At 63.1% G+C, this 112,425-nt stretch carries 109 protein-coding genes and 1 pseudogene (1 of these 110 cut by a window edge); 49 read left to right on the top strand and 61 right to left on the bottom strand.

The features are described from left to right. The 17 genes from cysS to ACFFP0_RS20310 all read right to left on the bottom strand — a co-directional run. Positions 1-497 carry the start of a cysteine--tRNA ligase gene (gene cysS / locus ACFFP0_RS20390; RefSeq protein WP_377264031.1) on the bottom strand. 889 nt of this gene lie to the left of the window's left edge, so the window shows 497 of its 1,386 coding nt (coding positions 1-497); the start codon lies at positions 495-497; its stop codon lies off the left edge, out of view. Between the two features lie 266 nt (positions 498-763). Further along, positions 764-1,339, bottom strand: a complete 576-nt coding sequence (locus ACFFP0_RS20385) for a DedA family protein (RefSeq protein WP_377264030.1) — start codon at positions 1,337-1,339, stop codon at positions 764-766. Between the two features lie 105 nt (positions 1,340-1,444). Further along, positions 1,445-2,185: an SDR family NAD(P)-dependent oxidoreductase gene (locus tag ACFFP0_RS20380; protein ID WP_377264029.1), complete on the bottom strand. Its 741-nt coding sequence runs from the start codon at positions 2,183-2,185 to the stop codon at positions 1,445-1,447. 94 nt (positions 2,186-2,279) lie between these two features. After that, positions 2,280-3,782, bottom strand: a complete 1,503-nt coding sequence (purF, locus tag ACFFP0_RS20375; protein ID WP_377264028.1) for an amidophosphoribosyltransferase — start codon at positions 3,780-3,782, stop codon at positions 2,280-2,282. A gap of 152 nt (positions 3,783-3,934) precedes the next feature. Beyond that, a complete protein-coding gene (locus ACFFP0_RS20370) occupies positions 3,935-4,522 on the bottom strand; it encodes a CvpA family protein (protein WP_377264027.1) in 588 nt (195 codons plus the stop codon). 84 nt (positions 4,523-4,606) lie between these two features. Beyond that, positions 4,607-6,010, bottom strand: coding sequence for a DNA repair protein RadA (gene radA / locus ACFFP0_RS20365; protein WP_377264026.1), 1,404 nt, complete (start codon positions 6,008-6,010; stop codon positions 4,607-4,609). Between the two features lie 251 nt (positions 6,011-6,261). Further along, positions 6,262-6,576, bottom strand: a complete 315-nt coding sequence (locus tag ACFFP0_RS20360) for a type II toxin-antitoxin system ParD family antitoxin (RefSeq protein ID WP_377264025.1) — start codon at positions 6,574-6,576, stop codon at positions 6,262-6,264. Between the two features lie 62 nt (positions 6,577-6,638). Continuing rightward, positions 6,639-7,805 carry an alanine racemase gene (gene alr, locus ACFFP0_RS20355; RefSeq protein ID WP_377264024.1) on the bottom strand — a complete coding sequence of 389 codons (1,167 nt, stop codon included), beginning with the start codon at positions 7,803-7,805 and terminating at the stop codon, positions 6,639-6,641. A 125-nt stretch (positions 7,806-7,930) separates the two neighbouring features. Continuing rightward, on the bottom strand, positions 7,931-8,401 hold the full coding sequence (locus tag ACFFP0_RS20350) for a DUF1801 domain-containing protein (RefSeq protein WP_377264023.1): 471 nt from the start codon (positions 8,399-8,401) through the stop codon (positions 7,931-7,933). A 150-nt stretch (positions 8,402-8,551) separates the two neighbouring features. Continuing rightward, positions 8,552-10,048 (bottom strand): replicative DNA helicase, encoded by a 1,497-nt coding sequence (locus ACFFP0_RS20345; RefSeq protein ID WP_377264022.1) that lies wholly within the window; start codon positions 10,046-10,048, stop codon positions 8,552-8,554. Between the two features lie 253 nt (positions 10,049-10,301). After that, positions 10,302-10,880: a 50S ribosomal protein L9 gene (gene rplI, locus ACFFP0_RS20340; RefSeq protein WP_377264021.1), complete on the bottom strand. Its 579-nt coding sequence runs from the start codon at positions 10,878-10,880 to the stop codon at positions 10,302-10,304. 21 nt (positions 10,881-10,901) lie between these two features. Then, complete coding sequence (locus ACFFP0_RS20335; RefSeq protein WP_377264020.1) at positions 10,902-11,876, bottom strand: DUF2232 domain-containing protein; 975 nt, start codon at positions 11,874-11,876, stop codon at positions 10,902-10,904. Positions 11,877-12,036: 160 nt separating this feature from the next. Then, positions 12,037-12,285: a 30S ribosomal protein S18 gene (gene rpsR / locus ACFFP0_RS20330; protein WP_085422904.1), complete on the bottom strand. Its 249-nt coding sequence runs from the start codon at positions 12,283-12,285 to the stop codon at positions 12,037-12,039. 23 nt (positions 12,286-12,308) lie between these two features. Beyond that, entirely contained in the window at positions 12,309-12,767 is a 459-nt protein-coding gene (rpsF, locus tag ACFFP0_RS20325; protein ID WP_377264019.1) for a 30S ribosomal protein S6, read from the bottom strand. A gap of 292 nt (positions 12,768-13,059) precedes the next feature. Beyond that, complete coding sequence (locus ACFFP0_RS20320; RefSeq protein ID WP_377264018.1) at positions 13,060-13,932, bottom strand: hypothetical protein; 873 nt, start codon at positions 13,930-13,932, stop codon at positions 13,060-13,062. A 357-nt stretch (positions 13,933-14,289) separates the two neighbouring features. Next, positions 14,290-14,463, bottom strand: a complete 174-nt coding sequence (locus ACFFP0_RS20315) for a hypothetical protein (RefSeq protein ID WP_377264017.1) — start codon at positions 14,461-14,463, stop codon at positions 14,290-14,292. Between the two features lie 135 nt (positions 14,464-14,598). Then, on the bottom strand, positions 14,599-15,642 hold the full coding sequence (locus ACFFP0_RS20310; RefSeq protein ID WP_377264016.1) for an aldo/keto reductase: 1,044 nt from the start codon (positions 15,640-15,642) through the stop codon (positions 14,599-14,601). 161 nt (positions 15,643-15,803) lie between these two features. Here ACFFP0_RS20310 and fabD point away from each other — a divergent pair, with 161 nt between their 5' ends. The 7 genes from fabD (at position 15,804) to gmk (ending at position 22,438) form a co-directional block, all read left to right on the top strand. Beyond that, on the top strand, positions 15,804-16,748 hold the full coding sequence (gene fabD / locus ACFFP0_RS20305) for an ACP S-malonyltransferase (RefSeq protein WP_377264015.1): 945 nt from the start codon (positions 15,804-15,806) through the stop codon (positions 16,746-16,748). 114 nt (positions 16,749-16,862) lie between these two features. Continuing rightward, positions 16,863-17,600, top strand: coding sequence for a 3-oxoacyl-[acyl-carrier-protein] reductase (gene fabG, locus ACFFP0_RS20300; RefSeq protein WP_377264014.1), 738 nt, complete (start codon positions 16,863-16,865; stop codon positions 17,598-17,600). A gap of 290 nt (positions 17,601-17,890) precedes the next feature. After that, positions 17,891-18,127 carry an acyl carrier protein gene (locus tag ACFFP0_RS20295; RefSeq protein WP_003502080.1) on the top strand — a complete coding sequence of 79 codons (237 nt, stop codon included), beginning with the start codon at positions 17,891-17,893 and terminating at the stop codon, positions 18,125-18,127. 112 nt (positions 18,128-18,239) lie between these two features. After that, positions 18,240-19,502 carry a beta-ketoacyl-ACP synthase II gene (gene fabF, locus ACFFP0_RS20290; protein ID WP_377264013.1) on the top strand — a complete coding sequence of 421 codons (1,263 nt, stop codon included), beginning with the start codon at positions 18,240-18,242 and terminating at the stop codon, positions 19,500-19,502. Between the two features lie 128 nt (positions 19,503-19,630). After that, the gene (gene mltG, locus ACFFP0_RS20285) at positions 19,631-20,824 is read left to right on the top strand and encodes an endolytic transglycosylase MltG (protein WP_377264012.1); all 1,194 of its coding nucleotides are present in this window, start codon (positions 19,631-19,633) and stop codon (positions 20,822-20,824) included. A gap of 54 nt (positions 20,825-20,878) precedes the next feature. Continuing rightward, complete coding sequence (locus ACFFP0_RS20280; protein ID WP_377264011.1) at positions 20,879-21,766, top strand: YicC/YloC family endoribonuclease; 888 nt, start codon at positions 20,879-20,881, stop codon at positions 21,764-21,766. Positions 21,767-21,772: 6 nt separating this feature from the next. Continuing rightward, the gene (gene gmk / locus ACFFP0_RS20275) at positions 21,773-22,438 is read left to right on the top strand and encodes a guanylate kinase (protein WP_377264010.1); all 666 of its coding nucleotides are present in this window, start codon (positions 21,773-21,775) and stop codon (positions 22,436-22,438) included. A gap of 82 nt (positions 22,439-22,520) precedes the next feature. Here gmk and ACFFP0_RS20270 read toward each other — a convergent pair whose 3' ends face one another. From ACFFP0_RS20270 to ACFFP0_RS20235, 8 genes are all read right to left on the bottom strand, one after another. Then, positions 22,521-24,281 carry a peptidoglycan D,D-transpeptidase FtsI family protein gene (locus ACFFP0_RS20270; protein WP_377264009.1) on the bottom strand — a complete coding sequence of 587 codons (1,761 nt, stop codon included), beginning with the start codon at positions 24,279-24,281 and terminating at the stop codon, positions 22,521-22,523. A gap of 230 nt (positions 24,282-24,511) precedes the next feature. Further along, the gene (rsmA, locus tag ACFFP0_RS20265) at positions 24,512-25,345 is read right to left on the bottom strand and encodes a 16S rRNA (adenine(1518)-N(6)/adenine(1519)-N(6))-dimethyltransferase RsmA (RefSeq protein WP_377264008.1); all 834 of its coding nucleotides are present in this window, start codon (positions 25,343-25,345) and stop codon (positions 24,512-24,514) included. Beyond that, positions 25,345-26,358: a 4-hydroxythreonine-4-phosphate dehydrogenase PdxA gene (gene pdxA, locus ACFFP0_RS20260; protein ID WP_377264007.1), complete on the bottom strand. Its 1,014-nt coding sequence runs from the start codon at positions 26,356-26,358 to the stop codon at positions 25,345-25,347. The genes rsmA and pdxA overlap by 1 nt, the downstream gene beginning before the upstream one ends. A 22-nt stretch (positions 26,359-26,380) precedes the next feature. Next, positions 26,381-27,322 (bottom strand): SurA N-terminal domain-containing protein, encoded by a 942-nt coding sequence (locus tag ACFFP0_RS20255; RefSeq protein WP_377264006.1) that lies wholly within the window; start codon positions 27,320-27,322, stop codon positions 26,381-26,383. A gap of 235 nt (positions 27,323-27,557) precedes the next feature. Then, positions 27,558-29,894, bottom strand: coding sequence for an LPS-assembly protein LptD (locus ACFFP0_RS20250; RefSeq protein ID WP_377264005.1), 2,337 nt, complete (start codon positions 29,892-29,894; stop codon positions 27,558-27,560). Further along, positions 29,894-30,982: an LPS export ABC transporter permease LptG gene (gene lptG / locus ACFFP0_RS20245; protein WP_377264004.1), complete on the bottom strand. Its 1,089-nt coding sequence runs from the start codon at positions 30,980-30,982 to the stop codon at positions 29,894-29,896. The genes ACFFP0_RS20250 and lptG overlap by 1 nt, the downstream gene beginning before the upstream one ends. Beyond that, positions 30,979-32,151 carry an LPS export ABC transporter permease LptF gene (lptF, locus tag ACFFP0_RS20240; RefSeq protein ID WP_377264342.1) on the bottom strand — a complete coding sequence of 391 codons (1,173 nt, stop codon included), beginning with the start codon at positions 32,149-32,151 and terminating at the stop codon, positions 30,979-30,981. Before lptF ends, lptG begins: the two co-directional genes overlap by 4 nt. 90 nt (positions 32,152-32,241) lie before the next feature. Then, entirely contained in the window at positions 32,242-33,033 is a 792-nt protein-coding gene (locus ACFFP0_RS20235; RefSeq protein WP_377264003.1) for a phosphatase PAP2 family protein, read from the bottom strand. 239 nt (positions 33,034-33,272) lie between these two features. Here ACFFP0_RS20235 and ACFFP0_RS20230 point away from each other — a divergent pair, with 239 nt between their 5' ends. Continuing rightward, entirely contained in the window at positions 33,273-34,766 is a 1,494-nt protein-coding gene (locus tag ACFFP0_RS20230; protein WP_377264002.1) for a leucyl aminopeptidase, read from the top strand. Between the two features lie 45 nt (positions 34,767-34,811). After that, a complete protein-coding gene (locus ACFFP0_RS20225; protein ID WP_377264001.1) occupies positions 34,812-35,261 on the top strand; it encodes a DNA polymerase III subunit chi in 450 nt (149 codons plus the stop codon). Between the two features lie 30 nt (positions 35,262-35,291). Here the strand turns inward: ACFFP0_RS20225 and ACFFP0_RS20220 are convergent, their stop codons facing one another. The 4 genes from ACFFP0_RS20220 to abc-f all read right to left on the bottom strand — a co-directional run bounded on the left by ACFFP0_RS20220 (position 35,292) and on the right by abc-f (position 40,518). Continuing rightward, positions 35,292-36,134 (bottom strand): polysaccharide deacetylase family protein, encoded by an 843-nt coding sequence (locus tag ACFFP0_RS20220; RefSeq protein ID WP_377264000.1) that lies wholly within the window; start codon positions 36,132-36,134, stop codon positions 35,292-35,294. A gap of 106 nt (positions 36,135-36,240) precedes the next feature. After that, positions 36,241-36,372: a type II toxin-antitoxin system VapC family toxin gene (locus tag ACFFP0_RS20215; protein WP_377263999.1), complete on the bottom strand. Its 132-nt coding sequence runs from the start codon at positions 36,370-36,372 to the stop codon at positions 36,241-36,243. A gap of 76 nt (positions 36,373-36,448) precedes the next feature. After that, positions 36,449-38,527 carry a prolyl oligopeptidase family serine peptidase gene (locus ACFFP0_RS20210; RefSeq protein ID WP_377263998.1) on the bottom strand — a complete coding sequence of 693 codons (2,079 nt, stop codon included), beginning with the start codon at positions 38,525-38,527 and terminating at the stop codon, positions 36,449-36,451. Between the two features lie 107 nt (positions 38,528-38,634). After that, on the bottom strand, positions 38,635-40,518 hold the full coding sequence (gene abc-f, locus ACFFP0_RS20205) for a ribosomal protection-like ABC-F family protein (RefSeq protein WP_377263997.1): 1,884 nt from the start codon (positions 40,516-40,518) through the stop codon (positions 38,635-38,637). 176 nt (positions 40,519-40,694) lie between these two features. Here abc-f and ACFFP0_RS20200 point away from each other — a divergent pair, with 176 nt between their 5' ends. Continuing rightward, positions 40,695-41,573, top strand: a complete 879-nt coding sequence (locus ACFFP0_RS20200; protein WP_377263996.1) for a hypothetical protein — start codon at positions 40,695-40,697, stop codon at positions 41,571-41,573. 64 nt (positions 41,574-41,637) lie between these two features. Here ACFFP0_RS20200 and ACFFP0_RS20195 read toward each other — a convergent pair whose 3' ends face one another. Further along, entirely contained in the window at positions 41,638-42,351 is a 714-nt protein-coding gene (locus ACFFP0_RS20195) for a Crp/Fnr family transcriptional regulator (protein WP_377263995.1), read from the bottom strand. Between the two features lie 225 nt (positions 42,352-42,576). Here ACFFP0_RS20195 and ACFFP0_RS20190 point away from each other — a divergent pair, with 225 nt between their 5' ends. Next, the gene (locus ACFFP0_RS20190; RefSeq protein WP_377263994.1) at positions 42,577-43,302 is read left to right on the top strand and encodes a RhiA family protein; all 726 of its coding nucleotides are present in this window, start codon (positions 42,577-42,579) and stop codon (positions 43,300-43,302) included. Between the two features lie 179 nt (positions 43,303-43,481). Here the strand turns inward: ACFFP0_RS20190 and ACFFP0_RS20185 are convergent, their stop codons facing one another. Beyond that, on the bottom strand, positions 43,482-44,498 hold the full coding sequence (locus tag ACFFP0_RS20185) for a GGDEF domain-containing protein (protein WP_377263993.1): 1,017 nt from the start codon (positions 44,496-44,498) through the stop codon (positions 43,482-43,484). A 217-nt stretch (positions 44,499-44,715) separates the two neighbouring features. Between ACFFP0_RS20185 and ACFFP0_RS20180 the strand changes: the two genes are divergently transcribed. Beyond that, positions 44,716-45,405 (top strand): glutathione S-transferase family protein, encoded by a 690-nt coding sequence (locus ACFFP0_RS20180; RefSeq protein WP_377263992.1) that lies wholly within the window; start codon positions 44,716-44,718, stop codon positions 45,403-45,405. Positions 45,406-45,485: 80 nt separating this feature from the next. Then, on the top strand, positions 45,486-45,908 hold the full coding sequence (gene ndk / locus ACFFP0_RS20175) for a nucleoside-diphosphate kinase (protein ID WP_377263991.1): 423 nt from the start codon (positions 45,486-45,488) through the stop codon (positions 45,906-45,908). A gap of 187 nt (positions 45,909-46,095) precedes the next feature. Here ndk and ACFFP0_RS20170 read toward each other — a convergent pair whose 3' ends face one another. Together ACFFP0_RS20170 and ACFFP0_RS20165 are read right to left on the bottom strand one after the other, a co-directional pair. Further along, entirely contained in the window at positions 46,096-46,602 is a 507-nt protein-coding gene (locus ACFFP0_RS20170; protein ID WP_377263990.1) for a hypothetical protein, read from the bottom strand. Beyond that, positions 46,599-47,147 (bottom strand): CGNR zinc finger domain-containing protein, encoded by a 549-nt coding sequence (locus ACFFP0_RS20165; RefSeq protein ID WP_377263989.1) that lies wholly within the window; start codon positions 47,145-47,147, stop codon positions 46,599-46,601. The genes ACFFP0_RS20170 and ACFFP0_RS20165 overlap by 4 nt, the downstream gene beginning before the upstream one ends. A 64-nt stretch (positions 47,148-47,211) precedes the next feature. On the opposite strand from ACFFP0_RS20165, the gene ACFFP0_RS20160 reads away from it, so the two are divergent. From ACFFP0_RS20160 to ACFFP0_RS20150, 3 genes are all read left to right on the top strand, one after another. Next, entirely contained in the window at positions 47,212-48,108 is an 897-nt protein-coding gene (locus tag ACFFP0_RS20160) for a branched-chain amino acid ABC transporter permease (protein WP_377263988.1), read from the top strand. A gap of 102 nt (positions 48,109-48,210) precedes the next feature. Then, on the top strand, positions 48,211-48,444 hold the full coding sequence (locus ACFFP0_RS20155) for a type II toxin-antitoxin system Phd/YefM family antitoxin (protein ID WP_377263987.1): 234 nt from the start codon (positions 48,211-48,213) through the stop codon (positions 48,442-48,444). Then, positions 48,441-48,830, top strand: a complete 390-nt coding sequence (locus tag ACFFP0_RS20150) for a type II toxin-antitoxin system VapC family toxin (RefSeq protein WP_377263986.1) — start codon at positions 48,441-48,443, stop codon at positions 48,828-48,830. Before ACFFP0_RS20155 ends, ACFFP0_RS20150 begins: the two co-directional genes overlap by 4 nt. A gap of 22 nt (positions 48,831-48,852) precedes the next feature. On the opposite strand, the gene ACFFP0_RS20145 is transcribed toward ACFFP0_RS20150, so the two are convergent. The 4 genes from ACFFP0_RS20145 to uvrC all read right to left on the bottom strand — a co-directional run bounded on the left by ACFFP0_RS20145 (position 48,853) and on the right by uvrC (position 52,421). After that, entirely contained in the window at positions 48,853-49,317 is a 465-nt protein-coding gene (locus ACFFP0_RS20145) for a molybdenum cofactor biosynthesis protein MoaE (RefSeq protein ID WP_377263985.1), read from the bottom strand. Positions 49,318-49,441: 124 nt separating this feature from the next. Beyond that, a complete protein-coding gene (gene moaD, locus ACFFP0_RS20140; protein ID WP_377263984.1) occupies positions 49,442-49,699 on the bottom strand; it encodes a molybdopterin converting factor subunit 1 in 258 nt (85 codons plus the stop codon). Next, positions 49,696-50,283 (bottom strand): CDP-diacylglycerol--glycerol-3-phosphate 3-phosphatidyltransferase, encoded by a 588-nt coding sequence (gene pgsA, locus ACFFP0_RS20135; protein WP_377263983.1) that lies wholly within the window; start codon positions 50,281-50,283, stop codon positions 49,696-49,698. Before pgsA ends, moaD begins: the two co-directional genes overlap by 4 nt. Before the next feature lie 98 nt (positions 50,284-50,381). Further along, positions 50,382-52,421 carry an excinuclease ABC subunit UvrC gene (gene uvrC / locus ACFFP0_RS20130; RefSeq protein WP_377263982.1) on the bottom strand — a complete coding sequence of 680 codons (2,040 nt, stop codon included), beginning with the start codon at positions 52,419-52,421 and terminating at the stop codon, positions 50,382-50,384. A 697-nt stretch (positions 52,422-53,118) separates the two neighbouring features. Here uvrC and ACFFP0_RS20125 point away from each other — a divergent pair. Next, positions 53,119-53,757 (top strand): outer membrane protein, encoded by a 639-nt coding sequence (locus tag ACFFP0_RS20125; protein ID WP_377263981.1) that lies wholly within the window; start codon positions 53,119-53,121, stop codon positions 53,755-53,757. Positions 53,758-53,815: 58 nt separating this feature from the next. On the opposite strand, the gene ACFFP0_RS20120 is transcribed toward ACFFP0_RS20125, so the two are convergent. Further along, positions 53,816-54,412 (bottom strand): glutathione S-transferase, encoded by a 597-nt coding sequence (locus tag ACFFP0_RS20120; RefSeq protein ID WP_377263980.1) that lies wholly within the window; start codon positions 54,410-54,412, stop codon positions 53,816-53,818. Between the two features lie 22 nt (positions 54,413-54,434). Then, on the bottom strand, positions 54,435-55,118 hold the full coding sequence (locus ACFFP0_RS20115; RefSeq protein ID WP_377263979.1) for a ribonuclease T2 family protein: 684 nt from the start codon (positions 55,116-55,118) through the stop codon (positions 54,435-54,437). 133 nt (positions 55,119-55,251) lie between these two features. Here ACFFP0_RS20115 and ACFFP0_RS20110 point away from each other — a divergent pair, with 133 nt between their 5' ends. Next, positions 55,252-56,217, top strand: coding sequence for a lysylphosphatidylglycerol synthase domain-containing protein (locus tag ACFFP0_RS20110; protein WP_377263978.1), 966 nt, complete (start codon positions 55,252-55,254; stop codon positions 56,215-56,217). 5 nt (positions 56,218-56,222) lie between these two features. Here ACFFP0_RS20110 and ACFFP0_RS20105 read toward each other — a convergent pair whose 3' ends face one another. Further along, on the bottom strand, positions 56,223-57,071 hold the full coding sequence (locus ACFFP0_RS20105; RefSeq protein ID WP_377264341.1) for a 23S rRNA (adenine(2030)-N(6))-methyltransferase RlmJ: 849 nt from the start codon (positions 57,069-57,071) through the stop codon (positions 56,223-56,225). A gap of 100 nt (positions 57,072-57,171) precedes the next feature. Here ACFFP0_RS20105 and ACFFP0_RS20100 point away from each other — a divergent pair, with 100 nt between their 5' ends. Together ACFFP0_RS20100 and ACFFP0_RS20095 are read left to right on the top strand one after the other, a co-directional pair. After that, positions 57,172-59,325 (top strand): molybdopterin-containing oxidoreductase family protein, encoded by a 2,154-nt coding sequence (locus ACFFP0_RS20100; RefSeq protein WP_377263977.1) that lies wholly within the window; start codon positions 57,172-57,174, stop codon positions 59,323-59,325. Continuing rightward, positions 59,322-59,912 carry an NUDIX domain-containing protein gene (locus tag ACFFP0_RS20095; RefSeq protein WP_377263976.1) on the top strand — a complete coding sequence of 197 codons (591 nt, stop codon included), beginning with the start codon at positions 59,322-59,324 and terminating at the stop codon, positions 59,910-59,912. The genes ACFFP0_RS20100 and ACFFP0_RS20095 overlap by 4 nt, the downstream gene beginning before the upstream one ends. 7 nt (positions 59,913-59,919) lie before the next feature. Here ACFFP0_RS20095 and ACFFP0_RS20090 read toward each other — a convergent pair whose 3' ends face one another. The 3 genes from ACFFP0_RS20090 to purM all read right to left on the bottom strand — a co-directional run bounded on the left by ACFFP0_RS20090 (position 59,920) and on the right by purM (position 62,701). Then, the gene (locus ACFFP0_RS20090) at positions 59,920-60,867 is read right to left on the bottom strand and encodes an ABC transporter transmembrane domain-containing protein (RefSeq protein WP_377263975.1); all 948 of its coding nucleotides are present in this window, start codon (positions 60,865-60,867) and stop codon (positions 59,920-59,922) included. A gap of 86 nt (positions 60,868-60,953) precedes the next feature. Further along, the gene (purN, locus tag ACFFP0_RS20085; protein ID WP_377263974.1) at positions 60,954-61,631 is read right to left on the bottom strand and encodes a phosphoribosylglycinamide formyltransferase; all 678 of its coding nucleotides are present in this window, start codon (positions 61,629-61,631) and stop codon (positions 60,954-60,956) included. Next, positions 61,628-62,701, bottom strand: a complete 1,074-nt coding sequence (gene purM, locus ACFFP0_RS20080; protein ID WP_377263973.1) for a phosphoribosylformylglycinamidine cyclo-ligase — start codon at positions 62,699-62,701, stop codon at positions 61,628-61,630. The genes purN and purM overlap by 4 nt, the downstream gene beginning before the upstream one ends. 233 nt (positions 62,702-62,934) lie before the next feature. Between purM and ACFFP0_RS20075 the strand changes: the two genes are divergently transcribed. The 5 genes from ACFFP0_RS20075 to ACFFP0_RS20055 all read left to right on the top strand — a co-directional run bounded on the left by ACFFP0_RS20075 (position 62,935) and on the right by ACFFP0_RS20055 (position 68,958). Beyond that, positions 62,935-64,104, top strand: coding sequence for an AI-2E family transporter (locus tag ACFFP0_RS20075; RefSeq protein ID WP_377263972.1), 1,170 nt, complete (start codon positions 62,935-62,937; stop codon positions 64,102-64,104). Further along, positions 64,101-64,808, top strand: coding sequence for a DnaA regulatory inactivator HdaA (hdaA, locus tag ACFFP0_RS20070; RefSeq protein ID WP_377263971.1), 708 nt, complete (start codon positions 64,101-64,103; stop codon positions 64,806-64,808). Before ACFFP0_RS20075 ends, hdaA begins: the two co-directional genes overlap by 4 nt. Before the next feature lie 70 nt (positions 64,809-64,878). Next, the gene (locus ACFFP0_RS20065; protein WP_377264340.1) at positions 64,879-67,062 is read left to right on the top strand and encodes an RNA degradosome polyphosphate kinase; all 2,184 of its coding nucleotides are present in this window, start codon (positions 64,879-64,881) and stop codon (positions 67,060-67,062) included. A gap of 5 nt (positions 67,063-67,067) precedes the next feature. After that, positions 67,068-68,588 (top strand): exopolyphosphatase, encoded by a 1,521-nt coding sequence (ppx, locus tag ACFFP0_RS20060; protein WP_377263970.1) that lies wholly within the window; start codon positions 67,068-67,070, stop codon positions 68,586-68,588. 112 nt (positions 68,589-68,700) lie between these two features. Next, complete coding sequence (locus tag ACFFP0_RS20055) at positions 68,701-68,958, top strand: hypothetical protein (protein WP_377263969.1); 258 nt, start codon at positions 68,701-68,703, stop codon at positions 68,956-68,958. Positions 68,959-69,021: 63 nt separating this feature from the next. Here the strand turns inward: ACFFP0_RS20055 and ACFFP0_RS20050 are convergent, their stop codons facing one another. Both ACFFP0_RS20050 and ACFFP0_RS20045 read right to left on the bottom strand, forming a co-directional pair. Further along, positions 69,022-70,383: an esterase-like activity of phytase family protein gene (locus ACFFP0_RS20050; protein WP_377263968.1), complete on the bottom strand. Its 1,362-nt coding sequence runs from the start codon at positions 70,381-70,383 to the stop codon at positions 69,022-69,024. A gap of 219 nt (positions 70,384-70,602) precedes the next feature. Then, the gene (locus tag ACFFP0_RS20045) at positions 70,603-71,403 is read right to left on the bottom strand and encodes an AraC family transcriptional regulator (protein WP_377264339.1); all 801 of its coding nucleotides are present in this window, start codon (positions 71,401-71,403) and stop codon (positions 70,603-70,605) included. A 103-nt stretch (positions 71,404-71,506) separates the two neighbouring features. On the opposite strand from ACFFP0_RS20045, the gene ACFFP0_RS20040 reads away from it, so the two are divergent. After that, complete coding sequence (locus ACFFP0_RS20040; protein WP_377263967.1) at positions 71,507-71,914, top strand: DUF2000 family protein; 408 nt, start codon at positions 71,507-71,509, stop codon at positions 71,912-71,914. A gap of 7 nt (positions 71,915-71,921) precedes the next feature. Here ACFFP0_RS20040 and ACFFP0_RS20035 read toward each other — a convergent pair whose 3' ends face one another. Continuing rightward, complete coding sequence (locus ACFFP0_RS20035; RefSeq protein ID WP_377263966.1) at positions 71,922-72,926, bottom strand: DUF2891 domain-containing protein; 1,005 nt, start codon at positions 72,924-72,926, stop codon at positions 71,922-71,924. A 318-nt stretch (positions 72,927-73,244) separates the two neighbouring features. Here ACFFP0_RS20035 and ACFFP0_RS20030 point away from each other — a divergent pair, with 318 nt between their 5' ends. Further along, on the top strand, positions 73,245-74,207 hold the full coding sequence (locus ACFFP0_RS20030; RefSeq protein ID WP_377263965.1) for a phytanoyl-CoA dioxygenase family protein: 963 nt from the start codon (positions 73,245-73,247) through the stop codon (positions 74,205-74,207). Positions 74,208-74,213: 6 nt separating this feature from the next. Here the strand turns inward: ACFFP0_RS20030 and ACFFP0_RS20025 are convergent, their stop codons facing one another. Then, complete coding sequence (locus ACFFP0_RS20025) at positions 74,214-75,239, bottom strand: LacI family DNA-binding transcriptional regulator (protein ID WP_377263964.1); 1,026 nt, start codon at positions 75,237-75,239, stop codon at positions 74,214-74,216. Positions 75,240-75,368: 129 nt separating this feature from the next. On the opposite strand from ACFFP0_RS20025, the gene ACFFP0_RS20020 reads away from it, so the two are divergent. Next, a complete protein-coding gene (locus tag ACFFP0_RS20020; RefSeq protein WP_377263963.1) occupies positions 75,369-76,898 on the top strand; it encodes an alkaline phosphatase D family protein in 1,530 nt (509 codons plus the stop codon). Positions 76,899-76,991: 93 nt separating this feature from the next. Here the strand turns inward: ACFFP0_RS20020 and rnd are convergent, their stop codons facing one another. From rnd to ACFFP0_RS20005, 3 genes are all read right to left on the bottom strand, one after another. Beyond that, positions 76,992-78,137, bottom strand: coding sequence for a ribonuclease D (gene rnd, locus ACFFP0_RS20015; RefSeq protein ID WP_377263962.1), 1,146 nt, complete (start codon positions 78,135-78,137; stop codon positions 76,992-76,994). A gap of 78 nt (positions 78,138-78,215) precedes the next feature. Next, on the bottom strand, positions 78,216-79,454 hold the full coding sequence (locus tag ACFFP0_RS20010) for an MFS transporter (RefSeq protein WP_377263961.1): 1,239 nt from the start codon (positions 79,452-79,454) through the stop codon (positions 78,216-78,218). A 151-nt stretch (positions 79,455-79,605) separates the two neighbouring features. After that, positions 79,606-79,962 (bottom strand): antibiotic biosynthesis monooxygenase, encoded by a 357-nt coding sequence (locus ACFFP0_RS20005; protein WP_377263960.1) that lies wholly within the window; start codon positions 79,960-79,962, stop codon positions 79,606-79,608. 128 nt (positions 79,963-80,090) lie between these two features. Here ACFFP0_RS20005 and ACFFP0_RS20000 point away from each other — a divergent pair, with 128 nt between their 5' ends. Together ACFFP0_RS20000 and aspS are read left to right on the top strand one after the other, a co-directional pair. Next, the gene (locus tag ACFFP0_RS20000) at positions 80,091-81,023 is read left to right on the top strand and encodes a LysR family transcriptional regulator (RefSeq protein WP_377263959.1); all 933 of its coding nucleotides are present in this window, start codon (positions 80,091-80,093) and stop codon (positions 81,021-81,023) included. Positions 81,024-81,127: 104 nt separating this feature from the next. Then, positions 81,128-82,918 (top strand): aspartate--tRNA ligase, encoded by a 1,791-nt coding sequence (gene aspS / locus ACFFP0_RS19995; protein ID WP_377263958.1) that lies wholly within the window; start codon positions 81,128-81,130, stop codon positions 82,916-82,918. Positions 82,919-83,026: 108 nt separating this feature from the next. Here aspS and ACFFP0_RS19990 read toward each other — a convergent pair. The 3 genes and pseudogenes from ACFFP0_RS19990 to ACFFP0_RS19980 form a co-directional block, all read right to left on the bottom strand. Beyond that, a pseudogene (locus ACFFP0_RS19990) lies at positions 83,027-84,174 on the bottom strand (serine hydrolase domain-containing protein). A 39-nt stretch (positions 84,175-84,213) separates the two neighbouring features. Then, the gene (locus ACFFP0_RS19985) at positions 84,214-85,224 is read right to left on the bottom strand and encodes a lysophospholipid acyltransferase family protein (protein ID WP_377263957.1); all 1,011 of its coding nucleotides are present in this window, start codon (positions 85,222-85,224) and stop codon (positions 84,214-84,216) included. Positions 85,225-85,231: 7 nt separating this feature from the next. Continuing rightward, positions 85,232-86,647 carry a cytochrome P450 gene (locus ACFFP0_RS19980; protein WP_377263956.1) on the bottom strand — a complete coding sequence of 472 codons (1,416 nt, stop codon included), beginning with the start codon at positions 86,645-86,647 and terminating at the stop codon, positions 85,232-85,234. A 200-nt stretch (positions 86,648-86,847) separates the two neighbouring features. On the opposite strand from ACFFP0_RS19980, the gene ACFFP0_RS19975 reads away from it, so the two are divergent. Beyond that, positions 86,848-87,168 carry a DUF1236 domain-containing protein gene (locus ACFFP0_RS19975; RefSeq protein ID WP_377263955.1) on the top strand — a complete coding sequence of 107 codons (321 nt, stop codon included), beginning with the start codon at positions 86,848-86,850 and terminating at the stop codon, positions 87,166-87,168. A gap of 67 nt (positions 87,169-87,235) precedes the next feature. Here ACFFP0_RS19975 and ACFFP0_RS19970 read toward each other — a convergent pair whose 3' ends face one another. Then, positions 87,236-88,426, bottom strand: coding sequence for an aq_1923 C-terminal domain (locus tag ACFFP0_RS19970; RefSeq protein WP_377263954.1), 1,191 nt, complete (start codon positions 88,424-88,426; stop codon positions 87,236-87,238). A 230-nt stretch (positions 88,427-88,656) separates the two neighbouring features. Between ACFFP0_RS19970 and parC the strand changes: the two genes are divergently transcribed. Further along, entirely contained in the window at positions 88,657-90,933 is a 2,277-nt protein-coding gene (gene parC / locus ACFFP0_RS19965) for a DNA topoisomerase IV subunit A (protein ID WP_377263953.1), read from the top strand. Here the strand turns inward: parC and ACFFP0_RS19960 are convergent, their stop codons facing one another. The 5 genes from ACFFP0_RS19960 to hemB all read right to left on the bottom strand — a co-directional run bounded on the left by ACFFP0_RS19960 (position 90,934) and on the right by hemB (position 94,034). Beyond that, a complete protein-coding gene (locus tag ACFFP0_RS19960) occupies positions 90,934-91,323 on the bottom strand; it encodes a type II toxin-antitoxin system death-on-curing family toxin (protein ID WP_377263952.1) in 390 nt (129 codons plus the stop codon). Next, entirely contained in the window at positions 91,320-91,541 is a 222-nt protein-coding gene (locus tag ACFFP0_RS19955; protein ID WP_377263951.1) for an AbrB/MazE/SpoVT family DNA-binding domain-containing protein, read from the bottom strand. Before ACFFP0_RS19955 ends, ACFFP0_RS19960 begins: the two co-directional genes overlap by 4 nt. A gap of 71 nt (positions 91,542-91,612) precedes the next feature. Continuing rightward, on the bottom strand, positions 91,613-92,374 hold the full coding sequence (locus tag ACFFP0_RS19950; protein WP_377263950.1) for an arginyltransferase: 762 nt from the start codon (positions 92,372-92,374) through the stop codon (positions 91,613-91,615). A 128-nt stretch (positions 92,375-92,502) separates the two neighbouring features. Next, entirely contained in the window at positions 92,503-92,961 is a 459-nt protein-coding gene (locus ACFFP0_RS19945; protein WP_377263949.1) for an RDD family protein, read from the bottom strand. 59 nt (positions 92,962-93,020) lie between these two features. Then, on the bottom strand, positions 93,021-94,034 hold the full coding sequence (hemB, locus tag ACFFP0_RS19940; RefSeq protein WP_377263948.1) for a porphobilinogen synthase: 1,014 nt from the start codon (positions 94,032-94,034) through the stop codon (positions 93,021-93,023). A gap of 143 nt (positions 94,035-94,177) precedes the next feature. Here hemB and ACFFP0_RS19935 point away from each other — a divergent pair, with 143 nt between their 5' ends. The 7 genes from ACFFP0_RS19935 (at position 94,178) to ACFFP0_RS19905 (ending at position 100,834) form a co-directional block, all read left to right on the top strand. Continuing rightward, complete coding sequence (locus ACFFP0_RS19935) at positions 94,178-94,609, top strand: DUF6163 family protein (protein ID WP_377263947.1); 432 nt, start codon at positions 94,178-94,180, stop codon at positions 94,607-94,609. 240 nt (positions 94,610-94,849) lie between these two features. Then, entirely contained in the window at positions 94,850-95,365 is a 516-nt protein-coding gene (gene ldtR / locus ACFFP0_RS19930) for a transcriptional regulator LdtR (protein ID WP_377264338.1), read from the top strand. A gap of 439 nt (positions 95,366-95,804) precedes the next feature. After that, positions 95,805-97,136 (top strand): L,D-transpeptidase family protein, encoded by a 1,332-nt coding sequence (locus tag ACFFP0_RS19925; RefSeq protein ID WP_377263946.1) that lies wholly within the window; start codon positions 95,805-95,807, stop codon positions 97,134-97,136. A gap of 177 nt (positions 97,137-97,313) precedes the next feature. Then, positions 97,314-98,603, top strand: coding sequence for a serine hydroxymethyltransferase (glyA, locus tag ACFFP0_RS19920; RefSeq protein ID WP_377263945.1), 1,290 nt, complete (start codon positions 97,314-97,316; stop codon positions 98,601-98,603). Between the two features lie 17 nt (positions 98,604-98,620). Continuing rightward, complete coding sequence (gene nrdR / locus ACFFP0_RS19915; protein ID WP_377263944.1) at positions 98,621-99,100, top strand: transcriptional regulator NrdR; 480 nt, start codon at positions 98,621-98,623, stop codon at positions 99,098-99,100. Between the two features lie 4 nt (positions 99,101-99,104). Further along, positions 99,105-100,220, top strand: a complete 1,116-nt coding sequence (gene ribD / locus ACFFP0_RS19910; RefSeq protein ID WP_377263943.1) for a bifunctional diaminohydroxyphosphoribosylaminopyrimidine deaminase/5-amino-6-(5-phosphoribosylamino)uracil reductase RibD — start codon at positions 99,105-99,107, stop codon at positions 100,218-100,220. Next, positions 100,220-100,834, top strand: a complete 615-nt coding sequence (locus ACFFP0_RS19905; protein ID WP_377263942.1) for a riboflavin synthase — start codon at positions 100,220-100,222, stop codon at positions 100,832-100,834. The genes ribD and ACFFP0_RS19905 overlap by 1 nt, the downstream gene beginning before the upstream one ends. A gap of 3 nt (positions 100,835-100,837) precedes the next feature. Here the strand turns inward: ACFFP0_RS19905 and ACFFP0_RS19900 are convergent, their stop codons facing one another. After that, complete coding sequence (locus ACFFP0_RS19900; protein ID WP_377263941.1) at positions 100,838-102,004, bottom strand: GAF and HD-GYP domain-containing protein; 1,167 nt, start codon at positions 102,002-102,004, stop codon at positions 100,838-100,840. A 473-nt stretch (positions 102,005-102,477) separates the two neighbouring features. Between ACFFP0_RS19900 and ribH the strand changes: the two genes are divergently transcribed. From ribH to ACFFP0_RS19880, 4 genes are all read left to right on the top strand, one after another. After that, positions 102,478-102,936 (top strand): 6,7-dimethyl-8-ribityllumazine synthase, encoded by a 459-nt coding sequence (gene ribH, locus ACFFP0_RS19895; RefSeq protein WP_377263940.1) that lies wholly within the window; start codon positions 102,478-102,480, stop codon positions 102,934-102,936. 4 nt (positions 102,937-102,940) lie between these two features. Beyond that, positions 102,941-103,420 (top strand): transcription antitermination factor NusB, encoded by a 480-nt coding sequence (nusB, locus tag ACFFP0_RS19890; RefSeq protein WP_377263939.1) that lies wholly within the window; start codon positions 102,941-102,943, stop codon positions 103,418-103,420. A gap of 14 nt (positions 103,421-103,434) precedes the next feature. Continuing rightward, positions 103,435-104,658 (top strand): MFS transporter, encoded by a 1,224-nt coding sequence (locus ACFFP0_RS19885; RefSeq protein ID WP_377263938.1) that lies wholly within the window; start codon positions 103,435-103,437, stop codon positions 104,656-104,658. A gap of 221 nt (positions 104,659-104,879) precedes the next feature. Next, positions 104,880-107,021 carry a sodium-translocating pyrophosphatase gene (locus ACFFP0_RS19880; protein ID WP_377263937.1) on the top strand — a complete coding sequence of 714 codons (2,142 nt, stop codon included), beginning with the start codon at positions 104,880-104,882 and terminating at the stop codon, positions 107,019-107,021. A gap of 79 nt (positions 107,022-107,100) precedes the next feature. Here the strand turns inward: ACFFP0_RS19880 and ACFFP0_RS19875 are convergent, their stop codons facing one another. After that, positions 107,101-107,625, bottom strand: coding sequence for an outer membrane protein assembly factor BamE (locus tag ACFFP0_RS19875; RefSeq protein ID WP_377263936.1), 525 nt, complete (start codon positions 107,623-107,625; stop codon positions 107,101-107,103). A gap of 224 nt (positions 107,626-107,849) precedes the next feature. Here ACFFP0_RS19875 and ACFFP0_RS19870 point away from each other — a divergent pair, with 224 nt between their 5' ends. The 6 genes from ACFFP0_RS19870 to ACFFP0_RS19845 all read left to right on the top strand — a co-directional run bounded on the left by ACFFP0_RS19870 (position 107,850) and on the right by ACFFP0_RS19845 (position 112,315). Continuing rightward, entirely contained in the window at positions 107,850-108,398 is a 549-nt protein-coding gene (locus ACFFP0_RS19870) for a ubiquinol-cytochrome C chaperone family protein (RefSeq protein ID WP_377263935.1), read from the top strand. Between the two features lie 6 nt (positions 108,399-108,404). Next, positions 108,405-108,971: a YceD family protein gene (locus ACFFP0_RS19865; protein ID WP_377263934.1), complete on the top strand. Its 567-nt coding sequence runs from the start codon at positions 108,405-108,407 to the stop codon at positions 108,969-108,971. 148 nt (positions 108,972-109,119) lie between these two features. Continuing rightward, on the top strand, positions 109,120-110,166 hold the full coding sequence (gene plsX / locus ACFFP0_RS19860; protein ID WP_377263933.1) for a phosphate acyltransferase PlsX: 1,047 nt from the start codon (positions 109,120-109,122) through the stop codon (positions 110,164-110,166). 19 nt (positions 110,167-110,185) lie between these two features. After that, on the top strand, positions 110,186-111,157 hold the full coding sequence (locus ACFFP0_RS19855) for a beta-ketoacyl-ACP synthase III (protein ID WP_377263932.1): 972 nt from the start codon (positions 110,186-110,188) through the stop codon (positions 111,155-111,157). Positions 111,158-111,278: 121 nt separating this feature from the next. Continuing rightward, entirely contained in the window at positions 111,279-111,617 is a 339-nt protein-coding gene (locus ACFFP0_RS19850; RefSeq protein ID WP_377263931.1) for an integration host factor subunit alpha, read from the top strand. 161 nt (positions 111,618-111,778) lie between these two features. After that, positions 111,779-112,315 (top strand): MerR family transcriptional regulator, encoded by a 537-nt coding sequence (locus ACFFP0_RS19845; RefSeq protein WP_377263930.1) that lies wholly within the window; start codon positions 111,779-111,781, stop codon positions 112,313-112,315. Positions 112,316-112,425 lie beyond the last annotated feature (110 nt).

The following is a 112,425-nucleotide window of genomic DNA, read 5'->3' as shown; positions in this document are numbered from 1 at the left end:
GAGAGCTGGCCGTAGTCGCGCATCGATTTCGTGTCGAACAGCACTTCGCCGGCCGCCACATAGGCATGGCCCCGGGCGATCAGCTTTTCGATGATCCCGGTCATCTGGGGGATGTTGTCGGTGGCGCGCGGCTCGACGGTGGGCGGAAGGCAGCCGAGCGCCGCCACATCCTCGTGGAACTGCGTCTCGGTCCTTTCCGTGACCGCGCGGATCGCCTCGTTGAGCGGCAGGCCGGGATGGTCCCTGAGCGCGCGGGCGTTGATCTTGTCGTCCACGTCGGTGATGTTGCGTGCGTAGGTGACATGGCTTTCGCCATAGACATGCCGCAGCAGCCGGAAGAGCACGTCGAAGACGATCGCCGGCCGGGCATTGCCGATATGGGCATAGTCGTAGACCGTCGGGCCGCAGACATACATGCGCACGTTCCGGGCGTCGATCGGCTTGAATTCCGCCTTCTCGCGGGTCAGCGTATTGTAGAGCTTGAGCGAAAAGCTCATCGAAAAATCTCCCGAAAGTCTCCCCGTCGGTCTCCAAAAGGGGGCAAGCGCCGGTGCCGGACCGGGTCGTTTGTCTTCAAGGCTTTTCGAGAGACGAAAACGGCCGGGCCAGCGCATGCGCTAGCGAATAATGATCCCGCAGATGGAAATCGCCGTCTTCATGGAGCGAGGTTATGGCGCGGAGGAGGGGTTTGGTCAAGGGGCTGTGCGAAGCGCGAAAGGTTTAAGACCCATGGACTGCGCGTTTTCGAAAGCACGCAGCGGAGTCATGCGCCTTGCGAGGCTTTCGACAGATATTTCCGACCGATGATCGCGGCAAAGGCGATGACGAGAAGAATGGCCGCGAGCGCGACCAGCAGGTGGTGGTGCAGCCTCAGCCGTCCGAAAAGGGCTTCGACGGCATTGCCGAGCAGATAGCCGACCGCGGTGATGACCGTGCCCCAGAGGGCGGCGGCGATGAAATTGAGCAGCAGGAAACGCCATGGGGAAATGGACGAAAGGCCGATGGCAACCGGGCTGATGATCCTGATTCCGTATATGAAGCGAAAGGACAGGATGAATCCTGTCGGATAGGTCTCCAGAAGGTGGGCGACACGCTTCATCATTTTGGACGCGATGAATTTTCGAACGAAGCCCAGCCTGCTGGCGTAGCGGCCCGCGAAGAAAAAGAGCTGATCGGCCGCGAACGATCCGAGAGAGGCTGCGGCGGCCGCCTGCCAGTCCGGCATCAGGTGGCGGTGCGCGAATATCCCGCCGAGGAATGCGGCGGTCTCGCCCTCGGCGCCGGCGCCGATGAAGACGGCCAGCGCACCGTATTGTGTGATGAATTCTGCCAGCGACAATGAAGAAAACGCCCCGGTACTCGCGATGTGGCGTGAGATTAGGCCCCTCCCTCCGGCGCGGCAAGCAGGAATGGCGTCCGCCCGCGGCGGTTCAACCGGCGCAATTCACTCAGGCGACTTGAAGTCCACGAACGTGTTGTCGCGCACCACGAACAGCCGGCCGCTTTCCGTCATCCCGGGCGAGGCGAGGAAGAGGATCTTTTCGGCGACTTCTGAAGGATGGGGCAGCGTCTGGGGATCTTCGCCGGGCATGGCCTGGGCGCGCATCGCCGTGCGGGTCGCGCCGGGATTGACGATGTTGACCTTCAGCGACGTATGGCTGGTCTCCGCCGCCCAGATGCGGCCCATGGTCTCGACCGCCGACTTGGAGATCGCATAGGCGCCCCAGAAGGCGCGGGGATTGCTGGCGACGCCGGAGGACAGGATCAGCGCGCGTCCCGCATCGGACTTGACGAGCAGCGGCTCGACCGAGCGGATCAGCCGCCAGGTGGCCGTAACGTTGGTGGTGATGACCTTCTCGAAGACTTTCGCCTCGATATGGCCGAGCGGAGAGATGACGCCCAGGATGCCGGCATTGGCGACGAGGATGTCGAGCTTGCCCCAGCGCTCGAAGATCGAGGCGCCGAGCCGGTCGATCGCAGCCATGTCGGTGATGTCGAAGGGGACGAGGGTGGCGGTGCCGCCGACTGCCTTGATCGCGTCGTCGAGTTCTTCCAGTCCCCCCACGGTGCGGGCGGTGGCGATCACATGCGCGCCGGCCCTCGCGAGCGCGAGCGCCGTGAAATAACCGATGCCGCGCGATGCGCCGGTGACCAGCGCGATCCTGTTCTTCAAATCGATGTCCATCCTGCTCGTCTCACGGTTTCACGGCATAAAAGAAGGCTGCGTTGCCGCAGCCTTCTAGTCCGTTTGTCGGCGAATGCAAACTGATCCGTTTGTCTCACCCGTTGCTGGCGAGAACCGAAACCTTCCGTCCCATCGATTCCCCGTCCTTGTCGAGCAGGCGGGTCGGATAGTCGCCGGTGAAGTAATGGTCGGTGAACTGCGGGCGGGCGTCGTTGCGGTCCTCGTCGCCGACGGCGTGATAAAGGCCGTTGATCGACAGGAATTGCAGCGAGTCCGCCCCGATATAGCGGCACATCGCCTCCAGGCTGTCATATTGGTTGGCGAGCAGCTTTTCCCGGTCCGGCGTGTCGATGCCGTAGAAGTCCGGATAATAGATCATCGGGCTCGCGACCCGGAAATGCACTTCGCGTGCGCCGGCATCGCGGATCATCTGCACGATCTTCAGCGACGTCGTGCCGCGCACGATCGAATCGTCCACCAGGATGACGCGCTTGCCCTCGATCATCGCCCGGTTGGCGGAATGCTTGAGCTTGACGCCGAAGGCGCGAATCTGCTGCGTCGGCTCGATGAAGGTGCGGCCGACATAATGGTTGCGGATGATGCCGTACTCGAAGGGGATGCCGCTTTCCTGCGCATAGCCGAGAGCGGCGGGCGTGCCGCCGTCCGGCACGGGCACCACGACATCGGCTTCGACGGGCGCTTCCTTGGCGAGGTTGATGCCCATGTTCTTGCGGGCGACATAGACGCTGCGGCCGCCGACCACGGAATCGGGACGGGCGAAATAGACGTATTCGAACAGGCAGAGCCGCTCCGGCTGGCCATTGCCGGCCTTGCGGGCATCGATGCTGATCGACCCGTCGGGCTGGATTTCGCAGATGATGACCTCGCCGTTCTCCACGTCGCGGACGAATTTCGCGCCGATGATGTCGAGTGCGCAGGTCTCGGAACAGAAGATCGGCTTGCCGTCGAGCTCGCCCATGACGAGCGGCCGGATGCCGATCGGGTCGCGGGCGGCGATCAGCTTGGTGCGCGTCATGGCGACCATGGCGTAACCGCCTTCCATTTGGCGGATCGCGTCGATGAAGCGGTCGGCCGTCGACGTATAGCGGGAGCGGGCGATGAGGTGGAGGACCACTTCGGTATCGGAAGTGGACTGGCAGATCGCGCCGCCGGCGATCAGCTGCCGGCGCAGCGTCAGCCCGTTGGTGAAGTTGCCGTTATGGGCGATCGCGATGCCGCCCACTTCCAGTTCGGCGAACAGCGGCTGCACGTTGCGGAGCGCCACCTCGCCGGTGGTGGAATAGCGATTGTGGCCGATGGCGATATTGCCGGGCAGCCGGGCAAGCGTGGCCGGATCGGTATAGTGGTCGCCGACAAGGCCCATGCGGCGTTCCGAATGGAAGCGCAGGCCGTCGAAGGAAACGATGCCGGCGGCTTCCTGGCCGCGATGCTGGAGCGCATGGAGCCCGAGCGCGGTCAGCGTCGCCGCATCGGGATGTCCCAGGATTCCGAAAACGCCGCATTCCTCGCGAAGCGTGTCCCCATCCCATTCGTGGACGCTTCTTCCGTCGAACGCCCCAGAAACCGGCTCACTCATCTTGGTTCCTTATCCTTTCGGACAACTTGTCCCTTTCGGAAAAACGGAGAGGCGGGCCGGAGAAAGCGTCCCCCGGGCCCAGCCCGTTTCATGTCATTTCGAATGTTACCACAAATGGTGACGTTTTGCGCCGCATCAAGCGCAACAAAGCGTCAATTATTTGTTGCCGGCGCATCCTCTGCCGGCGGCTGATCCTGACCCGGTGCGCCTTCCGCGGGCGCTGCCTCGCGGCCCATGATGCGGGCGCGGATCTGCGGCTCGATATCGTCGGGCAGCACGGCCTCGAGGCGCGCCACCAGCGTGTCGAGGAACGGCTTGGATTTCGCATGCGTGACCCAGGCCGGCTGCGCATTGGCGGCCACCAGCCAGTTCCAGAAGGCGACGGCGACGACGAGCAGCAGGATGCCGCGGGCCGCGCCGAACAGGAAGCCGAGCGTCCGGTCCAGCGCGCCGACGCGGCTGTCGATGATGAAATCGGCGATCCGGGTCGTGATGAAGGAAATGACGATCAGCGCGATCAGGAAGATGATGCCGGCGGATGCGGCGATCGCGATGCGGTCGTCCGCCGTGTAGTTCTTCGCATAGGGAAGCAGCAGCGGATAAAGGTAATAGGCGGCGGCGACAGAGCCCACCCAGCTTGCGATCGACAGCACTTCCCGCGAGAAACCGCGAACCATGGCGAGCACGGCGGAAAACAGCGTCACGCCGATGACGATACCGTCGAAAATCGTAATGGGCATATATTACTCCAAGACTTGCCGGATTACGCCCGGCACCCCGCCTCAAGGCAGCCGTCATACAACAGCGGACCTGTTAACGGAAGATCAATCATCCTCCGGCGCATTTCCCAGCCTTTTTGCCGAACCGGCGATCCGCGCCACCAGGTCCGGCAGGTCGTCGATCTCGGTCCAGCGGCTCGCCGTGCCCTTGGGCACTTCGGCGGATGCAGCCGGAAGCATCGCTCCGGAAAAGCCGAGTTTCTCAGCTTCCTTAAGGCGTTGGGCAGTCTGGGAGACTGGCCGCACCGCCCCCGAGAGGCTGATTTCGCCGAAATAGACGCAATCGGCGGGCAGGGCAAGACCGGCAAGAGAGGAGACGAGCGCGGAAGCGACCGCAAGGTCGGCCGCCGGTTCCGAGATGCGATAGCCGCCGGCCACGTTCAGATACACGTCATGCTGGCCGAGCCGGACGCCGCAATGGGCCTCGAGCACCGCGAGAATCATCGAAAGCCGCGAGGAATCCCAGCCGACCACGGCGCGGCGCGGCGTGCCGAGCGAGGTGGGGGCGACCAGCGCCTGTACCTCGACCAGGACCGGCCGGGTGCCCTCCATGCCGGCGAAGACCGCCGCGCCCGGCGCCTTGGCGTTGCGTTCGCCCAGGAAGAGTTCGGATGGATTGGAGACCTCCCGCAACCCCTTGTCGGACATTTCGAAGACGCCGATCTCGTCGGTCGGCCCGAAGCGGTTCTTGACCGTGCGCAGGATGCGGTAGTGATGGCCGCGGTCGCCCTCGAAATAGAGGACGGCATCGACCATGTGCTCGACGACGCGGGGACCGGCGATCTGGCCTTCCTTGGTGACGTGGCCGACGAGAACCATGGCCGAACCCGTCTGCTTGGCGAAGCGGATCATCGCCTGCACGCCGGTGCGCACCTGGGTGACGGTGCCCGGCGCCGAATCGGCGGTATCGCTCCAGAGCGTCTGGATGGAGTCGATGATGACGAGATCGGGCCGCTTGCCTTCCGAGATGGTGGCGAGGATGTCTTCCACATTCGTCTCGGCGGCGAGCAGCACGTCCGAATCGGCCGCCCCGAGCCGCTGGGCCCGCAGGCGCACCTGCGCCACGGCCTCTTCGCCCGAGACATAGACGATCCGGTGGCCGCGGCGGGAAAGGGCGGCCGCTCCCTGCATCAGCAGGGTCGACTTGCCGATGCCGGGATCGCCGCCGACGAGCACCGCCGAACCGCGCACGAAGCCCCCGCCGGTCGCCCGGTCGAGTTCGGAAATGCCGGTATGGATGCGCGGCGCATGTTCGGTTTCGCCCGAAAGCGTGGTGAGGGCCACGGCGCGGCCCTTCTTCGGCGCCCGGCCCGGCCCGCCGCCGATGCCGCCCATCGGGTCTTCCTCGACGATGGTGTTCCACTCGCCGCAGCCGTCGCATCTGCCGGCCCAGCGGTTGTGCACCGTGCCGCAGTTCTGGCACACGAATTGGGTCTTTGTTTTCGCCATGAGGTCAGGTTTCGTCTGTCTTGAAATCGTCGGAAGAGACTTTTTGACGACCGTGGAGAAATATGGAGCACAGTCAATTTTCTTTCCTCGACAAGGAAATAGATGCACCGTTTTCGATAGGGAAATGCTCTCAAACCCGGAATGAAGTCGCGGGGTACACCAATTACGCCGAGCCCTGCCATCCACTTGATTTTCGCGTTGATGTCATCGAGCAGACGCCTGGCCGCCACCGGGTTAACTGGGCAATATACTCATAGATGCCGAGAAGATCGTTCAGCGCCCTTTGGGACATTACCAGTCGGCGCGACCGCATTCTTCCGTTCCTCCGCCATCTTCAGGATATGCGCCGTAAGCTCTTCGGCGCTTTCGAACTGCACCACGCGGCCGGCTTCGACATCATCGATCCCTTCTTGGATAAGACGGCTCAGTTCCTGTAACTCGCCTTCCTCGCTGCCGAGCAGGCGCAGTCCTGCCGCCACGACCTCGTCGGCATCCTTGTAGACTCCGGTTTTCACCTGCTCCTCGATGAAAGCCCTGTCCTCGTCGCTGAGATGGATCTCGGTCATTTCGATCTCCTTTTGTTCTCGTATAGCACAGTGGATTTCGGCTTCCAAGCCTTCCACACAGCCTAGCTGTCGGGATAGACATACCGCCGTTCGTAGCGCAGTCCGAGGCCAGTCAGGAGTTCATAGCCGATCGTCCCTGCGGCGCGGGCGACGTCGTCGAGCGGCATGTTGGGGCCGAAGAGTTCGATATAATCGCCGGCGCGGATTTCCGAAGGGGCGATGTCGGTCACGTCGAAGATCGTCAGGTCCATGGTGATGCGGCCGACCACCGGCACCTTGCGGCCGGCAACGAAGCCGAAGGCGCCGTGTTCGACCACCTGGCGCAGCGGCACGCCTGACCCGGAAAGCGAGCGCAGGTAGCCATCGGCATAACCGGCGGCGGCAATCGCCAGGCGGCTGTCGCGGGAAAGCTGATGGGTGCCGCCATAGCTGACCGTCTCGCCTTTCTTCGCGTCGCGGATCTGGATGATGCGCGCTTCCGCACGGGCGACCGGCTTCATCGGGTTCGGCTCACCGGCCACGGCCTCGCCGCCATAAAGCGCGATGCCGGGCCGGGTAAGGTCGAAGCGGTATTCCGGGCCCAGGAAAATTCCCGCCGAGGCGGAGAGACTTGCTTCGATTCCTTCGAAAGCCTCCGCAACCCTCCGGAATGATTCGAGCTGGCGACGGTTGAGGTCGGAAGACGGCGTGTCGCCGTTGTGGAGATGCGACAGCACCAGCACGGGAGAGAAGCTGGCGGGCCGCGAGACGTCGTCGGCGAATGCGATCGCCTCTTCGGGCGGCAGGCCGAGCCGGTTGAACCCCGTATCCACCTGCAGCGCGCAGGGATGGTCGCCGTGTTCGGCGGTCACCGACATCCAGAAGGCGAGCTGCTCTTCCGAGGCAAGCACCGGCACCAGTCCGTGTTCGTAGAAAATCGCTTCCTGCCCCGGCCAGATGCCGGAAAGCACATAGATACGGGCATCCGGCGCATAGGCGCGCAGTGTCGCACCTTCCTGGGCCACGGCGACGAAGAAATCGCGGGCGCCGGCCTCGTAGAGAGCGGTGCCGCAATCCTCGATTCCGAGCCCATAGGCATCGGCCTTGACGACCGCCGCGGCGCGCGCCCTGCCGGATCGTCGCGCCATCTCCCGCCAGTTGTCGGCAAGCGCTCCGAGATCGACCGTCAGCCGGACGGGCGCGACATCGAAGTCGTCGGAGGCGGAAAGGTCGGTTTCGAACTCGGTCATGGAAGCTCACCGGCGGTAGGGACTGTTGCTGCGATCCTAGCGGTTTCGAGGGCGGGAAAAAGGCCGATCCGCGAAATTCCTTCGCGCTGCACAATCTTTTGGGCCGTGCGGATGCCCTGCACCGCTTACAAACGTTCACCGGGCAACTGGCTGGCCTGCCTTATCCAATCGGTGAACTGGCCTTCGTCGAACTCCTCGTCCTCCCGGATGTCGAGATAGCGCACCTCCTTGTGCTTGGAAGCGCCGGGGGGAACGGGATGCAGGGACGTGCCGCGGAAGAAGGTCACCTTGACGTATTTCGTAAAGCAATGGAAAGCGACGAACCAGCCATCACCCTCCATGCCATAGAAGGGCGTGTTCCATTTGACGGCCTTGCTCACGCCGGGGACGGTATGGGCGATAAGCGCATCGAGACGGCGCCCGAGGTCGCGTTTCCAGCCCGGCATGGCCGCGATATAGGCCTGTACCGGGGCATCGCCATAGCCCTTCGCAATCTGGGGATTGCCGCCCGAAAGCAGGATCGGCTCTGTCGAACTCCGCTTGGCGACAGGTTTTTTAGTGGCCCTCGTCGGTTTCCTGGGTGTCTCGTCGGCCATTGCAGTCACTCCAGCGATAAATGATGCGTGTGGATGGCTGATGTTAGAGCGCGAATTCGAATTGCCCAGCACCTCACCGCAAGAGGGGCCGGCGTCGAGCCGAAGCCGGCCGCGATTTGCGGAGCGGGGGCCGACAAGCGAACCGTGGCCTCAATGCTCCTCGTACTGCGTGAAGCTCGGGTCGGCAAGATCGGCGAAGCGGGTGTATTCCGACTGGAAGGCGAGTTTCACGGTGCCGGTCGGCCCGTGGCGCTGCTTGGCGATGATTACGTCCGCCGTGCCCTTCACCTTGTCCATATGCGCTTCCCATTCCGCGTATTTCGGATCGTTCGGATCGCGCGGCTCCATGTTCTTCACGTAATATTCCTCGCGGAACACGAAGAGCACCACGTCGGCGTCCTGTTCGATCGAGCCGGATTCGCGAAGGTCGGAAAGCTGCGGGCGCTTGTCGTCGCGGCTTTCCACCTGACGCGAGAGCTGCGACAGCGCGATGATCGGCACGTTCAGTTCCTTGCCGAGCGATTTCAGGCCCGTGGTGATCTGGGTGATTTCCTGCACGCGGTTGTCGCCGGATTTGCCCGCACCCGTCATCAGCTGGATATAGTCCACCACAAGGCAGTCGAGACCGCGCTGGCGCTTCAGGCGTCTGGCGCGGGCGGAAAGCTGGGCGATCGAGATGCCGCCGGTCTGGTCGATGAAGAGCGGCACCTTCTGCATCATCTGGGAGCAGGCGACAAGCTTTTCGAAATCGGCCTCGGTGATGTCGCCGCGGCGGATCTTCGAGGACGAGACTTCCGTCTGCTCGGAGATGATGCGGGTCGCGAGCTGTTCGGACGACATTTCGAGCGAATAGAAGCCGACGACGCCGCCGTTTTTGGCCTTGAACGTGCCGTCGGGCATCACTTCCGGCTCGTAGGCGGCGGCGATGTTGTAGGCGATGTTGGTGGCAAGCGAGGTCTTGCCCATGCCGGGACGTCCGGCGAGCACGATCAGGTCGGAGCGCTGCAGCCCGCCCATCTTGTTATCGAGCGACATGATGCCGGTGGAGATGCCGGAAAGGTGGCCGTCCCGCTCGAAGGCCGCGCCCGCCATGTCGATGGCGAGCGCCACCGCATCGTTGAACGACTGGAAGCCGCCGTCGTAGCGGCCGGTTTCCGCAAGCTCGAAGAGCCGGCGCTCCGTATCCTCGATCTGCGTCTGCGGCGGCATGTCGAGCGGCGCGTCATAGGCGATGTTGACCATGTCCTCGCCGATGGTGATCAGCGCGCGGCGCAGCGCCAGGTCGTAGATCGCCCTTCCATAGTCCTCGGCATTGATGATCGACACGGCTTCGGCCGCGAGGCGGGCGAGATATTGCGCCACCGTCAGGTCGCCGACCTTGTCCTCGGCCGGCAGGAAGGTCTTGATCGTGACCGGATTGGCGGTCTTGCCCATGCGGATGATGTCGCCCGCCACCTCGAAGATCCTGCGGTGCAGGGGCTCGTGGAGATGGACGGGTTTCAGGAAGTCGGAGACGCGGTAATAGGCGTCGTTGTTGACCAGGATCGCGCCGAGCAGCGCCTGTTCGGCTTCGATATTGTTCGGAGCTTCGCGGTAATGCGGCTCTGCCGGCTGCAGGTTGGCGAGCTTGCGCACTGCGTCGTTCATGGTTTTGCCTATCCGTCCTGTCGCTCGAAAGGTTCGGTTTTAGAGATTCGCGGCTCAGGGTGATACGGCAATCGGGATTACCTACCGCTATCCACAGACCGGATCGAAAAACGTGGCCCGGCCACAAATCCGTTTGACTGTGGCAATTCGCGAATCACCCTTCCTTTTCAATTTTACGACACTGGAGCGGGCAAAAAAACAAACGCCCGGGCCTTTCGGACCGGGCGTCGGAAAACAGGTTGTCGCGAAGCGATCAGGCTTCGTCTTCTTCCCCGCGATCGGCTTCCGGATCGAAGAAATCTTCCGGACGCAGGGCGTCTTCGTCGACGCCGTAGATGGCTTCGGCGGAGGTAAGGCTTTCACCCTTGGCCTGGCGCTCGGCTTCCTCCGGCGAACGGGCGACGTTGATCTCGACCGAGATTTCGACTTCCGCATGCAGGTGCAGCGTGACCTTGTGCAGGCCGATCGACTTGATCGGATGGTTGAGGTCGACCTGGTTGCGGCCGATGTTGAAGCCTTCGGCGGCGAGCGTCTCGATGATGTCGCGGGCCGCGACCGAGCCGTAGAGCTGGCCGGTTTCGCCGGCGGAGCGGACGATGATGAAGGACTTGCCGTCCAGCACTTCGGCAACCTTCTGGGCTTCGCCCTTGCGTTCCAGGTTGCGGGCTTCGAGCGTGGTGCGCTCGGCTTCGAAACGCTTTTTGTTGGCGTCGTTGGCGCGCAGCGCCTTGCCCTGCGGCAGCAGGAAGTTGCGGGCATAACCGTCGCGAACCTTCACGACTTCGCCCATCTGGCCGAGCTTCGGCACGCGTTCAAGCAGGATGACTTGCATGGTTGGTTTCCTTTCTAGGTCTCAATTCTTGTTTTCGTCGGGATTGGCCGGGCTTCTCGCCGGAGTGAGCGCGATCGTCCGCCGCGTATCGGACAGGCCGAGCACGAGGATGGCGAACGCCGGCAGGAGAAGCATGGAGGACAGGTAGCAGAGGACGAGGACCGGCACGCGCCAATCCTTGCCCTGGCTGCGGAAATGGATGGAGGCGAAGCCCGCCATCAGAAAGCCGGCGCCGAACGTGCCGCAGATGACGGCGCCGATCATCGCCGGTACGCCGCCCAGGAAGGTGAGCACGATGCCGCCGAGGAAGATGAAGATCGCATGCCGGTTCATGCGAAGCGCGGATGGCATGTCCTCGCGCGGACGCAGCGCCCGGCCCGAGCGGGAGACGATGCGCACGGCGATGTAGAAGGCCGCGAACAGCAGCATGACCCAGATGCCGCCCTGCACCAGCGGCAGCATCAGCACGATCATCGCCTTGGTCTGCTCCATGCCCGCCGGGTCTGGCGTGAAGGCGGGTTCCTGCGCCTGCAGCGACGACATCATGGCGTCGACCATCTGGCCGGTGAGTTCCGGGCCGTAGCCGATCGCCACGCCGAGCGCGATGACTGCGATCGTCACCAGGCCGCAGAGATGCAGCAGGATGTCCGAGATCGGATACCAAGCCATCAGGTTGTCCGGGCCGCCGAGTTCGGAGGCCGGGCGCGCCAGGTTGGCGAGATGCGATAGCCAGCCCGCCGGGATCAGCGTGAAGACCGCCATCGCGAGCGCGAAGTAGGGCGAGACGAAAATGGCCCCCAGCACGGCGGCCGACAGGATGCCGAGAATGGCGGCGCGATTGCCCCAGCCGAGGCCGGCGATCAGGACAGGCAGCGCGGAGGCGGCATAGAGGATGGACGAAAAAGACGGCTGCGCATTCGCACCCAGCACGAGCAGGGTGGCGGCAATGCCGGCAAGAATGCCGATCGGCAGCACATTCTGGTTCTTGTTCGTCACGGTCTCGCTGTCCTGCCTGTTCAAGCAGTTAGGGGAGGCGGCCTGGATCATTTCCTCAGGCGGCTGGTCCCCAACATGGGATTTCAGGGTTCCGATCCGCGCCCATCGCGGAAGGGAGACGACCCCCGGATCAGGAATCCGAGGGTCGGATATTCGCTAATTACGCTACGACGTACGGCAGCAGGCCGAGGAAGCGGGCACGCTTGATCGCCTGGGCGAGTTCGCGCTGCTTCTTCTGGGAAACGGCCGTGATGCGGGACGGAACGATCTTGCCGCGCTCGGAAATGTAGCGCTGCAGGAGGCGTACGTCCTTGTAGTCGATCCGCGGTGCATTGGCGCCCGAGAAGGGGCAGGTCTTGCGACGGCGGTGGAACGGACGGCGTGCCGGAGCGGAGGATACGTCAGCCATGGTGTTTTCTCCTTGAGCTCAGGTTATGCGCGGTCTTCGCGGGGAGCGCGATCCGGGCGCGGGCCGCGCTGGAACTCGCCGTCGCGACGCGGCGGACGGTCGCCGAACTCGCGGCGCGGGCCGCGGTCGTCGCCATCGCGGCGCGGACGGTCGTCACGGTCGCGCTTCTGCATCATCGCGGACGGACCTTCCTCGTGCTTCTCGACGGCGATCGTCATGTAGCGGAGGATGTCTTCGTTGATGCGCATCTGACGCTCCATCTCGTGCACGGCGGCTGCCGGCGCGTCGATGTCGACCAGGGCGTAATGAGCCTTGCGGTTCTTCTTGATGCGGTAGGTGAGGGACTTGAGGCCCCAGTTCTCGATGCGCCCGACCTTGCCGCCGTTTGCTTCGATGACGCCCTTGTACTGTTCGACGAGGGCATCAACCTGCTGCGGGGACATATCCTGCCGGGCAAGGAATACGTGTTCGTAAAGAGCCATGTAAGCTTTGCCTTTTCTTGCGGTTGTCAACCCGGACCTCGGCGGCTAAGCCTCAACGACTGCTCTTGATGGGCGCGAAGCCCGGCAAGAAAAGTTGTTTGATCGAGACGGTCGAGAGCGGAGACACGGGAGGCTCGGACCCTCTGGTCCCTGCGGCCCGCTTTCGGCAGGCCTGCCCTCCGTTCAGCCACCAGCCAGAAGACCGGGTGTTTCGAACAACGTGCCTTATACGCATTTTCGCCGGCTAGGCAAGGGCCCTGCGTATTTTTACCCGTTCGAGGTGCGGCACGTCTCAGACGAAATCGTTCCGGGCGCTGTCCCAGCGTTTCGTTTTGAAGTTCGCATTGGCGCCGATCGCCGCGCGCAGGACGCGCCTGCGCTCCTCCCATTCACCCGAACCGATCGCCAGCAGGGCATCGAAGGGGCGTGTCCTGGTGAGGGCCTCGGCGATGAGCGGCCAGGTCATCCTGCCGCCGCGTCCGTGATGCAGGATATCGGCGATGATGCAGCACTGGTCGGCGGTGCGGTTGTGGATCGAGAGGCGTTTGTCTGCATCCGCCACGAAAGACTTGAACGTGCCGACCATCTGGTCGACTTGGGCGTCGCGCGCCGCCTGCGACTGTGTCGTCCAGTGGATGAGGCGCGCGGCGGCGATCACTTCGGCGTCCTCGACCTCGTCGAGCGTCGGGTTCAGGTATTTCATGAGCCCCCGGGTGGAGCTGGTGTCTTCCAGCTCCACCCTCTGGCCGAGCCCGTCGATGGAATGGATATGGCCGTCGTGCAGGACAAGATGGGGGAAATAGTCGCGGGCATCGGGGAGGGCGAGCATCGCCCGCAGGTAGTGGACGAAATCGCCACCGGCGACATGTGCCGCAAACTGCCCGAAGCCGAAGGTGAAGGCGGCCCTGTCGTAGCTGTTGAGGGTGAGGAAGTTTCGGCCTTCGCACCTTGCGGTCGGTTCGATGAACTCGGCCCAGAAGCCGAAGCGGCCGGTGAAGTTCGCGGCCTCGAAGTTCAGCTTCGCCAGCCGGCTTCCGGAGAAGATGTTGTAGAGGCCGATATTGTCCTTGTAGGGCACGCGCCGGCCGACGAAGAAGCGGGGCTGGTCGTCCGCGGATGCAAAGAAATCGCGTCCGTCCCTGGTGATCTTGTACAGATATGCCATGCGAAAACCTCCGGCGGCGGGCACGCCCAGGCCTTCCGGGAGAGCGTTGTCCGGGCGATGAATGTCACGAGGATCTATGGATTCTTCTTGGTGTGTTATTGCTTTATATTTATCTATGGTTGAATGTGTCTACACGACAAAAATGCGAAATTCCAGTGTTCGCGATATTTAAGGTTGATTTTTTTGTTGATGTAACTTTTGAGGGTGGGGCCCATGCGCCATCGGGCCGTTGCGCAGCTTCAATGCGCCAGGCTTTGGTTGTGTGTCTCACCGGATAAGGATTGGAAAAGGGGCATTATGCTTTGCCCCGCATCACGTCGGGACGCGGGGCGGATCGACGGTCGCGCGGTGCGAAGTTCACCAGGCCGTGCGCGCCGAGCCCAGCGCAAACGAATGCTGCGAGGAGACGATGGCGTGCAGCGGGTAGAAGGTCACGGCGCAGTTCTGCGGCGGGATCAGCCTAAACTGGGCGAGATGGCTGAGAAGCTTCGACTTGCTGTCTTCATTCTTGAGAAGAAATGTTGCGGTCACTTGTCTCTCCCGGATCAGACCACATACAACCGATCATTCACAGCCGTTTAGTATAGACCGGCTTTGCTGCAATGCAATGATTAAATGTTGCGATGCGGCATCCCGGCCGGCCGGCCCGGGTGGAATCTCAGGCCCTTACAGCGTCATCGGATATTGGCGGTAGACGCCCGCGATGTCCTTCATCGCCTCTTCGGAAAGCCGGGTCTCCGCGGCGGCCATGTCCTTCCTGAGCTGCGCCGTCGAGGTCGCGCCGATGATGACCGAGGTCATGAACGGGCGGGAGAGGCAGAAGGCGAGCGACATCTGTGCGGTATCGAGGCCGTGCCTGGCGGCGACGTCCAGATATGCCTTCACCGCCGGTTCCTGCAGCGGCTGCAGGCGGCCGCCGAGATCGGCGTTGATCGTCGCGCGCGAGCCTTCCGGCCGGGCGCCGTTCAGGTATTTGCCGGTCAATATGCCGGCGGCGAGAGGCGAATAGGCGAGCAGTCCGACATCTTCGTGATGGGCGACTTCCGCAAGGTCAAGATCGAACTGGCGGTAGAGGAGGTTGTATTCGTTCTGGATCGAGGCCACGCGCGGCAGGCCCTTTTCTTCCGAGAGACGCAGGTATTTCAGCGTCCCCCAGGCGCTTTCGTTGGAAAGGCCGGCTGCGCGGATCTTGCCTTCCTTCACAAGTTCGCCGAGCGTTTCCAGAACCTCGGCAATGTCCGCGACGGTCCTTTCGCGATCCTGCTTCGAAGCGTCGAATGTCCATGAGCCGCGGAAATGATAGGTGCCGCGGTTCGGCCAGTGGATCTGGTAGAGGTCGAGATAGTCCGTCTGGAGGCGCCTGAGGCTGGCGTCGAGCGCTTCGCGGATGGTCTCCCGCGAAATGTCGCGTCCGCCGCGGATATGCGGCCGGCCGCTGCCGGCGATCTTGGAGGCGAGGACGACGTCCTTCCGCTTGCCGCTTTTCTTCAGCCATGTGCCGATGATTTCCTCGGTGCGGCCGTAGGTGGCGGGGCCGACGGGCGTGGTCGGATAGAGTTCGGCGGTGTCGAAGAAGTTCACGCCGTTTTCGAAAGCATGGTTCATCTGCTCATGGGCCTCCGCTTCCGTGTTCTGCGTGCCCCAGGTCATGGTGCCCAGGCAGATTTCCGAAACGAAGATCTCCGTGCGGCCAAGTCTCTTGTATTCCATGCGAATGAATCCCGTCCTGAAAAGCCCGCGGGACTTTAAGCAGGATTTGACATAGCGCAAGGGGACAAGTCATTTGCGGGGAACCGCCAGATGGGTCTTGCCCTTGACTCGGGAAGCCCAAATGTGAATGGAGAGGCAAAAGACAAGGGAAGGATCATCCCATGAGCATCGCATTCACGTTTCCCGGCCAGGGCAGCCAGTCCGTCGGCATGGGCAAGGATCTGGCGGACGCTTATCCCGAAGCCCGGGCGGTTTTCGAGGAAGTCGACGAGGCGCTCGGCCAGAAGCTCTCCGACATCATGTGGAACGGTCCGGAAGAAACGCTGACGCTGACGGCCAATGCCCAGCCGGCTCTGATGGCGGTTTCCATGGCCGCGATCCGCGTCCTCGAAGCGCGTGGCCTGAACCTTTCCGGCAAGGTCGCCTATGTCGCGGGCCATTCGCTCGGTGAATATTCGGCGCTGTGCGCCGCCGGCACCTTCTCGCTTGCCGATACCGCGCGGCTCCTGCGCATCCGCGGCGACGCCATGCAGACGGCCGTGCCGGTCGGCCAGGGCGCGATGGCCGCGATCATCGGTCTCGAACACGATGACGTCGATGCCGTCTGCGTGGAAGCGCGCGCGGCCGGCGTCTGTCAGATCGCCAACGACAACGGTGGCGGCCAGCTCGTCATCTCCGGCTCGAAGGCGGCGGTGGAAAAGGCCGCGGCGCTTGCGACCGAAAAGGGCGCCAAGCGGGCCATCATGCTGCCCGTTTCCGCTCCCTTCCACAGCGACCTCATGGCGCCGGCCGCCGATGCCATGCGCCATGCGCTCGACAAGGTCGAGAAGAACAACCCGGTCGTGCCGGTCATCGCCAACGTTCGCGCCGCGCCCGTCTACGATGCCGACGAGATCGCCAGGCTGCTCGTCAGCCAGGTGACCGGCCAGGTGCGCTGGCGCGAGACGGTGGAATGGTTCGGCGCCAACGGCGTCACGACGCTCTACGAGATCGGCTCGGGCAAGGTGCTGACCGGTCTTGCCCGCCGCATCGACAAGAATATTTCCGGCATTGCCGTCAACACGCCCGCCGATATCGAGACGGCGCTCGCCGCCATTGTTGGCTGATTGGAATAGCGAATAGCGAATAGGGAGTAGCGAATAGATTTTCATCGCATCATCGCAGGCTCTTTCTATTCGCTACTCCCTATTCGCTATTCGCTCTAAAAAGAGGACAACATCATGTTTGATTTGACCGGCCGCAAGGCACTGGTGACGGGTGCAACCGGCGGGCTCGGCGAGGAGATCGCCCGCCTGCTGCACAGGCAGGGCGCCATCGTCGGCCTGCATGGCACGCGCGTCGAGAAGCTGGAGGCGCTGGCCGCCGAGCTCGGCGACCGCGTGAAGATCTTTCCGGCCAACCTTTCCGACCGCGCCGAGGTCAAGGCGCTCGGCGAGAAGGCCGAGGCCGAACTCGGCGGCGTCGACATCCTCGTCAACAACGCCGGCATCACCAGGGACGGCCTCTTCGTGCGCATGAGCGACGAGGACTGGGATTCGGTGCTGGAAGTGAACTTGACGGCGGTTTTTCGCCTGACCCGCGAACTCACCCATCCGATGATGCGCCGCCGCCATGGCCGCATCATCAACATCACCTCGGTCGTGGGCGTCACCGGCAATCCGGGACAGGCCAACTACTGCGCTTCCAAGGCGGGCATGATCGGTTTCTCCAAGTCGCTGGCGCAGGAGATCGCCACCCGCAACGTGACGGTCAACTGCGTCGCGCCGGGTTTCATCGAGAGCGCCATGACCGGCAAGCTGAACGACAAGCAGAAGGAAGCGATCCTCGGCGTGATCCCGATGAAGCGCATGGGCGCGGGCTCGGATATCGCCGCGGCCGTCCTCTACCTCGCTTCCGACGAGGCGGGCTACGTGACCGGCCAGACGCTGCATGTCAACGGCGGCATGGCGATGATTTGAGCGAAGTCGTGGAGCAATGTAAAAATCCGTTGCAATCGGCTGTTGGCGGCAGTGCAATGGAACAAATTCAGTCTTTGCGGAACAGTCAAACCGTGTTAAGCGGGCCATGACTGTGAGAAGTCACCCTGAAATGCAGGCCGTCACATTGCGTGAGCATGACATGGCCGGAAGCTGAATAAGGGGCGAACAGGTTTGCCGGCATCGGCGTTGCGAAGGCGGCGATTGCAGGTTTTAACAGGGATACGGATGCCGCTTGGGCATCCGAGAAGACAAAGGTCGAGGAAACCGACATGAGCGATATCGCAGAACGCGTGAAGAAAATTGTTATTGACCATCTCGGCGTTGATGCCGACAAAGTCGTTGAAGGTGCCAGCTTCATCGACGATCTCGGCGCGGACTCGCTCGACACCGTCGAACTGGTCATGGCTTTCGAGGAAGAATTCGGCGTCGAGATTCCGGACGATGCTGCCGATTCCATTCTGACCGTCGGCGATGCCGTGAAGTTCATCGAGAAGGCCCAGGCCTGACCGATCCGGTAAATTGGGGATAACGCCTTGACGGCAAATCCCGAAAACGGCCCGCTCGCACGGGCCGTTTCAGCAAATGGAACATGAGAAAATACAGGGTGGAACGCTGGCGATGAGACGTGTCGTTATCACCGGTACCGGCATGGTATCTCCTCTCGGATGCGGAACGGAAGTGAGCTGGCAGCGTCTGCTCGCCGGCGAAAACGCCGCCCGCGTGGTGACGGAATTCGAGGTCGAGGATCTTCCGGCCAAGATCGCCTGTCGCATTCCCGTGGGGGACGGCTCCAACGGGACCTTCAATCCTGACGACTGGATGGAGCCGAAGGAACAGCGCAAGGTCGATCCCTTCATCGTCTACGGCATGGCCGCCGCCGACATGGCGCTCAGCGATGCCGGCTGGCATCCTCGGACGAACGAGGACCAGATCGCCACGGGCGTGCTGATCGGCTCCGGCATCGGCGGCCTCGAAGGCATTGTCGAGGCGGGCTACACGCTGCGCGACAAGGGGCCTCGCCGCATTTCTCCCTTCTTCATTCCCGGCCGCCTGATCAACCTGGTCTCCGGCCAGGTGTCGATCCGCCACAAGCTGCGCGGTCCGAACCACGCCGTCGTCACGGCCTGCTCCACCGGCGCGCATGCGATCGGCGATGCGGCCCGGCTGATCGCGCTCGGCGATGCGGACGTCATGGTCGCCGGCGGGGCGGAATCGCCGATCTGCCGCATTTCGCTTGCGGGTTTTGCCGCCTGCAAGGCGCTGTCGACCCAGCACAACGACAATCCGGCCAAGGCCTCGCGCCCCTATGACCGCGACCGTGACGGTTTCGTCATGGGCGAGGGCGCCGGCATCGTGGTGCTGGAAGAGCTTGAACACGCCAGGGCCCGCGGCGCCAGGATCTACGCGGAAATTGTCGGCTACGGGCTTTCCGGCGATGCCTTCCACATCACGGCGCCGTCGGAAGACGGTGACGGGGCCTATCGTTGCATGACCGCGGCCCTGAAGCGGGCGGGGCTCGCAGCGTCGGATCTCGACTACATCAACGCCCACGGCACCTCGACCATGGCTGACACGATCGAGCTCGGCGCGGTCGAGCGCCTCGTCGGCAATGCCGCCTCGAAGATCTCCATGTCTTCCACGAAGTCCGCGATCGGCCACCTGCTCGGCGCGGCGGGCGCCGTCGAGGCGATCTTCTCGACGCTGGCGATCCGCGACAATATCGCGCCGCCGACGCTGAACCTCGACAATCCCGATGTCGAAACGGCGATCGACCTTGTGCCGCACAAGGCGCGCAAGCGCGAGATCAACGTGGCGCTGTCGAATTCCTTCGGTTTCGGCGGAACCAACGCATCGTTGGTGCTGCGCCGTTACGACGCCTGACCGGCTTGGCCTCCCACCAGGCCGGATGGACTCCCTGTGGTGAGTTCGCACCATCGTCTGAACCTGTTTTTTGCCGCATTGCTTGGCCAAACAGCGGGTCGAAACTTACTCAGTTCTAGGGGGCGCGGTTGAGCGATACGAACCATGTCAATGACCAGCCCGCCGGCAATGGCCGGGGGCCGATCATTCCGAAATCGCCAAACGAAGCCCTGAAACCCGAGCGCGTGCCGGAGCCGCCGCGGCGGTCCAGGAAGGCGCGCAGCCAGCTCATCATTTTCCTGAACTTCGTGATGACGATGGTCGTTGGCGTCTGCGTGGCTGCGATTGCCGGTTTCTATTACATGATCTCGGCCTATCAGGAGCCCGGTCCGCTGGAGGCCAACACGCATTTCATGGTCCGTCCCGGCAGCGGCCTTGCGGAAATCGCCACCAACCTGGAGCGCAACGGCATCGTCTCCGACGCCCGGATCTTCCGCTACGTGACCGCGACCTATCTGCGCGGCGGCGAGACGCTGAAGGCCGGCGAATACGAGATCAAGGCGCGCGCCTCCATGAAGGACATCATGGAAGTGCTGGAATCGGGCAAGTCGATCCTCTACTCCGTCGTGCTGCCGGAAGGCCTGACGGTCAGGCAGATGATGCTGCGGCTTGCCGAGGACACGGTGCTGGAAGGCGACCTGCCGGCCGAACTGCCGCCGGAAGGAAGCCTGCGGCCCGATACCTACAAGTTCTCGCGCGGCAGCAAGCGGAGCGACATCATCCAGCAGATGCGCGTCGCCCAGCAGAAGATGGTCGACCAGATCTGGGAGCGCCGCGATCCGGACCTGCCGATCAAGACGAAGGAGGAGTTCGTCGTGCTCGCCTCCATCGTGGAGAGGGAGACGGGCAAGGAGGACGAACGCGCCCATGTGGCCTCGGTCTTCATCAACCGGCTGCAGAAGGGCATGCGCCTGCAATCGGACCCGACGATCGTCTACGGGATTTTCGGCGGCGAAGGAAAGCCATCGGACCGCCCGATCTTCAAGTCGGACCTCGCCAGGCCGACGCCTTATAATACCTATCAGGTCAAGGGACTGCCGCCGACGCCGATCTCCAATCCCGGCCGCGCGGCGCTGGAAGCGGTGGCCAATCCCTGGCGCACCAACGACCTTTATTTCGTCGCCGACGGTACGGGCGGACATGTCTTTGCCGCGACATTGGAGGAACACAATGCCAATGTTCGCCGTTGGCGCAGGATAGAGTCCGAGCGAGCCGCCAACCCGGAAGTGGTGGACGGCCAGCCGGACGGCGAAGAAGCGGAAAAGCCGCCGAAGAGCAACTGACAGCTTTGCAGCTTCAAGCCGTGCTGACAGTGTGAGATTTATCTGGAGACGTCGATGAGCCTGCAGTCCATGACCGGTTTTGCCCGCAGCGAAAGATCGAGCGGGCGCAACCGCTTTGCATGGGAGCTGCGCTCGGTGAACGGCAAGGGGCTGGATATCCGGCTCCGCCTGCCGCCGGGGTTGGAGCGGCTGGAGCCCGACATGCGCCGGCTGATCTCGGAAAAGTTTACCCGCGGCAACCTGCAGGCAAACCTGACCCTGACGGTTTCCGAGACCAGGATGGAGGCGGTGCTGAACCGCGACGCGCTGGCCGCCGTGATGGCGCTGCGCGAGGAGCTTGGCGGCCTCGTCGACCCTTCGCCGCTGAGGCTCGACACGCTGATGGGCATCCGCGGCCTCGTCGACATCCGCGAGCCGGAAGAGGACGAGGACGCGCTTTCCGCCCGCGATGCGGCGATCCTCGGCAGTCTGGACGAGGCGCTCGGACATCTTCAGCATATGCGCGAGGGCGAGGGGGCGGCGCTGGCCGTGGTACTCAAGGGACATGTCTCCCGCATCGGGGAGCTGACCGAAGCGGTGGAAGCCGATCCGTCGCGCAGGCCGGACGAAATCGCAAGGCGGCTTTCCCTCCAGCTTTCGACGCTTCTGCAGGAGGCGCCGACGCTCGACCGCGACCGGCTGCATGCGGAGGCTGCCCTTCTTGCGACGAAGGCGGACCTGCGAGAGGAGATCGACCGGCTGAAGGCGCATGTGGCGGCCGCCGGGGAACTGATCGGCAAGGGCGGCCCGGTGGGGCGGCGGCTGGATTTTCTTGCACAGGAATTTAACCGGGAATCGAATACGATCTGTTCCAAATCGAATTCCGCTGCTGTAACGGCGGCCGGTATCGAATTGAAAGTCGTCATCGACCAGTTCCGCGAACAAGTCCAGAATCTGGAGTAGAATATCATGAACCCGGCTCCATCGCCTTCGCCTGAGAAGATCGCCCGGCGCGGGTTGATGCTGGTCCTCTCGTCGCCATCCGGCGCCGGCAAGTCGACGATCGCCCGCAACCTCCTGGATGAGGACCGGAGCCTCGGGATTTCGATCAGCGTGACGACGCGGGCGAAGCGGCCGAGCGAAATTGCCGGCAAGCACTACCATTTCATCACGGTTCCGCAGTTCGAGAAGATGCGGGATGCGGGGGATCTGCTCGAATGGGCGGAAGTCCACGGCAATTTCTACGGCACGCCGCGTGAGCCCGTGGAGCAGGCCATGGCGGAAGGCCGCGACATGCTGTTCGATATCGATTGGCAGGGCGCACGCCAGCTTCAGGAAAAGATGAAGGCCGATGTCGTGTCGATCTTCGTCCTGCCGCCGACCATGACGGAACTGCAGTCGCGCCTGCATCGCCGCGCCGAGGATACGGAAGAGGTCATTCGCACCCGGCTTCTGAACTCACGGGCCGAGATCGAGCATTGGCGGGAATATGACTATGTCATCGTCAACGACGATCTGGACGAGGCGTTCGGTCATGTGAGCTGCATCGTCAATGCCGAGCGTATCCGCCGCGATCGTCGTTATGGACTGTTCGATTTCGTCGAGGGCCTGCTTCAGGAAGAACCGAAGCTTTGAGGCAGCAGGCTGGCCGGCGAATTCGGCCGGCCCGGGCAGCCCGGCCCAGCTCCCGCCGGGAGATGCGGATTTCCAGCCTGATCTAGTAATTCACCAGCAATTGCTGCGCTTCCGGGGCGCCGAAGCGGGGCTGCACGCCGAGGAGTGGCGCCGTTCGGCGGATGATCTGCTTGATCATGGGAGCGGCGGTGGAGGCTGCCGTCCGGCCTCCATGTTCTCCCGTCGTCGGGGCATCGATGATGGAAAGCACGATGTATTTGGGCTTGTCCATCGGAAAGGCCGCAACGAACGCATTGAAATTGATGTTCCTGGCGTATCGTCCGTTGATCACCTTGTCGGCGGTGCCTGTCTTGCCGCCCACGTTGAAGCCCTCGACCTGCGCACCCCGGCCGGAACCCTTGATCCCGTTCCAGGTGAAGAGGTAGCGCATATCCGCGCTCGTCGTTTCCTTTATGATTGCGCGGGAAACCGATTTCGCCTCCTCCAGGGAGCGGGGGAGGAAGGTCGGAGCGATCAGGTTTCCGCCATTGATGAGCGAGGCGGCGGCGACGGCGGTCTGCAACGGGGTGGTCGCCACCCCGTGGCCGAACGAAATGGTGACCGAATTGATCTTCTTCCAGGTCCGCGGCTGGGTTGGCGTCGCCACGCCGGGCATCTCGGTTTCCATCCTCGACAGGAGCCCGAGCTTCGTGAGGAATTGCTGATGCCCCTCGATCCCCACCCTATCCGCAACCGCCGCGGTGCCGATATTCGATGAATACTGGAAAACCTCGGGGATGCTGAGCGGCCTGTTCTTTCCGCGAAAATCCTTGATGGTGAAGCCACCCATGCGTATGGGGCGTGATGCGTCGACGACGGAGTTCAGGGTGATCTTGCCCTCGTCCAGGCCCATGGCCAGGGTGAAGCTCTTGAACGTGGACCCCATTTCAAATGTCGCATTGCTCATCCGGTTGAACCAGCCTTTTTCGTACTCCCTGTCCACGCTGCCGTCGGGCAACGTCCGGGAGGGTTGGTTCGGGTCGTAGTCGGGCACCGATGCCATGGCTAGCACCTCGCCGGTCTCGACATCGAGGATCACCGCGCCGGCGGCTTCGGCCCTGTAGGCGATCATCGCGTTCGCGACGACCTCGCGGACGATGCTCTGCACGCGAAGATCGATCGACAGTCTCACGGGTTCCAGGGGCGCGGTGCCGGTGAGGCCGGCCAGGCGAAGATCCGCAAGGCCCTGCTGGTCCAGATACCGTTCCATCCCCGCAAGGCCCTGGTTGTCCACGTTCACATGGCCGACGATGTGGGATGCGGTGACGCCGCCCGGATAGAAGCGGCGCTTTTCCGGCCTGAAACCGATGCCGGGAATGCCGAGGGCGAGAATGTCGGCCTGTTGCCTTGGGGTCAGCTGTCGCCGCAACCATTGGAAGGCCGTGCCCGAGCGCAACTTCTTGTGCGTTTCGCTCCAGTCGAGATTGGGGATGACGTCCGCGAGCTTTTCCACGACTTCGTCGGCATCCACGATGCGGCGGGGGTCGGCATAGAGGGACACCATGTTGAGATCGGTCGCCAGCAGTTTCCCGTTGCGGTCGACGATGTCCGGGCGGGATGCGGCGGTAGGGGCGCCGCCGCCGAACGATCCCGTCACCGCAGGTCCGGCGAGGCCGTATTGGACGAGACGCACGCCGATCACCAGATAGACCGCGAGGAGCGCGGTGATGATGATCCCGAGCCGCTGCCTTGCCTGACTTCTGCGGTGTGCGTTGATGCCGATGAAAGCCCCGCTTTTCCCGGTGCGACCACTCGTCACGACAAAATGCGCACGGCTTCTGAGCCGGACGACAAAGGAGATCATCCCGAACAAACCCACGAATAGACCAGCAAAAGGCGAAATGGAGCGGCCTGTCAGCCGCCGGGTAGAAGCCTGCACGCAGCCGGATCGAAAGCCAACAGGAGAGTGGGCGTGCCGCGGAACACGTTTAAAATTGCATTAATATACAATTAAAATTGCGCTAAATCGCCGGGCGAGCGGTTAACCCGGTGCCGCTTGCGGCACGGACCGCTGCTGTGAGATCCTGTCGCGGCTCAGAGAGAGTTCGCCAACCTGACGAACTCCTCCACGGCGAGCGTTTCGGCGCGCCTTGCCGGGTCGATGCCGGCCTTGACGAGCAGGGCCTCGCCGCCGAGCGGCTTCAGGCTCTGGCGCAGCATCTTCCGGCGCTGGCCGAAGGCGGCATGCGTCACGCTCTCCAGCCTGTTGACGTCGCAGGGCAGGGGATTTTCGCGTGGCGTCAGATGCACCACCGTGGAGGTGACCTTGGGTGGCGGGGTGAAGGCCTGCGGCGGCACGTCGAAGACCATCCGCGCGTCGGTCCGCCAGCCGGCGAGCACGCCGAGCCGGCCGTAATGGTCGCCTTCCTCGTCCGCGACGATCCTGAGGCCGACCTCCTTCTGGAACATCAGCGTCAGGCTTTCCCAGAAGGGCGGCCATTGCCCGTTCTCGGGCAGGAGCCAGTTGAGAAGCAGCTGGGTGCCGACATTGTAGGGCAGGTTGGCGATGATCTTCACGGGACCTTCGGGCGCAAGCGCGGCGAAATCGGTCTTCAGAGCGTCTCCCTCGATGACCTCCAGCCGGCCGGGATAATATGCGCCGATCTCGGCAAGCGCCGGCAGGCAGCGGCTGTCGCGCTCGATGGCTATGACCTTCTTCGCGCCGAGCGAGAGGATCGCCCGGGTGAGGCCGCCGGGACCGGGGCCGACCTCGATGACGGTGGCTTCGTCGAGCGGCCCGGCGCTGCGGGCGATCTTCTGGGTGAGGTTGAGGTCCAGCAGGAAGTTCTGGCCGAGCGCCTTCTTCGCGTCGAGCCCGTGACGCTGGATCACGTCGCGCAGCGGCGGCAAGCCGTCCAGTGTCGCCATTACGCCGTGGCCTTTTCGGCAAGCTCGCCGGCAAGCCGGATTGCCTCGACGAGGCTGGTCTCCCGGGCGATGCCCTGCCCCGCGATGCCGAAGGCCGTGCCGTGATCCGGCGAGGTGCGGATGAAGGGCAGGCCGAGCGTGACGTTGACCGACGTGTCGAAGCCGAGCGCCTTGGCGGGGATCAGCGCCTGGTCGTGATACATGCAGACCGCCACGTCATAGCGGGCGCGCGCCTCGTCATGGAACATCGTGTCGGCCGGCAGCGGCCCGAAGACATGGATTCCCTCGGCGCGCAGCTTGAAGACGGCCGGATGGATGACATCCTGGTCCTCCCGGCCGATAGAGCCGTCTTCGCCCGCATGCGGATTGAGGCCGGCGACGGCGAGCCTCGGCTGGGCGATCCCGAAGCGGGTCTTCAGGTCGTGATGGGCGATGCGGCAGGTCTCCTCGATCAGGCTCGTGGTGAGCGCCGAGGGCACGTCCTTGATCGGGATATGAATGGTCACCGGAATGGCCCTGAGCTTAGGTCCGGAGAGCATCATCACCGGCAATGCCTTCCGGCCGGTTGCCTTCTCGGCAAGGTCGGCCAGGAATTCCGTGTGGCCCGGAAAGCCGAAACCGGCCTGATAGAGGATGGACTTGGCGATGGGATTGGTGACCGTGCCGGCCACCCTGCCTTCGAAGGCAAGCGAAACGGCTTTCTCGATCGCACCGATCGTTCCCTTGGCCGTCGCCACATGCGGTTCGCCGGCCGCAACCTCCGCCCCGGCGGATATGGGAAGGACGGGCAGGGCGTCCGCGAAGACGGAAAGCGCGTTTTCCGCATCCGCTTCCCGGATCGGCACGTCGAGGTCCAGCAGGTCGGCGCGCGACTTCAGCACCGCGGGATCGCCGAGGAAAAGAAAGGGCGGCAACGCATACCGGTCGCGTGCAACCCAGGCTGCGAGCGTGATGTCGGGACCGATGCCGGCAGGATCGCCCTGGGTCAGCGCAAGCGGACGATCAAGCGGCATGGATACTCCGGGATATTAGATATCATCGATACTCGATCTGGGCCTTGTTGCGCAGTTCGTCGAGATATTTCTTGTCGTTGGGATTCTGGCCTTCCTTCTCCGCCTTGGTGAGGTCTTCCGCGCGGAAGACCACTTCGGCGGCGAAGTCGTCGGAAACCTGGCGCTGGTTGCAGATCGCCAGGAATTCCACGCCACGTTCCGTGACGCGGGTGGCGGTGGTGCCGCCGGAAGCCTTCTCGATCAGCGGCTTCCAGTCCTCCGGCAGCTCGGGGGCAAGCACGCGGCCGAGGTTGCGGATCGAAACGTCGAGCATCGTTGCCGCGAATTCCTTGGACTGTTCGCAGCCCGGGAACTTCGAGCGTGCGGCATTCGCTTCCTTCTGGCGTTTGCCGAGGATGGCGTTGCGCTTGGCTGCCGGCACCACGAAAATGACCTGCTGCAGGAAATACTCGGTCGTGACCGGTTTTTGCTTGTTCTCCATCATGCGGGTGACGAGTTCCTGGCTGGACATGCGGCTTCGTCCGCCGCCATAGCGGGCATTAACGAGGCGCGGCCAGCTCATCTGCACGGCGATGTAGTTCTTGAAATGCTCCACCCCGACGCCGGCCTTGTCGAGGATCTGGCCCATCTGCTGCGGGCTCATCTTGTTGCTGGCAGCGAAGCGCTCGAAGGACTTCTCGACATCGTCGGTGCTGACCGACATTTTCACGCGCGCGATTTCCTGGCGCTTCAGGATCTCATCCACCATCGCTTCGCGGGCGGCCTTGGTATCGGCCTTCTGGCGCTGCAGGCGCAGGAACGCCGCACGGCGGGAAACATCGGTGGTAGTGATCGGTGTCCTGTTGACGACCGCCGTGATCTCGCTGGCGGCCTGGGCCTGCTGGGCAACCGGCTGGACGACCACCGAAGCGGCCAGTACGACCACGGCCAGTGCCAGCCTGCGCGTTGCGGTCATTGCAAACATGATACAAATCCTTTCCCGCCCCGGTCGACGCCCGAAACGTGCCGCCCCGTGCCGCGCGCTTCAGGCTGTTGTCTCCCGGCATGCCACATTCCGGAACCGTTTCCGCCTCCGGGCGACACGCCGTGGCCGACCGGCCTCGCCTTCTCTTACTATATCTGCGCCCGCTTGCACAATTCTTGCGGCGAAACGATGACGCCGGGCCAGCCTTGGCCCGGTCTTCAGGCGCTTACGGCCGCTATTGGTACTGATATTCCTGATCGTAATCGCTGGTATTGGAGCCGATGTTGATGTCGCCGAGCGTGCGGAAGCTGAGGCGTGCGCTGACGGTCCAGTCGTTGGCGGCCGTGCTCTGGGGCTTGTCCGTATAGGCGAGCGTGAAGATCGTGCACTCGTCCGCATAGCTGATGCCGATGCCGCGCTTGATGATATCCTTCTCGGCGAGGTCCCACGTCGCCGTGCCGGCGAGCGCCCAGTTCTCGTTGATGCGGAACTTCATCGTCTGCTTCAGCACGTCGGTCGATTCGTCGGAGCCGTACGCCTCCTGCGGATCGACCTGCGTGTAGACGAGTGTTCCCTGCACGCGCGGCGTGGTGTAGCTGAACGATGCGTCGGTGCGCTTGACCGCGAAGGTCTTTTCGTCGAACCGCGTGTTCGCGCCGATCGTGAAGCCCTGCGGCAGGTCGATGGCCGCCATCGCCACATAGTCCGACACACGGGATTCGAGGCCGGAATTGGCGCCCGCATGCACGAGGTCTTCGGTGGCGAAGGAGTTCCGGCCGGCGATCTGGTAGGACTGTCCGAAGATGCCCCTCACGCCGATGCCGTTTGCGAAAGAGCCGGTATAGCGGATGCCCACATTGGCGCGCGTGCCGCCTTCGACGCGATCGAAGCCGGAGAATTTGTCGCGCTCGAAAAGCGTGGTCGCATCGAAGACGAAGCTCTGGGCGTCCTCGTTCGGCAGGCCGCCGGCCATCTGCTCGTCCGGGCGCACATAGATCTGCGCGATCGGCTCGATGACATGGCTGCTGTCGCCGTAGGTCATCAGGATGGGATAGCGCGCTTCGAGGCCGGCCGTGACCATATAGCGGCCATTGCCGCCTTCCGGCTCGAGATCGCCGAGATAGATACCGCCCGGCACGTTCGACCCGGTATGACGCAGCCCGTCGGCCCGCGCCGCCAGAAGGGGCGTCAGCAGAAATCCGTCGAACGTGTTGAAAGTGCGCTTCCATTCGGTCTCGACCGTGAAGCGGCTGTAACTGCCTTCGAGACCCGGGAAGCGGTCGGTCGAGCCTTCCGTATACCAGTCATCCTCGCGGCGGGAGAGATTGGTGATATTGGCGGTGATCGAGAACTCGCCGCCAAGCACCGGCTCCGGCGCGTAGTAGCTGTAGTCGAGCGACGGATAGACGATCGCCTGCTGCTGTTCGCGCGTGTTGCGGTCCGCCTTGTCCTGCACGTTGAAATAATAGCCGTGCAGGTCGAAGTAGTTCCGCGTGCCGAGCCCGGTCAGGTAGACGTCGTTGATGAACGTGTCGGCGTCGACGCCTTCCAGGCCGTAGGTCTTGGAGAAGTTGTTGTCGCTCTGGACCATGGCGTTCCAGCCGAACGTCCAGCGCGGATTGATCTTGAACTCGCCCTTGGAGGCGGCCATGAAACGGTTTTCCGCGCCGCGGTCGCTCGTATTCGGGTCGAACGCTTCCGGGTCCTGCTGGTGGATGCCGGCGAAGCGGAACGTATGGTCGCCGTTATCGAACCTGTTGCGGATTTCGCCCTGCAGCAGCAGACCCTGGTTGGAATAGTAGGTCGGGCTGATCGTCGCGTCCATGCTCGGCGAGAACACGTGATAGTAGGGCACCGTCACGCCGAAGCCGAGATTGTCGCTCGCGGAAAACTGCGGGAAGAGGAGGCCCGATTTGCGCTCCACCGTCTCGTCCGGCACCTCGATCGCGAACGGCAGTCTGCCGATCGGCAGGCCGAAGAGTTCGAACTGCGCGTTTTCGAGGCGAATCGTATGGGTCTGGCCGTTGCGGACGACGCGCTGCGCCTTCACCTGCCAGAGCGGCGCCTTGCCGGGCGTCTGGGCGCAGGGAAGGCAGGCGGTATAGACGGTGTTGTTGAGCACCATCAGATCGCCCTGCTGGCGCTCGGCGCTTTCCGCGGCAAGGCGGGTATTGTCGGTCGTCTCGACGCGCAACGTGTTGATGAAGCCTTCGCCGAAGTCGTCGGTGACGTCGAGCTGGTCCGCATAGACACGGTTTCCACCGGGCTCGATCAGCTCGATATTGCCGGTCGCCATGACGCGGCCCGTCTTCTGGTCGTACTGGACGCGCTGCGCCACCATGCGGTAGCGGTTGTAATACATCTGCACGCCACCAGTGGCGGTGACCTGCTGGGCATCCTGATTATAGACGAGTTCGTTGGCGCGCAGCAGAAGCTTGGCGCCATCCGCCGCCGCGGGCACCAGATTCTGCGCATGCACAGTCGTTGCCGATACGCCGAGAACGCATACAGACACACCTGTCAGCAGGGCGGCGGCGAGCCGTCTTATGTTCTTGCGGTCACTTGCCGCCACTAGCCATCCTCCTGATGAAGCAGAATTGTCGTTCCCAGCGCTGTCGCGACGATGACTGGAACCCAGACCGCCACGGCAGGAGGAATCGCCCCGCTGCTCCCGAATGCCTTTACGAGCACCGTTACGACATAAAGCACGAAGCCGGAAACTATTCCACCCAGAATCACGGAGCGGGACTGGGCGAACCGACTGAATTTTAATGATACTGTTGCAGCAATGAGAGTCATCGCCACGAGCAGGAGCGGCAGGGAGAGCATGGAGTGATACTGCGTCTCGAGCGCCTTGGTGGATATGCCGAAGGATTTGCCAACCTCGATTTTTCTGGAAAGGTCAAAAAACGCAACGGTTTCCGGCTGCGCCAGGCTCTCCTGGATATATTCCTGTCTCAAGTTGGTGCGAACCTGTGCTGTCTGGTGACGCGCAGGAATCTCGCCCGGCCGGTTCTCCATGACGTCGTTAAGCAGCCAGTAACCATTTTCCAATTTTGCGGTCTTGGCGTCCTGCCGCACGATGACGCGGCCGTCCTTGTCGAAGTGGAACACGACGACGTCGATAAGGAGCGTTCCCTTCTCTTCGTAGCTCTTGGCGCCGATGATCGTATCGTCGTCGCCGCTGATCTGGCGAATCCAGGGAACGAACTTGGAGGCGCGGGTGCGGTTGCTCGCCTCGCGCCAGCTCGCCTCCATGGAGGCCGATTCGCGCTGGCCCCAGGCCGCGAGCGGGTTGACGACGAGAAGCGTCGCAAGCCCGATCAGGAACGCCCCGATCACGAAGGGTGAGACGAACTGCCAGACCGAAATGCCGGCTGCCCGCGTTACCACCAGTTCGTAGCGGCGGTTGAGCGCGATGAGCACCGTCATGCCGATGAACAGGCTGAGCGTCGGGATGATCTGCTGCAGGATGAGCGGCACGCGCATCGCCGTCATCACCAGGCCGGCCGAGACCGTGTAGCCGACGAAGCCTGACATGCGGCGGCTCGTCTCGCTGAAATCCGCGAGGAAGATGATGGCGCTGACGCCGAGCAGGAACCACAGGGCGGTCACGACATAGCGGCGGAAGAAATACCGCCCGAGCGTCGAGAAGATCATGCCACGCCTCCATCCGTCGTGCGGGAGGCGAGGCGGCGATGCAGGCTGCCCGTCAGGCGCGAGATGCCGCGGGCAAGGAAGGCGGGCGTCGAGAGCTGCCGGTTGGTGGCGAGCATCCAGATCGCGATCAGCGAACTGACGAGCGGCACCGCATAGGGAAGCGGCGCATAAAGCGGATGGCGCTCCACGAAATTGGTCGCCGAAAAGCCCAGCCACCGGATGAGGAATGCCAGGAACAGCGCATAGACCATGGGGTGGACCCGGGTCTGGCGATGCGACCGCGTATTGCCTGCGACGACCAGCGACAGAAGCGCGAAGGCGAAAGGGTACAACCAGTCCGACAGGCGGCGGTGCAGTTCGCCGCGGAAGGCGTCGGGCGATTTCTGGTAGAGCGGGTCGTTGGGGTCCGGATTGAGCAGGAAGGACAGGCTGCGATCGGTGGAATATTGCGGCAGGCCGCCTTCCGATTTTGCCATGGCCGACAGGTCGAAGGCGTAGGAAACGAACTTGATGATCGAGATGCGGCCGTCGGCAGCCCTGCGATGCACCTCGCCGTCGCGCATGGTGAGCGACGTGCCGCTTTCGTCGATCGATCCCTCGCGCGCATAATAGATGAGGTCGAAATTGGGATCGCGGTAGTCGACCACGAAAAGGCCCTTCAGCACGCGGCCGGAATGGCGCTCCGAGATCTGCACGTAAAGACCGTCCTCGATGCTGCGGAAAGTCTTCTCCTCGATCACCGACGAGAGCAGGTCGGCATAGGCCGCGGCGACCATCTGGCGAGCCGCGACGCGCGACGGCGGTTCGACGAAATTGGTGGTCACGAAGGAGAAGAGGCTGAGCATGATGCCGAGCATCAGCACCGGCCTGTAGATGATGCTGCGGGTGGCGCCGGCGGCATCGATGACCGGCATTTCCGAATCGTTGTTCATCGCCGTCAGCGTCTGGGTGATGCCGATGACGAGCGCGAACGGCAGGACGACGGGGATGATGGTGGGCAGGATATAGGTGGCGAGAGTCGCGAACGAGCCCATCGACTGGCCGGTATCCGTGACCAGGTTGATGCGCCCAAGCACCTGGATGGTCCAGATGATGGTGAGCACCGGGATGAGCGTCACCAGGAACATCTGAAAAATCCGGCGCAATATGTAACGTTCGAGAAGCTTCATTCTGGCCTGAACATCTTGCACCCCAGCCATCCGGAGACGGCGGTCGCGCTTATCTAAGCGATCGGCGAGCGCTTTGCGACAGGGGGGCCGTCACAAATTTGTTTGCGGATTCTGTTTTCTCTTCCGCTGTGACATTTCGAAACACGCCGCCACGCCCGCATAGATGACGATCGACGACAGCCAGCCGAGTGTCACGTCCGAGAGGTAGTGGCCGCCGAAGGCGGTCCTCAGCGCCGGCGAGACCAGCGATACCGCAATCAGCGGCGGGCCGAGCACCGGACGGAGCGGCTTCGGCAGGAGCACGATCAGGCAAGCCGTCCAGCCGGCGCCGGCGGCCTCGCCGGAGATGAAGGAACAGTTGCCGGAGCACGCGCCCTGGAAATCGCCCGCCGGCATGAAGGCATGCCGGCCGCCGAAGAGATCGGTCTCATAGGGGCGCGGCCGGTTGGATATCTGCTTCAGGATCAGGTTGACCAGCACATAGGGACCGATCAGGAAGGAAACCAGCGCGATCGAATAATCCCGCGTCTTGCGCGGGCTGTAGGTCGCGCCGTGGTGCTGGAGATTGGCGATCAGCCGGTAGAGGATGAAGATCGCGATCAGCGACGGCAGGTAGAAGAGAATGCGGCGGATCACCACGAAGATATCCTGCGCGCCATAGGGAAAGCTGCCGCAGATGCGGCCTTGTCCGGCCGCCTCGCCGCAGGCCGCCCGCTCGAAGAAGGCGCGGGCCACGCCGGTATCTATGGCCGGAATGAAGTAGAAGACCGCCAGCAGCACCCACCACAGGATCATCAGCGAAATGAACCAGCCCATCGGCCCGGCGAGGAATCGCCGCGCGGTGGCAAGCCATTTGGAAACGGTGGGGGAGGGCGATGTCATGCAGGGCGTATCCGGTTGATGGAGAGGCGCGAACGCCTCCTGCTCTAGAGCAAGACGTGCTGGATTTGAACAGCGCGGCCTGCCGATATCCGGGAAGGCCTCCTTTCGAAATCGGGCTTTTTGACGCGCAGGCGGCGATACTGCGTCCCCGGGTGACGCAGTTGTGACTTCTCGCCCTTGCGCTTGCGGCCGAAACGGCGATGATCGCGGCTTCTGCTTGCAAGCCTTCTGGAGTCGCAATGTCCCTGAAATTCGATATCTCCTTCGCCAAGGCCGCCAGGATCGACGGCGGTCTTGCCATCCAGCTCACGCTTGCCGGCGACGGACCGGCAGCCGGCGCGGCCGATGCCGATCCGGCGGGCATCGTCGGCCGGGCGGCCGGGATCGGAAAATTCTCCGGCAAGACGACGACCACGCTCGACATCATTGCGCCCCAGGGTTCGCCCGCCGACCGGCTTGTCGTGCTGGGGCTCGGCAAGGCGGAGAAGCTCACGGCCTATGACTGGATCAAGGCGGGTGGCGTGGCGGCCGGGGCCGTCCGGTCCATGCCCAAGGTCGCCGTTTTCCTGGATGTGCCGGGACTGGACGTCGGCGGCGCGGAAGCAGCCGGCTTTGCGCTCGGCATGCTGCTGCGCGCCTATGGTTTCGATGCCTACAAGACGAGGAAGGGCGACGACGAGGGCAAGGCGCCGAAGTCGGTGAAGGTGACGATCGTGACCGCCGCCCATGCGGCCGCGAAGAAGGCATTCGCCGATTCGGAGGCGATCGCGGGAGGCGTCATTCTGGCCCGCGACCTCGTCAACCTGCCGCCGAACGCGCTCGGCCCCGTCGAATTCGCCGACCGGGCGAAGGAGCTGGAAAAGCTTGGCGTCGAAGTCGAGGTGCTGACCGAGAAGGAAATGAAGAAGCTCGGCATGGGCGCGCTGCTCGGTGTGGCCCAGGGTTCCGTCCGTCCGCCGCGGCTGGCGATCATGCATTGGAAGGGCGGCAAGGCGAAGGAGGCGCCGGTTGCCTTCGTCGGCAAGGGCGTCGTCTTCGACACGGGCGGCATTTCGATCAAGCCCGGCGCGGGCATGGAGGACATGAAAGGCGACATGGGCGGAGCGGCCGCCGTCACCGGCCTCATCCACACGCTCGCGGCCCGCAAGGCGAAGGTCAACGCCATCGGCATCATCGGCCTCGTGGAAAACATGCCGGACGGCAATGCGCAGCGCCCCGGCGACATCGTCACCACCATGTCCGGCCAGACGATCGAGATCATCAACACCGATGCCGAAGGCCGCCTCGTGCTCGCCGATGCCCTTTGGTACTGCAAGGAGCGCTTCAAGCCGCGCTTCATGGTCAATCTCGCGACGCTGACGGGGGCGATCATGGTGGCGCTCGGCAATCTGCATGCGGGCCTCTTTTCCAACGACGACACGCTGGCCGGCCAGTTGACGGCGGTGGGCGAGGTGACGGGCGAGAGGCTGTGGCGCATGCCGCTCGGCAAGGATTACGACAAGATCATCGATTCGAAGTTCGCGGACATGAAGAACACCGGCGGCCGTTATGCCGGCTCGATCACCGCCGCGCAGCTTCTGAAGCGCTTCGTCGACGACACGCCCTGGGCGCATCTCGACATCGCCGGCACGGCCATGAATTCGCCCGCCAACGAGATCAACCAGTCCTGGGGCTCGGGTTATGGCGTGCGCCTGCTGGACGAACTCGTCCGGGCGCACTACGAGGCGGGTTGAGACCCCTGTCTGCCATTCCAGCGAAATGATGAGTTCTCAACCTCGATGACCGAGATCCTGTTCTACCACCTGACTGAATCCAAGCTGGAGGAAGCCCTGCCGGCGCTTCTGGAAAAAAGCGTCGAGCGCGGCTGGAGGGTGGCTGTGCAGACCAATGCGGAGGCGCGCCGGGATTTCCTCGATGCGCATCTGTGGACCTTTCGCGAGGACAGCTTCCTGCCGCACGGTACGGATGCGGCCCCGATGGCGGATGCCCAGCCGGTGCTCCTGACCGCCGCTGCGGAAAACCGCAACGGGGCCACCGTCCGCTTCGTCGTCGACGGCGCCGAACCTCCGCCGGTCGAAACCTATGAGCGGATCGTCTTCATGTTCGACGGCTACGATGTCTCCCAGCTCGAGAACGCCCGCGCCCAGTGGAAGAGGCTGAAGGGCGAGGGGCATGCGCTGACCTATTGGCAGCAGTCGGAGGAGGGGCGCTGGGTCAAGAAGGCCTGACCCGGCGTCGGACTTGCGGCCGTTTTGGTGTCAGTTCAGCCAGGCCATCATCATCGACGAATTGCTGTGGCGCAGCCGGACGACCTTGTAGCCCTCCGCCTTCAGCTGGGTAAGCAACGCCGGCAGCATGGCGACGGTGCGGGCATGGATGTCGTGCAGCAGGATGATGCCCTTGCCGTGGGCGCGCAACGTGTTCATCGTGCGGGTCGCGACGGCCGCCGGCGAAACGCCGAAATAGTCCTTCGAATCGACCTGCACGTCCAGCACGACCATGCCGCTGTTGGCCACCCATTGGCGCAGGCGGCGGGTATCGGCGAGGTAGGGGAAACGGAAGAAGCCGGCGTCCTCATGCGTGACGCTGGTGACGGCGTCGCGCCCCTTCTCGATCTCGGCGACGGCGGCGTCGAAGGACAGGTTCTGGAGGTCGGCGTGGCGATAGGTGTGGCTGCCGATCGAATGACCCGCGTCGACCACCTTCCGGGCGATCGCCGGATGGGCCTTGGCCATCTGGCCGACCATCAGGAAGGTCGCCTTGACGTTGTATTCGTCAAGGATGGAAAGGATCTTTTCCGTCTTCTTCGGCATCGGCCCGTCGTCGAAGGTCAGCACGACCTCCTTGTCACGCAGCTTCAGGTCGGCAAGCGAGGAGGCGTTTATGGTGCGCCCGGCGAGTGCCGTCGGGCTGCCGATGCGCCCCCACGCGACCGGGGTGAGCGCCACCGGCGAATCCGCTTCGGCCTTTTTCGGGGAGGAGAGCGCCTTGGCGGGCGCGAAGGAGGTGGCCAGCGAGCCGCCTTCGGTCTGGCTGCGCCCGGCGCAGGAGGAAAGAAGGCACGCGGCGGCTACGGCGGCGCAGAGAGCGCGGACAAACATGGGGGATGGCTCGGATCAAAAGTGATTAAGGAGTTGAGACGCGGTCACTTTCGCCGATTATGGTTAATGGCTGGTTAGGAGGCCGAACTATCCGGGCCGTTGAGGATCAAGCCAGGTCGGTGAGCGTAAGATCATCGCCAACATGGAGAAGCCCGCTGCCGGCGGCCTTCGCGCCGGCATAATGGAAGCCGTCGCGGAAATTCGGCTGCACCGCATGACGACCTTCTGTAACGGGCAAAGGCGCTCACCGCACCGAAACCGGCTTTAGCAGATGTCGGGAGGATTTTGATTCGAGAATCTGCCGACTGGCAACCTCACTCCAGTGAGCTATCTCTGGAGCTAATGCTGCTTTTGTGCGCCATGACCGTCTGGCGCAGAAAGCTGTGGCCGATGGCCTGCCGCTCGGCCATTTCGGAACTGTTGCCGGCGCCGCCATGGCCGCCCGATCCGAATTCGCGGAAGAATGGCGTGTGTCCGGCATCGAGCAGCCGCTTGGCAAAACGGCGGGCATGCGACGGGTGCACGCGGTCGTCATTGGTCGAGCTTTCGATATAGACCGGCGGATAGCGGACTTCGCCGGCCGGCCTCACCTGATGCAGCGGCGAATAGGTGAGCATGCTTTCAAGGTCCCCGGCCACCTCCGGGTTGCCGTATTCGTCCATCCATGCCTTGCCCGACGGGAAGAGGTGGAAGCGCGACATGTCGATCACTGGCACCGAGGTCCATACGGCGCCGAAATCCCGTGGGTAGCGGGTCAGCATCACCGCGGTCAGGAGGCCGCCATTGCTGCCGCCGTTGCAGGCGATCCGCGACGGTTTTGTATAGCCGCGCTTCACGAGATCGCGCGCCACGGCGACGAAATCCTCGAATGCCTTGTGGCGGTCCTTGCCCTTGGCCGCTGTGTGCCAGTCAGGCCCCAGTTCTCCGCCGCCGCGGATATAGGCCTGCACGAAGCCGCCGCCTTTGGTGAGCCAGAGGCCGTAGGCCCCGGAATAGACCGGTGACAGCGAGACTTCGAAGCCGCCATAACCGTACATCAGCACCGGCAGCTCGCCTTCGGTCCAGGTTTTCGGGAAGGTTATGTGGTAGGGAACCTTCGTGCCGTCCTCCGAGGTCGCCTCCAGAAGTGCCGACCGCATGCCGTCTGCATCGAAATAGGCGGGCGACGTTCCGGTCGGGACCAGTTCGGGGCCGACGCCATGGTCCGTCAGGTCAAGGCGATAGGTCGTGGAAGGAAGCAGAAAACCCTGGCCGATGACCGTGAGGATTTCCTCGCCCAGCGTCAGATCGGCGTCGAGCAACCGGAAGCTGATGGTCTGCAAGCCGTCCGGCAGCGGCAGTTCCTGCGGCTCCGAAGCCGGCTTCGTCAGATCGAAAAGGAAGAGTTTCGGCACCATGCGGTCGTTGACGACGAACACGGCCCAGGTCTTGAGCAGGGCGAACTGCGAAACCGACTGGCCCTCCTTCGGCGAAAGCAGCACGCGCGCCTTGCCGAGGGGCTCGGGCGCGAACGGCGCGAAATCCTGCAGGATCAGGCTGCCGCTCGGATGACGCTCGTCGGTTTTCGCGCGCCAGAGCAGATGTTCGTGGTTATAGTCGACATCCGTCTCGGTCGGCAGGTCGAGGCGACGGAGATTGCCGCCCTCGTCCCGCACGTAGGTGCTGGCCTTGCCGATGTCATGGACAGCGGTGAATATCTCGATCGGGCGCTCGCCCGGTTTGCCGCCCCAGGACAGCGGGTCGATGATGCCGCCCATGCCGGTGACGTCGTCCTTGCCCGCTTCGAACAGGATCGGCGCATCCTGCGGTTTCTCTCCGCGCTTCAGGCGGCGGCCGACGCGCGGCCAGCCGGAACGGGTGGCGGAAAACTCGTCGACCGAGCCGAAATAGGCGATCTCGTCCGGACCGATCCAGCTTGCATGCGCCCGCGCCGGCGGCGTGTCGAAGCCGCCTTCGACGATCGCCTTCGTTTCCGCGTCGAATTCCAGCAGCCGCAACTGGTCGGAACCGCCATCGGAAAGGATCAGCAATACGTGTGTCGGCTCGTAAGGCGAGGTGATCGCTCCGGAATAAATCCAGCGCCTGCCTTCCGTCCGGCAGAAGGCGTCCACATCGAAGACCGTTTCCCAGGGGGCGTCCGGGAGCGGCTGCCGGTCCGCCGGCAGGCGGCGCCAGATGCCGAGCGGATTGTCTTTCGAACGGTGGAAATCGAATAGCCATCTACCGCGCCGCGTCGGCACGATCAGCCGGTCCTCGCGCTCGATCATCGCCTTCAGGGCGTCGCGATCCTTTTCGAATTCCGGCGTCTGCAACCGGTCATCGGAAGCTTTGTTCAGCGCCGCGACAAAGGCCAGCGTCTTCGGATCGTCGTCGGTTTCGAGGAAAAGGTCCATGGCTTGTCTCCGTTCGGCGAAACCATACCTATGTACCAAAACCGCGAGGGGCAACCGTCGCGACCGTCATTCCGGGACGATCGGCGCGGGTTTTGGACAAAAGCCGGTCAGCCCGCCATCGCCTCTTCGTATTCGGAGGACAGCATCAGCCATTCCTCTTCCGCCGCCGCGAGCTTCGCCGCCGCATCGGACCGCTCCTTGGCCTTCTGCGCCGCCTTGGCGGGCGACTTGTCGTAGAGGGCGGGATCTGCAAGTTCCGCATCAAGGACTTGAATCAGCTTCTCCAGCCTGGCCGTCAAGGATTCGATTTCATTGATCTTTTTCCGGAGCGGCGCCAGCGAGGCGCGCTTTTCCGCGTTGACCTTGCGCTGCTCGGATTTCGAGGCCGTTTCGTCGGCGCCTTGCTGCTTCTCGTCCTTCTTGCGGCCCGCCGACACGATCAGGTCGCGATATTCTTCAAGGTCGCCCTCGAAGGTCTTCACCGTCCCCTCGTTGACCAGCCAGAGCCGGTCGACGGTCGCCTCGATCAGATGCCGGTCGTGCGAAATCAGGATCACCGCGCCGTTATAGTCGTTCAGTGCCTCGATCAGCGCCCGGCGGCTGTCGATGTCGAGGTGGTTGGTCGGCTCGTCGAGGATCAGAAGGTTCGGCGCATGGAAGGCGGCAAGGCCCATGAGGAGGCGCGCCTTTTCGCCGCCGGAGAGATCCTTGGCGGCGGTCGCCATCTTTTCCGTCGCCAGTCCCATCTGGGCGACGCGGGCGCGCACCTGCGCTTCCGGCGCTTGCGGCATCAGCCGGCGGACATGATCGACCGGCGTCTCGTTGGGGATCAGGTCGTCGAGCTGATGCTGGGCGAAGAAGCCGATCTTCAGGCCCGGTGCGAGCTTCATCTCGCCGCTCTCGGCATCGAGGCGGCCGGAAATGAGCTTGGCGAAGGTGGATTTGCCGTTGCCGTTCGAGCCGAGCAGGGCGATGCGGTCGTCATTGTCGATCCTGAGGCTGATATTCTTCAGGATCGGCTTGCCGGGCGTATAGCCGACAGCGCCCTTGCTGATCGCCACGATCGGCGAAGCGGGTTGTTTTTCCGGCTCAGGAAACGCGATCGGCTGGACGTGATCTTCCACGACGGCCGCGACCGTGCCCATCCGCTCCAGCGCCTTGATGCGGCTCTGCGCCTGCCGCGCCTTGGAAGCCTTGTAGCGGAAGCGGTCGATATAGCTCTGGATGTGCTTGCGGGCGGCGTCGCTTTTCGCCTTCGCCTTCATCTGCAATTCGTCCGCCTCGGCCTTCTGGCGTTCGAACTGGTCGTAGCCGCCGCGATAGAAGGTCAGCTTCTTCTGGTCGAGATGGACGATGGCGTTGACGGCGTTGTTCAGCATGTCGCGGTCGTGGCTGATGACGATGACCGTATGCGGGTAGCGCCGCACATAATCTTCCAGCCACATCGTGCCTTCGAGGTCGAGATAGTTGGTCGGCTCGTCGAGGAGCAGCAGGTCGGGCTCGGCGAAGAGCACGGCCGCGAGCGCGACGCGCATGCGCCAGCCGCCGGAGAAGGAGGAGGCGGGCCGGTGCTGCGCCTCGTGGTCGAAGCCGAGGCCGGAAAGGATGCTGGCCGCGCGCGCTTCGGCCGAATGGGCGTCGATATCCACGAGCCGCATCTGGATTTCCGCTATGCGGTGCGGGTCGGTCGCCGTCTCGGCCTCTTTCAGAAGCGCGGTGCGCTCCTTGTCGGCGGCAAGCACGATGGAGATCAGGGACTCCTCCGTGCCCGGCGCCTCCTGTGCCACCTGGCCTATACGGGCGTTCTTCGGGATCGTCACCGAACCGTTTTCGGCGGCGAGATCGCCGGTGATGACCCGGAAGAGGGTCGATTTGCCGGCGCCGTTGCGCCCCACGAGCCCGGCCTTGGTGCCCGCCGGAAGCGTCACACTGGCATTGTCGAGAAGGAGGCGGCCGGCCACGCGGGCGGAAAGTTCGGTGATCGTGATCATGGCGGCGGTTTTGGCTCAAACGCAGCCCGATGACAAGGGATGACGGACCGGAACGCGCAGAAGCGGCCTGTTCCGGCGGAAACATCTTGAGGTTGTGAATTCGGCTAGATTCTACTGGACGGCGCCGGTTGCCGGCCTCCCCGTCGGGAGGCGAAATCTGGACAGGGGAGTGAGCCATGGACATTCGGAGCGTAACCGTCTCGACGCTTCTTTCGCTGACTGCGTTGACGATGCCCTTCGGGGCCGAAGCGGTGGAGTTTACATGCTGGGACCCCGGCGGTGCGGCATCCGTGAACGCCCTCAATCGATACTGGACGCCGGAACGGATCGCCAATGCGATACCGGAGGGGGAAACGGTCGAGCCGGATCGTGGTCCTCTGCCACAAGACCTGAAGAGGCTCGATGAAACCGAACGCGCACCGATCGACGAGGCGCCCTACAAGTTCGGGGGGAAGCTTCTCTATACGCGTGGAGGGGATGACTATAAGGCAAGCGCCCAGTTCGTGAAGGAGAACAACATCATCATAGGCGCGGCCCACAGCCTCTGGAAAAGCGGAAGCCAGGCCGTCAACGTCACCTTCCAGCAGGGATACGCGAACGGCGGCGGAACGCTCTTTGCCATAGACCGGGCAGCCGTTCTGCTGCGCTGGACGGAGATTTCCGACGACCCTCCGAGCCTGGCGAAGTCGCAATACGATTACTCCGTCATGCGGACAACGGCTGCGTCGGCGGTCGGAAAATATGAACTCGGGATCGATGCCGCTCAGGTCGGCGAAGATGTGACGGTTGCGGGCTATCCCGTCAGGCTGGAGGGTGGAGAATACATGTATCGGGAAACGGCGCGCATCATGGCACAGGCGGGAACCGCCTACGATGCGCGTCCGCATCCCATGTATGGCGGCGGCGCGAGCGGAGGGGCGTGGTTCGTTTCGGAGAATGCGATCCACAAGGCCGTCAGCGTGGTTTCCGCCGGCTCGCCGGACGGGGTCTATGGTCCGAGCTTCACCCAGGCCACGGCCGAGCTTGTCGAAACCGTGAAGAACGGTTGCCCGTAGACGCATGGAAGGGAAGCGCGGCGGTTCCTGGTCGCGCCTCCTTTTCCCGGTGAACGCGCGAGGCCTAGGCTTTCGGGTCGGAATGGCGGGAAATGATCTGCAGCGATCGCTTGTCGATGATGACGATGCGGTTGTGCCGCATGCCGATCAGCCGCTCGGTCTTCCACGCCTGCAACTGGGCATTGATGCGCGATCTGCTGGCATTGATGAGCTGGCCCATGCGGCTCTGGGAAATGGGTTTTTCGATGAGGATGCCGTCGCCGATGTTCCGCCCGTGAACGCTTCCCATGTTGATGAGAAGCCGCGCGAGCCGCGTCTCCAGCGGATAGAGCGCCATGCCCTCGGCAAACATCATCGTGTTGTGCAGCTTGCGGGCGAAGCTCTTGAGCAGGAAGGACGATATCTCCGGAAGCTGTGAGATCTCGCCGAAGATCTTCCTGTCGATTTCAAGCAGCCGCGTGGTGCGGAAGATCGTCGCGGTCGACGAGTGCCGGTAGTTGAGCGTGAGCTCGATCTCTCCGAACACATCGCCGGGCTGAAGTTCGGAGAATATGACTTCGTTGCCTTCTTCGGAGATGAAGTTCAGGCAGACGGTGCCGGAAAGGATGACATACAGGCTCGTGCATATGTCGCCGGCAAAGAAAAGCATATGCCCGTCCCTGTAGGTTCTGATCGTGATACCGCTCAGGAATCTCGCAATCTGGCGATCGTCGATGTTGCGAAAGATTTCCGTGTTTCTGATTTCATCTTTTAACTTCTCATTGGCAGTCGATCTCATCTTGGTTGTGCCGCCCTGAAGTCGAAAATGTGGATGCCGATGCCACAATTATTGAGCAATAATGCAAATCAGGGTTGTCTCCTGGGTGACATATTCGGTGATTTAATTATCTTAAGTTGTGTTCGCGGCAAAGGGGTGCCGCCTTCCGTGTAGGCTTTGAAGCCTGCGGAAGAAGCATGGCGCCGTATGGTGCGGCGTCAGCCTCTACAACTGAGGAGTGAGACAATGACGATTTTGATTGGTCAGAACGCCATCAAGGCCTTTCAGACGCCCGAGGCCGGGGCGGGGCAGCCATATACCCTCAAGGTTTTCAACGAGAACCAGAAATGGCAGCAATTCGCCCTGTACCAGACGATCCCGCAGGTCATCGGGCCATCCGTCGACCCGCTTTCGCTGGCCTGGATGGTCGGGGGATCGGCCGGAGGATCGCCGGACAACCCGGCGATGTCGCTTTTCCAATGGACGATCGACTATTCCGTGACGGTCGGCTACGTCCAGCAGTTCGGCGGCACGGGCTCGCCGCGGTCCTTTCAGACGGCGAGCAGCGCAAATGTGATGATCCAGTCCCAGAATGCCGTACCGGTGACCTATCAGGGTCCGTTTCCCTATGGCGCCCCCGGCTTCCCCGAGGGGCCGTCCGATAGCACGAAGGGTCTCATCATCGCGCAGTCCGACGGGACCATACCTGACTTGCGCTTGCAGGGCAGCAAGAACACCTACCTGAATGTCGGCATCGCCATGGCCGGCAAGCCGACGGTTGCGGTCCAGCTTGAACCGAACCTCACGTATCAGTTCACGCCCAAGCCGAGATACTACATTCTCGCCGGCTCCTTCGTTGAGGGGCAGGTGATCGATACGGCCACGACCACCGCCGCCTTCGAGGTGACCTTCAGCGGCGTGACGGACGTCACTGTCCGGTTCACGACGCAGAACCAGTTTGTCAGGGACTGATGCGGTTTCGTCGATGGGTGAATGCCGGCGCCTCGGCGCTGGCATTCCTTTCATCCGGCGTGAAGGAGCGCCTCGGCAGGATGCCCGAAGAGGGGGCGCCGGATATGTGGCGGAAATCGAGGTCTTGCCGCCGGGCTCGAAGGCGACCCTGTGCGGTCATGGGAAACAACCGGTTTGCGCTACCGGGGTATGAAAACGGCTGGCCGGCCGTTTGCCTTTGCCGTTTCCAGCGCGGCCTCCGCCTGCAGGCGCAATTGCTGCGGCGAGAATGCGTCGCGCGTCAGCGCCACGCCGATCGAAAGTCCGAGCGTGGCGGACGTGCGCTCGGATGTTGCGAAGACGAGGTTGTCGGCAATGGCGTTGACCAGCCGTTCGGCGATCGCATGCACGCTGCCGCTGCCGACATCCGCGAGCAGGAAGGCGAAATCGCCGCTGCCGATCCGCGCGACGAAATCGTTTTTCTTGATCGCCTTGCGGAAGATGGCCGCGGCCTTCTTCACGATCCGGTTGACGGCTACCTCGCCATAGGTGCAGCCGAGATCCGGCAGGTCGGCGATGGCGACGAGGAAGAGCGCCGTGCCGTGGTCCTCCTCCGGAGAGCTGTAGAGGGCGTCGAGGCGCTCGGAGAAGGCGGCATGGTTCGGCAGCAAGGTCAACCGGTCCCTCAGGGTGATGGCGCGGGCCGCGGCGGTTCTTTTGTCTGCGTTGACAAGGCGATCGACGCCTGTCTTCAACGCGGCTTCCAGCTCGGTCTCGGCAACGACCGCATCCGAGAGCGAGACGCTCAGATATTCGATTTCGGCAAGAATATCCCGGGGGCTTGCATTGCTGTCTTCGCGAAGGCTTCGGGCGACGGTTTCGAGAACACGCGTGAAGCCCCGCTTTTGCGTGATGCCGCTTGCCATCTTGTCCCTGAGTTCCAGCAGGAGCTTGATCTCGTGATCGCGTGACTTCGGGGTCGCGAGCGCGACGAAGCCCGCCAGCTGGTGCCTGAGCCCGATCTCGTCCAGCGCGGCCTGGGAGGGCGCGGCGGGCAATGCCAGCACTTCGCGGGAAAGCGCCGCATCGGCGCCGGAAAGCGCTTCGTGAAAGAGCTCGTAGTTGCGGGGCAGGCCGCTGACCTCCAGCTTCGCCATGTGCTGGCCCACCACCTGAAGGGTCCGCTCCCTTGCCGCCTTGCCGCTTTCGCCCGCCATATCTCGCACCTCGGCCTGATAGGATTTGTCCGATATCGCGACAACCGATGCGCTCGCACGCTTAACATTTGCTAAAAGGGGCCGGGTGACGTGCGGTCACGGTTAAGAGAGGGTGGAGGCGTCCGAAACGAATGACATCCATGAAATTTCCTGATTGGATTTGAGGGCGGATTTGTCCCCACTATCTAAACCTGAACACCTGTGATCAGGAGCCACCATGACCCGCATCCTCTATTCTCTCTGCGGCGCCGACGACAGCCGGCCATTCTCTCCCCATTGCTGGAAGATCGTCCTTGCCCTTCGCCACAAGGGCCTGGACTTCATCGAAAAGCCGACGCCCTTCACCGGGATTCCGCAACTGGAGAACGGCTTTTCCAAAACCGTGCCGATCCTGAGGGACGGTAACGAACTGATCCGCGACAGCTTCGACATCGCGCTCTATCTGGAGGAAGCCTATCCCGACCGGCCGACGCTGTTCGGCGGCGAGGGCGGCAAGGCGCTTTCCCGGTTCGTCGAGGGTTTTTCGCAGACCCTCATCCATCCGGCGATCACCAGGATCGCCGTGAAGAGCATCCACGACATGCTGGAGGAAAAGGACCGGATCTATTTCCGCGAGAGCCGCGAAGCGCGCCTCGGCCGCACGCTCGAAGAGGTGGATGCGAGCCGTCAGGCGGAGGTCGGGGCCTTTGCCGCGAGGCTGGAGCCGATCCGCCATATCCTGAAATATCAGGAGTTCATCGGCGGCGACGGCCCGCTCTTCGCCGACTACATCCTGTTCGGCGCGCTGCAGTGGATGCGGATCACCGCCGGGGCCAGGGTATTCGGGGACGATGATCCGGTCGCTGTCTGGTTCGAGCGCTGCCTCGACCTCCACGATGGCGTCGGGAGACGTGTGACAGCCGCGTGAAATTGCCCGAACCCCCTTGTTTCCAGTGAAAGGGGCGGGTAAAGACCGCCCACTTTCCCTTGGAGATAAAGGATAGAACAATGGCGATTGAACGCACGTTTTCGATGATCAAGCCGGATGCCACCAAGCGCAACCTGACGGGCGCCATCACCAAGGTGTTCGAAGACAACGGTCTGCGGGTCATCGCTTCCAAGCGCGTCTGGATGAGCAAGCGCGAAGCCGAAGGCTTCTATGCCGTTCACAAGGACCGTCCGTTCTTCGGTGAACTCGTCGAAGGCATGACCTCCGGTCCGACGATCGTGCAGGTTCTGGAAGGCGAGAACGCCATCCTGAAGAACCGCGAGATCATGGGCGCCACCAACCCGGCAAACGCTGCCGAGGGCACCATCCGCAAGTCCTTCGCCCTGTCGATCGGCGAAAACTCCGTTCACGGCTCCGATGCGCCGGAAACCGCCGTGCAGGAAATCGCCTACTGGTTCGCCGAAACCGAAATCGTCGGCTGATTGCAGGTATCTCGAACAGGAAAGCCGGGCTTCAAACCCGGCTTTTTTTGTTTGGCGAACCCTCTGCTTTCCTCCGGTTCGGGGCGTGGCGATACGGCGGACCTTGCCCCTCTCTCGGAGGATGAATGCCCGCCGCGGATGCCGATACCGTATTAGCGACCGATATCGGAACGGTCGCCCCGATGTCTCATGCCGGGCAGTTTCCCTGCTTGGCGTAATCCACGCTGCCGTCGGCGTGGAAGACCTCCGGGTTCGGCGTATAGACCGGCCCGACCACGAGCGGTTTCGACGGCATCATTTCCGTCTGGTCCATGTTCGACGTGACGCTCGTCTCGATTGTCTGCAACGGCTTGTCATCGTCGCCGACGAGCCGGATCTTCACCGAATAGGGCTTGTCCTTCTTCACGCACTTGAGATCGGGACTTTCGAGGACGATCTTTTCCATGGCCGGAAAAAGGGTCTGGCGTGCGGTGAGCGGCGCGCCGCCTTGAGGGTTCTCGAATTCCGCTTCCGCGTAGCTGCCTTCGGGAAAGGGGGCGGTCTTGCGTAGCGTGACCACATAGTTTGCCGCCGCAACCCGGTAGTTGAAGATGAACACCCGGCCGGAAAGCTCGGCAAGAGGCTCGTCCGCCTCACGCTGGCAGGCGGCGAGCAGCAGCGCGGCAAGGCTGCAGACGACGAACCGATGTTTCACGAGACCGCCTCCTTCTTCCTCCGGTGATAATGGCGATTGGCCTTCACCCGGTTGCCGCAGACGGACATGTCGCACCAGGTGCGGCTGCGGTTCCTGCTGCGGTCGACGAACAGCCAGCCGCAATTGCCGCAGATTTTCAGCCGCGCGGTCTCCTCGTCCGCGAGTAGCCGAAGGGCGGAATGCGCGGTTGCGGCCTCCAGCGAACGGTTGTCGGCCCGGCGCAGAACATCCGCCGCCGCTTCGAGAAAGTCGGCCAGCAGATCGTGCCCGCTCTCTCCGAGCACACGGGCGCGAAAATAGCGGTCGGTCGCCTCCCGCAGGGCCAGGAAGGGCAGGCGGTTGCGGGGGCGGACCGGCGCAAGCGCACCGAACAGCGCCCGCTCGGCGGAGAACTTCTCCGCCGCTGCGGGAAAGGCGTCCATCTGTTCGGGCAGGGCGAAACGATCGATGCTGCGCGCGGGATCGAAACGGAGGATGACGCTGTTGGCGACATCCAGCGCCAGCGCGCCGCCGGCGAAACGATGCGGGGTCCAGGAAAAGGTCATTTCGATATTATAACTGGTAAAATGGCATTGACCAGTTATATTCGTTATCGTGAACGGAGCGCCCATGGCCTATCTGTTGCAGCAACTGGCGAACGCATTTCCGCTGGCGACGCTTTATGCGACGCTCGCCTTCGGCTATGCGATCGCCTTCGCCGTGACCAGGCGGGCCGACATCACCTATGGCGCGATCTTCGCTTTTTCCGGTCACCTCTATCTGCTGTTTGCCCATGCGGGCTGGAACCAGTTCCGGCTCGTCCTGCCGGCGGCGCTCGCGCTTGGGGCGGCGGCGGCCGTTGCCGGCGGCGTCGGGGCAGGGGTGACTGTGGGGCAATTCGTCATGCGGCCGCTTGCCAGGGTCTCGCCGAATGCGATGATCGTCGCCTCGCTCGGCGTGCTGATGGTGCTGATGGAAGGGGCCAGGCTCGCCTCGGATACGCGCGAACTCTGGCTGCCGCCTTTCCTCAACGGGGCCGTTGTCTTCTGGCGCGAGGATGGTTTTCCGGTCACCCTGACGCTGATCCAGCTCATCAACTCGGTTTTGATGCTGGCGATGGTCGGCGCGGCCTACCTCGTGCTCGCCCGCACCGGTTGGGGCCGCATGTGGAAGGCGGTGGCCGACGATCCCTTTGCCGCTGAGCTTTCCGGCACCAATTCCTCCGGCGTCTTCGTGGCCTCCTATGCCGCGGCGGCGCTCTTCGCCACCGTCTCGGGGGTGCTCGCCACATCGCACTACGGCACGATGGATTTCGGCGCCGGTCTGCTGTTCGGCCTGAAGGTGGTGCTGATCGCCGCCGCCGGCGGTCATTCGACCCCCCTGCGTTCGGCCGCGGGCGCGGCCGTCATCGGCCTTGCCGAAACATTGTGGAGCGGCTACGGCCCGATCGTCTGGCGGGACCTCCTGATCGTTTCCGCTCTGGTGGCGGTGCTGGTGATGAGCCGGCGCGAAAGGGCCATTCCGTAGTCCGCTTGCCGTTCCATGGTTGATTTGCAGCCCTGCGGGACAACGGTCTGGATTTCAAGACCATAATGGTTAATTTAGCCAAGTTAGCTAAGGAGTATTCCGGTGCAGGTCACGATCCACGCCGCCAAGACCAATCTGTCGAAGCTGATCGAACTGGCGAAGGCTGGCGAGGAGATCGTCATCGCGAAAGGGAAGACACCGGTTGCGAGGATCGTACCGATTGCGCAGACGCGCTTCAGGATCGGACTGCTGAAGGGCAGGATTGACAGCAATGCCCCCGATTTCTTCGAACCCATGGATAAGGATGAACTGGATCTCTGGGAAGGCAAGGTTTGAGCGCGGTATTGCTCGACACCCATGTCTGGGCATGGTCTTTGACGGGAGACTTGCGTCTGTCGGAGAAGGCGACGCTCGCCATTCTTGAAGCGGACGGCGTGTTCGTCAGCCCGATCAGTTTTTTCGAGATCGGCCGGAAGGTTCGTATCGGCAAGTGGCCGCAGATGGCCCCTTATGTCGACGGCCTTCCCGCCCTGCTTGAAGAACAGGGCGGAAGGATAGCGACGCTCGCACCGGAGATTTGCTTGCAGGCGGCAACGATGTCCTGGGAGCATCGCGATCCGTTCGACCGGATTTTGGCTGCCACCGCCTTGCATTCCTCTATCCCTCTCATCTCCGCCGACGAGATATTCGGCTCCCTCCCGGGCCTGGTCCGCCTATGGTGACTGCCCTGGAGGAGGAGCGAAATCAGCGCCACTTGTCGCGCGCCCTGTCGTCGGCATCCTTGGCGGCGATCCAGCCGCCTGCCGTGCCGTCGGCCGCATGTTCCTTTTTCCAGAAGGGGGCGGATGTTTTCAGGAAATCCATCATGAAGCTGGCGCCGTCGAACGCCGCCTGCCGGTGAGATGCGGCGGCGATCACGAGCACGATATTTTCCCCCGGCAGGATCTTTCCGTGGCGATGCACGGCGGTGAGGCCGATGAGCGAGAAGCGTTCGATGGCGATATCCGCGATGCGGCGCATCTCCGCTTCGGCCATGCCGGGATAATGTTCGAGTTCGAGGGCGGAAAGCGCGCCTAGCTCGTCGCGGCAGAGACCGGAGAAGGTTACGATTGCGCCGATATCCTTGCGGCCGGCGGTCAGGGCGTCGATCTCGGTTTGCAGGTCGAAATCGTGGGGCTGGACGCGGATGGTGGGGGGGATTTTCGACATTGACCGTCTCCGTTGCCGCCGGCCGAGTTTGCTTCACCGGCTCCCCGCCCGTCGCTTTGGCTCCGGGCGTTCGTCACTGAATCGATTCACTGGATCGATTTCCCCGGCTTCGCCGGACCGTTTCTCACCCACCTGTCATGGGAGGAAATATCCCGATCTCCCGCGCGCCGGCGATCGGCTCGTCATGCTCCACATGCTCCTGGTCGATGGCGACGCGGATAACTTCGGGATATTGAAGCGCGGTCTCGTATTCCTCGCCCAGGCTCTTCAGGTGATTCAGCAAATCGCGGACGGTCACGACGCCTGCCGGAAGGTCGATCTCTTCTTCCGGCTTGCCGATCCGTTCGCGCACCCAGGCGAAATAGACGAGTTTCGTGCTCATTCCTCGTCCACCAGATGTTTCAGGCCCGCCTTGAAGTAGTCGTAGCCCGTATAGAAGGTCAGGATCGCCGCGATCCAGAGCAGGGCGATGCCAAGCTCCGTGATATAGGGCACGACCTTGTCGCCTGCGGGGCCGGCAAGCAGGAAGGCGATCGCCACCATCTGGATCGTCGTCTTCCATTTGGCGATGCGCGTGACGGGCACCGACACTTTCAGCGCCGCGAGATATTCGCGCAGGCCCGAGACGAGGATTTCGCGGCAGAGAATGGTGATCGCCGCCCAGAGCGACCAGCCGGCGATCGTACCGTCGGCGGCCATCAGGAGCAGCACCGAGGCGACCAGCAGCTTGTCGGCGATCGGGTCCAGCATGCGGCCGATATTCGACGTCTGGTTCCAGATGCGGGCGAGGTAGCCGTCGAGATAATCGGTGATCGAGGCGACGACGAAAAGGGTAAGCCCCGTCCAGCGCGCGAAATCGGAACTTTCCAGCCGCCCCTCGATGAAGAAGCAGACGACGATCAGCGGCACGGCCAGAATGCGCCCGTAGGTCAGAAGGTTCGGAATGTTGTATGCGCGGGAAGCCATGGACGACCTATTCGGATGTTTGCCCCTAGTTGAGACTTTGCCGGCCAAGCGTCAACATGTCGCCGCGGCTTTTTTGCAGCGAAATGCGGCAGCCCCGTTCATCCGGCCCGGCTCTCGTGAAAGTGATTGTAGATCTGTTTCGCGACGGCCTCGGAAATGCCCTCCACCGCCATAAGGTCGGTCAGCCCGGCGCGGGAGACGGCCTTGGCGGTGCCGAAATGCTGCAGGAGCTTGCGTTTGCGGCCGGGGCCGATGCCGGCGATCTCGTCGAGCGGGTTCTTGACCATCTCCTTCTTGCGCCGCGCCCGGTGCGAGCCGATCGCGAAGCGGTGCGCCTCGTCGCGCATGCGCTGGATGAAATAGAGCACCGGATCGCGCGGGGGGAGGGAGAAGTCGCTTTTGCCGTCGGCGAAGAAACGTTCGCGGCCGGCGTCCCGGTCGACACCCTTGGCAACGCCGATCGCGGTGACGACGTCGCGGATGCCAAGCTCGTCGAGGATGGCGCGCACGGCGGTCATCTGGCCCTGGCCGCCGTCGATCAGGATGACGTCCGGCCAGGCGGGGAAGGCGGCATCCGCGGCCTCTTCGCCGGCCGCCGTCGCGGCGGCGCCACGGTCGGGCAGGCCTTCCTCCTTGAGGAGGCGCGAGAAGCGGCGGGTCATCACCTCGCGCATCATGCCGAAATCGTCGCCGGGCGTGATGTCGGTCGATTTGATGTTGAACTTGCGGTACTGGCTCTTCACGAAACCTTCCGGCCCGGCCACGACCATGCCGCCGACGGCATTGGTGCCCATGATATGCGAGTTGTCGTAGATCTCGATGCGGCGCGGCACGTAGGGGAGGATGAACGTTTCGGCAAACCCCTGCAGCAGGCGCGCCTGCGACGAGGTTTCCGCAAGCTTGCGGCCATGGGCTTCGCGGGCGTTGGCCAGCACATGGTCGGCGAGGTCCTTCTTTTCGCCGCGCTGCGGCACGGAGATCGCCACCTTGTGGCCGGCTTTCTCGGAAAGCGCCTGCGCCAGCAGTTCCTGTTCCTCGACGGATTCCGAAAGCAGGATCTGCTTCGGCACCGGCTTGTCGTCGTAGAACTGGGCGAGGAAGGCGTTGAGCACCTCCGCGCCGGAAAGCTGCGGGTCCGCCTTGGGGAAATAGGCCCGGTTGCCCCAGTTCTGGCCGGTCCTGAAGAAAAACACCTGGATGCAGGAAAGCCCGCCTTCGTGATGGATGGCGAAGACATCCGCCTCCTCGACGCCGGCCGGGTTGATGCCCTGGTGGCTCTGGACATGGGAAAGTGCGGCGAGACGGTCGCGATAGACTGCCGCGCGCTCGAAATCGAGGTCTTCGGAGGCCTCCGTCATCTGCGCGGCGATCGCCGCCTTCACGTTCTGGCTCTTGCCGGAGAGAAAATCCTTCGCCTCGCGCACGAGGCCGGCATAGTCTTCGTCGCTGATCTCGTGCGTGCAGGGGCCGGAACAGCGCTTGATCTGGAAAAGAAGACAGGGGCGGGTGCGCGTCTCGAAGACGCTGTCGGTACAGGTGCGCAGCAGAAAGGCGCGCTGCAGCGAATTGATCGTGCGGCCGACGGCGGCTGCGGATGCGAACGGGCCGAAATAGTCGCCCTTGCGGGCGCGGGCGCCGCGATGCTTGAAGATGGCCGGCGCGCGATGGTCGCCGGTGATCAGGATATAGGGAAACGACTTGTCGTCTCGCAGCAGCACGTTGAAGCGCGGGCGCAGGCGCTTGATGAGATTGGCTTCCAGCAGCAGCGCTTCGGTTTCCGTCCGCGTCGTGACGAATTCCATATGCGTGGTTTCGCGCACCATGCGGGCGATGCGGTTGGAATGAACACGGCCCTGCGCATAGTTGCCGACCCGTTTCTTGAGGCTGCGCGCCTTGCCGACATAGAGCACGTCGCCCGTCTCGCTGAACATGCGGTAGACGCCGGGTCCGTTCGGCAGGTGCTTGACGAATTCGCCGATGAGTTCGGCGCCCTTCAGGCCGCTCTCGTTCTTCCAGCCCTCGTTCCAGTCGATCGACGCGGCAGGGCCTTCGGCCGGCTCATTCACCAGCGCGTCGTCATCGTCGTCTTCCGTTTCGTCGTAGAGAACGCCGCCGTCGGGCAGTTTCGTTCCATTCATTCCAAAGTCTCCGCCAGATGCCGGGCTGCGAATTCGGCTCTCCAGGACCAATCGATCTGGCCATTGCCGATTCGAACCATGGGCCTGTCCTCGGCAGCTTGTCAAAAATTGCGGGGTTGGGTCCGGGTTCCGGATAAGCCGTCGCGGCGAAGATAGAGATAATGACCGGGGCCCGGTTTTGAAAGCGCGGCGGGCGAAAGCCGCACCCGCATGCGATGCATCCGAAATGCCGTGTTTCGGAGGGATTTATTGAGGCAAAAATCTGTCAAGCCGTCCGTCCGGTCGCGTCTTTGTCTCGCGTAGCCTTCGCCGCCATTTATTTCCGGTGTTTAATTCTTCGGTTATTCGCAGCGGCCGCCGGTCTCTTCTGGAGAAACAAGTCGAAATAAGAATGCAGCGGCGAGGCGAAGGTGAGCGGCAAGACGTGTTGACGCGGTTTGACTTGTAGTTTAAGAAGTATTTTACGAAGGTAAAGGCATTTATAGTTAAATAAAGGAACAATTAAGGTTAATGAAATACATGTTGCGATACAGCAACATCAAATTTTGGCCTTCCGTTTGCCACAATCAATTCACATTTCGGCTCTTTCAATTCCTCAATTGGCATCCACATTCGCCTTCAGCGGGCAGGGAACAAAGTCGTCGCCGTTTGTGTTTTTGCGACGAAATCCCGGCACAGCAGTAGAAGGAGAAAATGTATGCGTACTCTTATCGCAACCCTCATGGCCTCGGCAGCCAGCTTCATCGCCATCTCCGCGGCCAATGCCGCTGATGCCGTTGATCAGATTCCGCAGGCTCCGGCAGCGGTTGAAGAACCGGCTCCGGCTGCAACCTGGCAGGGTTTCTACCTCGGTGGTTACGGCGAATATGACTGGGGCCGTTTCGGTGGCGACGACTATAATGCCAATGGTTTCGGTGGCGGTGTCTTCACCGGCTACAACTTCCAGACCGGTCCGGTCGTCTACGGTATCGAAGCTGACGTCGGCTACAACGGCCAGGACGGCTCGACGCACGGCGGCTACAAGGGTGAAGCCGGCTGGAACGGCTCGGTCCGCGGCCGCGTCGGTTACGACCTCAACCCGTTCCTGATCTATGGTACGGCCGGTGTCGCCTTCCAGAACAACGAACTGAAGGACGCGACCTCGTCCGACGACAAGACCCAGGTTGGCTACACTGTCGGTGCCGGTGCCGAAGCTTTCGTCACCAACAACATCACCGCCCGTATCGAATACCGTTACACGGACTTCGCCGCGGATCGTTACCAGCTCGATTCCGGTTCGGTTTCGAAGGGCTTCGACGACCACAGCGTCAAGGTCGGTATCGGCGTCAAGTTCTAAGCTCTGAAGCTTTTGCAAGGCTGGGGAAGCCCGGACTTCGGTCCGGGCTTTTTGTTTTTCAGGTGGCGGATCTCATCGAAGCGTATTCCGCGAAGCGCTTCGCGAAGGCGTCGGGCCAGGATGCGAGTTCCGGGCGGCCTTCCGCCCATTGGCCGTTGAAGCGCAGGTCGAGATAGCCGATCAGCGCGGCGAGCGCGAAATGGCCGCCATGCAGCTTCTTGCCGGTTTTCGGCAGGTTCTTTTCGAGGTGATCGAGCCCGCGGACGACCTTTTCCCATTGCTTGTCGATCCACGGCTGGTGGATCTTCTCCTCCGGCCGGAAGCGGCGTTCGTAGACGATCGCGAGCAGGCAGTCCGTGATGCCGTCGCAAAGCGCCTCCAGCACTTCCGCCTCGGTGCGCTTCGCGTCCTTCTTGGGATAGAGCTTCCCGCCGGACAGCCGGTTGAGGTGATGCATGATGGCGACGCTGTCGTAGATCGGCGGCTCGTCCTTGCGAATCAGGACCGGAATCTTGCCGAGCGGATTGCTGTCGATGAGTTCCGGCGGATTGGCGCCGGTATCGGTCTTTTCCTCGGCGATCCCGATGCCCAGATGGCGGGCCGCCATGCGAACCTTGGCGGAGTAGGGCGAGGTCGGCGAATAAAGCAGTTTCATGGTCTTTCCTCGTGATGAAAATTCAACGGGCCGGCGGAAGCGTTATGCTGCTGGCGCGGCACCCGTCGGCATCCACTTCGGCGCAATCCCGGAACTGCAGGTCCTTGGTGAGGCAGACACGTATCTCCTCGAGGCGGCGCCCCTCGCAGCTCGCGGAAATGCCGCGGCGACTCATGCCGGGATTGGCGGCGATAAATTTCTGTTCGATCTCATCGGCCGAAAGCGTGACCGAGGTCTCGCCGCGTGAAAGATCGGTCGGCAGGCGGACGCGTCCGAAAGCCTCGCGGACCTTGGCGAAATACTCCCGCTGGCCGAGGCCCGTGCAGCTTCCATGCTTGCGCCATTGATGGCCGATCAGCCCCATCGACGGCATGATGTCGAAGAGCGACTGGCCGACAGAACGCGGGACCCGATCCGGCTCGTCGGTCCGGCAGAAATCCGGATAGCCCTTTTCATATTGCGGCCACAGTCCATGGACGATGAAACGGAAATCCCTCGTCGCGCCGCATTGCTGGTCGTTGCCATCTCCCTTCTGGGAAGCGCAGAAGGTTGGGGACCACGAGAGGGACAGGACGTAGAAATCGAACTGTCCCGGGCGGTCCTGACGGGTGCGATCCTGTGAAAGGGCCGGCGCGGTCGTCGGCAGGAATGCGGCTAACGCGAGCGTCGCCGCCGAAAAGCTGGTGCAGGCAGATCGGAAATTCATTGTCACAAATCTCAGGCTTTGGATCACGTTTCTGTCGTAAATGTTGAGCAACCGGTGCCTCAACGCATAGACTGGTATTTTGGGAGCGGTTGCCTGCCGGATTGGGACGAGGAGCGAAGAGCGACGTGACTGGATGACATTGAAGAAATACCTGTGGCCGACGATCGGCGGGCTGACGATAGCGCTTTCGGCATGGCTTCTCTACAAGGAATTGCGTGGGCTGTCTCTGGAGGATTTGCGGCACAGCCTGGAGGCGATCTCCCCGGTGCACTGGATGCTGGCCGGCCTTTCCACGCTTCTCGCCTATGCCGCGCTTGCCGGCTACGACCGGATTGCGCTGATGCATCTTGGCCGCAAGGTCGACTGGTGGTTCATCGCCATCTGCTCGTTCACCACCTATGCGCTGTCGCATAATGTGGGTGCTTCGGTCGTGTCGGGTGCCGTCGTCCGATATCGCGCCTATTCCTCCAAGGGCCTGACGCCGGCCGAGATCGGCGTGCTGATCGCCGTCTGCTCCTTCACGTTCATATTGGGGACGTTGCTGCTTGCCGGCATCGTGCTGATCATCGAGCCCGATGTCGTCGATCGTTTCGGCGAACTCCTTCCCATGGAGGCCTCGGCGGCGACGGGATATGTGATCCTCGGCCTCGTCGCTCTCTATGTGGCGGCGAGCTTCCTGAGGCTGCGCCCGCTCCGGATCGGCTCCCTGAACATATTCTATCCGGCGCCGCGGGTCGTGCTGCCGCAGCTCGTCATCGCCCCGGTCGAATTGATCGGAGCGGCCGGGATCATCTATTTCGCGCTGCCGGAGGCTGGAAATCCGGGCTTCCTGGTCGTGCTCGGCATTTTCCTCATCTCCTTTTCGGCGGCGCTCATTTCCCATGCGCCGGGAGGGCTCGGCGTGCTCGAACTCGTTTTCGTCATGGGACTGCCGGACATGAACCCGGCCGATGTGATCGCCGCCCTGCTGGTCTTCCGCCTGTTCTACCTGCTCATCCCCTTCGTCATGGCGCTGGTGGTGATCCTCGTTTTCGAGCGGTCCCGGTTCCGGATCGAGCATCCGCCGGATATCGAGCGCGGCAAGCGGGAAACCCGCTGATCCGGTTATTCGCCTCGCAGCCAGAATGCGCGCTGTGAGGCGAAACGGTCCTGCGCAAGCACGGACCTGAGGACCGGCAGCAAGACGTGCAGCTCGTCCTTCAGCGTGAAGGGCGGATTGACGATGACGAGGCCGGACCCGGTGAGCCCGGTCGTCTCGCGGTCGCTGCGCACGATGAGTTCGGCGCAGAGCATCTTGGGGATTTCCAGCGCCTGCAGTTCCTCATGGAAGGCCTTGATCGGCGCGCCCTTCTTGATCGGATACCAGAGGCAGTAAGTGCCGCCGGGAAAGCGCCGGTACGCGTTGGCAAGGCCGTTCACGAGCCGCTGGTATTCGCCGTCCTCCTCGAAGGGAGGATCGACCAGGACGATGCCGCGCTTTTCCTTCGGCGGCAGATGCGCGCCGAGCGCAAGCCAGCCGTCGAGTTCGGTGGCGCGCACCTGGAAGTCGCCTTCGAACAGGCGGTGCAGGCGCGCGTAGTCGTCCGGATGCAGTTCCAGGGCCGAGAGCCGGTCCTGCGGGCGGAACAGCATACGGGCCAGTTTCGGCGAGCCGGGATAGAGCCTCAACGCGCCATCCGGGTTCAATGCGCGGACGGCGGAGAGATAGGGTTCCAGCAGTTCGGAAACGTCGGCAGGAAGCTCCGCCTCCATCAGGCGGCCGATGCCGTCCCGCCATTCCCCGGTTTTCTGGGCCTCCTCCGAAGAGAGGTCGTACTGGCCGATGCCGGCATGGGTGTCGAGCACGCGAAAGGCCTTGTCCTTCTTCTGGGCGTAGCGGACGAGCCGCGCCAGCACGGCATGCTTCAGGACATCGGCGAAATTGCCCGCGTGATAGATGTGCCGGTAGTTCATCGTGGCCGGGTCCGATACGAACAAGGGGTTTCGCGTAAATAAAATTGATGCACCGCAAATCGCGCTTCTTGCGTGGCTTGGCATGCAATATAGAAAAGCCATGAACGTTGCGACCCCGATCCCCGCCAAAACCGCCCCGGAGCCGAAAAAGGTCGGCCACAATTCCGTAGGACATACGGTCTGTCCGCACGACTGTCCCTCGGCCTGCGCGCTGGATATCGATCTGACGGCCGACGGCAGGATCGGCCGCGTGCGCGGCTCGGCCGACAATACCTATACCGCCGGCGTCATCTGCGCGAAGGTCGCCCGTTATTCCGAGCGTATCTACCATCCCGGCCGGCTTTTGGTGCCTATGCGCCGCAAGGGCCGGAAAGGCGAGGGGGACTGGCAGGAGCTTTCCTGGGAGGCCGCACTCGACGAGATCGCCGATGCTTTCGTCAGGGCCGAGGCGAAGCACGGTTCGGAAGCCGTCTGGCCCTATTTCTATGCTGGCACGATGGGGCAGGTGCAGCGCGATTCGATCGAGCGCCTGCGGCATGCGAAGAAATATTCCGGCTTCTTCGGCACGATCTGCACCAACATGGCCTGGACGGGTTATGTGATGGGCACCGGTGCGCTGCGCGGTCCCGACCCGCGCGAGATGGCGAAGTCCGATTGCGTGGTGATCTGGGGCACCAATGCGGTTTCCACCCAGGTCAACGTCATGACCCATGCGGTGAAGGCCCGCAAGGAGCGTGGCGCGAAGATCGTCGTCATCGACATCTACGACAATCCGACCATGAAGCAGGCCGACATCGCCCTGACCGTCCGGCCGGGCACCGATGCCGCGCTTGCCTGCGCTGTCATGCACATCGCCTTCCGCGACGGTCATGCCGATCGCGAATACATGGCGGGACATGCCGACGATCCGGCCGGGCTCGAAAAGCATCTGAAGACGAAGACGCCGGAATGGGCCTCCGTCATCACGGGCTTGTCCGCCGACGAGATCGAGAACTTCGCGAAACTCGTCGGCACCACGAAGAAAACCTTCTTCCGCCTGGGGTATGGCTTTGCCCGCCAGCGCAACGGCGCGGTCGCCATGCATGCGGCGCTGTCGATCGCCACGGTTCTCGGCTCCTGGCAGTACGAGGGCGGCGGTGCCTTCCACAACAATGGCCAGATATTCCGGCTGGACAAGTCCGAGCTGATGGGCACCGCCTATGCCGACCCGGGTATCCGCCAGCTCGACCAGTCGCAGATCGGCCGGGTGCTGACCGGCGATGCCGATGCGCTGCGCCACGGCGGGCCGGTGACGGCCATGCTGATCCAGAACACCAACCCGATGAACGTCGCGCCGGAACAGCGGCTCGTCCGCCGGGGCTTCATGCGAGACGACCTGTTCGTCGCCGTGCATGAGCAGTTCATGACCGACACCGCCGAGGTGGCGGATATCGTGCTTCCGGCCACGATGTTCCTGGAGCATGACGATATCTACCGCGCCGGCGGCCAGCAGCACATCCTGCTCGGGCCGAAGCTCACCGAACCGCCGCGGACGGTGCGCACCAATCTCTTCGTCATCGAGGAACTGGCCAGGCGGCTGGGCGTCGACCACTTCCCCGGTTTCGGGCTTTCCGAGCGCGAGCATATCGACCGCATCCTGAAGGCCAGCCGCTGGCCCGGTGTCGACGTGCTGGAGCGTGAGAAGTGGATCGATGCGCAGCCCGATTTCGAGACCGCCCATTATCTGAAGGGTTTCGGTTATCCGGATGGAAAGTTCCGCTTCAGCCCGGATTGGGCGAACGGTCCGTCGCCGGACAAGCCGCCGAAAAATGTCGGGCCGATGGGCCCGATTTCCGAATTGCCGGCTTTCCCGGACCAGGTCGACGTGATCGAGGTGGCGGACGAGGAGCATCCCTTCCGGCTGGCGACCTCGCCGGCGAGAAGCTTCCTCAATTCCTCCTTCACCGAGACGAAGAGTTCCTACGAGCGGGAAGGGCGGCCGGAAGTGATGATCGAACCGTCCGATGCCATGCGCCTCGGCATCCTCGATGGCGATATCGTCCGGCTCGGCAACCGGCGCGGCGAGATTCGCCTGCATGCCAGGCTGGTGGCCGGCGCGCGTCCGGGCGTGCTGATCGCCGAGGGCCTCTGGCCGAACGGGAAACATCTCGACGGCGAGGGCATCAACGTGCTGACCGGCGCCGATGCGGTCGCCCCTTACGGGGGCGCTGCCTTCCATGACAACAAGGTCTGGCTTCGCAAGGACGCCGCATGACGGATACGAATGAACGGGTAAGGATCGTCAGCGACAAGACGCTGTCGGATGGCTGGACGCGGCTTTCGGGCTACGAGCTCGATTATACCGACCGGAACGGGGCGACCCATCGCCTGCACCGGGAGGTCTTCCACCGCACGCCGGCGGCCTGCATCCTGCTTTACGATGCAAAGCGGGACAAGGTCGTGCTGGTCAGGCAGTTCCGCCTGCCGGCCCATATCGCGGGCGAGCCCGCGTGGATGATCGAGGTGCCCGCCGGGCTTCTGGACGAGGACCATCCCGAGGATGCGATCCGTCGCGAGGCGATGGAGGAGACCGGTTACCGCCTGCGCGAGGTGCGCCATCTCTTCAAGGCATTGACCTCGCCCGGCTCGGTGACGGAACTCGTGCATTTCTTCTATGCTCCGGTCGATCTCTCCGACCGCATCGACGACGGCGGCGGGCTTGCGGAAGAGCACGAGGATATCGAGGTCATCGAACTGCCGCTCGCCGCCGCACTGGACATGATCGAGAGCGGCGGGATCATCGACGCCAAGACGATCATGCTCCTCCAATGGGCGGCGATGAATGTCGGCGCGCCGCGCTGACCCGCGATCAGGGCACGAGCGCTTCTGCGCGGACGATCGCCCCGGCCGCGGAAGGCGTGCTGAGGACCATCGCATACTTCACCTGTGTCACCTTGACGGCGCGATACCAGTCCACAAGGTCGCCCCAGGGATCGTTGATCTTGCCGAGTCCTGCGACGAAGGCCGCGATCGTGCCGATTTCCGTGCGGCCGGTGATCACGAAATAGCCGCCCAGCGCGAAAATGCCGGCATAGCCGAGCTGGGTCAGGAAGTTCATGAAGAAATTCATCGAGAACTTGATCTTGTAGATGCCCATGTTGAGCGTGAATATCCGCTCGATACGGCTGCGCTGCCTCCCGTCCGGATCATGCGCGCCCCCGCGGTTCACGATGCCCGTGCTGATTTCCCGCGTGATCCCGATCTTCTCGCCCACGCGCCGGTTGATGGCCGACTGCATCAGCGGCACGAATCCCAGTTGCGGGCAGAACACCAGCACGACCACGAGCGCCATGAGCGGTTGTAGATAGATGAGATAGCCGGTGACGCTGACGAGGATGCCGGCCTGCAGCAGGGGCTCCGATATGGCGGTCCCGACGAAATCGCCGATCGGCTCGGCCTCGGCGATGACGATCGAAAGCTCCACGCCCTCCCGCGCCATGTCGACAACCTCGGCATCGCCGGCATCCGCCGTGAAGATTGCCCGGCGCAGCCAGCGCACGGATCTCTCGCCGATCCAGTTCCGGTATATGTTCAGCGCGAGTTTGACGAGGCCTTCCATCAGGACGCAGGACAGGTAAAGCGCGACGAGAAGGGCGATGGATCGAAGCGGCGCCTGGTCGGTGGCGCTGTTGATGATCCGCCGCTGAAGCTCGAGCGGAACCGTTCCCAGCAGGAAGAGCAGTATGGACAAGGCGGCGATCGCAACCTGGTGCAGCCCGCTGACACGCCACACGAAGCGATAAAGTGAGTTAGGCACGAATGGTTCCCCGCACGCTTGAACGCGTGCTCGGGGAATGTTGCAGGTTCGCATCCGGCGATCAAGCGGCGCGCTGCCGCAGGGGATCAGAAGGCGCTGACCAAGCCCTGGTCGGCATGCGTGGATGTGACCGAAACGTCGTGGACGGCGCGGCCGTCCTCCATCCGGACCTTGCCTTCCGCGAGCAGTTTCAGCGCCAGCGGGTAGAGCCTGTGCTCGAAGGTGAGGATACGGGCCGCCAGTGTCTCCGCCCCGTCGCCCGAAAGGACAGGCACCGCCGCCTGGGCGACGATCGGGCCCTCGTCCATGCCTTCGGTGACGAAATGCACCGTGCAGCCGGCGATCTTCATGCCGGCGTCGATGGCGCGCTGGTGGGTATTGAGACCCGGGAAAAGCGGCAGGAGGGCGGGATGGATATTGAGGATGCGCCCTTCATAACGGTTGATGAAATCGCCGGAGAGGAGACGCATGAAGCCGGCCAGGCAGAGGATGTCCGGCTTTACCTCGTCGAGCGCGGCAAGCATCGCCGCCTCGTGCTCCGCCTTGCTCGCAAAGCTCTTGCGCTCGAAGGCGAAGGTCCTGATGCCGCGCGCCTCGGCCTTCGCGATGCCGCCCGCCGATGCCTTGTCGGAGATGACCGCCACGATCTCGGCCGGGAAGTCCGGCGAGGCGCAGGCATCCGCCAGCGACAGCATGTTGGAGCCGCTGCCGGAGATGAAGACGACGACACGTTTGCGCGATGGGTTCGCGGACATCGGCGTCATAACCCGAGCGTGCCCTTGTAGATGACGCCGGCGCCGCCTTCCGGACGATCCACCATGCGGCCGAGCGGCACGACGGTCTCGCCTGCGCCGGCCAGGATCTCGGAAACGGCCTTTGCGTTTTCGGCCGCCACGACGACGATCATGCCGATGCCGCAGTTGAAGGTCCTGAGCATCTCCTTCGCCTCGACGCCGCCGGTCCTGGCGAGCCAGGAGAAGACGGGCGGCACGGGAATGGAGGCAAGATCGACTTCGGCCGCGAGCGCCTTCGGCAGCACGCGCGGAATGTTCTCCGGGAAGCCGCCGCCGGTGATATGGGCAAGCGCCTTCAGCGCGCCGGTCTCGCGGATCGCCTTCAGGAGCGGCTTCACGTAGATGCGGGTCGGCACGAGCAGCGCCTCACCCAGGGTCATGCCGTCACGGAAAGGGGCGGGCGCGTCCCAGGCGAGGCCTGAGAGGGAGACGATCCTGCGCACCAGCGAGAAACCGTTCGAATGCACGCCGGAGGAGGCGAGGCCGAGGATGACGTCGTCGGCGGCGATGTCGCCGGACGGCAGGAGCTGGCCGCGTTCGGCGGCGCCCACGGCAAAGCCCGCAAGGTCGTAGTCGCCATCGGAATACATGCCGGGCATTTCCGCTGTCTCGCCGCCGATCAGCGCGCAGCCCGCCTCGCGGCAGCCGGCGGCGATGCCGTTGACGATCGCCGCACCCTGGTCGGGATCGAGCCTTCCGGTCGCGAAATAATCGAGGAAGAAGAGCGGCTCGGCGCCCTGCACGACGAGATCGTTGACGCACATGGCGACGAGGTCGATGCCGACGGTGTCATGGAAATCGGCGTCGATGGCGATCTTCAGCTTGGTGCCGACGCCGTCGTTCGCCGCGACGAGGACCGGGTCGGTGAAGCCTGCGGCCTTGAGGTCGAACAGGCCGCCGAAACCGCCGATCTCCCCGTCTGCGCCGGGGCGGCGGGTGGAGCGCACGGCCGGCTTGATCTTCTCGACCATGAGATTGCCCACATCGATATCGACACCGGCATCGCTATAGGTGAGACCGTTCTTGCCCGTCTCGCTCATCGCTCATCTCCAATGGGACCGCCGCATATCCCCCGAAAGTGAAACGGTTCGGAACGAGGACATACGCAATGTATATGCGGCCCGCCATTGCACGGCGCGACCCGATATGCAAGCGCCCAGCCGGGTTTTGAAGGCTTTTCACAGTCTTTGGCGTGCCGCCGCCGGACTCTTGACCACGCGGGCAGCCCCTCCTAATCCTGTCCGCGACCCCGGTCACGCGTGAAGGAGCGGCGATGCCATACCATATCAGCGGCGCGAGCCTCAGACGCCACATCCTTTTCTGGATCGGCGCGCTTGCCGTCTTCGTCCTGTTCCTGTGGTTCTTCCGTTCGATCCTGCTGCCCTTCGTCGCCGGCATGGCGCTCGCCTATTTCCTCGATCCGGTGGCCGACTGGCTGGAGCGGCGGGGCCTGAGCCGCCTGATGGCGACGGTCGTCATCCTCGTCTGCTTCGTGCTGGTCTTCGTGCTGTCGCTGATGCTGCTGATCCCGATCGTCATCAACCAGTTCACCGAGTTCGCCGCCGCGCTGCCGGGATATATCTCCCAGCTGCAGCAGATCATTTCGAGCCCCGAGACCTCGTTCCTGCCCCATTGGCTGGGGGCCCAGATCGAGACGGTCAAGCAGAACTTCTCCGAGGTGCTGAGCCAGGGCGCCGGCTTCCTCGGCTCGCTGCTGACGCAGATCTGGAACTCCGGCAAGGCGATCGTCGATGTCGTGTCGCTGCTGATCGTCACGCCGGTCGTCGCCTTCTACATCCTGCTCGACTGGGACCGGATGGTCGCGAAGGTGGATAGCTGGGTGCCGCGCGACCAGGTGGACACGGTTCGCGAGATCGCCCGCGAGATGAATGAATCGGTCGCGGGCTTCATCCGCGGCCAGGGCTCGCTCTGCCTGATCCTCGGCATCTTCTACGCGGTCGGGCTCTCGCTCGTCGGGCTGAATTTCGGCCTGCTGATCGGCTTCATCTCAGGTATGATCAGCTTCATTCCCTATATCGGCTCGCTTGTCGGCCTCGTGCTGTCGGTCGGCGTCGCATTCGTGCAGTTCTGGCCGGATTATCCCTGGATCGTCGCCGTCGCAGGCGTCTTCTTCGTCGGCCAGTTCATCGAGGGCAACATCCTGCAGCCGAAACTGGTCGGCCAGAGCGTCGGCCTGCATCCCGTCTGGCTGATGTTCGCCCTTTTCGCCTTCGGTGCGATGTTCGGTTTCGTCGGGCTGCTGATCGCCGTGCCGGCGGCGGCCGTGGTCGGCGTCCTTGTCCGCTTCGCGCTGTCGCAGTATCTTGACAGCGATATCTATTACGGGCGAACGGCGACGCTTCCCTGGGAAGAGGGGCCTTCGCCCCGTGTGCTGGAGCATGGCGAGAGCAGCGCACAGATAACCGTTCAGAAAGACCAATGACCGAGACCCGCGAACGCGAGCGGCGGCAGAACGAACAACTGTCGCTCCAATTTACCCACGATGCTGCGAGAAGCCGCGACGATCTTCTCGTTTCGGAGCGCCTTGCCGCCGCCGTCGCGATCGTCGACGAATGGCCGGCATGGCCTTCGCCGGTCGTCGTGCTGGCGGGGCCGGTGGGTTCGGGAAAATCGCATCTGGCGCATATCTGGCGGGAAAAGGCCGGCGCCGCCGACATCCATCCCGTTGCCGGTTCGAACGCTGCGGCGGTTGCCGCTTCCGGTCCGGTGCTGTTCGAGGATGCCGAGCGGCGCGGTTTCGATGATGCGGAACTCTTCCACGTCATCAACAGCGTGCGCGAGAACGGCCATACGCTCCTGATGACCTCGCGGCTCTGGCCGGTTTCCTGGGGCGTCACGCTGCCTGACCTGAAATCGAGGCTGAAGGCGGCGACCGTGGTCGAGATCGGCGAGCCGGACGAGGACCTGCTCGCCCAGGTGATCGTGAAGCTTTTTGCCGACCGGCAGCTTTATATCGATGACAAACTGGTGGGCTATATCGTCAATCGGATGGAGCGCTCGCTCGGCGCCGCCCAGGCGATTGTCGACCGGCTGGATCGGCTGGCGCTCGCGCGCGGCACGCGGATCACCCGTCCGCTGGCCGCCGAGGTGCTGAACGATTTTGGAAATCCCGCCGGCGGCGATTGACTGTGACACTTTCCTCGCCGAACTTGGCGCGAAACCCCAATGGGTTACCGGAGGTTACAAGATGGATTCGATGACAACGGAAACGCAGCAGCCAGAAGCGGTCGCCGTGGACGCCGCCGAGGAACTGCTGGCGAGCCCGGACCGGTTCATCAACCGCGAATTCTCCTGGCTGCAGTTCAACCGCCGCGTTCTCGAAGAGACGCTGAACACGGCGCATCCGCTTCTGGAGCGCGTGCGCTTCCTGTCGATTTCTGCCACCAACCTCGACGAATTCTTCATGGTGCGCGTCGCCGGCCTCGAAGGCCAGGTCCGGCAGGGGATCGCCATCCGCAGCCCCGACGGCAAGACGCCGGCCGAACAGCTCGACGCCATCCTGCAGGAAATCGACAACCTGCAGATGGAGCAGCAGGCCTCGCTTGCCGTGCTGCAGCAGTATCTCGCCAAGGAGGATATCCTGATCGTGCGCCCGGCGGCGCTTTCGGCCGAGGACCGCGTCTGGCTGGCGACCGATTTCGAGGACGATCTTTTCCCCGTCCTGACGCCGCTGTCGATCGACCCGGCCCACCCGTTCCCGTTCATCCCGAATCTCGGCTTTTCCATGGGGCTGCAGCTCGTCAGCAAGCTCGGCAAGGAGCCGATGACGGCGTTGCTCCGCCTTCCGCCGACGCTGGATCGTTTCATTCGCCTGCCCGACGACAAGACCACGATCCGCTACATCACGCTGGAGGATGTCGTCGGCATGTTCATCGACCGGCTTTTCCCCGGCTACGAGGTGAAGGGCGCCGGCACCTTCCGCATCATCCGCGACAGCGATATCGAAGTGGAGGAAGAGGCCGAAGACCTGGTGCGCTTCTTCGAGACGGCGCTGAAGCGCCGCCGCCGCGGCAAGGTCATCCGCATCGAAACCGATTCGGAAATGCCGGCATCGCTGCGCCAGTTCGTGGTGCAGGAGCTCGGCGTGCCGGACAATCGCGTCGCCGTTCTGCCGGGGCTTCTGGCGCTCAACACGCTGTCGGAGATAGCCAAGGCGCCGCGCGACGACCTGAGGTTCGAGCCCTACAATGCCCGATTTCCCGAGCGGGTTCGCGAGCATGCTGGCGACTGCCTTGGCGCCATCCGCGAAAAGGACATGGTGGTCCACCATCCTTACGAGTCCTTTGACGTGGTTGTGCAATTCCTTCTGCAGGCGGCGCGGGACCCGGATGTCCTCGCCATCAAACAGACGCTCTACCGCACCTCGAACGACAGCCCGATCGTCCGGGCGCTGATCGACGCGGCCGAAATGGGCAAGTCGGTGACGGCGCTGGTCGAACTGAAGGCCCGTTTCGACGAGGAGGCGAACATCCGCTGGGCGCGCGATCTGGAACGCGCGGGCGTGCAGGTCGTCTTCGGCTTCATCGAGCTGAAGACGCATGCCAAGATGTCCATGGTGGTGCGCCGCGAGGAAGGCAGGCTGCGGACCTATTGCCACCTCGGTACGGGCAACTACCATCCGGTGACGGCGAAGATCTACACGGACCTGTCCTTCTTCACCTGCAACCCGAAGATCGCCCACGACATGGCGAACATCTTCAACTTCATCACCGGCTACGGCGAACCGACGGAAAGCATGAAGCTCGCAGTCTCGCCCTATACGCTGCGGCCGCGCATCTTGAGGCATATCGAGGAAGAGATCGCCCACGCAAAGAACGGCGCTCCGGCGGCGATCTGGATGAAGATGAATTCGCTGGTCGATCCGGAGATCATCGATGCCCTCTATCGGGCGAGCCGGGCCGGCGTCGAGATCGATCTCGTGGTGCGCGGCATCTGCTGCCTGCGCCCGCAGGTGCCGGGTCTTTCCGAGAATATCCGCGTCAAGTCTATCGTCGGCCGCTTCCTCGAACACAGCCGCATCTTCTGCTTCGGCAACGGTTTTGGCCTGCCGTCCGACAAGGCGCTGGTCTATATCGGCTCGGCCGACATGATGCCGCGCAACCTTGACCGGCGCGTCGAGACACTCGTGCCGCTCCTCAACCCGACCGTGCATGAGCAGGTTCTATCGCAGATTATGCTGGGCAACCTGATTGACAACCAGCAGAGCTACGAGATATTGCCCGACGGTACGTCGCGGCGTATGGAAGTGCGCAAGGGCGAGGAACCTTTTAACGCGCAGCACTATTTCATGACCAATCCGAGCCTTTCCGGGCGCGGTGAAGCTCTGAAATCGAGCGCTCCGAAATTGATTGCGGGCTTGATGTCCGGACGCAAGAAATAGGCAATATGGTACGATCAGAAGCCCAGGGGCGCCTTCCGGGGATCGCTCCTGTCTCCGTCATCGACATTGGCTCGAACTCGGTCCGTGTCGTCATCTATGAAGGCCTGTCCCGCGCGCCGACCATGCTCTTCAACGAGAAGGTCCTTTGCGGGCTCGGCAAGGGGCTTGGTTCCAGCGGCAGGATGGACGAGGAGGCGGTGCAGCGCGCGCTCGCGGCGCTGAAACGTTTCCGTGCGCTTTCCACCCAGGCGCGCGCCACGGAAGTCTACGTACTTGCCACCGCTGCGGCCCGCGAGGCGTCGAACGGGCCGGAATTCATCCGCGAGGCGGAGGAGATCCTCGGCCAGAAGATCGAGCTTCTCTCCGGCGAGGAAGAGGCGCGGTATTCCGCGCTCGGCGTCATCAGCGGTTTCCACGATGCGGACGGCATCGCCGGCGACCTCGGCGGCGGTTCGCTCGAACTCATCGACATCAAGGGCACCGAATTCGGCCGGGGCATCACCCTGCCGCTCGGGGGCCTGAGGCTCTCGGAATCTTCCGGGAACTCGCTTTCCAAGGCGCGCACCTTTGCCCGCAAGCAGGTCAATACCGCCCGTTTCCTGGAACAGGGCGCCGGCCGCACCTTTTATGCGGTCGGCGGCACATGGCGTAACATCGCCAAGCTGCATATGGAAATGAGCAAGTATGCGCTGCACATGATGCAGGGCTACGAACTGTCGCTCGAAACGATCCAGAAATTCCTCGAAGAGGTCATCGCCGCCAAGGACAGCAAGGACCCTGCCTGGCAGGCCGTGTCCAAGAGCCGCCGTTCGCTTCTGCCTTTCGGCGCCATCGCCATGCAGGAGGTGCTGAGCGCCATGAAACCCGCCATGGTAAGCTTTTCGGCGCAGGGCGTGCGCGAGGGTTATCTCTATTCGCTGCTTTCGGACGAGGAGAAGGCGGGAGATCCGCTGCTGGTCGCTGCCGACCAGCTCGCCATCCTGCGTGCCCGCTCGCCGGAACATGCCCGCGAGCTGGCGGAATGGACCGGCCGCATGGTGCCGGCCTTCGGCATCACGGAAACGGAAGAGGAAAGCCGTTACCGCCAGGCCGCCTGCCTGCTGGCCGACATAAGCTGGCGCGCCCACCCGGACTATCGCGGCCTGCAGGCGCTGAACGTCATCGCGCATTCCTCCTTCGTCGGCATCACTCATCCGGGCCGCGCCTATCTGGCGCTTGCCAACTACTACCGCTTCGAAGGGCTCTACGACGACGGGGCGACCGGCTTCCTCGCGACGATCGCGACGCCGCGCCTGCTTTCCCTTGCCAAGCTGCTCGGCGGGCTGCTGCGCGTCGTCTACCTCTTCTCCGCTTCGATGCCGGGCATCGTCCACAACCTGTCGTTCCGCCCGTCTTCCGATCCCAGCCTCGACCTCGAATTCATCGTGCCTCCGGCCTATCGCAATTTTGCAGGCGAGAGACTGGACGGCCGCCTGCAGCAATTGGCGAGACTGACCGGCAAGCGGCTGGCGTTCCGGTTCGAATAGGGTCCGGTAAGCTTTATCGCTCCCTTGATTGCAAATCGCGTCGGCATGCCGACCTTCATTGCAGCATGGTCCATTACAGGCCCCGCAGTCGTGGCGAGAAGGGAGATAGGTGATGAGGAAAGCACTCGCAGTCATTTGGGCGGCTGCCTTGGTGGGCTGTACCTCCGCCGTCGCGCTGGAACCCATTCCGGGCAGCATTACCTATAACGGACAACCGCGCAGCAGGCTTGCCAAAGCCCCGGCCGGCAGCCCCGTCAGCCATCAATTCCAGGGCCAGGACGGCCGTCAGTATCATGAGACCTATATCATCCAGCCGGACCGGAGCCTGAAGCTGGTCGATCGCTATGCGGTCGATATTCCCATCGACTGACTGGACGGAAAAGCCCCGGCAATGGCCGGGGCCTGCCTGTTTCGTGGAAGGCGTGACGCCAGATTACTTCGCGTTCAGGAATTCGCCCACTTCGAGAAGGCTGAACTCGTTGTTGTCGGCCTTGTCGACGGCGCGGCCGGCGGAGAAGGGCAGGTTGTTGTCGTTGCCGATGATGATGTGCGTGGCATCGACCACGTCGACATTCTCGATCGTCACGAAAGGCATGTCGTAGACGCCTGCGACATTGCCCGCCTTCTTCTTGTTGTCCGGGTCCTGGATGTTCATCAGATCGATATAGCCGATCTTGCGGACGGCCTTGCCGACATTGGCGTCGTTGAACTCGATCTTGTAGACGCGCTTGTGCTTGGCGGGCGCGTTGAAGCAGGTCGGCTCGGGCTTGGCCGGATCGGCGCAGGCCCTGTCGGTGGTGCCGGCGCCGTTGTCGCGTTCGATGACGAGGGCGGTCGTGGCGTCGATCATGTTGAAATCGCCGATCGCTTCACCGCCCTTGGAAAGCGGATAGAGCCAGGAGCGGCCGGTCCACTTTTTGGCGGCGACGTCGAATTCGATGACGCGCAGCGCGGTCAGGCCGTCGGCCTGTTCCACCTGGCCGTCTTCTTTGTAGAGCGGGCCTTCGAGGAGGCCGTAGAGCTTGGAGCCGTCCTTCGACATGGCAAGGCCTTCATAGCCGCCGGAGCGCTTCAGGTTGAAGACCGGCATTTTCGAAACCGGGTTGCCGGGAAGCTGGATGAGCGGGTTGTCGGGGGAGACGACCGGCTTGCCGTCGACCCTGGTCGGGATGACGTCGGTCAGGCGGCCCTGGCTGTCGACCTTGATGAGGTAGGGGCCAAACTCCTCGCCGAGCCAGAAGCCGTCGGCGACCGGCTGGATCGATTCGATGTCGAAATCGGCGCCGGTGAGGTAGCGCGTGTCCGTGCCTTCCATGGTGATCGGGAAGGGCGCGATCCTGTTCGGGTCGGACAGGAAGGTGTTCTTCACGACTTCGGCCTTGTTGGTGGCCCAGTCGAATTTCATCTGGTGCAGGAAGAGCATGGAATCGGAAGAGGTCGCCTTCGAGCCGAAACCGTTGTCCGACAGCGTCCAGAAGGTGCCGTCAGCCATGGTCTTGATGCCGGAGAAGCCCTGGATCGGTTGGCCGTCGAGCGGCAGCTTGACGTCGGTGACGCGCACGCCGTCCTTGCCGGGCAGCGTGCCTAGAGCTTCGGTGCGCTTGCGGTCGGGCGTGGTGAACTTGCCGGAAGTCTTCAGGAAGGCCGGCGCATCGGCGGGAGCGGGAACGACCGTGTTGGCGGGAAGGATCGCCTGGCCGGCGAGCTTAGCCGGAAAAGCTTTTTCCTCGGCATGTGCGGCATTGCCGGCGATCAGCGCGGCGAGCGCAACGGAGGCGAAGAGAAGTCTGGTCATGAAATCACCTGTTGGTTGGCGTGTCGAAGACGGCAATCGCTTAAGGAGAGCGCGTGACGGGCAGGTGATGGAACCTTGAAGCTTCGATGAAGCTTTGATGACGGGATTTTTAAAGTCCACAGCATCGGCCCGAAAATCGGAATCGATTTTCGGAAAGCACGATGCGTAGATTCAATAGGTTAGAGTGTCCCTTGTGCGTCCGGAAGGACGCACGGCGCTCTAATGGAGGCCTCGGGCAGACCTCTGCAAAGCCACCCAGCGGCCCGGCGTCATGCCGAATGTCTTCTTGAAATGACGGGTGAAATGGGCCTGATCGGCAAAGCCCGCATGGGCTGCGGTATCGGCCAGGCCGCCGCCTTCCGAAAGCAGGACCTTCGCCCGGTCGAGCCTGCGCATGACGAGATAGCGGTGCGGGCTGGTGCCCAGGAATGTCCGGAACTGTCGTGCGGTCGTGTAACGATCGAGGCCGCTGACGGCTTCCAGTTCCCCGGAGGAAACGGCGCGGTCGCAATTGTCCCGCAGATAGTCGCGGCAACGCAGCATCGCATCCCGCGCGACGGAGGTCGACGGAGAGCGGCTGCGGCCGTCCGCATGGCGCCGGAGGCTTGCCGCGAGGCGGGCGATCAAATCATCGAGCAGGAGGTCCTGCGGTATCTCTTCGAGGTCGTCGAGCGCTTCGGCAAGGCATTGGCGGAATTCGGCATCGGACACCACCGGGTCCGTCACGAAGGGAAGGTCGCCGGCGCCGCCGGCCGCTTCGACCAACCGTTCCGGTTGCAGGTAAAGCATGCGGTAGCGCAGGCCTTCGTCGGTGCCGGCCGCTCCGTCATGCAGCTCGTCGGGATGCAGCACGATCACGTTGCCCGGCAGGCTGGCGCGGCCAGAGCCCCGGTAGCGAAAGGTCTGCACGCCGGCAAGCGTCAGCCCGAGCGCATAAGTGTCGTGCCGGTGCGGTGAAAAGCCGTTGCCGTGGAACCGCGCCTCGATCCGCTCGATACCGCGGGAAGAGGGGGCCTGGATGATGCCGTCCGGCGTTGCGGCCTGGCACGAACGTTCAAGACCGGCTTCGTTCGCCGCCGCTATCTCTTCGGCTCTCGCATAACCTTCGACGGAGTTCTTCTTCATGTTCGATACCAAGATCGCGATCGTGCTGCGCGATGACCTCGCTCCCTGGCAGGAGCTCAACGTGACCGCGTTCCTGATGAGCGGCATCGCCGCGCAATACCCCGCGATCATCGGCGAAGCATACCGGGATGCGGCCGGCAATGTCTATAATCCGATGAGCATCCAGCCCGTCGTCGTCCTGTCCGCCGGCCAGGAGATGCTGAGAACCATCCATCGCCGTTCGCTGGAACAGCAGGTGACGGCATCCGCCTATATCGAGGAGATGTTCGCGACCGGTCATGACGCGGCGAACCGCGAGGTCTTCGCGCAATTTTCGCCCGAGGGCGCAAGGCTGGTCGGCCTTGCGCTGCGGGCCGGGAAGAAGATCGCCGACAAGATCACCAAGGGTGCGAAGATGCACATCTGAACGCCGGTCAGGCTTCGAGGGCCAGTGTCGCGAAACTGGCGAGCCAGTGCTCGCCCATGTAGTCGCCTTCCACATGCGGCAGGGCGCTCGCCAGATGTTCCTCGGCGGCCCTTTCCATGATGCTACGACGGGGATCGCTGCCCGGCAGGGCTTTGGCAAGCGACCGCCAGCACCAGGCGCGGGAAAGATTGAGGCCGTCCAGATGGGCGATCTTGCCGTCGCTGCGGTCGGATACCGAGGCCGGCGAGAACAGCGTCGCCGGCCTCTGCGCCATGATCTCCGGCAGAAAGCGATCGAACCAGGGGCGAAAATCCTCGTCCGGCATGAGCCGGCGCATGCATTCGGCCTCGGTGAGCGCGGAGGAGAGGAAATCGTCACCGGAAGGCTCGCCCCAGGCCGGGCAGTCCTCGTCCTTGCCGTACCAGCGCATCGCGGTGTTCTTCAGCAGCGTTCCGAGCGCCGTATCGTTCAGCGTATCGGCATAATCGGCGGCGAGCCGCATGGCGAAGGCGGTATTGAAATGCGTTCCGACCCGGATCGGGTAGGTGGCGATCGGCAGGAAATCGGCGAAGCGCTGGACGAACACGTCCGAAAGCGGTTTCAGGTTGCCGGACCAGCGGCGGTCGTCGAGCAGAGAAAGCTCGGCGGACAGCTTGAGAAGCCACCCCCAGCCATAAGGCCGTTCGAAACCACGCGAGGTGGGCTTGGCCTGATAGGCGCATTCGCCGGCGACTTTTTCAGGCGCCAGCATCTCGTCGAACAGTGCCCGGATGTTCTTCGCGGCCGGGATCTCCGGAAACTTCCTGAGGATATGCGCCATCATCCAGTAGCCGTGGACGCAGGAATGCCAGTCGAGGCTGCCATGGAAGATCGGATGGAGATCGCTGGGCGTCCGCGCGTCGTCCGGGCCGGAAAAGACGTTGGCGGGCTTGTTCGGATATTCGCGCTTCACATGCCCCAATGCGATCGTGGCGAAACGCTGGGCGGTATCGGCGGTGAAGGAATGGCGCATGCTGGGGCTCGCTGGGGGGGGGCTCTGTCGGGATGGACATTGTCGGTTGCAGGCATGATGCGCGCAATCGCCATGCGAAGCCAGCCGAATCGAGCGGGATGGCGAGCGGCGAATGGTCCTCCCGGCGCAGTCGATGCGGGCCGGGTGCCGATACGGACAGCCGCGACAGGTTTTGTTAACAAAAGGCGGAATTTGTCGTTTGACGGTAGACAAAAAATCCCATGCTGCATTGCGGTAACGGCAATGACACATTACCGTGAAGCGGGGCTGTGAGATTCATCCAATTCGTTCTGGCGAAGATTTCGTAAAGGATATCAGATGCTTGACGCTCCACAATCCAAGCTTCACGATCTGGAGACCATTGCCCGTTCCGGCGGGACGCTGCGCCGCATCACGGCGCGGATACCGACCTATCTGACCGATCTGCGCGAAAATCCCGCCTGGCTGCCGATGTTTCTCCTGGCACGGACGATGCCGTTTCGCCGGGCTCACTGGCTGACCGCGAAGCGGGTCAGGTCGGCGGCAACGGGGCCTTCGATGTTCGGCGGGCTGGATGCGAAAGCCATTGCCGCGGAGCTGAAAAGCGCAGGCATCTTTGCAGGCCTGACCCTGCCGGCGGACATTCACGAGGAGATTGCCCGTTTCGGACACGAGACGCCCTGCTTCGGCAATTTCGAGCGCAGGCTGGAATTTCGCGCCGGCGAACACGCCGAGGCGGAAAGGCGCTTCGGTCGTCCGATCCTGAGCGGCCACCATTTTGAACGGGTTCTCCAGTGCAAGGCCGCCGTGGCCGTGCAGCGAGACCCGCTGCTTCTGGACGTGGCGAGGCATTATCTCGGGGGAGAGGCGAAGCCGATCACCACCCGGATATGGTGGAGCTTTCCGACGAAGTCGGCATCCGAAGCCGATCTCAGCCGAGCTTCCTTCAAATATCATTTCGACCTCGACGACTGGCGCATGCTGAAGTTCTTCTTCTATCTCTCGGATGTCGATGCGGATGCCGGTCCCCATGTCTATGTGAAGGGCAGTCACAACCGCCGGCGCATGAGGCATCAACTGACCCTGCTGGTCGGGCATCCGGCGGAGGAAGTGCTGGAATTCTACGGCGAGGACAATGCCTTCACGTTGACCGGCCCCGCGGGGACGGGCTTCGTCGAGGACCCCTTCGGTTTTCACATGGGCACATTGGCGAAGCGCAGCCCGCGCCTGATGATGGAAGTCGGATTCGGCGTGTCGAAGCCCTCGAAGCGCCGTTATCACGGCGAGCCGGTCATCCGCTGAAGAGGATCAGCGGAACGGCGCCGTCGAGCCGCGAATGACGATATGGGTCTCGATGGTGCGGAGTGGCGGGGCCCCGCCGCCCTCGTTCCGTTCCAGCACGGCCTCGACCAGCGTCTCGCCGACGATATCGGCGGGGATGGCCACGGTGGTGAGTTCCGGCTCCATCAGGCGCGCAAGATCGATATCTCCGATCCCGACGACGGAAATGTCGCTGGGCACGCGAAGCCCGAGGCGGGCCGCTGCGCGATAGACGAGCGGCGCCAGAAGGTCGTCGTCGCAGAGGATGGCGGTCGGCCGGCTTGCGCCGGACAGCAGGGCGGTTAGCCGTTCCGAAGCTGTCGCGCCGAAGGCTTCCTCGATCTCGAAACGAGAATCGAAGGGCAGGGCGTGTTCGGCAAGGGCTTCGCGAAAGGCCAGGGCGCGAGCCCGGAATGGGACTGCCGCCATGTCGAAACCGAGCCGTCCGATCCGCCGGTGGCCGAGGCCGGCAAGGTGACCGATGGCGCTGCGGACCATTGTCGCGGCCGGAATGAAGACGGCGGCATCGCCGGGCTCCATGCCGTCGGCGACCACCACGGTTGCGGGCACGAAGCCGCCGGCGGTCGGTGTCCACGGGTTTTCCCAGACGATCAGGCCGTCGAACGTATGCGCGGCGAGGCTTTCGAGCAGCCGCTCGCCGTCTCCCGGATCGTCGCCCGCGTTGATGAGCACGACCGCATAACCTCTGGCGCGCGCGGCCATGGCCGCAGCCTTCAGCACGGCGGCGAAGTAAGGATTGGCGGCGTTCGGCACGGCAAGCGCAAGCAGTCGCTCGGTGCCGAGCTTCAGCGCGCGCGCCGAGGCGTTCAGCCGGTATCCGAGAGCGTTGGCCGCCGAGAGAACGGCGTCTCGGGTGGCCGGATTGATGCGGCCGGAATCCTTGCCGGAAAAGACCAGCGATACCGTCGATTGCGATACGCCCGCCGCGCGCGCCACATCCCGGCTGGTCGGCCCTCGCATGCGCCGGTCCTGACGCTCACCCTGACTGTTCATGCATCTCTCCGATATGGCGGCGATTATCGCGGATATCTGGCGGCCGGCAACAAGGCCGACAGTCAGTCATACGTATGACATGCGGTTTCTGTAAAGCCACTTCCATCCAGTTCCAAGGGGGTAGATATCATGAAGAGACGTCACTTTGTCGCTGGCGCCGGCCTGGCATTGGCCGCGCCTTCGCTGATCATCCGCAATGTCGCGGCACAGGCGCTCGCCTCGGGCGCCGGTTTTCCGTTTTCGGTCGCCAGCGGCGATCCGACGTCGGATGCCGTCGTGTTGTGGACGAAACTCGCTCGCGCTGCCGATGACCTGACACCGGTCGCCAACGGTTCGGTGGAAGTCGAATGGATCGTCGCCAATGACGAACGGCTCACCGATATCGTCCGCCGCGGCGTCGGCATCGCCCGGCCGGAGTTCGGCCATTCGGTGCATGTGGATGTCGAGGGCCTGCAGCCCGACCGCTGGTACTGGTATGCGTTCAGGCTGGGCGGCGAGATGAGCCCGGTCGGGCGCACCCGCACCCTGCCGTCCGCCTCCGCCGCGCTCTCGCGTTTCCGCTTCAATGTGGTCTCCTGTCAGCACTGGGAGAACGGTTATTTCGACGCCTATGACGGCATGGCGGAGGACGACGCTTCCTTCGTCCTGCATCTGGGCGATTATATCTACGAGGTCGGACGCGGCGGGGTGCGCTCGCATGAAAGCAAGACGGCGCCTGCGAATCTTGATGACTATCGCCGCCGCCATGCCCTCTACAAGACCGATGCGGCGCTGCGCCGCGCGCATGAACGCTTGCCCTTCATGGTGACGCTCGACAATCACGACGCGCTGACGGAGAACACCGACGACATGGCGAAGCTGAAGCTGCGCGCCGCCGCCTATCAGGCCTGGTACGAGTTCCAGCCGGTTCGGAATGCGCCGCTGCTATCGAGCCCCGCCATGCCGATCCTGCGCGGCCGCGATATCGGCGGCCTTCTGCGCCTCAGCATTCCCGACACCCGCCAGTTCAAGGATTCCGAATCGGTTTGTGCGGCAGGCACGGACAGGAATTTCGCCTTCGGCGTGTTCCAGAAGGCCTGCGAAGCGAGCGAGGCCGCCGGTCGTTCCATGCTTGGCGCTCCGCAGGAGACTTGGCTCGACGAACGGCTGAAGACCTCGCAGGCGCGCTGGAACGTGCTCGCCTCGACGGTGATGATGACACCCTTCGACATGGATCACGAGGGCGCGCTTTATCGCTATCTTCAGTCCTGGGATGGTTATCCCGCCGAGCGTGCGCGCATCCTTGACCAGATCGAAAAGTATCGGGTCAGCAACCCAATAGCGATTGCCGGCGACATCCATTCCAATCTCGTGTCCGACGTGGTCCGCCGGGCGGGGGACGATCCGAAGACGGCATTGATGAGCGAATTCGTCGGCACCTCGATCAGCTCGCTCTGGCCCGAGCCGCTTGCAAAGCCGATGCGGGATGCGTTGCCCGCCAATCCGCATATTCGCCACTACGAATATACCAGGCGCGGTTACCTGCGCATGACCGTGACGGAGGATCGGTGGACGACGGACCTGAGGACGATCGACTTCACCGACAAGCCGGGCGGCAAGGTGTCGACCGACAGGAGCTTTGTCGTGGAAAACGGCCAGACGGGCGTCAAGGCGGCGTGACGCGCCGCTGGAGCGCCGTGCCTCCTTTCGGAGGCGAAAAGGCGCTCGAACCTGAACTTACGTGTCAGGGCGGAGGAGTTTGAGGCGGGGGAGTTAAAGCTCGACCGCCTCGACCTTCTTGTTCACGAAGCGGAGCGCCACCCCCCCCTCGATCAGCTTGAGGGCGGTATCGCCGAAAAGGTCGCGCCGCCAGCCGGAAAGGGCGGCGACATCCGCATTCTCCCCCTCGGAGGCGATCTTTTCCAGATCGTCCGTATTGGCGATGACCTTCGCGGCGACGCCCTGCTTGTCGGCGATGAGCTTGAGAAGAACCTTGAGCAGTTCGACGGCGGCGGCGGTGCCTTCCGGCACATGCACATGTTTCGGCGGATGCGGCATCTCGGCCTTCGGAAGCGCCAGCGCGGCATTGACCGCCTCGATGATCGCCGCGCCGGAGGCGGAGCGCTCCCAGCCCTTGGGGATCGTGCGCAGCCGCGACATGGCCTCCGAGTCCTTCGGCTGCTGCTGCGCTATTTCGTAGATCGCGTCATCCTTCAGCACGCGCGAGCGCGGCACATTGCGGTTGCGCGCCTCGCGCTCCCGCCAGGCCGCCACGAATTTCAGGACGGCGAGCTCGGTCGGTTTCCGCAGCCGTGCCTTCAGCCTGAGCCAGGCGTCGTCCGGATGCAGGTCGTAGGTCTCCGGAGATTCGAGAATCGCCATTTCCTCGGTCAGCCACAGGGCGCGGCCTTCCCGTTCGAGCTGGTCCTTCAGCGCCAGATAGACATCGCGCAGATGGGTGACGTCGGCCAGCGCGTATTCGAGCTGTTTTTCCGAGAGCGGCCGGCGGCTCCAGTCGGTGAAGCGCGAGGACTTGTCGATATGGACGTTTTTGATGCGGCTGACGAGTTGGTCGTAGGAGACCGAGTCGCCGAAGCCGCAGACCATGGCGGCGACCTGCGTGTCGAAAATCGGATGCGGCACGAGGTTGCCGAGATGGTGGACGATCTCGATGTCCTGCCGCGCGGCGTGAAAGACCTTGGTGACCGCAGGATTTGCCATCAGCTCGAAGAAGGGCTTGAGGTCCAGCCCCTTTGCGAGCGGATCGACCAGCACTTCGGCAGTCGGGCTTGCCATCTGGATCAGGCAGAGTTCCGGCCAGAAGGTCGTCTCCCTGAGGAATTCTGTGTCGATGGTGATGAAATCCGATTGAGCCAGCTTGGCGCAGGCTTCCTCGAGGGCTGCTGTGGTTTCGATCATTGTTTCATTCGCGTACGGAGGATCAACCTTCCTTTCCCGTCCCGCGCCATATGTCAATACAAGGAAGGAACTTAAGTCTTACTTGGGCTCGTCTTTATCGGATGGCCCGGCGAGCCTGTTGAAATAGGCCGACGTTCGAAGCAGCGCGCGGAAGCGGCCCGGACGTTCCGACGGAGGCACCGGGGGACGGGCCTGCATGCGGCGGATGGTGAAGACCATGAAGCCCGCGAAGATGAAGGATGTATAGGCGAAGAAGGCGCGGGGCCCGTAATATTCGAGCAGCATCGAGGCGAGCAGCGGACCGATCGTCGCGCCGATCGACCAGTAGAAGAGCAGGCCCGCCGAGACCAGCGCGTGCTGGCCCTCCTTGGCGTAATCGTTGCCATGCGCCGAACAGAGCGAATAGAGCGGCATGGAAAAGGCGCCGAACAGGAAGACGCTGACGATGTTGGCGGTTTCGCTCGTGCCGGCGCCGAACGAGAGATAGGCGCCGGTGATGATCGAACCGATCGTCGTCCAGAGGATGACGCGGCGGCGGTCCAGCTTGTCGGAATAGACGCCGAGCGGATATTGCAGCACCACGCCGCCGATGATGCCGGCGCTCATGAACGTGGCGATCGAGGTGATGCTCATGCCGATCTCCTCGGCATAGATCGGCCCGATATTGCGGAAGGCCGCCATCGACAGGCCGACCGAGATGACGCCGACCACCGCAAGCGGCGAAATCCGCCAGACTGCCTTGAGGTCGAAGGCGATCGCTTCCGGCGGCGCAGGACTGGATTTGTCGGCAAGCGAGATCGGCACGAGCGAGAGCGTCAGCGCGATCGCGATGATGTTGAAGACGAGCGGTCCTTCGACGCCGACGGTTGGAATGATGTATTGAGCCACCGTCACCGAACCGAGATCCACGAAGCGGTAGATCGACAGCGTGCGGGCGCGGTTGGCATTGGTGACCTTGGCGTTGATCCAGCTCTCGACGGTGGCGAAGAGGCTTGCGACCGCGATGCCGGTCACGAAACGCATGGCGAACCAGAAGGTCGGGTCCATGATCATCGACATGGCGATGGCTGCGGCAGCCGAAACGGAGGCCATGGCCGAGAAGGTGCGGATGTGGCCGATGGCACGCAGGAGCCGCGCCACGTACATGCAGCCGATCGCAAAGCCCACGCTGTAGCCGGCGCCGATCATGCCGATGATCGACGGCGAAAAGCCCTCGGCGGAGCCGCGCAGTGCGATATACGTTCCCTGAAGCCCGTTGCCGCCGATCAGGATGCCTGCGGTGACGAGGAGGGGGATCAGCGGACGGATGTGGTTCATGATGCCGAGGAAAGAATCGCTGTCGAGGATGACCGGGCATTTCTATCGTATCGACGATGTCCAAGACAGGCCATAAACGACCTTATCGCGCCTCTTCGGGACTTTTGTCGTCGGCAGCGAAGCCCTGCAGGCAGGGCTTCGCCGGATGGCGCTAGCTTTGCCGGTCGAGCTTGGGCAGGACGAGATCGCCGACGGAATATGTGTGGAATTCGAATGTCGCGACCTCGTCGAGCTTGCGGAATTTCTCCCGGAAGACCGGATCGGAGAAGAATTCGTCCACATTGCCGGCATCGCGGATGGCCTCGATGTTCACCACCGTCTTGCCGTCCGAGCTTTTGGCGAGATTGCTCCAGAGAAAGCCCGCCTTCCGTTCGGCGACGTAGTGAACGACGTCCTGGATAACGCGGAAGGCTTCCTCCTGCTTGCCGGGATGGGCATGGATGACGTTGACGATGAAGGTGGTCGGTTCCGGCGCTGCGGAGAAATGGGCGGGAAAAAGCGTATCCATCAATTGAATCCTTTCGGTCGGAAAAGCGGTCCTGGCCGCACCGGAACTGGATACAGAGGGGATGATCGCGGATAAATAATCCGGTATTCACGACAGTGCGGACATTTATTCTGCAATCGGGAGTGAAGATGGACAGGTTGGGAACGCTGGGGATATTCGTCCAGGCGGCCGAGGGCGGCAGTTTCGTGGCCGCCGCGCGCCGGCTTGGAATATCGAGCTCCGCCGTGGGCAAGGCGGTGGCGAGGCTGGAGCAGGAGATGGGGGTGCGCCTTTTCCATCGCTCCACGCGCAGCATGACGCTGACCGAGGAGGGCAGCTATTTCCTGGACACCTGCCGGCGCATCCTGTCCGAATTGGATGCGGCCCAATCGGAGCTGTCGCGGTTGCATGCGGCCCCTCGCGGCGTTCTGCGCGTCAGCCTGCCGCTGGTGGGGATACTGCTGATGCCCACGATTTCGGCTTTCATGCGGACCTATCCTGAAATCACCATGGATCTCGATTTCACCGATCGCCTGGTGGATGTGATCGAGGAGGGGTTCGATGCCGTCGTCCGCACCGGCGAAGTCCGCGATACGCGGCTGATGAGCCGCAAGCTCGGGGTGTTCCGTCACCGGATCGTTGCCTCGCCCCGCTATGTCGAGACATGGGGGCGGCCCTTGGCGCCTCGGGACCTTCTCGATCACAAATGCCTGCACCACCGTTACCCGAGCAGCGGCAAGCTTGAGCCCTGGCCGCTGGCCGCCGAAGACGGCGACGCGCGGCTTGCCCTGCCGGTCGCCGTCACCGCCAGCACGCTTGAGCCGATCATCCACCTTGCCGAGGAAGGTTTCGGCATTGCCTGCCTTCCGCCGTTCGCGATCAGGCCGCAGCTCGACGACGGGCGGCTCGTCGCCCTGCTCGATGACCATATCGTCCAGACGGGAACGTTCCGTGTGCTTTGGCCGACAAGCCGCTTCCTGTCGCCGAAAATACGCGCCTTTGTGGATTTCATGGCCGATAATCTCGTCGTGGACGGTTCCGTGTCCGCGCCCGCCGCGGCCGCGTCCACCGCCAAGCCTTGACAAATCGGGCGGTCCATGCGCTTTTCGCGCCGATTTTCCATCTGACCGGCCGGCAGCGCTTCGCATGCCGATAGCCGTAGACGCACCAGTCCAGGATTCTTGAAATGCATCGTTACCGCAGCCACACCTGTGCCGCCCTTCGGAAGTCCGATGTCGGTTCCACCGTCCGCCTGTCCGGTTGGGTGCATCGCGTGCGAGATCACGGCGGTGTCCTCTTCATCGACCTGCGCGACCACTACGGCATGACGCAGGTCGTCGCCGATCCGGACAGCCCGGCCTTCAAACAGGCCGAAACCGTGCGCGGCGAATGGGTGATCCGCATCGACGGCGTCGTGAAAGCCCGTTCCGAAGACACCGTCAACAAGGGCATGGCGACCGGCGAGATCGAGCTTTATGCGCAGGAGATCGAGATTCTCTCCGCCGCCCGGGAGCTGCCGCTGCCGGTCTTCGGCGAGCCGGACTATCCGGAGGACGTGCGCCTCAAATACCGGTTCCTCGACCTGCGCCGCGAGACGCTGCACAAGAACATCGTCAAGCGCACCCAGATCATCTCCGCCATGCGCCGCGAAATGGGCAATGTCGGTTTCACCGAATACACGACGCCGATCCTGACGGCCTCCTCGCCGGAAGGCGCGCGCGACTTCCTGGTGCCGAGCCGCATCCACCAGGGCAAGTTCTTCGCGCTGCCGCAGGCGCCGCAGCAGTACAAGCAGCTTCTGATGGTTGCCGGTTTCGACCGCTACTTCCAGATCGCGCCGTGCTTCCGCGACGAGGACCCGCGTGCCGACCGTCTGCCGGGAGAGTTCTACCAGCTCGACGTCGAAATGAGCTTCGTGACCCAGGAAGATGTCTGGAACACGATGGGCCCGCTGATGACCTCGATCTTCGAGGAGTTCGCCGAAGGCAAGCCGGTCACCCAACAATGGCCGCTCATTCCCTATGACGAGGCGATCCGCAAATACGGTTCCGACAAGCCGGACCTCAGGAACCCCATCGTGATGCAGGCCGTGACGGATCATTTCGCGGGTTCCGGCTTCAAGGTCTTCGCCAACATGATCGCCTCGAACCCGAAGGTCGAAGTCTGGGCGATTCCGGCCAGGACCGGCGGTTCGCGCGCCTTCTGCGATCGCATGAACGCCTGGGCGCAGCAGCAGGGCCAGCCGGGCCTCGGCTACATCTTCTGGCGCAAGGAAGGCGACAAGCTGGAAGGCGCAGGCCCGCTTGCCAAGAACATCGGCGAGGAACGCACGGATGCGATCCGCACCCAGCTCGGCCTCGATGACGGTGACGCCTGCTTCTTCGTTGCCGGCGATCCGGACAAGTTCTACAAGTTCGCCGGCGAGGCGCGCAACCGCGCGGCCGACGAGCTGAACCTGATCGACCGCGACCGTTTCGAACTGTGCTGGATCGTCGATTTCCCGTTCTTCGAATATAACGAGGACGAGAAGAAGATCGACTTCGCCCACAACCCGTTCTCGATGCCGCAGGGCGGCCTCGAGGCGCTGGAAACGAAGGAGCCGCTGGCCATTAAGGCGTTCCAGTACGACGCGGTCTGCAACGGCTTCGAGATCGCCTCGGGTTCGATCCGCAACCAGTCTCCTGAAACCATGGTCAAGGCCTTCGAGATGGTCGGCCTCAGCCAGCAGGACGTGGAAGAGCGTTTCGGCGGCATGTACCGTGCCTTCCAGTACGGCGCTCCTCCGCATGGCGGCTGCGCCTTCGGCATCGACCGCATCGTGATGTTGCTCACCGGTGCGAAGAACCTACGCGAGATCACGCTCTTCCCGATGAATCAGCAGGCACAGGATCTCCTGATGGGCGCGCCTTCGGAAGCAACCCCGACGCAGCTTCGGGAACTGGCGCTCCGCATCATTCCTCCGCAGAAGAAGGACTGAACCCTTCCCAAAAAGCCCGGCCGAAAGCCGGGCTTTTGATTCGGTCTTCAGGCATTGCTCCCTGCGCCTGCCGATGCAGGGCCGCTTCGTGCTTCTGCCGGAATTGCCTCAGAGCGAGTCGTCGACAGCCTTTTTCAGGTCGAGGGTGAACTGGCCCCACATGCCCTCCAGCGTGGTGTTGGTCAGCCCCACGACGGTGATCCTCTTGCGCAGGTCCATGAACCAGTGATGGCCGTAGACGCCACCCCATTGCAGGGTGCCGGGCGAAACCGGGAGGCCCGCCTTCGCCGGGTCCAGGACGATCGCCCAGCCGAAGCCGAAGCCCATGCCCGGCCGCGTCGGCTCCAGAAGCCCGCCGACCTGATTCGTCGTCATGGTCTTGACGGTTTCGGGCTTCAGCAAAGGCGCGCCGCCTTTCCGGATGGTTTCCAGCACGGCCAGCACGTCGCCGGCCGTCCCCGCCATGCCGCCCCGCCGGAATGGAAGGAGCCCGGGTTGAAGATGCGGTCGGGCGCAAATCGCACCGATCCGGTCAGCGCAAAAACCTTTGCTGTTTCCCCCATCCGCTGCGGCTCGGGCACGCCGTCTATATAGGCCGCGGCGAGGCGGCTGCGGTCGGTGACGGCAAAAGCCGTGTCCGAAAGGCCGAGCGGCCGCATGACGAGGTCGGCGACCGTGTCGCCGAGGCTCATGCCGGTCTCCTTCTCGATGACGCCGCCGAGCACGTCCATGGAGACGGAATATTGCCAGCCGGCGCCCGGCTCGAAGAGCAGCGGCACGGAGGCGATGCGGTGGAGATTGTCGGCAAGCGACAGGCCGGGCCGGTCGAGGCCGTCGGAAACGCCGGCCTGTTCATAGGGACCGTTTTCCGCGGCAAAGCCATAGCTGAGGCCGGACGTATGGGTCAGCAGGTGGCGGATGCGGATGACGGGTTCGCCTCCATCGGCAAGACGCGGCCGAAAGTCCGGCAGCCATGTCGTCACGGCATCGTCGAGGCCGATCCGCCCTTGTTCGACGAGGCGCATCGCGGCGATGGTGACGATCGGCTTTGTCACCGAGGCAAGGCGGAAGATCGTATCCTCCCTGACGGGCAGGCCGGCCTCGCGATCGGCAAGGCCCGCGGCGCGGCGATAGACGATCTCCCCGTCCCGGGCGGCCAGAACCACGGTGCCGACCAGCCGCTTCGAGGCGAGGGCGGCATCGATCGCCCCGTCTATGGCCGGGTAGGTTTCCTGCTCGCTCTTTTCAAAGGGCATATCCGTCAAACCTCCTCTGCTGATGGGTTCCGGTATGAATCAGAGCGGGACCATCCGGTTGTCAATGAAGAACCACTGGCCCGGATGCGCGGCGATGACCGGTTCCACGACGGCGTTGAGCAGGATCACGTCTTCGAGCAGCCGGCTTCCCGGCGTGTCTTCGGGAGGCAGATCCACCGCCGGCAAGGCGTGGAACGTGAAGCGCGTGCCGCCCTCCCGTGTCAGATAGACGGGGCGGATGAGGGCGCCGGTCTTGCGCGCCATCCGCGAAACCAGCGCATAATTGCTTTGCAGATGCGGCCGGCGGCCGAAGAAGGGTGCGCGCATGACGCCGCCGAACCCTTCGTCGCAATAGATGAGCAGCCTGCCGCCGGATTCGAGAATCCTGAGCGCAGGCCGGACATAGCTTCTGCCGGGAGGCAGCAGGCCGAGGCCGCCGCGCCTTCGGACGCGGTTGGCGATCCACCGGTGCGAAGGGCGCTTCGGCGGGTCGTAATTGGTGGTGACGTCGAGCCCCATGTTGACGAGGCATTGCCACAGGATTTCGAGGTTGCCGGTATGGAAGCCGATGAAGATCACCGGCCGGCCCGCGCATTCCTTCACCAGGTTTTCGGTGCCTGCGAAGCGGATGTTCCGGCGGCTCGCTGCAAGCCGCTGGACGACCGAATATTCGGTCCGCTGGCGCCCCTGGATTTCGGCGAATTCCTCCGCCCACCGGTCGATCTGGGCTTCGGAGGCGTCCGGGCGGATGGTCCTGAGATTGCCCCGCACGCGGGAGAGGGCCTTCTTGTGCCAGCGCGGCACCGCGAAACGGCCGAGGTGGCTTCCGATCTTGGAGACGAGGCTTGCCGGCAGGAGCTTGAAAGCGAAGAATAGCAGGATTTCGGCGGCATTGCCCAGGTTGTCGCGCAGCCAGAAATCCAGGAAGCGCCGCCTTGCGTCGCCGCCGGCAAAGAGGTCCGCAAGCACCGGAGAGCCAGCTTCCTTGTAAAGCCATGCCTTGCGCTTGGTCGGACCCGCGGCGGGCGGCGTCTCCTCTGTCTCGGCCATCCGTGCCTCACCGCCGGTGCAGCGTGACGGGCAGGCCGCCGCGTGGGCGGAGCGTCAGCCGGCAGATGGGCTCGACCTCGTGATCCTCCGGCACGCGCAGGCGAAAACGCTGGGCAAGCACGGCAAGGCAGAGGATTGCCTCCGTCAGGCCGAACTGCAGGCCGGGGCATATGCGAGGGCCGCTCGCGAAGGGGATGTAGCTGTAGGGCGTAGGCCGTTTCCCGCTGAGGAAACGCTCGGGCCTGAAGAGATGCGGGTCCTGGAAAAGCGAGGGGGTCCGGTGCAGGACCCATGGCACGATCAGGACGAGGGAGGCCGGTTTGACATCCAGATCGCCGATCCGGTCGGCCTCCTTGGCCTGCCGGGCCAGGATCGGGACCGGCGGGTAAAGCCTGAGCGTCTCCTCGATGACCGCCGTGCACCATTTCAGGTTCGCCACATCGGCGACGGTCGGCACGTTGCTGCCGCAGACGGCCTCGATCTCCGCATGGATCGCCTCCTCGATCCAGGGTGCCCTGGAGAGCAGATACCATGCCCAGGTCAGCGTCGCGGCGGTGGTTTCGTGGCCGGCCATGAAAATGGTCGCGGCCTCGTTGCGCAGCGCCACCACGTCGAGATTGAGCTCCGGATTGCGTTTCTGCCGGCGGATCAGCAATTCCACCATGGAATTGTCGTCGCCCTTGCCGGCCAGATGATCCTCGATCACCCGGTCGATGATGCTGTGGATGCGTTTGACCGACCGGCGCAGCGACGGCGTCCTGAAGAGGGGCAGGCCCTCGTCGAAACCCAGGAAATAACCGATGTTGATGGAATCGATCAGCGCCTGGTAGCTGGTGAAGCCGTCGGTCACCATGCCGGCGCTTTCCTCGCCGAGGTCGTTGCCGAAGACGCTGCGCGAGATGATTTCCGCCGTCAGGCCGGCCATCTCGTAGAGCGCGTTGACGGAAGCGCCTTCGCCGAGCGTGGTCCATCGCTCGACGAGTTCGAGCGATGTGTTCTTCATGATGTCGCCGAAGGCGGGAACGCGATGCTTGTGGACGATGTCGGCGACCAGCGGACGCCGTTGTTTCCAGGTCTCGCCATCCGAGATGAACAGGCCGTCGCCGAGAAGATATTCGAGCGCCCGGCGCATCTGCGGTGTCTTGCGCTCGAAATTCTCGTGCCGCGTCGCGACCACGTATTTGATCGCCTCGGGCGAGTTTACGGCAACGATCTGCCGCCTGAGGAGCTTGATGTCGCGGACCGCTTCCTTGTGATCGTTCTGTCGCCAGATCGACAGGAAATCCCGGCGCGCTGTCATCAACCGTTGCAACTGGTTGCCGGGCCGGCCGTTGTAATACGAAGGGTGGGCAGGCTCAAAACGCTTGCGGGAGCTGTCGAGCCTTTCGATCGTCTGGGTTTCGGCGGCGAGCCACGACAGCATGAAACTGGAAGCCTTTCACTGATGACGGCGATGCCGGCCCTGGGGGATTGAGTGCCCCTGCCGCGCCGCACAACGGTTTTCGCTTGCGTCGCCCCGTGGCGTCAAGGTGCCTTGGTTGCATTCGCCAAGCGCCGGAGAGCGCCGGGAACCATCTTTCCGACTGTGTTGTTAGGACGGGTACAAATACAGGGAGAAAGAACATGCACAAGACATTGATGGCCGCCGGCGCGGCTCTGATTGCTCTTTCCGGCGCCGCCCATGCCCAGACGCCAGTCATCACGCAGGACCCGGTCACCACGAATTCGACCGTCGTTCTTCCGGGCGAGGTGCGCACCTATGTCCTGGAGCAAAGGGTGCCGTCCGTGACCTATGACGGGACGATCGCAATCGGTGCGACATTGCCGGACACGGTGGAGATCCATGAGGTCCAGGGCCATTCGGACTATGCCTATACGGTGGTCAACGACCACCGCGTCATCGTCAATCCGCAGACGCGGGCTGTGATCCAGGTTCTGGAATGATGCAGATTCCTGCGGGAATAATGGAAAACCCGGCGAGCGATCGCCGGGTTTTGCGTCGATGACGGGATCAGTCGTTGGCGCTGACCTTGACGCCCAGCACCTGCGGCAGGGTGTTCGGCGCGCCCATGGCGGCTCCCATGATCATCGGGAAGGGCACGCCCTTGTCCGGCTCGGCGGTGATCGTGAAGCTGCCGGGGTTGTCGAGATAGGTGTTGACCGCAGCGCTCAGCATGTTCTGCAGTTCCGGTATGTTGTATTGCGCGAGCAACATCGGGGTCATGCCCTTCAGCATCTGCGCCATCTGCGCGCCTGTCGTCCCCTGCTGCTTGCCCGCATAGTCGAGAGCATGCTTGGTGATGCCGGCATCCTCGAAGCGGATTTCCGCGCTGTTGAAGGTGAGACGCTGCATGAGGCCGAGCATGGCGAGGCTTGCGGCCTGCTGTGCCTCTTCCTTGTTGGCGTTCGATTCCATCGCCTTGGCTGTCTCGTTCGCCGATTTGATGAAATCCAGCGTGTAGCCGGAAATGCTGAAGGTGAGGTTGAGGCGGCCGATCTTGGCGAAATCGAGCGCATATTCGTCGATATCCAGCGTGCCGTCCTCGAGCGCCCAGCTTCCCTGCATGGTCACCTTGCCGTCCAGCGAGGTGATGCCGAGTTGCTGGAGCGCATCCCTGGCGCTGGCATCCTCGACGAGGCTCAGGTCGCTCTTGATGCCGTTGGCCTGGAGATCGAAGCCGATCGAGGAATTGTCGTCGGCGACTTCCGAGGTGACGTTCATCTCATCGACGGAGAAGGCGGGTTTGCCGTCGATCGTGGCGGCCATCTTGCCCACATGCGCCTCGTCGTAGAGCAGGATGGCGTCGAGGCCGCCCGACGCCGGATTGGACGGAACGACGAGCCCGCTCATGGAAATGTCCGAGGCGGTGATGGTAACCTTGTCCTGCGTGACGTTCAGGTTGTCGAACGAGACGGTTTCAGCCGTGTAGCCGCCGTCGTCCTCCGCCACGCCTTCGAACTTGATCGTCCCGAGCGGCAGGCTCGGCTGCCCGGACGGGGCGGTGAACCTGGCGTTGGTCAGCGTCACTTCCGAACCGCTGACGGCGACCGATTCCGCGGAGAGGCTGCCGCCGCCTTGCGCCGAAATCGCTCCGTTGATCTTCGCGACGAGGTCGTTGCCGTCCAGGGCGAGCGCCGGGCCTGCGAATGTAAAAACTGCAACGCCGGCGGAGAGAAGCCGGGCCTTGGTCGAGTATTTCATCGAGTTTCCTCCTGGCGGGCAAAGGTCCGGCCCGCGGTCTTTATCGTTGGACGGCGCACTTATAGGCAAGCTTCCGGAAACGTCCATGATTTTGTTCCATGTTTCTTCCGGCAAAATTGCGGCCGATATCTCAGGGTAAAGGAAGCCTGAACCACCTTCTCTATATTCATCCACAGCCTGATTCTCCCGGCTTTCTTGCCGGGAATCAGCCTTTCAGCTAGTCAAGGCCTATGGGACAGATCGTAAATCCGCCCGGTGACGGCGGCGACCACATTCTTCCGGTGGACCTCAAGGCGGCGCTCGAGGAGCGCTATCTCGCCTATGCGCTGTCCACCATCATGCACCGCGCCCTGCCGGACGTGCGCGACGGGCTGAAACCCGTCCATCGCCGCATCGTCTATGCGATGAGCGAAATGGGCCTTCGCCCGAACTCGGCCTTCCGCAAATGTGCGAAGATCGTGGGCGAGGTGATGGGTAACTATCACCCGCACGGCGACCAGGCGATCTACGACGCGCTGGCGCGCCTCGCGCAGGACTTTTCGCTGCGCTATCCGCTGGTCAACGGGCAAGGGAATTTCGGCAATATCGACGGCGACAGCCCGGCCGCCATGCGTTACACCGAAAGCAAGATGACGGCGGTGGCCGAACTCCTGCTGGAGGGCATCGACCAGGATGCGGTCGATTTCCGCGATACCTACGACGAATCGAATTCCGAGCCGATCGTTCTTCCCGGCGCCTTCCCGAACCTGCTTGCGAACGGCGCTTCGGGCATCGCGGTCGGCATGGCGACCTCTATCCCGCCGCACAATGCCCATGAGCTCTGCGATGCGGCGCTGCATCTGATCAAGCATCCCGATGCGACGGTCGAGAAGCTCGTCGAATTCATTCCGGGGCCTGATCTGCCCACCGGCGGCATCATCATCGACAGCCGCGACCAGATCATCGAATCCTACAAGACCGGCCGCGGCGGGTTCCGCGTGCGTGCCAAATGGGAAACCGAGGATCTCGGCCGCGGCGGCTATCAGATCGTCGTCACCGAAATTCCCTTCCAGGTGCAGAAGTCGCGGCTGATCGAAAAGATCGCCGAACTGCTGCTTGCCCGCAAGCTGCCGCTGCTCGAAGACGTGCGCGACGAATCGGCGGAGGACATCCGCGTCGTGCTGGTGCCGAAGAGCCGCACGGTCGACGCGACGCTGCTGATGGAATCGCTTTTCAAGCTCACCGAGCTGGAAAGCCGACTGCCGCTCAACATGAACGTCCTTTCCATGGGACGCGTGCCGAGGGTCATGGCCCTCAACGAGGTGCTGGTCGAATGGCTGGCGCATCGCAAGGAGGTGCTGATCCGCCGTTCGCGGCATCGGCTGGCGGCCATCGACAGGCGCCTGGAGATCCTGGGCGGCCTGTTGATCGCCTACCTCAACATCGACGAGGTGATCCGCATCATCCGCGAGGAGGATGAGCCGAAACCGGTCATGATGGCGCGCTGGTCGCTGACCGACGTGCAGGTCGAAGCGATCCTCAACATGCGGCTGCGCGCATTGCGCAAGCTCGAAGAGATCGAGATCCGCACCGAGCATGACAACCTCACCAAGGAAAAGGCGGATATCGAGGCGCTGCTCGCTTCCGACGACAAGCAGTGGCGGATGATCGAGGTCGAGATACAGGACGTCAAGAAGCAGTATGCCAAGGCGACCGAGCTCGGCCGCCGCCGCACCCAGTTCGCTGAGGCGCCCGACGCCGATGTCGAGGCGATCCAGCAGGCGATGATCGAGAAGGAGCCGATCACCGTCGTCGTTTCGCAGAAAGGCTGGATTCGCGCCCTGAAGGGGCATATTTCCGATACGTCCAGCCTGACCTTCAAGGAAGGGGACGGGCCGAAGCTTGCCTTTCCGGCGCAGACCACGGACAAGCTGCTGCTCGTCACCACCGGCGGCAAGGCCTATACGCTCGGCGCCGACAAGCTGCCGGGCGGCCGTGGTCACGGCGAACCGATCCGCATCATGGTCGACATGGAAAACGACCAGGACGTCCTGACCGCCTTCGTCCATGACCCGTCGCGCAAGGTGATCCTCGCCTCGACCGCGGGCAACGGCTTCGTGGTCGCCGAAAGCGAGATGGTCGCCAATACCCGCAAGGGCAAGCAGATCATGAATGTCGGCGCGCCGGAGAAGAACAAGGAAGGGATGCGGGACGAGGCCAAGCTCGTGGTGCCGGTGACGGGCGATCACGTCGCGATCGTCGGCGAGAACCGCAAGATGCTGGTCTTCCCGCTCGCCCAGCTTCCAGAGATGACACGTGGCAAGGGCGTGCGCCTGCAGCGCTACAAGGATGGCGGCATTTCCGACATCAGGTGCTTTGCGATGGCCGATGGCCTTTCCTGGGAGGACAGCGCCGGCCGTTCGTTCACCCGCGGCAAGGACGAGCTTCTGGAATGGATCGCCGACCGCGCCACGGCCGGCCGAACCGTTCCGAAGGGTTTTCCCAGAAGCGGCAAGTTCGCAGGATGATCAGGTGAGGGGAACGGTGTGATCGCGCAAGAAACGCGTCGCACCGTCCTCGTCGATTTCGCCGGCGGCGACGGCCAGGACAAACTCGATGACTTCGGCTTGGGTGGCCTCGATGAGATAGCCGTTGATCACCAGGAAGGTGAATGCAGCCAGATAGGCCGTGCGTTTATTGCCGTCCGAGAATGGATGATTGCGCGCAAACCCATAAAGATATGCGGCAGCCAGCACATGGATGTCCTCTTCCCCATAGGCATTTTTGTGAAGAGGGCGGGCGAGAGCTGCTTCCAGCGCGTTTTCATCCTTCAGTCCCGGCAGCCCGCCATGTTCCGCCAGTTGCTCCTGATGAATGATCTCGATTGCTTGCCGCAACAGCCATTTGATGGCTGTCACTTCGCAAGCTCCTTCAGGGCGACACGGTATTTCTCCATGCCAAGACGGGCGGCTTTGAGCTGTTCCGCAAGGTCCACCTGTTCGGGGATCAACGCAATATTGCCGTTCTCCTCGCGGATTTCGAAAGTATCCCCGGCCTTCAAACCCATCCGGTCAAGGATTTCCTTCGGGATGATGATGCCTTCGGAATTGCCGATCTTGCGAATGGTGGCGTTCATGGTGCAAACCTCATGTTGTAACGGAGTTATAACATGAGGTTGCTGCCGAAGCAATCACGGCCAGAGGGAGGTTAGCCGTCCTTTTCCGGATCGTAGAGCTCCCAGCCGCGCGGTGTCAGGTGCTCCTGGGGCTGGAAGCGGGTCTTGTAGCCCATCTTCGTCGACCCCTTGACCCAGTAGCCGAGATAGACATGCGGGAGGCCGAGCGCTTTCGTGCGGTTGATGTGGTCGAGGATCATGAACGTCCCGAGCGAACGTTTTTCGAGTTCGGGATTGAAGAAGGAATAGACCATCGAAAGCCCGTCGCTCATCATGTCGGTGAGCGCGACGGCCAGCAATTCGCCACGCGGCTGCTCGCTGATGCCCGAACCCGGCTCCCGTCGGCGGTATTCGATGATCCGGGTATTGACGTGTGTGTCCTCGACCATGATCGCATAATCGAGCGCCGACATGTCGGACATGCCGCCCCGCTGGTGCCGGTCGTCGAGATAGCGGCGGAAGAGCGAGAATTGCTCGGTGGAGGGCTGCGCCGGATAGACGGTCGAAACGAGGTCCTCATTGACCGCCAGCACGCGCCGCATCGAGCGGTTGAGCTGGAAGTCGTGGGCGAGGATGCGGACCGAAATGCAGGCGCGACAGGATTCGCAGGCCGGGCGATAGGCGATGTTCTGCGACCGCCGGAAGCCGCCCTGAGTGAGCAGGTCGTTCATCTCGGCGGCGCGCGGGCCGACCAGATGGGTAAAGACCTTGCGCTCCATCTCACCCGGGAGGTAGGGACAAACTGCCGGGGCCGTCAGATAAAACTGCGGTGAGGGCGTTGCCTGGGTGTTCATTGCGTCGCGGTGGTCCCGTCTTTATTCTCGTAAGCATCTACCATGGCGCATAAACGTAAAACGTCAACCATGTGCAGCGTCGTGCGGCAAGGCTTGCACGATAAAACTTCATGATAGGGAGCGGAGCGTCACGCGGTACGGACGATGACCGTGCCGAGCAGCAGGTCGTGCACGAGGCGCGAGCGCTCCGTAAAGAGGCCGACCAGCAGGATGAGCGGCGTCAGCACGGAGTTGATGATCCAGAAGATCACGGTATGGGCGACGGCCGTCAGGAAATCCATCCGCCGGCCGTCGAGGCGGGCCATGGCGATGCCCATCGCCCGCATGCCGGGCGAGGCCTGGCTCGGCCCGCCGAGCGTCAGGCCGAAATAAAGGAGCGCGACGATCACGAAAAGGGCCGGGTAGAGCGCGAAGCCGAGGCCGAGCGTGATGATGCCCAGGAAGAAGACGACCACCGCCGCGGGAATGCATAGCAGCAATACGATCAGGTAATCGATGATGAAGGCGAAGACCCGGCGCGACAACACGCCGCTATAGGCGCGCCAGTCGTCCGGTGCGGCATAGGTCGGGTTCGGGTCGAGGCTCATCGGGTTTCGTCTCCGGTTTCTACCCATGGATATGGGATGAGGCTGCGTCTAGAACAAGGTCAGCCGCTTTTCGCCAGTCTTTTCGCCGCGTCGACGGCGAAATAGGTGAGGATTCCGTCGCAGCCGGCGCGCTTGAAGCAGAGCAGCGTCTCCATCATGATCCGGTCGCCGTCGATCCAGCCGTTCATCGCGGCTGCCTTGATCTGCGTGTATTCGCCGGAAACCTGATAGGCGAAGGTGGGCAACCCGAAGGCTTCCTTGATACGCCAGCAGATGTCGAGATAGGCGACGCCCGGCTTGACCATCAGCATGTCGGCGCCTTCCTCGACATCGAGGGCGGCGTCGCGGATGGCCTCGGTGCCATTCGCCGGCGAGATGTAATAGCTGTTCTTGTCGCCCTTCAGCAGGCCGCTCGTGTTGATCGCCTCGCGATAGGGGCCGTAGAAGCCTGACGAGAACTTCGTCGCATAGGACATGATGCCGACATCCTGGTGCCCGGCGGCGTCGAGCGCGCGGCGGATAGCGCCGATGCGGCCGTCCATCATTTCCGACGGCGCGATGATGTCGGCGCCGGCATCGGCCTGCATCACCGCGGCCTTGACGACCTGTTCGACCGTTTCGTCGTTGACGATCACGCCGTCGCGCAGGATGCCGTCATGGCCGTGGCTGGTGAAGGGGTCGAGCGCGACATCGGTGATGACGCCGATATTCGGCACGGCTTTCTTGATCGCGGCGGTCGCCTGGTTGATCAGGTTGTTGGCGACGAGGCTGTTGGAACCCGTCTCGTCGCGCAGCTCCATCTCGATATCGGGAAAGGTGGCGATCGCCGGGATGCCGAGACCGGCGGCCTCCCTGACGGCTTCCACGGCCTTGTCGACGCTCATGCGGCTGACGCCGGGCATGGCGGCGATCGGATCGACGATCCCCGATCCGGGGACGATGAAGATCGGCCAGATGAGGTCATCGACGGTAAGCCGGCTTTCCTGCACCAGCCTGCGCGTCCAGTCGGCCTTGCGGTTGCGCCGCATGCGGCGGTGGCCGGTGATCTCGTCGACCAGATGCGTCTTGTCCATGGCTGCTGCCTCCATTCTTCCCGTCTTCTTTCCGTCGTGCGGGTCCATACCACGGGGGACGTTGTTTGCGAATGGGCGGGATCGCCGCAGCGTCGTCGCGATCCCGGTTGGCGACGGAGGCCTCTCGCGGCTAGAGTGGCGTCATGGAACCTGATTCACTGAGCGTGCCGAAGCGCACCATGACGGAAATCCTTTACGTGATCTTCCTGCGGTTGATCGCTCTCATCTGCTTTTGGTTCGGCCTGCAATACTGGGCGATGCTGGTCGGCTATTCCCTGCACGGCATGGCGCGCTTCGATCTCCTGAACACGCCCTGGAAGGTGGCGGCATCGTCACTGGCCGTACTTTTCCCGGTCGCTTCGCTCGGCCTGTGGCTCACCGTATCCTGGGGACCGGTGCTCTGGGTGATCGCCGCGGTCTCGCAGGTCCTCATGTATATGATCTGGCCGGATATCTTCGGACATAACCGGCTCGTGCCCCTCATGCACGGTCTCGTCGCCGCGCTTTACATCGTTTTTCGCCTCTCCTTATGGATTGAAGCGCGCCGGAAAGCCGAACGGGTAAGAATTGATTAACCCTGAAACTAAAGCTTTGGCGGCCGGATTTGGCGGAAAAATTGTCTCTAAGTCATTGATTTATAATGATCGGTATCCGTTGCTCCAGTGGCTGGCATCGGGACGGAGGAATTCGACGAAACGCGGTAAGTTTTTGTTAAGCCTATGTTTTAAGTCGAATTTTATGCGCTTTCGATAGGGTCTCACTCAAGGCGGGCAGAAAACAGACACCGCCAAACAAAACAGAGTGAGGCAGTCATGATGAACACGAAACTGAAGCCGCAGGCGGCACCGGTCGTAGCAGATCCGCATGAAGAAACCATTCGCGCCCTTTATATGGAATCGCTGCATCTGGTCGAACGCCTGCACCGCCGTCTTCTCGATGTGATCAAGGATGAGTTCGACCGCCAGGGTCGCGACGATGTCAACGCCGTCCAGGCTCTCCTGCTGTTCAACATCGGCAACTCGGAACTGACGGCCGGCGAACTGCGCTCCCGCGGTTACTATCTCGGCTCCAACGTATCCTACAACGTCAAGAAACTGGTCGACCTCGGTTTCATCAACCATCAGCGTTCGCGCATCGACCGCCGCTCGGTCCGCATCAGCCTGACGCCGGAAGGCCAGGAGATCGCCGAGACCGTCGCCAGGCTTTATGAGCGCCATATCGGCTCGATCGAAAAGGTCGGCGGCATCGGGGAGGGCGACTTCGCCCAGATGAACAAGCTGCTGCAGCGTCTCGACCGTTTCTGGAACGACCAGATCCTCTATCGCCTGTAATCGGAAAGCCCCGGCGGCCGCCTCATCCACGGGACGGTGGCCGGTGAAAAGACCTCCACAGCGATCGGAACCGGATGCGTCCCCTGCGCCTCCGGTTTTCGCGTTGGAAGCCGGGATGGCCTTTGGGCAGGCAGGGCGCGCGGATCGGCCGGCAGGCCTCCCTCTCGGGCCAGGCCGGACGCACCGCGTTTCGGCGCGGGATCGCCCCGGAGGCAGGCAAAAAAATCACACGCCCACACGGCTTTGTGACGGGACGGCACCTGACACCAATTCGCCATATTGCTATGGGACCCGCAGATGGAAACGGGCCGGCGGGACTTCGCGCTTCACGATACTGCGACAACGAAAACCGGGCTCCATTGGCGCATTCTTTTGCGCATTTGTTAACCATATACCGGTAGGCATTTTCAATGATGCTTGGGACCAGATGGGTAGTATGATGTCGAAGAAGATTGGATCTGAAGCTCTTTCCCGCCGTGCGCTGCTTCGCTCGGCCGTTTCGGCCGGAGCCGCGGCGCTCGCCGCACCTGCGCTCGCCCAGTCGGCGGTCGACGATCTCATCAACGCGCCGCGCCGCGGCACCTGGGACGACCAGTTCGATGCGAAGGCCGCGTCGCGCACCGCCGTCAACGTCGTCTCGAACAATCCGGTCCTCGGGCCTGACGGCCCGGCCAACATCCAGCAGGCGATGCTCGATTATCAGCAAATCGTTTCGAACGGTGGATGGCCGGAAGTCAGCCCCGCTGCCCAGCGCCTGCGGCTCGGCGTCGTCGACCCGTCCGTCCAGGTTCTGCGCCAGCGGTTGATGATCTCGGGCGACCTGCCGCGCGAGGCCGGCATGTCCTCCTCCTTCGACAGCTACGTCGACGGCGCGGTCAAGCGCTTCCAGGCGCGCCACGGCCTGCCGGCTGACGGCGTAATGGGCGAGTTCACGGTCAAGGCGATGAACATATCGGCGGACGTGCGCCTGCGTCAGCTCGAAACCAACATCGTGCGGCTTCAGTCCATGGCTGGCGATCTCGGCTCCCGTTACGTGACGGTCAATATTCCGGCCGCTCATATCGAGGCTGTGGAGAACGGCCGCGTGGCGTTGCGCAACAGCGCGGTCGTCGGCCGTATCGACCGTCCGACGCACGTCATCAACTCGAAGATCTACGAAGTCATCCTCAACCCCTACTGGACCGCGCCGCGCTCGATCGTCGAAAAGGACATCGTGCCGCTGATGCGCAAGGACCCGACCTATCTCACCCGCAACAACATCCGCCTGATCGATGGCAAGGGTGGCGAGGTCGCGCCGGAATCGATCGACTGGTTCGCCCCGAAGGCTCCGAACCTGATGTTCCGCCAGGACCCGGGCAAGATCAACGCGATGTCTTCGACGAAGATCAACTTCCACAACCCGAACAACGAATACATGCACGACACGCCCCAGCAGGGCCTGTTCAACAAGCTGATGCGTTTCGAATCCTCGGGCTGCGTGCGCGTGCAGAACGTCCGCGACCTCATCACCTGGCTTTTGCGGGATACGTCCGGCTGGTCGCGCCAGGAGATCGAGCGCGTCATCTCGACGCGCCAGAACAACCCGATCAGGCTCGCCGTGGAAGTGCCGGTCTATATCGTCTACATCACGGCGTGGTCGGCGAAAGACCGTGTCGTTCAGTTCCGCGACGACATCTACGAGCGTGACGGCAATCAGGAACTGGCGCTCCAGACAACGACCGGCATCGAACGTCCGGCCGGTGCCGCCGACGACGACCTGCTGCCGCAATAAGAGGCGCGTTGTTTCAGGAGATGGGAAGCCGCATCGCGAAAGGATGCGGCTTTTTGGTTTTCAGGCCGCCTTGCCGCGTCTTCGGGCCGGCAAATGTCGCTCTGCCATATTGCTCTGCGAAAGCCGGAGGGCTAAGAGGCGTGATTGCACGCCCACCCTTTTTGAGGAGCTTCGCACATGTCGAACACCAATGCCTTCTTCTCTCGTACTCTCGCCGAATCCGACCCGGAAATCTTTGGTGCGATCGAGAAGGAGCTGGGTCGCCAGCGCCACGAGATCGAGCTGATTGCTTCGGAGAACATCGTTTCCCGCGCCGTGCTTGAAGCGCAGGGTTCGATCATGACCAACAAATATGCGGAGGGTTATCCGGGCAAGCGTTATTACGGCGGTTGTCAGTTCGTCGATATCGCCGAGGAACTCGCGATCGAACGCGCCAAGAAGCTGTTCGGCGTGAACTTCGTCAACGTCCAGCCGAATTCCGGTTCGCAGATGAACCAGGCGGTCTTCCTGGCTCTCCTGCAGCCGGGCGATACCTTCATGGGCCTCGACCTCAATTCCGGTGGACACCTGACCCACGGTTCGCCGGTCAACATGTCCGGCAAGTGGTTCAACGTCGTCTCCTACGGCGTGCGTGAAGGCGACAACCTCCTCGACATGGACGAGGTGCAGAAGAAGGCCGAGGAGCACAAGCCGAAGCTGATCATCGCCGGCGGCACGGCCTATTCGCGCATCTGGGACTGGAAGCGCTTCCGCGAGATCGCCGATTCGATCGGCGCCTACCTGATGGTCGACATGGCCCATATCGCCGGCCTCGTCGCCGGCGGCCAGCATCCGTCGCCGTTCCCGCATTGCCACGTCGCCACCACCACGACGCACAAATCGCTGCGCGGCCCGCGCGGCGGCGTCGTCCTGACCAATGACGAGGAACTGGCGAAGAAGATCAATTCGGCCGTCTTCCCGGGGCTTCAGGGCGGGCCGCTGATGCACATCATCGCCGCCAAGGCTGTTGCCTTCGGCGAAGCGCTGCAGCCGGAATTCAAGGATTATGCGGCCCAGATCGTCAAAAACGCCAAGGTGCTCTCGGAAACGTTGAAGGCGGGCGGCCTCGACATCGTTTCCGGCGGCACCGACAACCACCTCATGCTGGTCGACCTTCGCAAGAAGAACGCCACGGGCAAGCGCGCGGAAGCGGCTCTCGGCCGCGGCTACATCACCACCAACAAGAACGGCATCCCCTTCGACCCGGAAAAGCCCTTCGTCACCTCCGGTATCCGCCTCGGCACGCCGGCCGGCACGACGCGCGGTTTCAAGGAAGCGGAATTCAAGGAGATCGGCAACCTCATCATCGAGGTTCTCGATGGCCTGAGGACGGCCAATTCCGACGAGGGCAACGCTACGGTGGAAGCCGGTGTGCGCGACAAGGTCGTGACGCTCACCAACCGTTTCCCCATGTACCCCTATATGTAAGTCCCTGAGGAGAGGCGATGCGCTGCCCCTATTGCGGATCGGAAGACACGCAGGTCAAGGATTCGCGTCCGGCGGAGGATTTCACGTCCATCCGCCGGCGGCGCATCTGTCCGGATTGCGGAGGCCGCTTCACCACGTTCGAGCGCGTACAGCTCCGCGAGCTGATGGTCGTCAAGAAGACCGGCCGCAAGGTGCCTTTCGACCGCAACAAGCTGGTGCGTTCCTTCCAGATCGCCTTGCGCAAGCGGCCGGTCGACAACGACCGGATCGAGCGGGCGGTCTCCGGCATTGTCCGCAGGCTTGAAAGCTCCGGCGAGAGCGAGATTTCCTCGGAGGAAATCGGCCTGCAGGTTCTGGAGGCATTGAAGAGCCTGGATGACGTGGCTTTCGTGCGCTACGCCTCCGTCTACCGCGATTTCTCCCATGCGGAGGACTTCGAGAAGGTGATCTCCGAGATCAATGCCAAGATTGCCCGCGATCCCGGCATGGAGCCCTGAGCGGATGGGTGCGGCCGACGACCGGCGGTTCATGGCGCGGGCGCTCGAACTGTCGCGCCGCAATACCGGCCTGACCGGCACCAATCCCTCCGTCGGCTGCGTGATCGTCAAGGATGGCGAAGTCGTCGGCGAGGCGGTGACCGCCCCCGGCGGCCGTCCGCATGCCGAAACCCAGGCGCTCGAAAACGCCGGGGAAAAGGCGAGGGGCGCGACGGCCTATGTCACGCTCGAACCCTGCTCGCACTACGGCAGGACGCCGCCCTGCGCCAACGCCCTGGTGGAAGCCGGTGTCGCACGCGTGGTGGTTTCCCTGACCGACCCGGACCCGCGCGTTTCCGGCCGGGGGCTGGCGATCCTGCGCGAAGCGGGCATCGCGGTGGAGAGCGGCCTGATGCAGGACGAGGGGCGCAGGGCGCTTGCGGGCTACCTCATGCGCCAGACGAGGGGGCGTCCCTATGTGACTCTGAAACTTGCCGTTTCCGCCAATGGGAAACTCGGCCGGCGCGGCGAGGAAGTGTCGATCACCGGACCGGACGCGCGCAATGCGGTGCATCGGCTGCGGGCGCAGTCGGATGCGATCCTGGTCGGCATCGGGACGGCGCTTTCCGACGACCCGGAACTGACCGTCCGCATCCCCGGCCTCGAAGACCGTTCGCCCGTCCGTATCGTGCTGGACCGGCGGCTGCAGCTTCCTCCCGAGTCGAAATTAGTCCGCACGGCGAAAGACGTGCCGGTGATAGTCGTGGCCTCGTCTCGTTCGATCATGCCTCGTTCGACCATGCCGGACGGGACCGAAGGAGATGAGCCGGTCGACAGGCGCAAGGCGCTGGAAGGCTCCGGCGTCGAGATCATGGATTCCTCGGACCTCGACGTTCTCCTCGCGGTTTTCGCCGCCCGGGGCATTTCCTCGCTTCTGGTCGAGGGCGGCGCGCTCGTCGCAAAAGCCTTCCTCGATGCCGGTCTGGTCGATCGCATACTGCTCTTTCAGGGCACGGGCGTGGTCGGGACGGGCGGGCTTGAATCGCCGGTCACCCCATCCGATATGCCGCAGGAGTTCAAACTGATACGCGAGGAGGCTTTCGGGCCTGACCGCTGCTTCGAATACGAAAGGGGTTTCTGATGTTCACCGGAATTGTCACGGATGTCGGCACGGTCGAGCGGCTTGCGCCCATGGAAGAAGGCATCAAGCTTCGCATCGCCACCAGTTACGATCCGAAGACGATCGACATGGGGGCATCGATCGCCCATGCCGGTACCTGCCTGACGGTCACCGGGCTTCCGGCGGAGGGCAGCAACGAACGCTGGTTCGAGGTCGAGGCCTGGGAAGAGGCGCTCAGGCTGACGACGATCGCGACCTGGAAGGAAGGCACGCGGATCAATCTCGAACGGTCGCTGAAAATCGGCGACGAACTGGGTGGCCATATCGTTTCCGGCCATGTGGACGGCAAGGCGGAAATCCTCTCCATCGAGTCCGAAGGGGAGGCGGTGCGCATCCGGCTTCGCGCGCCGGAACATCTGGCCCGTTTTGTCGCGCCGAAGGGGTCGGTGGCTCTGGACGGGACTTCCTTGACCGTCAACGCGGTCGAAGGCACGGATTTCGATGTGCTTCTGATCCGCCACACGCTTGCCGTCACCACCTGGGGCGAGCGCAAGGCGGGCGACTTCGTCAATTTCGAGGTGGACACGATGGCGCGTTATGCGGCGCGGCTGGCGGAATTCCCCGCGAAAGCCTGAGCTTCACGCGGCATCCGCGAACTGGCAGTGGATTTCCTTGAATTTCGGGGCGATCCTGGCGAAGACCTCGATGAGGCCCGGATCGAAATGCCGTCCGGCCTCCCTGAGGATCAGGCCCACCGCCTCGTCATGCGGCATGGCGGGCTTGTAGATCCTTTCTGAAACCAGGGCGTCGTAAACGTCGGCGATTGCCATGATCCGACCGCCGATCGGGATGTCCTCGCCTTTCAGCCCCTGCGGATAGCCGGTGCCGTTCCACTTCTCGTGATGGGTGTGGGCGATTTCCTTGGCGAGGCTGAGGAACGGAGTGGTGGAGCCCATATAGCGTTCGGCCGTGGCGATTGCCGCGCGGCCGAGTTCGGCATGGGTTTTCATCACCTCGTATTCTTCCGGTTCGAGCCGGCCGGGTTTCAGGAGAATGCTGTCGGGAATTCCGACCTTGCCGATATCGTGCAGCGGCGCGGACTTGTAGAGCAGGTCGATCACATCGTCGTCCAGCAGTCCGGAATAGGGCTCGTAGTCTTTGAGCGCCTCGGCGAGCGCCCGCACATAGTGCTGTGTCCGGCGGATATGGTTGCCGGTCTCCGTATCACGGGTCTCGGCCAGCGAGGCCATGGCGAGGATCATCGCGTCGCGGGCGCGCGCCGCTTCTTCCCTGGCTGCGGCGAGCGAATTGATCAGCGCGACATTGGTCATGGCGACGGCCGCGCTATGGGCAATCCGCTGCACGAGGCGGATCGTTTCTTCCGAGGGGCGCCCGGCTCTGGCCCAATAGGCGCCGATCGCGCCGACCGGGTCCTCCTCGCGCACCGGCACCATCACCAGGCTCTTCACGAAGGTCGGACGATAGGCCGCATGCGGAATGCGATCGTCCTGGTAGATATCCTCGATGACGGCGGCCCTGGCATGTTTCATGGCCCAGCCGGAAATGCAGGTCTCCATCGGAAAGCGCTGACCCTTCCACAGGGGCGAGATCGCGTCCTCGTCGGCATAATGACACTTGTCGTTGTCCCTGAGGACGAAGGTCACGCCATCGGCGCCGATCAGGCTGCGGGCGGACTGACGGACCACCGCCATGATCTCGTCGAGGCCGCGGGCCATCGACATGCGTAAAATCAGGTCTTCCATGCCATCGGCAGCAGGAGAATGCAGTGTTGCTGAAGCGCCCATGTCGTGTCTCGCTGACGCAATCCGTATGTTTCTTGAACCCCAATGGATGAAGTGCGGACACTCGGAGATAAGGCCGCCTGCAACTTATGGGATATTTCACCCAGAGTTACTGAAAAACAATTACTGTTCGCGTTTTCCGCGTAAAATACTTGCGAAGGGACAAGGTGAAGGGCATCGATTTTCGTGAGAGCAGGACGACCGGGCAGCGGCGCTTGGTCCCGGGAACCGAATTCGGCGGCAACGCACGGCGGGGCATTGTTCTCCGGGTCGATGGCACAGGTCGCCCGGCGCTCGGGAAATATGCCCCGGTCCGGCTGGCCGGCGTGGCGCGTAACGGCAGGTATTCCCGATTCGCATCGCTGCGTTCAGCGAAAATTGCTTGCCATTCGGTCCCGGGCGTGTTTTGACCGCGGCCTGCCATAGCCCCATATAGATATACTGGCCCGATTTGACCCGATTGACGAAGGTGACCCATGTCGCGTGAGACCGCTCCCCATATCCTGATCGTCGAGGCGCGCTTCTACGACGACATGTCCGATGCGCTGCTCGACGGCGCGACCCACGCGCTCAAGGAAGCCGGTGCGACCTACGATGTCGTCACCGTTCCGGGTGCCCTGGAGGTGCCGCCGGCGATCGCGATGGCGCTGGATGCGGCCGAGGAGGGCGGTACGAATTATGACGGTTTCGTCGCGCTCGGCATGGTCATCCGCGGAGAGACTTATCATTTCGATATCGTCTCGAATGAATCCTCCCGTGCGCTGATGGACCTTGCGGTATCGGAATCTCTGGCGATCGGCAACGGCATCCTGACCGTCGAGAACGACGAGCAGGCCTGGGCGCGCGCCCGCCGTTCGGACAAGGACAAGGGCGGTTTTGCCGCCCGTGCGGCGCTTTCGATGATCGCGCTGCGTGAAAAGCTTTACGGTGGTTGATTCCATGGCGAAGGAAGGCGAGCATCCGGTCAAGCCGGCGAACCAGCGGGGGGCGGCCCGCCTCGCGGCCGTGCAGGCTCTTTACCAGATGGATGTCGGCGGCACCGGCGTGCTGGAAGTCGTGGCCGAGTACGAGGCCCATCGTCTCGGGCAGGAACTCGACGGCGAGACCTATCTGAAGGCGGATGCCTCCTGGTTCCGCTCGATCGTTTCCGGCGTGGTGCGGGACCAGGTCAAGATCGACCCGCTCATCCGCTCCTCGCTGCAGGAGGACTGGCCTCTCTCCCGCCTCGATTCCACGCTGCGCGCCATCCTGCGGGCCGGCACGTTCGAGGTTCTGGAGCGCAAGGACGTGCCCGTCGCCGTCATCGTCACCGAATATGTCGAGATCGCCCATGCCTTCTTCGAGGAGGACGAGCCGCGCATCGTCAATGCTGTTCTTGACCGAATAGCCAAGCAGGTGCGCGGCGAAGCGAAGAAATAGACTGGGAAGACGGCATGGACGGCGCGGTAGACGGTCTTCAGACACAGTTGCGTGCCGCCCGACGCAGCGTCGCGCTGCTGGCCGCGGTGCAGGCCATCCTCGGTTCTGGACCGCCGCTGGTCTTCGCGCTGGGCGGCTTGGCCGGCTACCAGTTGCTCGGCGAGGACAAGTCGCTCTCGACCGCGCCGCTCACGGGCTACAACGTCGGCATGGCGACGGGCGCGGTGGCGGTTGCCATCGCCTCCCGGTTACTCGGCCGCAAGTCGAGCTTCATGCTGGGAGCGATCCTGGGCGCGCTTGGCGCGGGCGTGGCGGCGATCGCACTCTTTCAGTCGAATTTCTGGTTCTTTGCGCTGGGCCTGCTGCTGATCGGCCTCTGCAACGGTTTTACCCAGAAGATTCGTTTTGCCGCCGCCGACGCGTCGCCCTCCTTCTACAAGCCGAAGGCGATCTCGTGGATTCTGGCGGCAGGCATCGTATCCGCGGTGCTTGGCCCGCAGCTTGCCATCTGGACCAAGGACCTGCTGGAGCCGGTGCTGTTTGCCGGCGCATTCATGGCCGTCATACCGCTCTGCCTGATCGCCATCGTCATGCTTGCGCCGCTGCGGCTGCCGGAAACGGCGGGCGCCGCTGCCGCCACGATGCCGGTGCGGCCGCTGCGCGAGATCGTGCTGACCCAACGATTCCTGACCGGCATGATCTGCGGCATAGGGTCCTATGCGCTGATGACCTTCATGATGACCGGCGCGCCGCTCGCCATGGTGATCGGCTGCGGTTTCCCCTCCGAAATGGCGACCCTCGGCATCCAGTGGCATGTGCTCGCCATGTTCGCGCCGAGCTTCTTCACGGGGATGCTGATCTCCCGTTTCGGCGTGGAAAAGATCGCCGCCGCCGGCCTCGTCATCCTCATGGGCTGTGCGGTCGTCGCCCATATGGGCATTGAACTCTGGAATTTCTGGGGAGCCCTGGTCCTGCTGGGGATCGGCTGGAATTTCGGCTTCATCGGCTCGACCGCGATCGTGGCCTCCAGCTACAGGCCGCACGAGGCCGACAAGGTGCAGGGGTTCCACGACATCGTCCTGTTCACCACCGTGGCGCTCTCCTCCTTTTCCTCGGGCAAGGTGTTCACCGCTTACGGCTGGTCGTTCATGAACCTCATCATCTGGCCGGTGACGATCGTCTGCCTCGTCCTCGTCCTGGCGTTGATGTTCAAATCATCTTCTTCAAAATCCGCCTGAGTTCTCAACCTCGTCCATCGGGGCTTGACGCCAATTCATCTCCACCGCAATCTCGCCTCCGCGCAGGCGGTTCCGCGATCCAGGGGAGGGGAGGCGGCCGCCCGCGTGGGAATGCGCTTTGGAGTGTCGCGGTAGGTTCGCACATTCGCTGGATGTGCGGCGCCGCGAGGTGCATGGCCGGCGGATCGTGCCGGCCTGGCGATTAGGGAGAGGAAAAGCGAATGACCGTAATTTGGGGTGTGATCGTCTGCGGTCTGCTGTCGATCATCTATGCCGCCTGGGCGACGCGCTCGGTGCTGGCTGCCGATCAGGGCAACCAGCGCATGCAGGAAATCGCCGGCTATATCCGAGAGGGCGCGCAGGCCTATCTGACGCGCCAGTACATGACAATCGCCATGGTCGGCATCGTCGTGGCCATTCTGGCCTGGCTGCTTCTGTCCGGCACGGCCGCGCTCGGCTTCATCATCGGCGCGGTGCTTTCGGGCGCTGCGGGTTTCATCGGCATGCATGTCTCGGTTCGCGCCAACGTGCGCACCGCTCAGGCCTCGTCGCAGAGCCTCGCCGCCGGTCTCGACATCGCCTTCAAGTCCGGCGCCATCACCGGCATGCTGGTGGCGGGCCTCGCTCTCCTCGGCGTCTCCATCTACTACTGGGTGCTCACCGCCATCCTCGGTCATCCAGCCGGTTCGCGCGAGGTGATCGATGCGCTTGTGGCGCTCGGTTTCGGTGCTTCGCTCATCTCGATCTTCGCCCGTCTCGGCGGCGGCATCTTCACCAAGGGTGCCGATGTCGGCGGTGACCTCGTCGGCAAGGTCGAAGCCGGCATTCCGGAAGACGATCCGCGCAACCCGGCCACCATCGCCGACAATGTCGGCGACAACGTCGGCGATTGCGCCGGCATGGCGGCCGACCTTTTCGAGACCTATGCGGTCTCCGTCGTCGCCACCATGGTGCTGGCGGCGATCTTCTTCGCCGGTGCGCCTGTCCTGGAGACCGTGATGGTCTATCCGCTGGCGATCTGCGGAGCCTGCATCGTCACCTCGATCATCGGCACCTTCTTCGTGAAGCTCGGCGCCAACGGCTCGATCATGGGCGCCCTCTACAAGGGCCTGGTCGTCACGGGTCTTCTGTCCATCCTCGGCCTCGGTGCGGCCACGTCGCTGACCATCGGCTGGGGCGTCGTCGGAACCGTGGCGGGTCTCGAGATCACGGGCACGAAGCTCTTCGTCTGCGGACTGCTCGGCCTCGTGGTGACGGCGCTGATCGTGGTGATCACCGAATACTATACCGGCACCAACAAGCGCCCGGTGAACTCGATCGCCCAGGCCTCGGTGACCGGCCACGGCACCAATGTCATCCAGGGATTGGCGGTCTCGCTCGAATCGACGGCGCTGCCGGCCATCGTCATCGTCGGCGGCATCATCGCCACTTATCAGCTCGGCGGCCTGTTCGGCACCGGCATCGCGGTCACCGCCATGCTCGGGCTTGCCGGCATGATCGTCGCGCTCGACGCCTTCGGTCCGGTGACCGACAATGCCGGCGGCATCGCGGAAATGTCGCACCTGCCGCCGGAAGTGCGCAAATCGACCGACGCCCTCGACGCCGTCGGCAACACGACCAAGGCCGTCACCAAGGGGTATGCGATCGGCTCGGCCGGTCTCGGCGCCCTGGTGCTCTTCGCTGCCTATTCGAACGACCTGCAATATTTCGCCGCCAATGCCGCCCAATATCCGTATTTCAACGGCGTCGGCGAAATCTCCTTCAGCCTCGCCAACCCATATGTCGTCGCCGGCCTGATCTTCGGCGGCCTGATCCCCTATCTCTTCGGCGGCATTGCGATGACCGCGGTCGGCCGTGCCGCCGGCTCGATCGTCGAGGAAGTGCGCAAGCAGTTCCGCGAAAAGCCGGGCATCATGGAAAGCAAGGAACTGCCGGACTACGGAAAGGCCGTCGACATCCTCACCAGAGCGGCGATCCGCGAGATGATCGTGCCGTCGCTGTTACCGGTGCTTGCCCCGATCGTCGTCTATTTCGGCGTGCTCCTGATCTCCGGCGGCGACAAGGCCTCGGCCTTCGCGGCCCTTGGCGCTTCGCTGCTCGGCGTCATCGTCAACGGCCTCTTCGTGGCGATCTCCATGACCTCGGGCGGGGGCGCCTGGGACAATGCCAAGAAGAGCTTCGAGGACGGTTTCATCGACAAGGACGGCGTCAAGCACTTCAAGGGCTCGGATGCGCACAAGGCATCGGTGACCGGCGATACGGTCGGCGATCCATACAAGGATACGGCAGGCCCGGCGGTCAACCCGGCGATCAAGATCACCAATATCGTCGCATTGCTGCTGCTGGCGGTCCTCGCAGGCTGACAGCCGGAACTCCCGGAACTCAAAGAAAAAGCCCGCGGGGAGCGATCTCCGCGGGCTTTTCGTCCGAAGGCGTCGAGCCTCAGTTTCCGAGGTTCTGGAAGATGCTGCGCGCCGCTGCCGCGCCGCTGCTGGCCGCCCCGGTGCCGCCCGACAGCAGTTGCTGGAGGAAGGTGAGGTCGCGGCCGCCCGTCGGCGTCGTGCGCGAGATCGTGTCGAACACCTTGCCGTCCTGCATCGTATAGTTGGCACGGCGTGCGACCACGCCGTCCCTGTCGAAATAGACCGCCAGGATGGTCTGGTCGACGAGCTTCGGCTTCATGAAGGCCACGGGGCGCGAGCGCTTCTGCGAAATGTAGTAGAAGACCTCGTTGTCGAACGTCGCCGTCGTCGAAGGGGTGCCCATGGTGAGCAGGACCTGTTCGCGACTCGATCCCACCGGGATGAGGTTCAGCGACTGCTGGTCGACCACATAGCCATTATACATGGTGTCGCCGAGTTGCATGGAGGTGCAGCCAGAGACGGTGATGGATGCGACGACCATCGCCATCGCGGTCTTATTCAAGAATGTCATCTCGTACCCGAAAACCCGCTTATTCAACCGCATCCCCCAAATTCACCCCGTCCTGCTGTTCATACCATTGTGGCTATTCGGGGACATAAGACCGATCATCACCCTGATATCGCGGGTATAAAGATGATCGCCCCGTTTGCTGGCGCGGCGGAACGGCATTGCAATTCGTGCCTGCTTCGGTAAACCAGCTTTCGTTTCCATGCAACATGGCGGCTGCGGCCCGAGCCCATTCCTGGAGACAAACAGCGGGAATTCAGATGATCTTCGGCCTTTTCAAGAAGAAGAACCACAATCAGGCGATCGTCAACCGGCAGTATGCGGCCTTGACGACCGTCGCGCGCACTCCTTTCTTTTATAGCGATCTCGACGTGCCCGACACCGTCATGGGGCGCTTCGAGATGCTCTCGGTCGCGATGATTCTGTTTTTCCGGCGCACGGCGAAATCCGCTCCCAGCGGCCAGGAACTCGCCCAGGAGATCGTCGACGCCTTCTTTCAGGATATCGACCACTCGATCCGGGAACTCGGCATCGGCGACCAGAGCGTGCCGAAGCGCATGAAGAAGCTGGCCGGCATGTTCTATGGGCGGCTGGAAACATATGCAGCCGCCCTGGAAGGCCGGGACGGCGAGGCTCTTGCGGCGGCGCTTCGGCGGAATATCTATCCCGGAAGGGAAGAGGCGCCCTCGATGCGGGGGCTTGCGGACTGGATGATCGCGGCGGAAACGGCGCTGGCAGGCGTATCCGAAGACGAGATCTCCCGCGGGGAGGCCGTTCTGCCGTCGCCCGTCGAACCGGCGGGAAAGTGAGGTTTCATGAAGAACAGACATGGTGGAGACGACGGGTCTCCCTTTTCCTATCCCGTCAAGGTCGGGCATATTTCCGCCAATCCGGTAACGGTGCATCTGGAGGCCGATGCGCGCGAGCTTGAGGACCTTGCGAATATCTGGCAGGTCCTGGAGGTCAGGTCGCTGAAGGCCGACCTGCAGATCGCCCGCTGGAAGAAGGATGGCGTTCGCCTGAAGGGGCGCGTGGAGGCGAATATCGTCCAGTCCTGCGTCGTGACGCTGGAACCGGTCGAATCCAGGATCGATGAGGACTTCGAACAGATCTTCGTGCCGGAAGGCTCGAAGCTTGCGCGGATCGTCACGAACGATGCCGCCGAAATGGTGCTCGATCCGGAAGGGCCCGATCTTCCGGAACCGTTCTCCGGTGATACGATCGATGCCGGTGCGGCCGTCACGGAGTTTGCGGCCCTCGCCATCGATCCCTACCCGCGCAAGCCGGGCGTCGAGTTCGCCGATCACCTGGAGGGCGATGCGGACGGGAAGTCCGCCCGGCCCAATCCGTTTGCGGCCCTGAAAGATTGGAAAAAGGACTGAGGGCGGTTGTAAGCGGCGGCAAAAAATATATTTTGGCCACGAATTCGCCGGCAGGGTCGCGCATGAGCGTGGCCGCTGGAGACGCTAGAACTGGCGCATGCCTCGTGAAACGGATCATGCGTTCGGCGAAGATAAGGATCAGGGACGCGTGATCAGAATTTCTCTCGACGCCATGGGTGGCGATTTTGGTCCCGAGGTCGTCATTCCAGGTGCCGCCAAGGCATTGGAGCGCCATCCGGATGTGACGTTCCTCGTCTATGGCCTGAAAGCCCAGTGCGAGCCATGGCTGGCGAAATATCCGAAGCTTCGGGACAAGTCGGTTTTCCATGAGTGTGAGCTTGCGGTCAGCATGGACGAGAAGCCGAGCCAGGCGCTCCGTCGCGGCCGCTACGTGTCGACCATGTGGCGCGCGATAGAGGCCGTCAAGCTCGGCGAGGCGGATGTCGCGGTCTCGGCCGGCAATACCGGCGCGTTGATGGCCATGGCGAAATTCTGTCTGCGCACCATGGCGAATATAGAGCGCCCGGCGATCGCCGGCATCTGGCCGACGCTGAAGGGCGAGAGCATCGTGCTCGATATCGGCGCGACGATCGGCGCCGACAGCCAGCAGCTTCTCGATTTCGCCCTGATGGGCGGCGCCATGGCGCGCGCGCTCTTCGAGGTGGACCGACCGACGGTCGGCCTCCTCAATGTCGGCGTCGAGGAGGTGAAGGGGCAGGAAGAGGTCAGGGAAGCCGGCCGGCTGATCCGTGAGGCCAACCTGCCGACCATCGCCTATCACGGCTTTGTGGAAGGCGACGACATCGGCAAGGGCACCGTCGACGTCGTCGTGACCGAAGGCTTCACCGGCAATATCGCCCTGAAGGCGGCGGAAGGTACGGCCCGGCAGATCGCCACGCTCCTGCGCGAGTCGATGTCGCGCACCATCTTCGCCAAGATCGGCTACCTGTTCGCCAAGGGCGCTTTCGATCGCCTTCGCGAGAAGATGGACCCGAACAAGGTCAATGGCGGCGTCTTCCTCGGCTTGAACGGCATCGTCATCAAGAGCCATGGCGGCACCAATGCCGACGGCTTCGCTGCGGCCATCGATGTCGGTTACGACATGGCCCGCAACGACCTCAATGCGAAGATCGCACAGGATTTGAATTTTTATCATGCGCGTCGCCAGCCGCCGGCTGGCCCCGAGGCGGCATGACGACAGGATGTGACGCAGAATGATCCGTTCAGTGGTTCGCGGTTACGGGGCAGCGCTCCCGAAGCGGGTAGTCTCCAACAAGGAAATGGAAGGCATCGTCGAAACCTCCGATGAATGGATCGTCCAGCGCACGGGCATCCGCCAGCGCTACGTCGCGGGCGAGGGGGAAACGACGGCCTCGCTTGGCGCCGCCGCAGCGCGCGCGGCCCTCGACAACGCGGGACTGACGCCGGACGATATCGACCTCGTGCTGGTCGCGACCTCGACACCCGACAATACCTTCCCGGCAACGGCGGTCGACATCCAGAAACGGCTCGGCATGAGCCATGGTTATGCCTTCGACATGCAGGCGGTCTGCTCCGGCTTCGTCTACGCCATGGCGACTGCCGACATGCATATTCGCGGCGGCATGGCCAAGCGCGTGCTGGTCATCGGCGCCGAAACTTTTTCCCGCATCCTCGACTGGAAGGACCGGACCACCTGCGTGCTTTTCGGGGATGGCGCCGGCGCACTCGTCCTGGAGGCGCAGGAGGGCGGGGGGACGAATGCCGATCGCGGTATCCTGACCGCGCATCTGCGTTCCGACGGCACGCACAAGGAAAAGCTCTATGTCGACGGCGGGCCGTCGACGACCGGCACCGTCGGCCACCTGCGGATGGAAGGCCGTGAGGTCTTCAAGCACGCGGTCGGCATGATCACCGACGTGATCGAAGCCGCGTTCGACGCGACCGGCACGACCGCGGAGGACCTCGACTGGCTTGTGCCGCATCAGGCCAACCGCCGCATCATCGACGGCTCGGCGAAGAAGCTCGGCATCCCCCTGGAGAAGGTAGTGGTGACGGTCGACCTGCACGGCAACACGTCCGCCGCCTCGATCCCGCTCGCCCTTTCCGTTGCAGCCGGCGACGGTCGCATCAAGAAAGGCGACCTGGTGATGCTCGAAGCCATGGGCGGCGGGTTCACCTGGGGGGCGCTGCTCGTGCGGTGGTAATGATATACCGCTGATCCAAAACGTAAATAATCGATTGAACACAGGTGCTTGACCCTCGCGCCCAAGCAAAATACTCTCTATCGGCTTTGACAAGATCAATTTCGAAAATTGGGCGGGGACCATGGCCGGCAAGACAGTGACACGAGCGGACCTGGCGGAGTCGGTGTTCCGCAAGGTCGGGCTTTCGCGGACGGAATCGGCTGAACTGGTAGAAACGGTTATCGACGAGATCTGCAATGCCATCGTCCGCGGGGAGGTCGTCAAGCTCTCTTCCTTCGCGACATTCCAGGTGCGCGCGAAGAACGAGCGGATCGGCCGTAACCCGAAGACCGGCGAGGAAGTGCCGATTTCACCGCGCCGGGTGATGACTTTCAAGGCTTCCAACGTGCTCAAGCAGCGCATCCTGAAGGCGCATACCGCACGCAAGGCGAAGCAGAAGCCGGCAAGCCCGGTCGCCTGACGACGGCTGCCATCCTTTCCAATCCTGTGAACATACTTGAATCTCTCGGCCCAAACCGTTGAGATATGTTCGATTCGCCGCATAATCACCGGACATGCTTCGGAGGGGCTGAAAGCCCGTCGCCGGTGGCAGTCGGCAGTTCGCTGTTTGGAGAGTGATACTTGGACAAGAGCCCGGACGCCTTTCGTACGATCAGCGAGGTCGCGGACGATCTCGACCTGCCTCAGCATGTGCTGCGCTTCTGGGAGACACGCTTTCCGCAGATCCGGCCGATGAAGCGCGGCGGCGGGCGGCGTTACTATCGCCCGGAGGACGTCGACCTGCTGAAGGGCATCCGCCACCTGCTCTACGACCACGGCTACACGATCAAGGGCGTCCAGAAGCTCCTGAAGACGAACGGCAACAAGTTCGTCGCCGCGATCGCCTCCGGCGATCTTGCCACCATGGAAGCGATCATGGCGGCAAACAACGAGAAGCACGTCGAGCCGAAGATCAGCGGTGCGGAAGAGGACCAGATCGTCGGGCGGCCGAAGGTGAAGCCGAGCGGCCGCTTCTTCGGCTTCGGCTCTTCCCATGACGACGACCTGCCGGAAGTATCGATCGGAAAGTCGAGTGTCGGCAAGGAGGACCGCGCGCTCCTGCAGGAGGCGCTGTTCGATTTGCTGGAGTGCAAGCGCCTGCTCGACCAGGTGCGGTAACGGGGCTTCAAATTTTCAACCTGCGGGAACGTTAAACTGAATTTACCATTCACCTCTGGTTCAGATCGAAAGGAGGATCATCCCTCCATTCGGAAGGATCAAAGGAGGTG

It is taken from the genome of Neorhizobium puerariae (assembly GCF_042429745.1).
GTDB classification, from domain to species: Bacteria; Pseudomonadota; Alphaproteobacteria; order Rhizobiales; family Rhizobiaceae; genus Neorhizobium; species Neorhizobium puerariae.
Note: the sequence above shows the minus strand (reverse complement) of the source record. Positions and strands in the feature narration are given on the sequence as shown.

Coding starts and splice junctions, on each gene's coding strand:
- ACFFP0_RS20255 (WP_377264006.1), bottom strand. CDS start 27,322: ATGTTTGCAATGACCGCAACGCGCAGGCTGGCACTGGCCGTGGTCGTA.
- ACFFP0_RS19975 (WP_377263955.1), top strand. CDS start 86,848: ATGCACAAGACATTGATGGCCGCCGGCGCGGCTCTGATTGCTCTTTCC.
- purM (WP_377263973.1), bottom strand. CDS start 62,701: ATGAGCGAGACGGGCAAGAACGGTCTCACCTATAGCGATGCCGGTGTC.
- ACFFP0_RS20010 (WP_377263961.1), bottom strand. CDS start 79,454: ATGAACCACATCCGTCCGCTGATCCCCCTCCTCGTCACCGCAGGCATC.
- nrdR (WP_377263944.1), top strand. CDS start 98,621: ATGCGCTGCCCCTATTGCGGATCGGAAGACACGCAGGTCAAGGATTCG.
- ACFFP0_RS20020 (WP_377263963.1), top strand. CDS start 75,369: ATGAAGAGACGTCACTTTGTCGCTGGCGCCGGCCTGGCATTGGCCGCG.
- ACFFP0_RS20125 (WP_377263981.1), top strand. CDS start 53,119: ATGCGTACTCTTATCGCAACCCTCATGGCCTCGGCAGCCAGCTTCATC.
- ACFFP0_RS20115 (WP_377263979.1), bottom strand. CDS start 55,118: ATGAATTTCCGATCTGCCTGCACCAGCTTTTCGGCGGCGACGCTCGCG.
- ACFFP0_RS20370 (WP_377264027.1), bottom strand. CDS start 4,522: ATGCCCATTACGATTTTCGACGGTATCGTCATCGGCGTGACGCTGTTT.
- hdaA (WP_377263971.1), top strand. CDS start 64,101: ATGACCGAGACCCGCGAACGCGAGCGGCGGCAGAACGAACAACTGTCG.
- ACFFP0_RS19945 (WP_377263949.1), bottom strand. CDS start 92,961: ATGAGCCTCGACCCGAACCCGACCTATGCCGCACCGGACGACTGGCGC.
- ACFFP0_RS19880 (WP_377263937.1), top strand. CDS start 104,880: ATGACCGTAATTTGGGGTGTGATCGTCTGCGGTCTGCTGTCGATCATC.
- ppx (WP_377263970.1), top strand. CDS start 67,068: ATGGTACGATCAGAAGCCCAGGGGCGCCTTCCGGGGATCGCTCCTGTC.
- ACFFP0_RS20040 (WP_377263967.1), top strand. CDS start 71,507: ATGTTCGATACCAAGATCGCGATCGTGCTGCGCGATGACCTCGCTCCC.
- ACFFP0_RS20280 (WP_377264011.1), top strand. CDS start 20,879: ATGAGCCTGCAGTCCATGACCGGTTTTGCCCGCAGCGAAAGATCGAGC.
- ACFFP0_RS20200 (WP_377263996.1), top strand. CDS start 40,695: ATGGACATTCGGAGCGTAACCGTCTCGACGCTTCTTTCGCTGACTGCG.
- ACFFP0_RS19850 (WP_377263931.1), top strand. CDS start 111,279: ATGGCCGGCAAGACAGTGACACGAGCGGACCTGGCGGAGTCGGTGTTC.
- ACFFP0_RS20190 (WP_377263994.1), top strand. CDS start 42,577: ATGACGATTTTGATTGGTCAGAACGCCATCAAGGCCTTTCAGACGCCC.
- ACFFP0_RS19870 (WP_377263935.1), top strand. CDS start 107,850: ATGATCTTCGGCCTTTTCAAGAAGAAGAACCACAATCAGGCGATCGTC.
- fabF (WP_377264013.1), top strand. CDS start 18,240: ATGAGACGTGTCGTTATCACCGGTACCGGCATGGTATCTCCTCTCGGA.
- uvrC (WP_377263982.1), bottom strand. CDS start 52,421: ATGAATGGAACGAAACTGCCCGACGGCGGCGTTCTCTACGACGAAACG.
- ACFFP0_RS20100 (WP_377263977.1), top strand. CDS start 57,172: ATGAACGTTGCGACCCCGATCCCCGCCAAAACCGCCCCGGAGCCGAAA.
- ACFFP0_RS20005 (WP_377263960.1), bottom strand. CDS start 79,962: ATGGATACGCTTTTTCCCGCCCATTTCTCCGCAGCGCCGGAACCGACC.
- ACFFP0_RS19950 (WP_377263950.1), bottom strand. CDS start 92,374: ATGAACACCCAGGCAACGCCCTCACCGCAGTTTTATCTGACGGCCCCG.
- ACFFP0_RS20345 (WP_377264022.1), bottom strand. CDS start 10,048: ATGAACGACGCAGTGCGCAAGCTCGCCAACCTGCAGCCGGCAGAGCCG.
- ACFFP0_RS20360 (WP_377264025.1), bottom strand. CDS start 6,576: ATGACCGAGATCCATCTCAGCGACGAGGACAGGGCTTTCATCGAGGAG.
- ACFFP0_RS20380 (WP_377264029.1), bottom strand. CDS start 2,185: ATGGACATCGATTTGAAGAACAGGATCGCGCTGGTCACCGGCGCATCG.
- ACFFP0_RS19925 (WP_377263946.1), top strand. CDS start 95,805: ATGTCGAAGAAGATTGGATCTGAAGCTCTTTCCCGCCGTGCGCTGCTT.
- ACFFP0_RS20350 (WP_377264023.1), bottom strand. CDS start 8,401: ATGGCCGACGAGACACCCAGGAAACCGACGAGGGCCACTAAAAAACCT.
- pdxA (WP_377264007.1), bottom strand. CDS start 26,358: ATGCCGCTTGATCGTCCGCTTGCGCTGACCCAGGGCGATCCTGCCGGC.
- ACFFP0_RS19855 (WP_377263932.1), top strand. CDS start 110,186: ATGATCCGTTCAGTGGTTCGCGGTTACGGGGCAGCGCTCCCGAAGCGG.
- ACFFP0_RS19980 (WP_377263956.1), bottom strand. CDS start 86,647: ATGCTGTCGTGGCTCGCCGCCGAAACCCAGACGATCGAAAGGCTCGAC.
- rpsR (WP_085422904.1), bottom strand. CDS start 12,285: ATGGCTGACGTATCCTCCGCTCCGGCACGCCGTCCGTTCCACCGCCGT.
- hemB (WP_377263948.1), bottom strand. CDS start 94,034: ATGGACAAGACGCATCTGGTCGACGAGATCACCGGCCACCGCCGCATG.
- aspS (WP_377263958.1), top strand. CDS start 81,128: ATGCATCGTTACCGCAGCCACACCTGTGCCGCCCTTCGGAAGTCCGAT.
- ACFFP0_RS20235 (WP_377264003.1), bottom strand. CDS start 33,033: ATGACATCGCCCTCCCCCACCGTTTCCAAATGGCTTGCCACCGCGCGG.
- abc-f (WP_377263997.1), bottom strand. CDS start 40,518: ATGATCACGATCACCGAACTTTCCGCCCGCGTGGCCGGCCGCCTCCTT.
- ACFFP0_RS20075 (WP_377263972.1), top strand. CDS start 62,935: ATGCCATACCATATCAGCGGCGCGAGCCTCAGACGCCACATCCTTTTC.
- lptG (WP_377264004.1), bottom strand. CDS start 30,982: ATGATCTTCTCGACGCTCGGGCGGTATTTCTTCCGCCGCTATGTCGTG.
- ACFFP0_RS19985 (WP_377263957.1), bottom strand. CDS start 85,224: ATGGCCGAGACAGAGGAGACGCCGCCCGCCGCGGGTCCGACCAAGCGC.
- glyA (WP_377263945.1), top strand. CDS start 97,314: ATGTCGAACACCAATGCCTTCTTCTCTCGTACTCTCGCCGAATCCGAC.
- ACFFP0_RS20295 (WP_003502080.1), top strand. CDS start 17,891: ATGAGCGATATCGCAGAACGCGTGAAGAAAATTGTTATTGACCATCTC.
- ACFFP0_RS20055 (WP_377263969.1), top strand. CDS start 68,701: ATGAGGAAAGCACTCGCAGTCATTTGGGCGGCTGCCTTGGTGGGCTGT.
- ACFFP0_RS19970 (WP_377263954.1), bottom strand. CDS start 88,426: ATGAAATACTCGACCAAGGCCCGGCTTCTCTCCGCCGGCGTTGCAGTT.
- ACFFP0_RS19935 (WP_377263947.1), top strand. CDS start 94,178: ATGGAACCTGATTCACTGAGCGTGCCGAAGCGCACCATGACGGAAATC.
- purF (WP_377264028.1), bottom strand. CDS start 3,782: ATGAGTGAGCCGGTTTCTGGGGCGTTCGACGGAAGAAGCGTCCACGAA.
- ACFFP0_RS20050 (WP_377263968.1), bottom strand. CDS start 70,383: ATGACCAGACTTCTCTTCGCCTCCGTTGCGCTCGCCGCGCTGATCGCC.
- ACFFP0_RS20195 (WP_377263995.1), bottom strand. CDS start 42,351: ATGAGATCGACTGCCAATGAGAAGTTAAAAGATGAAATCAGAAACACG.
- gmk (WP_377264010.1), top strand. CDS start 21,773: ATGAACCCGGCTCCATCGCCTTCGCCTGAGAAGATCGCCCGGCGCGGG.
- nusB (WP_377263939.1), top strand. CDS start 102,941: ATGGCGAAGGAAGGCGAGCATCCGGTCAAGCCGGCGAACCAGCGGGGG.
- ribH (WP_377263940.1), top strand. CDS start 102,478: ATGTCGCGTGAGACCGCTCCCCATATCCTGATCGTCGAGGCGCGCTTC.
- radA (WP_377264026.1), bottom strand. CDS start 6,010: ATGGCGAAAACAAAGACCCAATTCGTGTGCCAGAACTGCGGCACGGTG.
- ACFFP0_RS20035 (WP_377263966.1), bottom strand. CDS start 72,926: ATGCGCCATTCCTTCACCGCCGATACCGCCCAGCGTTTCGCCACGATC.
- ACFFP0_RS20180 (WP_377263992.1), top strand. CDS start 44,716: ATGACCCGCATCCTCTATTCTCTCTGCGGCGCCGACGACAGCCGGCCA.
- ACFFP0_RS20220 (WP_377264000.1), bottom strand. CDS start 36,134: ATGTTTGTCCGCGCTCTCTGCGCCGCCGTAGCCGCCGCGTGCCTTCTT.
- ACFFP0_RS20320 (WP_377264018.1), bottom strand. CDS start 13,932: ATGGCATATCTGTACAAGATCACCAGGGACGGACGCGATTTCTTTGCA.
- ribD (WP_377263943.1), top strand. CDS start 99,105: ATGGGTGCGGCCGACGACCGGCGGTTCATGGCGCGGGCGCTCGAACTG.
- lptF (WP_377264342.1), bottom strand. CDS start 32,151: ATGAAGCTTCTCGAACGTTACATATTGCGCCGGATTTTTCAGATGTTC.
- ACFFP0_RS19875 (WP_377263936.1), bottom strand. CDS start 107,625: ATGCGGTTGAATAAGCGGGTTTTCGGGTACGAGATGACATTCTTGAAT.
- ACFFP0_RS20165 (WP_377263989.1), bottom strand. CDS start 47,147: ATGACCTTTTCCTGGACCCCGCATCGTTTCGCCGGCGGCGCGCTGGCG.
- ACFFP0_RS20105 (WP_377264341.1), bottom strand. CDS start 57,071: ATGAACTACCGGCACATCTATCACGCGGGCAATTTCGCCGATGTCCTG.
- ACFFP0_RS20270 (WP_377264009.1), bottom strand. CDS start 24,281: ATGATCTCCTTTGTCGTCCGGCTCAGAAGCCGTGCGCATTTTGTCGTG.
- ACFFP0_RS19900 (WP_377263941.1), bottom strand. CDS start 102,004: ATGGGCGCTTCAGCAACACTGCATTCTCCTGCTGCCGATGGCATGGAA.
- ACFFP0_RS20120 (WP_377263980.1), bottom strand. CDS start 54,412: ATGAAACTGCTTTATTCGCCGACCTCGCCCTACTCCGCCAAGGTTCGC.
- rplI (WP_377264021.1), bottom strand. CDS start 10,880: ATGCAAGTCATCCTGCTTGAACGCGTGCCGAAGCTCGGCCAGATGGGC.
- rsmA (WP_377264008.1), bottom strand. CDS start 25,345: ATGGCGACACTGGACGGCTTGCCGCCGCTGCGCGACGTGATCCAGCGT.
- moaD (WP_377263984.1), bottom strand. CDS start 49,699: ATGAGCACGAAACTCGTCTATTTCGCCTGGGTGCGCGAACGGATCGGC.
- pgsA (WP_377263983.1), bottom strand. CDS start 50,283: ATGGCTTCCCGCGCATACAACATTCCGAACCTTCTGACCTACGGGCGC.
- ACFFP0_RS19905 (WP_377263942.1), top strand. CDS start 100,220: ATGTTCACCGGAATTGTCACGGATGTCGGCACGGTCGAGCGGCTTGCG.
- ndk (WP_377263991.1), top strand. CDS start 45,486: ATGGCGATTGAACGCACGTTTTCGATGATCAAGCCGGATGCCACCAAG.
- ACFFP0_RS20095 (WP_377263976.1), top strand. CDS start 59,322: ATGACGGATACGAATGAACGGGTAAGGATCGTCAGCGACAAGACGCTG.
- ACFFP0_RS19885 (WP_377263938.1), top strand. CDS start 103,435: ATGGACGGCGCGGTAGACGGTCTTCAGACACAGTTGCGTGCCGCCCGA.
- ACFFP0_RS19865 (WP_377263934.1), top strand. CDS start 108,405: ATGAAGAACAGACATGGTGGAGACGACGGGTCTCCCTTTTCCTATCCC.
- ACFFP0_RS20110 (WP_377263978.1), top strand. CDS start 55,252: ATGACATTGAAGAAATACCTGTGGCCGACGATCGGCGGGCTGACGATA.
- ACFFP0_RS20230 (WP_377264002.1), top strand. CDS start 33,273: ATGTCCCTGAAATTCGATATCTCCTTCGCCAAGGCCGCCAGGATCGAC.
- rnd (WP_377263962.1), bottom strand. CDS start 78,137: ATGATCGAAACCACAGCAGCCCTCGAGGAAGCCTGCGCCAAGCTGGCT.
- ACFFP0_RS20030 (WP_377263965.1), top strand. CDS start 73,245: ATGCTTGACGCTCCACAATCCAAGCTTCACGATCTGGAGACCATTGCC.
- ACFFP0_RS20000 (WP_377263959.1), top strand. CDS start 80,091: ATGGACAGGTTGGGAACGCTGGGGATATTCGTCCAGGCGGCCGAGGGC.
- parC (WP_377263953.1), top strand. CDS start 88,657: ATGGGACAGATCGTAAATCCGCCCGGTGACGGCGGCGACCACATTCTT.
- ACFFP0_RS20185 (WP_377263993.1), bottom strand. CDS start 44,498: ATGGCGGGCGAAAGCGGCAAGGCGGCAAGGGAGCGGACCCTTCAGGTG.
- fabD (WP_377264015.1), top strand. CDS start 15,804: ATGAGCATCGCATTCACGTTTCCCGGCCAGGGCAGCCAGTCCGTCGGC.
- alr (WP_377264024.1), bottom strand. CDS start 7,805: ATGACCGAGTTCGAAACCGACCTTTCCGCCTCCGACGACTTCGATGTC.
- ACFFP0_RS20065 (WP_377264340.1), top strand. CDS start 64,879: ATGACAACGGAAACGCAGCAGCCAGAAGCGGTCGCCGTGGACGCCGCC.
- ACFFP0_RS20210 (WP_377263998.1), bottom strand. CDS start 38,527: ATGGACCTTTTCCTCGAAACCGACGACGATCCGAAGACGCTGGCCTTT.
- ACFFP0_RS19955 (WP_377263951.1), bottom strand. CDS start 91,541: ATGAACGCCACCATTCGCAAGATCGGCAATTCCGAAGGCATCATCATC.
- rpsF (WP_377264019.1), bottom strand. CDS start 12,767: ATGGCTCTTTACGAACACGTATTCCTTGCCCGGCAGGATATGTCCCCG.
- ACFFP0_RS20310 (WP_377264016.1), bottom strand. CDS start 15,642: ATGGAATACAAGAGACTTGGCCGCACGGAGATCTTCGTTTCGGAAATC.
- ACFFP0_RS20225 (WP_377264001.1), top strand. CDS start 34,812: ATGACCGAGATCCTGTTCTACCACCTGACTGAATCCAAGCTGGAGGAA.
- ACFFP0_RS20145 (WP_377263985.1), bottom strand. CDS start 49,317: ATGTCGAAAATCCCCCCCACCATCCGCGTCCAGCCCCACGATTTCGAC.
- purN (WP_377263974.1), bottom strand. CDS start 61,631: ATGACGCCGATGTCCGCGAACCCATCGCGCAAACGTGTCGTCGTCTTC.
- ACFFP0_RS20160 (WP_377263988.1), top strand. CDS start 47,212: ATGGCCTATCTGTTGCAGCAACTGGCGAACGCATTTCCGCTGGCGACG.
- ldtR (WP_377264338.1), top strand. CDS start 94,850: ATGAACACGAAACTGAAGCCGCAGGCGGCACCGGTCGTAGCAGATCCG.
- ACFFP0_RS20025 (WP_377263964.1), bottom strand. CDS start 75,239: ATGAACAGTCAGGGTGAGCGTCAGGACCGGCGCATGCGAGGGCCGACC.
- fabG (WP_377264014.1), top strand. CDS start 16,863: ATGTTTGATTTGACCGGCCGCAAGGCACTGGTGACGGGTGCAACCGGC.